Source organism: Clostridium thermarum (assembly GCF_006351925.1).
GTDB classification, from domain to species: Bacteria; Bacillota; Clostridia; order Clostridiales; family Clostridiaceae; genus Clostridium_AU; species Clostridium_AU thermarum.
In genome coordinates this window covers 2,910,343-3,025,685 of the sequence record NZ_CP040924.1, presented here as the reverse complement: position 1 = coordinate 3,025,685, position 115,343 = coordinate 2,910,343, and the positions used below count along the sequence as shown (strand labels likewise).

At 36.6% G+C, this 115,343-nt stretch carries 107 protein-coding genes, 21 tRNA genes, 1 pseudogene and 1 riboswitch (2 of these 130 only partly in view); of the genes and pseudogenes, 109 read left to right on the top strand and 20 right to left on the bottom strand.

Going from position 1 to position 115,343, the window contains the following annotated elements:
- Positions 1-728: the end of a MutS-related protein gene (locus tag FHY60_RS13710; RefSeq protein ID WP_139905555.1), read on the top strand. The gene continues 1,006 nt to the left of window position 1, outside the view; only the last 728 of its 1,734 coding nucleotides appear in the window; the start codon falls outside the window, past its left edge; its stop codon occupies positions 726-728.
- Between the two features lie 112 nt (positions 729-840).
- Here FHY60_RS13710 and FHY60_RS13705 read toward each other — a convergent pair whose 3' ends face one another.
- The 3 genes from FHY60_RS13705 to FHY60_RS13695 form a co-directional block, all read right to left on the bottom strand.
- Positions 841-1,884 carry an IS1595 family transposase gene (locus FHY60_RS13705; RefSeq protein ID WP_139905554.1) on the bottom strand — a complete coding sequence of 348 codons (1,044 nt, stop codon included), beginning with the start codon at positions 1,882-1,884 and terminating at the stop codon, positions 841-843.
- A 272-nt stretch (positions 1,885-2,156) separates the two neighbouring features.
- Positions 2,157-3,194 carry a M42 family metallopeptidase gene (locus FHY60_RS13700; protein WP_139905553.1) on the bottom strand — a complete coding sequence of 346 codons (1,038 nt, stop codon included), beginning with the start codon at positions 3,192-3,194 and terminating at the stop codon, positions 2,157-2,159.
- A gap of 99 nt (positions 3,195-3,293) precedes the next feature.
- Positions 3,294-3,974 (bottom strand): zinc-ribbon domain-containing protein, encoded by a 681-nt coding sequence (locus FHY60_RS13695; RefSeq protein ID WP_139906466.1) that lies wholly within the window; start codon positions 3,972-3,974, stop codon positions 3,294-3,296.
- A gap of 208 nt (positions 3,975-4,182) precedes the next feature.
- On the opposite strand from FHY60_RS13695, the gene FHY60_RS13690 reads away from it, so the two are divergent.
- The 11 genes from FHY60_RS13690 to FHY60_RS13640 all read left to right on the top strand — a co-directional run bounded on the left by FHY60_RS13690 (position 4,183) and on the right by FHY60_RS13640 (position 13,568).
- On the top strand, positions 4,183-5,442 hold the full coding sequence (locus FHY60_RS13690) for an ATP phosphoribosyltransferase regulatory subunit (RefSeq protein ID WP_139905552.1): 1,260 nt from the start codon (positions 4,183-4,185) through the stop codon (positions 5,440-5,442).
- A complete protein-coding gene (hisG, locus tag FHY60_RS13685; protein ID WP_139905551.1) occupies positions 5,439-6,080 on the top strand; it encodes an ATP phosphoribosyltransferase in 642 nt (213 codons plus the stop codon). Before FHY60_RS13690 ends, hisG begins: the two co-directional genes overlap by 4 nt.
- 35 nt (positions 6,081-6,115) lie before the next feature.
- Positions 6,116-7,402 carry a histidinol dehydrogenase gene (gene hisD, locus FHY60_RS13680; protein WP_139905550.1) on the top strand — a complete coding sequence of 429 codons (1,287 nt, stop codon included), beginning with the start codon at positions 6,116-6,118 and terminating at the stop codon, positions 7,400-7,402.
- Complete coding sequence (gene hisC / locus FHY60_RS13675; protein ID WP_139905549.1) at positions 7,402-8,457, top strand: histidinol-phosphate transaminase; 1,056 nt, start codon at positions 7,402-7,404, stop codon at positions 8,455-8,457. Before hisD ends, hisC begins: the two co-directional genes overlap by 1 nt.
- Complete coding sequence (hisB, locus tag FHY60_RS13670) at positions 8,454-9,041, top strand: imidazoleglycerol-phosphate dehydratase HisB (RefSeq protein ID WP_139905548.1); 588 nt, start codon at positions 8,454-8,456, stop codon at positions 9,039-9,041. The genes hisC and hisB overlap by 4 nt, the downstream gene beginning before the upstream one ends.
- Positions 9,042-9,054: 13 nt before the next feature.
- On the top strand, positions 9,055-9,660 hold the full coding sequence (gene hisH, locus FHY60_RS13665; protein ID WP_139905547.1) for an imidazole glycerol phosphate synthase subunit HisH: 606 nt from the start codon (positions 9,055-9,057) through the stop codon (positions 9,658-9,660).
- Positions 9,657-10,364 carry a 1-(5-phosphoribosyl)-5-[(5-phosphoribosylamino)methylideneamino]imidazole-4-carboxamide isomerase gene (gene hisA / locus FHY60_RS13660; protein ID WP_139905546.1) on the top strand — a complete coding sequence of 236 codons (708 nt, stop codon included), beginning with the start codon at positions 9,657-9,659 and terminating at the stop codon, positions 10,362-10,364. Before hisH ends, hisA begins: the two co-directional genes overlap by 4 nt.
- A 19-nt stretch (positions 10,365-10,383) precedes the next feature.
- Positions 10,384-11,145, top strand: a complete 762-nt coding sequence (gene hisF / locus FHY60_RS13655; RefSeq protein ID WP_139905545.1) for an imidazole glycerol phosphate synthase subunit HisF — start codon at positions 10,384-10,386, stop codon at positions 11,143-11,145.
- Between the two features lie 3 nt (positions 11,146-11,148).
- Complete coding sequence (hisI, locus tag FHY60_RS13650) at positions 11,149-11,472, top strand: phosphoribosyl-AMP cyclohydrolase (protein ID WP_139905544.1); 324 nt, start codon at positions 11,149-11,151, stop codon at positions 11,470-11,472.
- A 194-nt stretch (positions 11,473-11,666) separates the two neighbouring features.
- A complete protein-coding gene (hisE, locus tag FHY60_RS13645) occupies positions 11,667-11,999 on the top strand; it encodes a phosphoribosyl-ATP diphosphatase (protein ID WP_139905543.1) in 333 nt (110 codons plus the stop codon).
- 171 nt (positions 12,000-12,170) lie between these two features.
- Complete coding sequence (locus FHY60_RS13640; RefSeq protein ID WP_139905542.1) at positions 12,171-13,568, top strand: S1C family serine protease; 1,398 nt, start codon at positions 12,171-12,173, stop codon at positions 13,566-13,568.
- A 60-nt stretch (positions 13,569-13,628) separates the two neighbouring features.
- On the opposite strand, the gene FHY60_RS13635 is transcribed toward FHY60_RS13640, so the two are convergent.
- Entirely contained in the window at positions 13,629-15,545 is a 1,917-nt protein-coding gene (locus FHY60_RS13635; RefSeq protein WP_139905541.1) for an ABC-F family ATP-binding cassette domain-containing protein, read from the bottom strand.
- A 316-nt stretch (positions 15,546-15,861) separates the two neighbouring features.
- Between FHY60_RS13635 and FHY60_RS13630 the strand changes: the two genes are divergently transcribed.
- Positions 15,862-16,500 carry a redox-sensing transcriptional repressor Rex gene (locus FHY60_RS13630; RefSeq protein ID WP_139905540.1) on the top strand — a complete coding sequence of 213 codons (639 nt, stop codon included), beginning with the start codon at positions 15,862-15,864 and terminating at the stop codon, positions 16,498-16,500.
- Positions 16,501-16,815: 315 nt separating this feature from the next.
- Here FHY60_RS13630 and FHY60_RS13625 read toward each other — a convergent pair whose 3' ends face one another.
- Positions 16,816-18,111: an IS30 family transposase gene (locus FHY60_RS13625; RefSeq protein WP_139904066.1), complete on the bottom strand. Its 1,296-nt coding sequence runs from the start codon at positions 18,109-18,111 to the stop codon at positions 16,816-16,818.
- A 324-nt stretch (positions 18,112-18,435) separates the two neighbouring features.
- Here FHY60_RS13625 and FHY60_RS13620 point away from each other — a divergent pair, with 324 nt between their 5' ends.
- From FHY60_RS13620 to FHY60_RS13580, 9 genes are all read left to right on the top strand, one after another.
- Complete coding sequence (locus FHY60_RS13620; protein ID WP_139905539.1) at positions 18,436-19,218, top strand: short-chain-enoyl-CoA hydratase; 783 nt, start codon at positions 18,436-18,438, stop codon at positions 19,216-19,218.
- Between the two features lie 35 nt (positions 19,219-19,253).
- Positions 19,254-20,393 (top strand): acyl-CoA dehydrogenase, encoded by a 1,140-nt coding sequence (locus FHY60_RS13615; RefSeq protein ID WP_139905538.1) that lies wholly within the window; start codon positions 19,254-19,256, stop codon positions 20,391-20,393.
- Between the two features lie 22 nt (positions 20,394-20,415).
- Positions 20,416-21,195 carry an electron transfer flavoprotein subunit beta/FixA family protein gene (locus tag FHY60_RS13610; protein WP_139905537.1) on the top strand — a complete coding sequence of 260 codons (780 nt, stop codon included), beginning with the start codon at positions 20,416-20,418 and terminating at the stop codon, positions 21,193-21,195.
- 23 nt (positions 21,196-21,218) lie between these two features.
- Positions 21,219-22,220: an electron transfer flavoprotein subunit alpha/FixB family protein gene (locus FHY60_RS13605; RefSeq protein WP_139905536.1), complete on the top strand. Its 1,002-nt coding sequence runs from the start codon at positions 21,219-21,221 to the stop codon at positions 22,218-22,220.
- Between the two features lie 82 nt (positions 22,221-22,302).
- A complete protein-coding gene (locus FHY60_RS13600; RefSeq protein WP_139905535.1) occupies positions 22,303-23,151 on the top strand; it encodes a 3-hydroxybutyryl-CoA dehydrogenase in 849 nt (282 codons plus the stop codon).
- Between the two features lie 166 nt (positions 23,152-23,317).
- Positions 23,318-24,223, top strand: coding sequence for a sulfide/dihydroorotate dehydrogenase-like FAD/NAD-binding protein (locus FHY60_RS13595; RefSeq protein ID WP_139905534.1), 906 nt, complete (start codon positions 23,318-23,320; stop codon positions 24,221-24,223).
- Positions 24,223-25,617: an NADPH-dependent glutamate synthase gene (gltA, locus tag FHY60_RS13590; protein ID WP_139905533.1), complete on the top strand. Its 1,395-nt coding sequence runs from the start codon at positions 24,223-24,225 to the stop codon at positions 25,615-25,617. The genes FHY60_RS13595 and gltA overlap by 1 nt, the downstream gene beginning before the upstream one ends.
- 196 nt (positions 25,618-25,813) lie before the next feature.
- Complete coding sequence (locus FHY60_RS13585; RefSeq protein WP_139905532.1) at positions 25,814-26,722, top strand: DNA-3-methyladenine glycosylase family protein; 909 nt, start codon at positions 25,814-25,816, stop codon at positions 26,720-26,722.
- Between the two features lie 136 nt (positions 26,723-26,858).
- Complete coding sequence (locus tag FHY60_RS13580; protein ID WP_139905531.1) at positions 26,859-27,611, top strand: TVP38/TMEM64 family protein; 753 nt, start codon at positions 26,859-26,861, stop codon at positions 27,609-27,611.
- On the opposite strand, the gene FHY60_RS13575 is transcribed toward FHY60_RS13580, so the two are convergent.
- Positions 27,608-28,291 (bottom strand): TIGR01906 family membrane protein, encoded by a 684-nt coding sequence (locus FHY60_RS13575; protein WP_243122154.1) that lies wholly within the window; start codon positions 28,289-28,291, stop codon positions 27,608-27,610. The genes FHY60_RS13580 and FHY60_RS13575 overlap by 4 nt on opposite strands.
- 341 nt (positions 28,292-28,632) lie before the next feature.
- Between FHY60_RS13575 and groES the strand changes: the two genes are divergently transcribed.
- From groES to FHY60_RS13430, 29 genes are all read left to right on the top strand, one after another.
- Positions 28,633-28,917 (top strand): co-chaperone GroES, encoded by a 285-nt coding sequence (groES, locus tag FHY60_RS13570; RefSeq protein WP_139905530.1) that lies wholly within the window; start codon positions 28,633-28,635, stop codon positions 28,915-28,917.
- 28 nt (positions 28,918-28,945) lie between these two features.
- Positions 28,946-30,571 carry a chaperonin GroEL gene (gene groL / locus FHY60_RS13565; protein WP_139905529.1) on the top strand — a complete coding sequence of 542 codons (1,626 nt, stop codon included), beginning with the start codon at positions 28,946-28,948 and terminating at the stop codon, positions 30,569-30,571.
- A 388-nt stretch (positions 30,572-30,959) separates the two neighbouring features.
- On the top strand, positions 30,960-32,384 hold the full coding sequence (locus FHY60_RS13560) for an O-antigen ligase family protein (protein WP_139905528.1): 1,425 nt from the start codon (positions 30,960-30,962) through the stop codon (positions 32,382-32,384).
- Positions 32,385-32,404: 20 nt separating this feature from the next.
- Positions 32,405-34,105: a GspE/PulE family protein gene (locus FHY60_RS13555; RefSeq protein WP_243122153.1), complete on the top strand. Its 1,701-nt coding sequence runs from the start codon at positions 32,405-32,407 to the stop codon at positions 34,103-34,105.
- Positions 34,106-34,119: 14 nt separating this feature from the next.
- Positions 34,120-35,340, top strand: a complete 1,221-nt coding sequence (locus tag FHY60_RS13550) for a type II secretion system F family protein (protein ID WP_139905527.1) — start codon at positions 34,120-34,122, stop codon at positions 35,338-35,340.
- A gap of 53 nt (positions 35,341-35,393) precedes the next feature.
- Entirely contained in the window at positions 35,394-35,798 is a 405-nt protein-coding gene (locus FHY60_RS18350; protein WP_243122152.1) for a type II secretion system protein, read from the top strand.
- 113 nt (positions 35,799-35,911) lie between these two features.
- Positions 35,912-36,343, top strand: coding sequence for a type II secretion system protein (locus FHY60_RS13540; protein ID WP_139905526.1), 432 nt, complete (start codon positions 35,912-35,914; stop codon positions 36,341-36,343).
- 156 nt (positions 36,344-36,499) lie between these two features.
- Positions 36,500-38,044: a pilus assembly protein PilM gene (gene pilM / locus FHY60_RS13535; RefSeq protein WP_139905525.1), complete on the top strand. Its 1,545-nt coding sequence runs from the start codon at positions 36,500-36,502 to the stop codon at positions 38,042-38,044.
- 1 nt (position 38,045) lies between these two features.
- Complete coding sequence (locus FHY60_RS13530; protein ID WP_139905524.1) at positions 38,046-38,693, top strand: hypothetical protein; 648 nt, start codon at positions 38,046-38,048, stop codon at positions 38,691-38,693.
- Positions 38,694-38,734: 41 nt separating this feature from the next.
- The gene (locus FHY60_RS13525; protein WP_139905523.1) at positions 38,735-39,220 is read left to right on the top strand and encodes a hypothetical protein; all 486 of its coding nucleotides are present in this window, start codon (positions 38,735-38,737) and stop codon (positions 39,218-39,220) included.
- Between the two features lie 5 nt (positions 39,221-39,225).
- Positions 39,226-40,017, top strand: a complete 792-nt coding sequence (locus tag FHY60_RS13520) for a prepilin-type N-terminal cleavage/methylation domain-containing protein (protein WP_163216123.1) — start codon at positions 39,226-39,228, stop codon at positions 40,015-40,017.
- Positions 40,018-40,026: 9 nt separating this feature from the next.
- Positions 40,027-41,454: a type II secretion system protein gene (locus FHY60_RS13515; RefSeq protein WP_139905521.1), complete on the top strand. Its 1,428-nt coding sequence runs from the start codon at positions 40,027-40,029 to the stop codon at positions 41,452-41,454.
- 58 nt (positions 41,455-41,512) lie between these two features.
- On the top strand, positions 41,513-42,319 hold the full coding sequence (locus FHY60_RS13510) for a leucine-rich repeat domain-containing protein (RefSeq protein WP_139905520.1): 807 nt from the start codon (positions 41,513-41,515) through the stop codon (positions 42,317-42,319).
- 82 nt (positions 42,320-42,401) lie between these two features.
- Positions 42,402-44,096 (top strand): carboxypeptidase-like regulatory domain-containing protein, encoded by a 1,695-nt coding sequence (locus tag FHY60_RS13505; protein ID WP_163216126.1) that lies wholly within the window; start codon positions 42,402-42,404, stop codon positions 44,094-44,096.
- A gap of 137 nt (positions 44,097-44,233) precedes the next feature.
- A complete protein-coding gene (locus FHY60_RS13500; protein WP_139903760.1) occupies positions 44,234-45,541 on the top strand; it encodes an IS91 family transposase in 1,308 nt (435 codons plus the stop codon).
- The gene (locus FHY60_RS18530; protein ID WP_279230385.1) at positions 45,531-45,665 is read left to right on the top strand and encodes a hypothetical protein; all 135 of its coding nucleotides are present in this window, start codon (positions 45,531-45,533) and stop codon (positions 45,663-45,665) included. The genes FHY60_RS13500 and FHY60_RS18530 overlap by 11 nt, the downstream gene beginning before the upstream one ends.
- Positions 45,666-45,863: 198 nt before the next feature.
- Positions 45,864-46,313 (top strand): type II secretion system protein, encoded by a 450-nt coding sequence (locus tag FHY60_RS13490; protein ID WP_139905518.1) that lies wholly within the window; start codon positions 45,864-45,866, stop codon positions 46,311-46,313.
- A 67-nt stretch (positions 46,314-46,380) separates the two neighbouring features.
- On the top strand, positions 46,381-48,060 hold the full coding sequence (locus FHY60_RS13485; protein ID WP_139905517.1) for a GspE/PulE family protein: 1,680 nt from the start codon (positions 46,381-46,383) through the stop codon (positions 48,058-48,060).
- An 11-nt stretch (positions 48,061-48,071) separates the two neighbouring features.
- A complete protein-coding gene (locus FHY60_RS13480; protein WP_139905516.1) occupies positions 48,072-49,268 on the top strand; it encodes a type II secretion system F family protein in 1,197 nt (398 codons plus the stop codon).
- Positions 49,269-49,280: 12 nt separating this feature from the next.
- On the top strand, positions 49,281-50,729 hold the full coding sequence (gene pilM / locus FHY60_RS13475) for a type IV pilus biogenesis protein PilM (protein WP_139905515.1): 1,449 nt from the start codon (positions 49,281-49,283) through the stop codon (positions 50,727-50,729).
- A gap of 5 nt (positions 50,730-50,734) precedes the next feature.
- Positions 50,735-51,349: a hypothetical protein gene (locus FHY60_RS13470; protein ID WP_139905514.1), complete on the top strand. Its 615-nt coding sequence runs from the start codon at positions 50,735-50,737 to the stop codon at positions 51,347-51,349.
- A 143-nt stretch (positions 51,350-51,492) separates the two neighbouring features.
- Complete coding sequence (locus FHY60_RS13465) at positions 51,493-51,927, top strand: type II secretion system protein (protein WP_139905513.1); 435 nt, start codon at positions 51,493-51,495, stop codon at positions 51,925-51,927.
- Between the two features lie 54 nt (positions 51,928-51,981).
- Complete coding sequence (locus tag FHY60_RS13460; RefSeq protein WP_139905512.1) at positions 51,982-53,661, top strand: GspE/PulE family protein; 1,680 nt, start codon at positions 51,982-51,984, stop codon at positions 53,659-53,661.
- Between the two features lie 138 nt (positions 53,662-53,799).
- Complete coding sequence (locus FHY60_RS13455; protein WP_139905511.1) at positions 53,800-54,555, top strand: prepilin peptidase; 756 nt, start codon at positions 53,800-53,802, stop codon at positions 54,553-54,555.
- Positions 54,556-54,747: 192 nt separating this feature from the next.
- Positions 54,748-54,845, top strand: a riboswitch (purine riboswitch).
- 130 nt (positions 54,846-54,975) lie between these two features.
- Positions 54,976-56,430: an IMP dehydrogenase gene (gene guaB, locus FHY60_RS13450; RefSeq protein WP_139905510.1), complete on the top strand. Its 1,455-nt coding sequence runs from the start codon at positions 54,976-54,978 to the stop codon at positions 56,428-56,430.
- 17 nt (positions 56,431-56,447) lie between these two features.
- On the top strand, positions 56,448-57,980 hold the full coding sequence (gene guaA, locus FHY60_RS13445) for a glutamine-hydrolyzing GMP synthase (protein ID WP_139905509.1): 1,533 nt from the start codon (positions 56,448-56,450) through the stop codon (positions 57,978-57,980).
- A 140-nt stretch (positions 57,981-58,120) separates the two neighbouring features.
- Positions 58,121-59,833 carry an ABC transporter substrate-binding protein gene (locus FHY60_RS13440; protein WP_139905508.1) on the top strand — a complete coding sequence of 571 codons (1,713 nt, stop codon included), beginning with the start codon at positions 58,121-58,123 and terminating at the stop codon, positions 59,831-59,833.
- 127 nt (positions 59,834-59,960) lie between these two features.
- Positions 59,961-61,310 carry a glucose-6-phosphate isomerase gene (locus FHY60_RS13435; RefSeq protein WP_139905507.1) on the top strand — a complete coding sequence of 450 codons (1,350 nt, stop codon included), beginning with the start codon at positions 59,961-59,963 and terminating at the stop codon, positions 61,308-61,310.
- Position 61,311: 1 nt separating this feature from the next.
- Positions 61,312-61,758 (top strand): YaiI/YqxD family protein, encoded by a 447-nt coding sequence (locus FHY60_RS13430; protein WP_139905506.1) that lies wholly within the window; start codon positions 61,312-61,314, stop codon positions 61,756-61,758.
- A 136-nt stretch (positions 61,759-61,894) separates the two neighbouring features.
- Here FHY60_RS13430 and pulA read toward each other — a convergent pair whose 3' ends face one another.
- Positions 61,895-64,030, bottom strand: coding sequence for a type I pullulanase (gene pulA / locus FHY60_RS13425; protein WP_139905505.1), 2,136 nt, complete (start codon positions 64,028-64,030; stop codon positions 61,895-61,897).
- Between the two features lie 161 nt (positions 64,031-64,191).
- On the opposite strand from pulA, the gene FHY60_RS13420 reads away from it, so the two are divergent.
- The 6 genes from FHY60_RS13420 to FHY60_RS13395 all read left to right on the top strand — a co-directional run bounded on the left by FHY60_RS13420 (position 64,192) and on the right by FHY60_RS13395 (position 73,763).
- A complete protein-coding gene (locus FHY60_RS13420) occupies positions 64,192-66,195 on the top strand; it encodes a triple tyrosine motif-containing protein (RefSeq protein WP_139905504.1) in 2,004 nt (667 codons plus the stop codon).
- Positions 66,196-66,253: 58 nt separating this feature from the next.
- A complete protein-coding gene (locus FHY60_RS13415) occupies positions 66,254-66,988 on the top strand; it encodes a pseudouridine synthase (protein ID WP_139905503.1) in 735 nt (244 codons plus the stop codon).
- Between the two features lie 309 nt (positions 66,989-67,297).
- Entirely contained in the window at positions 67,298-67,603 is a 306-nt protein-coding gene (locus FHY60_RS13410; protein WP_139905502.1) for a YerC/YecD family TrpR-related protein, read from the top strand.
- A gap of 462 nt (positions 67,604-68,065) precedes the next feature.
- A complete protein-coding gene (locus tag FHY60_RS13405) occupies positions 68,066-71,455 on the top strand; it encodes a UvrD-helicase domain-containing protein (protein ID WP_139905501.1) in 3,390 nt (1,129 codons plus the stop codon).
- Between the two features lie 15 nt (positions 71,456-71,470).
- The gene (ligA, locus tag FHY60_RS13400; protein WP_139905500.1) at positions 71,471-73,468 is read left to right on the top strand and encodes an NAD-dependent DNA ligase LigA; all 1,998 of its coding nucleotides are present in this window, start codon (positions 71,471-71,473) and stop codon (positions 73,466-73,468) included.
- Positions 73,469-73,490: 22 nt separating this feature from the next.
- Positions 73,491-73,763: a hypothetical protein gene (locus tag FHY60_RS13395; protein ID WP_139905499.1), complete on the top strand. Its 273-nt coding sequence runs from the start codon at positions 73,491-73,493 to the stop codon at positions 73,761-73,763.
- Positions 73,764-73,834: 71 nt separating this feature from the next.
- Here the strand turns inward: FHY60_RS13395 and FHY60_RS13390 are convergent, their stop codons facing one another.
- Positions 73,835-74,098, bottom strand: a complete 264-nt coding sequence (locus tag FHY60_RS13390) for a hypothetical protein (RefSeq protein WP_139905498.1) — start codon at positions 74,096-74,098, stop codon at positions 73,835-73,837.
- A gap of 149 nt (positions 74,099-74,247) precedes the next feature.
- Between FHY60_RS13390 and FHY60_RS13385 the strand changes: the two genes are divergently transcribed.
- Both FHY60_RS13385 and FHY60_RS13380 read left to right on the top strand, forming a co-directional pair.
- Positions 74,248-74,727, top strand: coding sequence for a hypothetical protein (locus FHY60_RS13385; protein WP_139905497.1), 480 nt, complete (start codon positions 74,248-74,250; stop codon positions 74,725-74,727).
- Between the two features lie 82 nt (positions 74,728-74,809).
- Positions 74,810-76,213, top strand: a complete 1,404-nt coding sequence (locus tag FHY60_RS13380) for an ABC transporter substrate-binding protein (RefSeq protein WP_139905496.1) — start codon at positions 74,810-74,812, stop codon at positions 76,211-76,213.
- Positions 76,214-76,225: 12 nt separating this feature from the next.
- Here the strand turns inward: FHY60_RS13380 and FHY60_RS13375 are convergent, their stop codons facing one another.
- The gene (locus tag FHY60_RS13375; RefSeq protein WP_139905495.1) at positions 76,226-77,608 is read right to left on the bottom strand and encodes a hypothetical protein; all 1,383 of its coding nucleotides are present in this window, start codon (positions 77,606-77,608) and stop codon (positions 76,226-76,228) included.
- Positions 77,609-77,769: 161 nt separating this feature from the next.
- Here FHY60_RS13375 and FHY60_RS13370 point away from each other — a divergent pair, with 161 nt between their 5' ends.
- The 26 genes from FHY60_RS13370 (at position 77,770) to FHY60_RS13245 (ending at position 83,097) form a co-directional block, all read left to right on the top strand.
- The gene (locus tag FHY60_RS13370; RefSeq protein WP_139905494.1) at positions 77,770-78,744 is read left to right on the top strand and encodes an AIR synthase family protein; all 975 of its coding nucleotides are present in this window, start codon (positions 77,770-77,772) and stop codon (positions 78,742-78,744) included.
- Between the two features lie 25 nt (positions 78,745-78,769).
- Positions 78,770-79,513 (top strand): ribonuclease PH, encoded by a 744-nt coding sequence (gene rph / locus FHY60_RS13365; protein ID WP_139905493.1) that lies wholly within the window; start codon positions 78,770-78,772, stop codon positions 79,511-79,513.
- Positions 79,514-79,516: 3 nt separating this feature from the next.
- The gene (locus FHY60_RS13360) at positions 79,517-80,122 is read left to right on the top strand and encodes an XTP/dITP diphosphatase (RefSeq protein ID WP_139905492.1); all 606 of its coding nucleotides are present in this window, start codon (positions 79,517-79,519) and stop codon (positions 80,120-80,122) included.
- A gap of 27 nt (positions 80,123-80,149) precedes the next feature.
- On the top strand, positions 80,150-80,620 hold the full coding sequence (locus tag FHY60_RS13355) for a metallophosphoesterase family protein (RefSeq protein ID WP_139905491.1): 471 nt from the start codon (positions 80,150-80,152) through the stop codon (positions 80,618-80,620).
- 128 nt (positions 80,621-80,748) lie between these two features.
- A tRNA-Pro gene (locus tag FHY60_RS13350) sits at positions 80,749-80,824 on the top strand.
- Between the two features lie 3 nt (positions 80,825-80,827).
- Positions 80,828-80,901: transfer RNA gene (locus FHY60_RS13345), tRNA-Gly, on the top strand.
- A gap of 6 nt (positions 80,902-80,907) precedes the next feature.
- A tRNA-Arg gene (locus tag FHY60_RS13340) sits at positions 80,908-80,984 on the top strand.
- Between the two features lie 5 nt (positions 80,985-80,989).
- Positions 80,990-81,065 (top strand) — tRNA-Lys (locus FHY60_RS13335).
- Positions 81,066-81,071: 6 nt separating this feature from the next.
- Positions 81,072-81,147: transfer RNA gene (locus FHY60_RS13330), tRNA-His, on the top strand.
- Between the two features lie 4 nt (positions 81,148-81,151).
- Positions 81,152-81,226 (top strand) — tRNA-Gln (locus tag FHY60_RS13325).
- A 3-nt stretch (positions 81,227-81,229) separates the two neighbouring features.
- Positions 81,230-81,305 (top strand) — tRNA-Lys (locus FHY60_RS13320).
- Between the two features lie 5 nt (positions 81,306-81,310).
- Positions 81,311-81,394: transfer RNA gene (locus tag FHY60_RS13315), tRNA-Leu, on the top strand.
- A gap of 23 nt (positions 81,395-81,417) precedes the next feature.
- Positions 81,418-81,492: transfer RNA gene (locus FHY60_RS13310), tRNA-Gly, on the top strand.
- 5 nt (positions 81,493-81,497) lie between these two features.
- Positions 81,498-81,571 (top strand) — tRNA-Gly (locus tag FHY60_RS13305).
- Positions 81,572-81,577: 6 nt separating this feature from the next.
- A tRNA-Arg gene (locus FHY60_RS13300) sits at positions 81,578-81,654 on the top strand.
- 5 nt (positions 81,655-81,659) lie between these two features.
- Positions 81,660-81,735 (top strand) — tRNA-Lys (locus FHY60_RS13295).
- Positions 81,736-81,759: 24 nt separating this feature from the next.
- Positions 81,760-81,835, top strand: a tRNA-Pro gene (locus FHY60_RS13290).
- 3 nt (positions 81,836-81,838) lie between these two features.
- Positions 81,839-81,912, top strand: a tRNA-Gly gene (locus FHY60_RS13285).
- 6 nt (positions 81,913-81,918) lie between these two features.
- Positions 81,919-81,995, top strand: a tRNA-Arg gene (locus tag FHY60_RS13280).
- Positions 81,996-82,000: 5 nt separating this feature from the next.
- Positions 82,001-82,076, top strand: a tRNA-Lys gene (locus FHY60_RS13275).
- Between the two features lie 8 nt (positions 82,077-82,084).
- Positions 82,085-82,157: transfer RNA gene (locus FHY60_RS13270), tRNA-His, on the top strand.
- 68 nt (positions 82,158-82,225) lie between these two features.
- Positions 82,226-82,301: transfer RNA gene (locus tag FHY60_RS13265), tRNA-Lys, on the top strand.
- A gap of 5 nt (positions 82,302-82,306) precedes the next feature.
- Positions 82,307-82,390, top strand: a tRNA-Leu gene (locus FHY60_RS13260).
- Positions 82,391-82,413: 23 nt separating this feature from the next.
- Positions 82,414-82,488: transfer RNA gene (locus FHY60_RS13255), tRNA-Gly, on the top strand.
- Between the two features lie 182 nt (positions 82,489-82,670).
- Complete coding sequence (locus FHY60_RS13250) at positions 82,671-82,892, top strand: (2Fe-2S)-binding protein (protein WP_139905490.1); 222 nt, start codon at positions 82,671-82,673, stop codon at positions 82,890-82,892.
- A 131-nt stretch (positions 82,893-83,023) separates the two neighbouring features.
- Positions 83,024-83,097: transfer RNA gene (locus FHY60_RS13245), tRNA-Arg, on the top strand.
- Positions 83,098-83,606: 509 nt separating this feature from the next.
- Here the strand turns inward: FHY60_RS13245 and FHY60_RS18345 are convergent.
- The gene (locus FHY60_RS18345) at positions 83,607-84,386 is read right to left on the bottom strand and encodes a cytochrome b5 domain-containing protein (RefSeq protein ID WP_243122151.1); all 780 of its coding nucleotides are present in this window, start codon (positions 84,384-84,386) and stop codon (positions 83,607-83,609) included.
- A 284-nt stretch (positions 84,387-84,670) separates the two neighbouring features.
- Here FHY60_RS18345 and FHY60_RS13235 point away from each other — a divergent pair, with 284 nt between their 5' ends.
- The 6 genes from FHY60_RS13235 (at position 84,671) to FHY60_RS13215 (ending at position 89,740) form a co-directional block, all read left to right on the top strand.
- Positions 84,671-85,489 carry a hydrogenase small subunit gene (locus FHY60_RS13235; RefSeq protein ID WP_139906463.1) on the top strand — a complete coding sequence of 273 codons (819 nt, stop codon included), beginning with the start codon at positions 84,671-84,673 and terminating at the stop codon, positions 85,487-85,489.
- A gap of 61 nt (positions 85,490-85,550) precedes the next feature.
- Entirely contained in the window at positions 85,551-86,963 is a 1,413-nt protein-coding gene (locus FHY60_RS13230; RefSeq protein WP_139905489.1) for a nickel-dependent hydrogenase large subunit, read from the top strand.
- Positions 86,954-87,421, top strand: a complete 468-nt coding sequence (locus FHY60_RS13225) for a hydrogenase maturation protease (protein ID WP_139905488.1) — start codon at positions 86,954-86,956, stop codon at positions 87,419-87,421. Before FHY60_RS13230 ends, FHY60_RS13225 begins: the two co-directional genes overlap by 10 nt.
- On the top strand, positions 87,397-87,555 hold the full coding sequence (locus FHY60_RS13220; protein ID WP_180375408.1) for a DUF3368 domain-containing protein: 159 nt from the start codon (positions 87,397-87,399) through the stop codon (positions 87,553-87,555). Before FHY60_RS13225 ends, FHY60_RS13220 begins: the two co-directional genes overlap by 25 nt.
- A 562-nt stretch (positions 87,556-88,117) precedes the next feature.
- A complete protein-coding gene (locus FHY60_RS17990; protein WP_163216085.1) occupies positions 88,118-88,288 on the top strand; it encodes a hypothetical protein in 171 nt (56 codons plus the stop codon).
- Between the two features lie 225 nt (positions 88,289-88,513).
- Positions 88,514-89,740 carry an IS256 family transposase gene (locus tag FHY60_RS13215; RefSeq protein ID WP_139905486.1) on the top strand — a complete coding sequence of 409 codons (1,227 nt, stop codon included), beginning with the start codon at positions 88,514-88,516 and terminating at the stop codon, positions 89,738-89,740.
- A gap of 185 nt (positions 89,741-89,925) precedes the next feature.
- On the opposite strand, the gene FHY60_RS13210 is transcribed toward FHY60_RS13215, so the two are convergent.
- Positions 89,926-90,180 (bottom strand): hypothetical protein, encoded by a 255-nt coding sequence (locus FHY60_RS13210; RefSeq protein ID WP_139905485.1) that lies wholly within the window; start codon positions 90,178-90,180, stop codon positions 89,926-89,928.
- Between the two features lie 243 nt (positions 90,181-90,423).
- On the opposite strand from FHY60_RS13210, the gene FHY60_RS13205 reads away from it, so the two are divergent.
- Complete coding sequence (locus FHY60_RS13205) at positions 90,424-90,603, top strand: peptidoglycan-binding domain-containing protein (protein ID WP_180375407.1); 180 nt, start codon at positions 90,424-90,426, stop codon at positions 90,601-90,603.
- A gap of 53 nt (positions 90,604-90,656) precedes the next feature.
- On the opposite strand, the gene FHY60_RS13200 is transcribed toward FHY60_RS13205, so the two are convergent.
- The 3 genes from FHY60_RS13200 to FHY60_RS13190 form a co-directional block, all read right to left on the bottom strand.
- Positions 90,657-90,821, bottom strand: a complete 165-nt coding sequence (locus FHY60_RS13200; RefSeq protein WP_139905483.1) for a YvrJ family protein — start codon at positions 90,819-90,821, stop codon at positions 90,657-90,659.
- Between the two features lie 112 nt (positions 90,822-90,933).
- Entirely contained in the window at positions 90,934-91,269 is a 336-nt protein-coding gene (locus FHY60_RS13195) for a DUF3267 domain-containing protein (protein ID WP_139906462.1), read from the bottom strand.
- Between the two features lie 20 nt (positions 91,270-91,289).
- Positions 91,290-91,745, bottom strand: coding sequence for a hypothetical protein (locus tag FHY60_RS13190; RefSeq protein WP_139905482.1), 456 nt, complete (start codon positions 91,743-91,745; stop codon positions 91,290-91,292).
- A gap of 135 nt (positions 91,746-91,880) precedes the next feature.
- Here FHY60_RS13190 and FHY60_RS13185 point away from each other — a divergent pair, with 135 nt between their 5' ends.
- The 3 genes from FHY60_RS13185 to FHY60_RS13175 all read left to right on the top strand — a co-directional run bounded on the left by FHY60_RS13185 (position 91,881) and on the right by FHY60_RS13175 (position 93,965).
- Positions 91,881-92,066 (top strand): hypothetical protein, encoded by a 186-nt coding sequence (locus FHY60_RS13185; protein ID WP_139905481.1) that lies wholly within the window; start codon positions 91,881-91,883, stop codon positions 92,064-92,066.
- A 400-nt stretch (positions 92,067-92,466) separates the two neighbouring features.
- Positions 92,467-93,072: a type IV toxin-antitoxin system AbiEi family antitoxin domain-containing protein gene (locus tag FHY60_RS13180; RefSeq protein ID WP_139905480.1), complete on the top strand. Its 606-nt coding sequence runs from the start codon at positions 92,467-92,469 to the stop codon at positions 93,070-93,072.
- Positions 93,072-93,965 carry a nucleotidyl transferase AbiEii/AbiGii toxin family protein gene (locus FHY60_RS13175; RefSeq protein WP_139903937.1) on the top strand — a complete coding sequence of 298 codons (894 nt, stop codon included), beginning with the start codon at positions 93,072-93,074 and terminating at the stop codon, positions 93,963-93,965. Before FHY60_RS13180 ends, FHY60_RS13175 begins: the two co-directional genes overlap by 1 nt.
- 91 nt (positions 93,966-94,056) lie before the next feature.
- Here the strand turns inward: FHY60_RS13175 and FHY60_RS13170 are convergent, their stop codons facing one another.
- Positions 94,057-94,917 carry a DUF6076 domain-containing protein gene (locus FHY60_RS13170; protein ID WP_139905479.1) on the bottom strand — a complete coding sequence of 287 codons (861 nt, stop codon included), beginning with the start codon at positions 94,915-94,917 and terminating at the stop codon, positions 94,057-94,059.
- A 172-nt stretch (positions 94,918-95,089) separates the two neighbouring features.
- Here FHY60_RS13170 and FHY60_RS17985 point away from each other — a divergent pair, with 172 nt between their 5' ends.
- From FHY60_RS17985 to FHY60_RS13155, 4 genes are all read left to right on the top strand, one after another.
- A complete protein-coding gene (locus FHY60_RS17985) occupies positions 95,090-95,266 on the top strand; it encodes a hypothetical protein (protein WP_180375406.1) in 177 nt (58 codons plus the stop codon).
- Between the two features lie 127 nt (positions 95,267-95,393).
- Positions 95,394-95,609 (top strand): hypothetical protein, encoded by a 216-nt coding sequence (locus FHY60_RS13165; protein ID WP_139905478.1) that lies wholly within the window; start codon positions 95,394-95,396, stop codon positions 95,607-95,609.
- A gap of 44 nt (positions 95,610-95,653) precedes the next feature.
- Entirely contained in the window at positions 95,654-95,899 is a 246-nt protein-coding gene (locus FHY60_RS13160) for a hypothetical protein (protein ID WP_139905477.1), read from the top strand.
- A 31-nt stretch (positions 95,900-95,930) separates the two neighbouring features.
- Positions 95,931-98,621: a DUF927 domain-containing protein gene (locus FHY60_RS13155; RefSeq protein ID WP_139905476.1), complete on the top strand. Its 2,691-nt coding sequence runs from the start codon at positions 95,931-95,933 to the stop codon at positions 98,619-98,621.
- A 613-nt stretch (positions 98,622-99,234) separates the two neighbouring features.
- Here FHY60_RS13155 and FHY60_RS13150 read toward each other — a convergent pair.
- The 4 genes from FHY60_RS13150 to FHY60_RS13135 form a co-directional block, all read right to left on the bottom strand.
- Positions 99,235-100,032: an ExeA family protein gene (locus tag FHY60_RS13150; protein ID WP_139905475.1), complete on the bottom strand. Its 798-nt coding sequence runs from the start codon at positions 100,030-100,032 to the stop codon at positions 99,235-99,237.
- 1 nt (position 100,033) lies between these two features.
- On the bottom strand, positions 100,034-101,410 hold the full coding sequence (locus FHY60_RS13145; protein WP_139905474.1) for a DDE-type integrase/transposase/recombinase: 1,377 nt from the start codon (positions 101,408-101,410) through the stop codon (positions 100,034-100,036).
- 92 nt (positions 101,411-101,502) lie between these two features.
- Positions 101,503-102,102, bottom strand: a complete 600-nt coding sequence (locus FHY60_RS13140; protein WP_139905473.1) for a hypothetical protein — start codon at positions 102,100-102,102, stop codon at positions 101,503-101,505.
- 238 nt (positions 102,103-102,340) lie between these two features.
- Entirely contained in the window at positions 102,341-103,636 is a 1,296-nt protein-coding gene (locus tag FHY60_RS13135; RefSeq protein ID WP_139904066.1) for an IS30 family transposase, read from the bottom strand.
- 452 nt (positions 103,637-104,088) lie between these two features.
- On the opposite strand from FHY60_RS13135, the pseudogene FHY60_RS13130 reads away from it, so the two are divergent.
- The 10 genes and pseudogenes from FHY60_RS13130 (at position 104,089) to FHY60_RS13085 (ending at position 114,740) form a co-directional block, all read left to right on the top strand.
- A pseudogene (locus tag FHY60_RS13130) lies at positions 104,089-108,243 on the top strand (RHS repeat domain-containing protein).
- Between the two features lie 9 nt (positions 108,244-108,252).
- On the top strand, positions 108,253-108,987 hold the full coding sequence (locus tag FHY60_RS13125; protein WP_139905472.1) for a DUF4304 domain-containing protein: 735 nt from the start codon (positions 108,253-108,255) through the stop codon (positions 108,985-108,987).
- Positions 108,988-109,093: 106 nt separating this feature from the next.
- The gene (locus FHY60_RS13120; RefSeq protein WP_163216152.1) at positions 109,094-109,708 is read left to right on the top strand and encodes an RHS repeat-associated core domain-containing protein; all 615 of its coding nucleotides are present in this window, start codon (positions 109,094-109,096) and stop codon (positions 109,706-109,708) included.
- Positions 109,709-109,811: 103 nt separating this feature from the next.
- On the top strand, positions 109,812-110,291 hold the full coding sequence (locus FHY60_RS13115) for a tetratricopeptide repeat protein (protein ID WP_139905470.1): 480 nt from the start codon (positions 109,812-109,814) through the stop codon (positions 110,289-110,291).
- Between the two features lie 28 nt (positions 110,292-110,319).
- Positions 110,320-110,700, top strand: coding sequence for an RHS repeat protein (locus tag FHY60_RS13110; protein WP_139905469.1), 381 nt, complete (start codon positions 110,320-110,322; stop codon positions 110,698-110,700).
- 226 nt (positions 110,701-110,926) lie between these two features.
- Positions 110,927-111,223, top strand: coding sequence for a hypothetical protein (locus FHY60_RS13105; protein ID WP_139905468.1), 297 nt, complete (start codon positions 110,927-110,929; stop codon positions 111,221-111,223).
- 12 nt (positions 111,224-111,235) lie between these two features.
- Positions 111,236-111,637, top strand: a complete 402-nt coding sequence (locus FHY60_RS13100) for a YxiG family protein (RefSeq protein WP_139905467.1) — start codon at positions 111,236-111,238, stop codon at positions 111,635-111,637.
- Positions 111,638-112,080: 443 nt separating this feature from the next.
- Positions 112,081-112,518 carry a very short patch repair endonuclease gene (locus tag FHY60_RS13095; RefSeq protein WP_139905466.1) on the top strand — a complete coding sequence of 146 codons (438 nt, stop codon included), beginning with the start codon at positions 112,081-112,083 and terminating at the stop codon, positions 112,516-112,518.
- A gap of 243 nt (positions 112,519-112,761) precedes the next feature.
- Positions 112,762-113,265 (top strand): ATP-binding protein, encoded by a 504-nt coding sequence (locus FHY60_RS13090; protein ID WP_139905465.1) that lies wholly within the window; start codon positions 112,762-112,764, stop codon positions 113,263-113,265.
- Between the two features lie 89 nt (positions 113,266-113,354).
- Positions 113,355-114,740 carry a transposase gene (locus FHY60_RS13085; protein WP_139905464.1) on the top strand — a complete coding sequence of 462 codons (1,386 nt, stop codon included), beginning with the start codon at positions 113,355-113,357 and terminating at the stop codon, positions 114,738-114,740.
- Positions 114,741-115,168: 428 nt separating this feature from the next.
- Here the strand turns inward: FHY60_RS13085 and FHY60_RS13080 are convergent, their stop codons facing one another.
- Positions 115,169-115,343, bottom strand: the final stretch of a protein-coding gene (locus tag FHY60_RS13080; protein ID WP_139905463.1) for a transposase. Its footprint extends 1,136 nt past the window's final position; only the last 175 of its 1,311 coding nucleotides appear in the window; its start codon lies off the right edge, out of view — the gene reads right to left on this strand; it ends in the stop codon at positions 115,169-115,171.

Genomic DNA, 115,343 nt, shown 5'->3' with positions numbered 1-115,343 from the left:
TAATAGGTGAGTTAGATAGCCTAATCTCCATAGCTTCCTATAGAGTAGAAATTGATACTTTTGCAGAACCTAAGTTTGTTCAAGGAAGAAGATTACTAAAGGCAGAGGGCTTAGTACATCCACTTCTTGAGAATCCTGTAACAAATAATATAAATATTGAAGAAGGCGGTGTAATAATTACCGGCTCAAATATGTCAGGAAAATCAACCTATCTTAGGGCCTTGGGCTTAAGTGCTTTAATGGCCCAAACCATCTATATGGTCACTGCTGATAAATATGAAGCCTGCTTTTACAATATAATGACCTCTATAAGCCCAAACGATAGTATCTTGCAAGGTAAAAGTTACTATCTTGGTGAAGCAGAGGCTGTGCTGAGAATCATAAACAGCTGCTCTGATGAAACACCGGTATTATGCATAGTAGATGAGATCTTCAGAGGTACAAACCCCGTGGAAAGAATAAGTGCTTCCGCAGAAATACTGAAATATATAATTAAACATAATGCTACTGCCATAGTAGCTACCCATGATTTGGAACTTACAGAACTTTTAGCAGAGAACTTTGAAAATTACTATTTCACAGAGAATGTAGACAGCGAAGAAGGTTTGCAGTTTGATTATAAAATAAGAAAAGGGGTATCAAACACCAGAAATGCCATAAGGCTTTTGGAGTACTTAGGTTATCCGGATGTTATTGTACAGGCTGCAGAAAAGCAGATCACAGGATGATACGCTACTGTGAAGGATATAAAATAAATAGTATGACGCTTTGTTTTAAGGAAAAGTTGATGGACAACCAATCCACTTTCCTTAAAAACTTTTTTTGTGCAAACTGTACAACCTATTGTGGTAGTGGACAAAGATTAACAAACTCATATACCCTAAGCTTATGATTGCTAAAAAGGCATATAGATATAATTTCGAGAAGTTTTACATATATCTTTTTATTCTTTGTCCCCTCCAGCCATTGAAGCCATGACAAATAGAAGTTTAGATATTTTGTTGCAACACCTCTAAACTTAAAGTGAATATTGGTCTTTATATAACGGCCTAGACTACTGGCGTTATGTATATGGTATTGTCCTTCCTTAACTTCTCTCCAATCTCTCATCTTATAAAGCTTGCAGTCAAGCTTTTTAGCAAGAGGTATGTAGCACATATTATTATTGGTACAAAGAGTTGACTTGGCAGTAACTTTATCACTAAGTAGTGAAAGCATGTTTGGAAATCTTGTCTTACAAGTATCAGCTACCTTTGTAAACATACTTTCTTGCCTGTCCCTACAGCAAAGCACTGAAACCTTATTGATATCCATGCGCTGACTTAAGCTGAGTTTTCGCTTTATGGCAGGTCGATTCATTTCAAACTTCCAATTCTTTGAATGATTCCCTTTAAAGCTTTCGATGAAGAAAATTTCATCAATTTCAACGATGCCTTTAAGTTTGCTTGGAAGCATGGGCATTAATGAATTAAGGATTTTATGTCTCCACTGAAAGGCGGTGGCTATATTTATCTTTAGTTCGGAGGAACAATGCCTTATTGTATTGGTACTGCACATCAACTTGAAATATTGATACCAGTACTCCAAGGGCTTTTTGCTGTAACTCATTGGGGTGTTGGTTCTATTGCAAAAGTGCTTTCCACAATCCTTACACTTATATCGCTGATTTTTTAAAGCATTAAGACCATATTTAACTATGTACTGGCTGCCGCAATGAGGACAAGACACCTTTCCTTCACCGGTACTGTGGTTACTAATTGATGATATGAATTCTTCTTCTGACAATTGGGTATTCAATTCAAATATACTATCTTTTAGCTCAATCAGCTGTTTGAGATCCATAATTTTAATTAATTCAAATAAGATTCTAATAAATATAGACAATTTAATCACCTCTAGATAAGAATATGGGAACAAGTGGGCTTCCAAACGCAAATTCGATATCTAGATTCTTGACTAAAAATGAGGAGTTTAATCATAAAAATATTAATTTAAGTGATATTTATGATATATTTCATGAATAGCTTGTCTACTTATAGACCATCAACTGTTCTTTAAAACAAAGCCTTATGCTGAAAATTCACCACCAAGGCATACCAACAAAGGAACAACCTGTACAAAGAAAAAAATCCAGTATTATACTGGATTTTTAAAAACTATTTACAGCAATAATTCAATACAAGCCTTGTGGTGGCTTCCAGTGACTCCATATGAGTTCTCTCATAGCCATGGGAAGCAAAAACGCCGGGGCCTATGAGGGCGGTCTTTACATCCCAGCCCGCTCTAAGAGCTGCAGAGGCATCGGAACCGTAGAAGGGATAAATATCAACTTTGTAGGGGATTTCCTCCTTAATGCAGATATCTATAAGTTTTGAACGTAAATCATAGTCATAGGGGCCGGAGGAGTCCTTAGCGCAAATACATACAGAATACTCTGAGGAATTTTGGTCTAAACCGGGAGCACCCATGTCTACGGCGATAAACTCCCTGGTGTTCTCCGGAATGCCGGCGGTAGCACCGTGGCCAACCTCCTCATAGTTACTTATGAAAAAGTTAACGGTGTGGGGAAGAGTTAAATTGTTAGTTTTTATATGCTCAATGCAGTGCAGCAGAGCAGCAGCACTAGCCTTGTCGTCTAAATATCTGCTCTTAATAAAGCCGTTTTCTGTGACAGTAAACCTAGTATCAATACATACGAAGTCACCAACATTAATTCCTAAGTTTTCCACATCTGCCTTAGAGAATATCTTTTCGTCTAAGATAATTTCCATATTCTCAGGAACTCTTTTTAAATCAGTAGCGTCGCTGCCACTGATATGGACAGAGGGCTTTGTACTTTGGATTGTGCCGCTGAAAGTCTTACCGCTTTGGGTTTCTATGACGCAATTTTCCCCCTCTACAGAAGCCATTAAAAATCCTCCGATTGGCACAAAAGAAAGGGCACCGTTGGATTTTATTGATTTTATCATTGCTCCTAAGGTATCCACATGTGCGGAAAAGGTTCTCTGATAATCCTTGTTTTCTCCTTCAAAGGACACCACTATGGCCCCTTTATTTGTAACTGTGTAGGGAACTTCTAAGCTTGAGAGTTCACTTTCTACGTATTTCATTACCTTGTGGGTATAGCCGGATGGACTACCAATGGCAATGAGATTCCTGAGGTAATGCAAAAATCTATCTCTATTAAAATTCATGTTATCACTCCTCTTATAATTTATGTGCTTATGATACTACAACAGAAAAAAATGTATAATAAAAAGCAACCGGTAAGGTTAATTACCGATTGTTTCTTATCAATATAGCATATTTAAGCTGACAGGGTCTATATAATACTTGCCGTTTTCTTTGATAACCTTTATACTCAGAGTTTCATCTTCATCGTCAACATTAGCAGTAACCTCAACAGTCACAACAGTTTGGCCATTTACATTTTTTGTCTTGCCAGCCTCGATATCTAATTTATTGATCCAGTTTTTACCCAGTTCATCCTTGAGCATTTCATCAAGATTCTCTAATTCCTCTTCAGTATCTTCTATATCATCTTGGAAATCTTGACGTTCCTCCTCATTTTCAAAATATATTGTTTTCAACATCAACTTACCATCCTGAGTGGAGACGGCCTTAAAGAAATTTCTTACAACTTTTTCGGGAGAAGAGTTAATTCCACCTAAAAGCCTGCTAAATATAAAGATAATAATCACTAAGCCAACAACACCGGCAGCACCCATAGCAATAAATAACGGAGTCTTACTTTTAGGGGCGTTCATTCCAATGCGGCTATGAGCCATAACAGGCTGTCCACCAAAAGTTTGACTTTGATAAGGTTGCCCAGTATAGTTCTGAGTGTTTGGCTGGCCAAAATCAGAACCTGTATTTGTGCTTAATTGATCTTGTTTGTTTTGAATTTTTGCACCACAATTTGTACAAAAAATTGAACTATCAGCCACTTGACTGCCACAATTTGTACAGAACATATAATTCCTCCTTGATTCTAGTATATATATGTATTATATCATCATATATTTATTATCACATCATATCATAAAAAATTCAATAATTTATAGTATTATTTTGGAATTATGATTAATTTAATAGGAGGTTACATTGACAAGTGAGTATAGAATTGATAATATTTTAGTATATTAACATAGTAAAGTGTTGAAGTATAAGTGGGGGGGGAATATGGGGAAGTGGAAAAAGAACATTCCAGATGGTACAAGAGATTTACTTTTTAAGGATTGCGCAAACAAGAGATATGTTGAAGAAGTATTAAAGAAAATATATATAGATAGAGGATTTTTAGAGATTATAACTCCAACCCTGGAGTTTTATGATGTGTTTGATGGTGAGAATGTTTGGATTGATCAGGAAAAGATGTATAAACTCTTTGACAATAAGGGGCGGATACTGGTATTAAGGCCTGATATAACCACTCCGGCAGCTAGGCTGGCAGGTACAAAATTGAAGGACAGCTTTTATCCCTTAAAGCTTTGTTACTGTCAAAATGTTTTCCGTACCAATGAAGATTTAAACGGAAAGAGAAATGAATTTACTCAATCCGGTACAGAAATAATAGGCTGCAGTGAACTGAGAGCAGACTTAGAGGTGATAGTAACTGCCATAAAGGCCTTGCTGGCTGTCAGGGTGAAAAACTTTAAGGTAGAGCTTGGACATATTGGATTTTTCAAGGGAATCATGGATGAATTAAAGCTGGAGCAAGAGGAGAAAGAAAAGATAAGAAAGTTCATCGAAGGCAAAAATTATGCAACATTGAAAGACTTTTTACAAAGTAAGGAGACTGTGCTGGGAAAAGAAAATATAGAGGTAATAAACAGTCTGCCGGCACTATTTGGAGACATCAGTGTGCTTGAAAGGGCAAAAGAGCTCACAGGAAGCTCAGTGGCCCAGAAGGCTTTAAAAAATATAGAAGCCATATATTATATGCTGGAAAGTATGGGAATCAGTGAGTATGTTTCTCTGGATTTAGGTATGGTCCACAACATTGATTATTATACCGGTCTTATATTCAGAGCTTATATTGAAGGCGCAGGAGATGACGTCCTCTATGGGGGCAGATATGACGGCCTGGTAAGCAATTTCGGCCTGGATGTTCCAGCTACTGGCTTTGCCATAAATGTAGACAGAATATTAGATGTGCTAAGAAAGCAAAACAGCAAAATAGGCAAGTCAATAACACCGGACTATATAATTCACAGCGATACAAAAGGCCTAGCTAGGGCCAATTTACTTCTGGAATATATAACGTCCAAGGGATATAGGACAGAGCTTTCCCTTTTCTCAGCAGAAGAAGAAACCATTGATTATGCAGCAAAGAGAAAGATAAAAGAGGTACTTTTTATAGAAGGCACTGAAGAAGTGTATATTTATAACCTTGAAAGAAAGGTAAGGGATAAATTCACATTGGTGGAGGGGCAGCCATGAAAAATTTAAAGATTGCTTTAACTAAAGGAAGATTGGAAACCGGTGCTGTTGAGATATTTGAGGGGGCAGGTATTGACTGCAGCGAGCTTAAGCACAAGGGCAGAAGACTTGTATTTCATCAAGGACAAAATAACCTGGATTTTTTCTTGGCAAAGGCCAATGATGTGATTACCTATGTTGAACATGGGGTGGCTGATATAGGAATTGTAGGTAAGGACACATTGATGGAGGCCGGGAAAAACTATTACGAAGTAGTAGATTTAAAAATAGGTAAATGTAAATTCATAGTTGCGTCTAAGAAGGGCATAAACCTATACAGTGGTTATAATCAAAAGAAAATTGCTACAAAGTATCCGGAAGTGGCCCGCAAATATTTTGCTGAGAAGGGACTGGATGTAGAGATAATTAAGATTGAGGGTTCAGTAGAACTTGCGCCTATCCTTGGTTTGGCAGATGCCATAGTAGATATTATGGAAACCGGTACTACCCTAAAGGAGAATGGATTGGTAGTGTTGGAGGAAATATGTGATATAAGCGCAAGGATTATAGTCAATGTAGCAAGTCTAAAGATGAAAAAGGAGGAGATAGAAGCACTGATAAATAGGATACAGGATTACGTAGAAAGACAAAAGCAATAGAATTTGGGGATATAAATTGTAAGGGGGCATAAGCAATGATTGAAATTATAAAGTCTGATGGAAATATAGAAAAGCAATGTATAGAGAATTTGAAAAACAGAAGTGAAGAAATTCAGCAGGAAGTATACAGAGTTGTGGAATCAATTCTAAGAGATGTAAAAAAAATTGGGGATAAAGCACTGACGGATTACACACTTAAATTTGATGGGGTAAGTATTAAGGATTTTTTAGTGAGCCAAAAAGAGATCAATGAAGCTTTGGAAACAGTGGACAAGGAGTTCCTGGCAGCTTTGAACACTGCTAAAGAAAATATATGGTTCTATCATGAAAAGCAAAAACAGGGCTCTTGGATTACGGCTAAGGAAGACGGAGTGCTTTTAGGACAAAACGTCAGGGCACTTAAAACTGTAGGACTCTATGTACCGGGAGGCACAGCGGCTTATCCATCCTCTGTATTGATGAATGTAATACCTGCTAAGGTTGCAGGAGTACAAAATATTGTCATGGTAACCCCCCCTTCAAGAGACGGAAAGGTCAATGCCAACATTCTGGCTGCAGCAAAAATTGCCGGCGCGGATAAGATCTATAAAATTGGTGGGGCTCAGGCTATAGGGGCTCTGGCTTATGGTACGGAAACTATACCAAGAGTGGACAAAATTGTTGGGCCGGGTAATATTTATGTGGCCACTGCAAAGAAAAGTGTCTATGGATATGTAGATATTGATATGATTGCCGGCCCAAGTGAAATTCTCATAGTAGCAGACAAGGATGCCAATCCTAAATTTGTGGCTGCAGACTTGATGTCCCAAGCTGAACACGATGTACTGTCTTCAGCAATACTGGTTACTGATTCCCTAGACTTGGCCTACAAGGTTAGGGATGAATTAAATAGACAGATAAAAACTATGAGCAGGAGAGAAATCATTGAAAGTTCCATTGAAGACTATGGTGCTATCATAGTTACTGACAGCTTAAAGGCATCCATTGAAATAGCTAACGAATTGGCACCGGAACACCTGGAACTTATGGTACAAGAGCCAATGAAGTATCTAGGTCAAATTGAAAATGCAGGATCAATATTTTTAGGACAGTATGCGCCGGAACCTCTGGGAGACTATATAGCAGGTCCTAATCATGTGCTGCCAACCAGTGGTACCGCAAGATTTTTCTCACCTCTTTCAGTAGATAGTTTTATAAAAAAATCCAGCTTCCTATATTACACCCAGGAAGCATTGAAGAAAGTGTGCAATGAAGCAATTAAGCTGGCAGAAGTAGAGGGCCTGACTGCCCATGCCAATTCTATCAAAGTGAGGCTAAAGTGATGGGGAAGCTTAATATAAGTGAAAAGTTGATCAAGATCAAACCCTATGTGGTAGATAAAACCAACTATAGTGTAAGGTTAGATGCAAATGAAAGCTTTTTAGCTTTTCCGGAAGAGCTTAAGACAGACCTGTGGAAAGCACTTAATAATGTAATGTTTAACAGGTACCCCGATACGGATTCTACAGAATTATGTATGCTCTATGGTCGGTATTGCGGCATAGATCCTAAATATATTTTGGCGGGCAATGGCTCTGATGAGATCATACAAATACTGATCAATGGATTTTTGGATTGTGGAGATGCAGTACTTACCTTAAAGCCTGATTTCTCAATGTACAAGTTTTTTGCCTCCTTAATGGGGGCTTATGTACTAGAGTATGACTTGGGAGAGGAACTGGAATTTAAGATAGAGGACTTTGTTAGGCTGGCTAAGGACGAAGATGTAAAGCTGATAATATTCTCTGCTCCCAACAACCCTACGGGTAGAACTATTTCGCGGGAAGAAATTCTTTATATAGTAGATAAGGTTGATGCTTTAGTAGTAGTGGATGAAGCATATTTTGAATTCTGCGGAGAGACTGTAATAGACTGCATAACTGAGTTCGAAAATCTAGCAGTGATGAGAACTTGTTCAAAAGCTATGTCCTTGGCGGCGGCAAGAGTAGGGTTTATTATTGCTGGTGAAAAAATCATTGAAAACTTCAAAAAGGTCAAGACACCTTTTAATGTGAATGCCTTGTCCCAGGCAGCTGCTGCAGTTATACTGAGGCATCCGGAGCTTATTAAAAGTAATGTGGAGAAGATTATATCTGAAAGAGATTATCTGTATGAAAGGTTAGTAGAATTACAGAAGAGAGTAGGCCGTGAGAAGTTTCAGATATATCCCACAAAATCAAACTTTGTATATATAAAATCCTCAGAGGCAAAGAAAATATATGAGAGCCTTAAGGAGAAGGCTATAGGAATACGCTTTTTTGGCAAAAACTTAAGGATAAATGCCGGTTCAAGAGAAGAAAATGATGCTCTGCTAGCTGCACTGGAGGAAATATTATGAGTAGAATTGAAACCCAATCCAGACAGACAAAGGAAACAGATATAAAGGTGACCATAAATTTAGACGGTGACGGAACCTGTAATATAGACAGCGGCATTGGCTTTTTTGATCATATGCTCCATCTGATGGCTGTCCATGGAAGAATGAATCTAGACTTAAAAGCTGTGGGTGACTTACAGGTGGACTGCCATCACACCGTTGAAGACACAGGTATAATCTTAGGCAGCTGTATAAAAGCAGCCCTGGGAGATAAGGCCGGAATCAAAAGATATGGAACGGCTTACACACCTATGGATGAGGCTTTGGCCTTCGTGGCCTTGGACATAAGCGGTCGTCCTTATCTGGTCTTTGATGCAGAGTTCACTGTTGATAGAGTGGGGGAGTTAGATACTGATATGGTAGAGGAATTTTTCAGGGCCTTAGCATACAATGCAGGAATAACCCTCCATATTAAGATAATGTATGGCAAAAATAGTCATCATAAAATAGAAGCTATTTTCAAGGCCTTTGGAAGAGCTTTGAGGAAGGCAGTAACTATTGATGAAAATATTAAGGGTGTAATGTCTACAAAAGGGATGCTGTAGAGGAGGAATGGTTTTGATAGGTATTGTAGATTATGGCATGGGAAATCTAAGGAGCGTGCAAAAGGCTTTTGAAGCTTTAGACTATGAGGCTTTCATAAGCAGTGACAGGGAAGAACTTTCACGAGCAAAAGGCCTGATACTGCCGGGGGTTGGGGCCTTCCCTGATGCCATGAAAAATATAATTAGCAACGGACTAGACCTACTGATCAAGGAATTTGCAAGAGAAAACAGGCCAATTCTTGGAATATGCCTGGGGATGCAGCTGCTTTTCGATATAAGTTATGAGGTTAGTGAATGTAGAGGCCTAAGCCTGATTAAGGGAAAGGTTCTAAAACTGGATGAAAGCTTAAAAGTTCCCCATATGGGGTGGAATGATTTATATCTGGCCAAGCAGTGTCCTCTTCTGAAGGAAGTTGAAGAGGGCAATTTTGTATATTTCGTTCATTCCTATTATGTAGAGCTGGAGAATCTTCAGAACTTAAATGCCTTTTCTATTTATGGAATTAAAGTGCCGGCAATAGTAAGCCGGGGAAATGTATTTGGAGCTCAATTTCATCCGGAAAAGAGCGGAAGTATAGGAATGAAGATCTTAAGAAACTTCGGGGAGTTGGTTAAATGATTATAATTCCGGCTATAGATATTAGACAAGGAAGATGTGTGAGGCTCTACCAAGGGGATTTTTCCAAAACTACCGTAGTGGGAGAAGACCCCTTGAAGGTGGCAGAAAGTTTTCAGGAAACCGGTGCAGAATACATTCACATGGTGGATTTGGACGGTGCCCTGATGGGCTATCCCTTCAATGAAGAAGTTATTGTGAAGCTTGTATCGGTAATAAATGTACCTGTAGAACTTGGCGGAGGCATTAGGGATTTAAAGACAATAGACAAGCTTATAAACCGGGGCATAAGCAGGGTAATCTTAGGCAGTGCGGCGCTGAAAAATCCCAAAATGGTGGTGGAAGCGGTTAAAGAATTTGGAAAGCACATAGCTGTGGGAATAGATGCAAAAGATGGAAGAGTCACCATAGAGGGCTGGCTGAACACCAGTGATGTCCACTATATAGATTTTGCTCTTAAAATGGAGGACATCGGTGTAGACAATATAATTTTCACTGATATAAGCAGGGACGGAACCTTGGAGGGACCTAATCTTCAGCAGCTGGCGGCATTAAAAGAAAAGGTAAGCTGTAAAATTACTGCCTCCGGTGGAATTAAGGACATAGAAGACATCAAAGCTTTGAAGGCTATGGAGATCTATGGAGCTATAACCGGAAAAGCCATATATGACGGCACTCTTTCCTTGGCTGAGGCACTGAAAATTTAATGGAAAGTAGGGAGTTTAGATGCTTACTAAGAGAATTATTCCATGTTTAGATGTAAATATGGGCCGAGTGGTTAAAGGAATTAACTTTGTAAATTTGAGGGATGTAGGAGATCCGGTGGAAATCGCTGAGTACTACAATGAACAGGGGGCAGATGAACTGGTTTTTCTTGATATTACAGCCACCCATGAGGGGAGAGGCACCATACTGGAGGTCGTCAGGAGGACTGCGGAAAAGGTCTTTATACCTCTTACCGTTGGCGGCGGCATCCGGGATGTGGAAGACTTCAAAGAAATCCTTCGGGCTGGGGCGGATAAAATTTCCATAAACTCTGCAGCTGTAAGAGACAAATATCTAATCAGCAGAGCAGCAGATAAGTTCGGAAGCCAATGCGTGGTAGTGGCGGTGGATGGTAGAATGCGCCAAGACTGCAGGGGCTGGAACGTTGTAATCAATGGCGGCAGAATTGACACCGGCTTGGATCTACTGGAATGGGTAAGAGAAGTGCAAAGGCTGGGGGCCGGTGAAATACTTCTGACCAGCATGGATGCAGATGGAACAAAGTATGGCTTTGATATTGCCATGACTAAGGCTGTTACAGAAACCGTGAATATTCCGGTGATAGCCTCCGGAGGGTGCGGCAGCCTTGATCACTTTTCCCAAGTATTTCAAGAAACTAAGGCGGATGCTGCACTGGCGGCCTCCTTGTTTCATTTTAGAGAATTGACAGTGAAAGAGGTAAAAGAGTACTTGCATAAAAAAAACATACCGGTAAGGAGATAGCATATGACTGAGATAAAAAATCTAAAGTATAACGCCGAGGGACTTATACCGGCCATTGTACAGCATTACCAATCAAAAGAAGTGTTAATGCTTGCCTATATGAATGAAGAATCAATAAGGCTCACATTGAGAACGGGGAAGACATGGTTCTGGAGCCGGTCAAGACAAAAGCTTTGGAATAAAGGTGAAAGCTCAGGGCACTTTCAATATGTAAAAGATATTTTTATAGATTGTGACCAGGATACATTATTGATATTGGTAGACCAAATAGGCCCGGCTTGTCATACCGGCAGTTTCAGTTGCTTTTATAGAAGATTCAATCAGTGAGCTAATAAAATTATGACTGATGTTAGGACGACAATGGCAGCCTACGTGGGTTAGACAAAATGACAATATAATGCTTTGTTTTAAAGAACAGTTGATGGCAAAATTACAGGAAGCTTGTCAATCAACTGTTTCTTAAAACAAAGCCGCATGATGCAAAATTGAAGTCTTATCACAAATATATTTGAAAGGAGAATATCATGACTGAGAATGTAATACAAGCTCTATATCAGGTGATTCAAGAAAGAAAAGCCTGCCCCATGGAAGGCTCTTATACAAACTACCTCTTCAAGAGTGGTTTAGATAAAATATTAAAGAAAATAGGGGAGGAATCCACAGAGGTAATTGTGGCAGCAAAAAATAAGGATAAAGTGGAAACAGTCACAGAAATATGTGATCTCTGTTATCATATCCTGGTTCTCATGGCCCAAAAAGAAATAGAATTAAATGAAATAGAAGCAGAACTAGAAAAAAGGCGGCAAAAGATAGGTAATAAAAAAGCAGAAAAAGCTGAAGTGACAGTGCTGTAAAGGCCGATATTTTAAAAAGTGGAGTAATCCACTTTTTTTTGTATACTATGGGTTAAAATTTTAATTTTGACATGAAAATGTCATGATTTTGACACCAAACTGTCACAAAGACAGTTTATTATAAGTACATAAAATAAATGGTGGAACAAGCAATATAGAGGAGGTAATAGTATGGAATTCAACAGAAACAACAATGAAAATAATAATTCGTATAATAATGAAAACTATAACCAGAATTATAACCAAAACAATAATGAAAGCTATAATCAAAATGAAGGTAATTTAAATGCAAGCAATGGATACAACCGCTACGGACAATATAACCAAGGGGGAAATGGCTATACCTTTAACGCTGCAAATAGCAACACCCAGAACATGAACTATACAACACCGGTAGATGTAAGCTATAGTGCTTATGTACAACAGAGACCAAAGAAGAAAAGAGGCGGCTTTAGAAGGGCCATGTCTTATATTTTGACAGGTGTAATATGTGCAACCATTGGAGCCGGTGCTTCACTTGGAGCGGCCTTCTATATTTTACCCAATACTACATTATTCGAGCAGACTCCACTGTATAAGAGTGTTGCTGAAAACAGTGCTGTAAATTCAGTACCTTATGACCTTCATCCAACTACAACAGCACCGGAAGAAGGGGCCTTAACTATAACTGAAATAGTTAAAAAGGTTGGACCGGCGGTTGTTGGTGTATCAGTTAAGAGTGTGGCCGGAATAGATTGGTTCGGAAATGAAAGGATTTCAGAGGGTATCGGGTCTGGAATGATTATAAATGAAGAGGGCTATGTACTAACAAACTACCATGTAATATCCGGTGCTCAAGACGTTAAGGTTATACTAAACAACGGTAAGGAAGTAAACGCAAAGGTAGTAAATTACAATGCTTCTCAGGATATTGCCGTAGTTAAGATTGCAGAAGATATCAAAGTGCCCGGTGTAGTTGAACTTGGTAATTCCTCCAGCCTACAAGTTGGTGAGACTGTTGTTGCTATAGGAAATCCTCTTGGAAAGGAATTCTTGGGATCAGTAACCAGCGGTATAATAAGTGCCGTTAACAGAAACCTTGGAGACTCAAATGTACCTTATATCCAGACTGACGCAGCTATAAACAATGGTAACAGTGGTGGACCGCTTTTAAATTCAAGAGGACAGGTAATTGGAATAAATACAGCTAAGATTGATACAACAGGTACAAATAGTGTAGACGGAATGGGCTTTGCAATTCCAATTGATCTAGTTAAGGAGCAAATTCCGGACTTATCAAAGCCGATTTTGATGATAGGTATATCCGGAAGAGATATAGATGCTGCTACAGCTAAAGCAAATAACTTAGTTGAAGGGGCCTATATTCAGAGTGTTCAGGAATTTAGTCCAGCAGAAATGGCTGGTCTTCGTCCCGGTGATGTCATTACAAAGTTTAACGGACAAAAGGTAAAGACTATAGCAGAAATAAATGCCTTAAAGTCTAAGCTTAATGCCGGAGATGTGGTTAAGATAGAGGTATATAGAAACGGAAAGTATAAGGAATTAGAGCTTACTTTAAGAGAAAGCTAAAGATAAAAAATGCGGGGCTGTTAGCAGCCACCGCATTATATATATGGAGAGAGAGAACAACTAAACAAGCTCTTCCCATTCCTCATACAGTTTTTCAATTTCACTTTCCAGTTCACTGATCTGTTTATGAACTTGCTGACTCTTCTCAGGATTTGAGTAAACTTCTTCAAGGCACAGCTTATCATTGAGCTCTCTTAGGTTCTCTTCCTTTTTAGCTATGAAGGCTTCAAGATTTTTAACCCTTTGGGCCTGTTCTTTTTGAGCCTTCTCCAAGTCCTTCTTTTTCCTTCTTTCTTCCTGAAGCTTGGTCTTTGTCATACCGCCTTCCAACTGCTCAAGTTCTTCAAAATGGCGGGTGTTTTTTTTCTTTTCTACATAGTAGTTATAGTTGCCCAGGTATTCCTTGATTCCGTCTATATTAAGCTCATATATTTTGTTTATAACTTTATTCAGAAAATATCTGTCATGGGATATTACTATCAAGGTACCATCATAATCTATGAGGGCGTCCTCCAGGGCTTCACGGGACATGATGTCTAAGTGATTAGTGGGCTCATCCAACAGCAGCAGATTGTTCTTGGAAAGCATAAGCTTTAACAGATTTATTCTGCATTTTTCACCGCCGCTTAGGGTAGAAATAATCTTGAACACATCATCTCCGGTAAATAAGAAGGCTGCCAGAGCATTTCTGAGCTCTGTGGTGGTCATATTGGGGAACTCATCCCAAACTTCATCTATTACAGTCTTATCTTCATGAAGGTCAGATTGCTCCTGATCATAGTAGCCAGGTTGAACATTTTTGCCGGTATAGACAAAACCGGTATCGGGTTTAACCTTATCTAAAATTATTTTAAATAAAGTAGTTTTTCCCCTTCCGTTTTCACCGATTAAAGCAGTTTTGTCTCCACGCTTTATATCAAAAGCCACATTGGTAAACAAGGTTTTATCCCCATAGCTTTTAGACAGCCTTTCCGCATGTAAAACATCATTGCCGCTCTTTATCATGGCTTCAAAGGAAATCTTTGCACCTCTTTCATCGGTAACAGTAGCATCAATTCGCTCCATTCTTGCCAATTGTTTTTCACGGCTTTCTGCAGCCTTTATACTCTTTTCACGGTTATAAGACCGATAACGCTCGATAATTTCTTCTTGTCTTTTTATTTCAGCCTGCTGGAGCTTATAAGCCTTTAACTGGACCTCGTAATCCTTCTTACGCAGCTCAATAAACTTTGTATAGCTGGCATTATAGCATTTCATCTTGCCGCGGAGCAGTTCAAAAGTTGCATTGGTTACAGAGTCCAAAAAGAATCTGTCATGGGATATGACCACTATGGTTCCTTTGTAGGCTTTAAGATAATCTTCCAACCACTCTATGGCGTTTAAATCCAAATGGTTCGTAGGTTCATCCAGCAAAATTATATCTGGTTTTGTAAGCAGTAGCTTGCAAAGAGCAGCCCTTGTCTTTTGGCCTCCGCTTAGAATATTTATGTTCTTTGAAAAGTCTTCCTCGGTAAAGCCTAAACCTGTAAGTACACGGTGAACCTCGCCCTTATAAGTATAGCCGCCTCTTTTTTCTAAAAGTTCGCAAGTGGTGGTGTATTCCCTTATTATTCTATTGTGATAATCTTCTTTGGAAGCATCATAAGGTTCATTTAACTTTTCTTCTAAGTCAGCCATCTTTTTCTCTAAATTAATCAAATCTTGAAAAACCTTTAGAGCTTCTTCATAAATTGTACTGGTACTGTCCAAAGAGAGATGCTGAGACAAGTAGCCAATGGTCTTTCCCTTGTCTATATAGACCTCTCCGCTGTCCTGTGACAGCTGCCCTGTCAATATTTTGAATAAGGTGGACTTACCGGCTCCGTTAGCTCCTATAAGACCAACCTTATCACCTTCGTTTATGTTAAAGGTTATGTCCTCCAGTATTACGTCTACACCGTAACTCTTGTGTATATTTTTACAACTCATTACTATCATTTATCTATCATTCCTTTAGGATATTTTTTCACATACGATTACAGGGTATAAAACCCTTTATAATTATAATATTAATAAGTGAGTTTAACAACTTTATAATTATTTACTAATGAATAATGTAATTATTCGATACAAAAGGTCATAATGAATAGTATGTAAACTTTGCGTCTAGCCTTGACTTTATAGGTGTTTTTGTATGATAATAATTTGGTAGGAAAAATTATTGCATTGTTCTATAAGTATATTTCCAATAATGAAAATTATAACAAAGTTAAATATACTATTCTATTCTATCCTATATGTAAAGAGGTGTGTTATGGAAAGAAAAAAGAATATTTCAATGGCGGTGATAAAGAGACTGCCAAAGTATCACAGATATCTTCGTGAAATGTTAAATAATGACGTTGATAGAATTTCATCCAAGGACTTAAGTGAAAAGATAGGTTTTACTGCATCGCAAATCAGACAGGACTTGAACTGTTTTGGAGATTTTGGTCAGCAAGGCTATGGTTATAACGTTAAGGAACTATATAATCAAATAAGCGGGATCCTAGGACTAACTAAAGAGTATAAGACTGTAATCATAGGTGCAGGAAACATAGGTCAGGCCATTGCAAACTATACCAGGTTTTCAACCTTAGGTTTTAAACTCCAGGCAATCTTTGATGCTAATCCGAAGCTTATCGGCTTGAGAATTAGAGATGTAGAAATACATGATATCGATAGTATGCAGGACTTTCTGAAAAGTAATCCCATAGACATAGGAATAATTTGTGTTCCAAGAATAAATGCACAAAAAGTATGTGATATGCTTGTAGCCAATGGAGTAAAGGGAATATGGAACTTTGCACCGGTTGATCTTAATACTCCAGAAAATGTAATAGTGGAGAATGTTCATTTAAGTGAAAGCTTGTTGACCTTAACCTACTTATTGAACGAGAAAGAATCAGAATAAAAATTGTCGGCATGTTAAACTATTAACGCAAATTTTAAAAAAATTAATAAAGGGTGAATTGAAAAGTTAACTTCCACTTTGTAGAATTAACTTCCACCGTAAAATCGATACTAGATAAGATTTTTGGTTATAAGAGTAATTTTTTGCTTATTTTAGACAAAAATGAGGTATAATTTAAGTAGCTCAAGCAGATTTCAGCTGATTTTGGGTATAGCAAACAAAGGGTGAATATTTTCCGTTTTTTTTGCAAAGGTAAATTCCACCCATTGAAAAAGTTTTAACTTAAGCGCCAGCGGTAATCCCTGCTTGAGTAGGTTAATATTTTAATAAACTCGGATTCATGATAATCTCATTTGGTTTGATGAGTTCTGAATCCAACTTTGCGAGCGTTTTAGCGCCGTAAAGGAAGCTGAATACCGAGTATGGAGACTGGTCATTCAGCTTTTTTCTTGAATAAGAATTAATGTGACTCATCATCAATGAGATATCCTTCTGTTGAAATGAGTTGAAGCTCTGGCCTTTAGGAACAATTCTCCGGATCAATTCATGGTTGTTTTCTGCAGCACCTTTCTGATATGGCGCTGAAGGGTCGCAGTAGAAGATGCGTGTTATGCGGTTTCCCTGCCTATCAAACTCGATAGCCTTTGGATTTGTAAACTCACTGCCGTTGTCAGTTAGAATGACAGGAAATAGTTTTAGAAAAGTGTCAGGCCCCAGTTCCAAATAAAGATTTTCGAAAATATCTATGACGGAACGTGAAGTGTTTGCATCCCTAATAAAAGCAAGCATAAACTGAGAATCAACGAAATGGATAGTGAGCAACACCTTACCACCTTTAGTACCTTCAACAGAATCCATTTCAACTACTGGAGTATCAGGATTTTCCTTCATGAATTCAAGAAAATCCTGATATGTGCGTCCAATTCTGTAGGACTTATCCACTTTAAAATGATTTTTAAGCTTTTTTCTTGGACGATAAACAACTTTTCTTGGAAGGTCAATATTTTTTGTGGAGAAAAGATTGTAATCAATATAGTTGTAGATTGATTTTTCACTATGCATGATAAGGTCTCTGTTATTAACGCAGATATGGTGTATAGATTGACCTCTTTGAATGAGTGGGGTTATGATTTTATCAAGACGTTTAATCTCGTCCTCAGAAATAGTTATGCCGCTTCGTGACTCAGAACGACGAAGTACATATTCATCATGGGCATAGGAAGCATTATAGATTGCTTTCTCCAGAGTACATTTTGTAAGGCTAGCACATCCATTGCACACATAAGGTGGCTTAGAGAGTAAGTGACAAGTATATGCTTTGTAATCAGAACAGAATTTTGAACAATCTGAACAAAAGCGACAGCGTCGAATTCTACAATGTGATTTCTCACATAGATATGTATGGTTGCAAGTTAAACGATGAATACAGTTGTTAAAAGGTCTACCGTAAGAACCTGTTCGCTTGTACATGATATGATTTTTAACCTCTTTGGAAATGGTTGTACAATCTCGATCAAGCTCTCGGGCTATTGCTTTGAAAGAAAGGGAGGCTTTAAGCATTATTTCAATAGAGACTCTTTCCTCTAACGTAAAGTGTTTGAATTTAGCCATAATGAAAAACTCCTTCCTTACCAAGCAAGGATTACTGTAATGACGCATATATCAATATAATAATATTTTGTATTACTAAATTCCACTCTCTATACTCTTTCATATTTGTAGAATTAAAATCCACTCTTACCACCTAGAGAGGTGGAATTTACTTTTGCAATTAAAGAAAATTAATAAAGACGTGTATAATTCTACATAAACTATTGTAAATTATCTAATATATGTATATAATCATAATTGAAGCGGATTTTGCTTCAATTATTTTTATTTTAGATTGTTATAATATTAACAATTCCAACAATAAAACTAAGGGGGATTATTCTTATGGAACTGAATAATGTTATTATTGAAAAAGAAGGAAAAGTTGCCGTTGTGACAATAAACAGACCTAAGGCCTTAAACGCATTAAATTCAGAAACGCTAAAAGAGTTAGATTATGTAGTGACAGAACTGGAAAATGATGAGGAGATATACGCTGTAATATTGACCGGAGCTGGTGAAAAGGCCTTTGTTGCCGGAGCAGATATAACTGAAATGAAGGACCTAAATACTATAGAAGGAAGAAAGTTCTCCATTTTAGGTAATAAGGTGTTCAGAAGATTAGAAAACCTTGAAAAGCCTGTTATAGCTGCAATCGGTGGTTTTGCACTAGGTGGCGGCTGTGAACTGGCAATGGCATGTGACATAAGATTAGCTTCAGACAAGGCAAAGTTTGGACAACCAGAAGTTGGCCTTGGAATAACTCCCGGATTTGGTGGTACACAAAGATTAGCTAGACTTGTTGGAACAGGAATGGCTAAGGAATTAATATATACCGGTAAGATAATTAAGGCAGATGAAGCTTTAAGAATAGGACTTGTAAACAGAGTTGTTGAAGGTGAAAAGCTAATGGAAGAAGCAAGGGCTATGGCTCAGACCATTGCTGCCAATGCTCCTATAGCAGTAAAACTTTCAAAGGCTGCAATAAACAGAGGAATGCAATGTGATATGGATACTGCTCTTATGTACGAAGCTGAAGCCTTTGGTGAGTGTTTCTCTACAGCTGACCAAAAGGAAGGAATGACTGCCTTCGTTGAGAAAAGAGAAAAAAGCTTTCAAAACAAATAGAAAAAGTAATTGATAATTAAGGAGGTCAATGTTAAATGAATTTTACATTATCAAAAGAACAAGAGTTAGTTAGACAAATGGTAAGAGAATTTGCCGTAAATGAAGTTAAGCCAATAGCCGCTGAAATTGATGAAACAGAAGAATTCCCCATGGAAAATGTAAAGAAAATGGCCAAGCTCGGCTTCTTTGGAATACCTTTTAAAACAGAATTTGAAGGAGCAGGTGGAGACAGCCTTTCCTATATACTAGCTGTTGAAGAATTATCCAAGGTATGTGCAACTACAGGAGTTATACTTTCAGCTCACGTTTCTCTTTGTGCATCAGTTATAGATGCTTTTGGAACTCCGGCTCAAAAAGCTAAATATTTACCTGACCTTGCCAGCGGAAGAAAATTGGGTGCCTTCGGCTTAACTGAACCTAATGCAGGAACAGATGCAGCCGGACAACAGACTGTTGCAGTATTAGATGGAGATCACTATATATTAAATGGCAGCAAGGTGTTTATAACAAACGGGGGTGTTGCTGATACTTTCATAATATTCGCCATGACTGACAGAAGTAAGGGAACAAAAGGCATATCAGCCTTCATAGTTGAGAAGAGCTTCCCAGGCTTCTCCATCGGAAAGAAAGAAAACAAGCTTGGTATCAGAGCTTCCTCTACAACAGAATTGATCATGGAAAACTGCATAGTGCCAAAGGAAAACTTGATTGGACAAGAAGGTAAGGGCTTTGCCATAGCAATGAAAACTCTTGACGGAGGAAGAATTGGTATAGCAGCTCAGGCTTTAGGTATAGCAGAAGGTGCTTTTGAAGAAGCAGTAAACTACATGAAGGAAAGAAAGCAATTCGGTAAGCCATTAGCAGCCTTCCAGGGCTTACAGTGGATGATGGCAGAGTTGGAAGTTAAGATAGAAGCGGCTAGGATGCTTGTTTACAAGGCTGCATGGTTAAAGGACAACGGACTTCCATACTCCGTGGACGCTGCAAGAGCTAAGCTATTTGCATCAGAAGTAGCAATGGAAGTTACAACTAAAGCGGTTCAGGCCTTTGGTGGATATGGTTACACTAAGGAATATCCGGTAGAAAGAATGATGAGAGATGCTAAGATCACTGAAATCTATGAAGGAACATCACAGGTTCAGAAGATGGTTATAGCAGGTAACATTTTTAAATAAGATTCATAGGAGGAAGAGTTAGATGAATATAGTTGTATGTTTAAAGCAAGTACCAGATACTACAGCAGTTAAGATAGATCCTAAGACTGGAACCCTTATCAGAGAAGGAGTACCTTCAATTATAAATCCCGAAGACAAGCATGCCTTGGAAGAAGCCCTAGTATTAAAAGACAACTACGGTGCTAAAGTAACTGTAATAAGCATGGGACCACCACAGGCACAAAATGCTCTAAGAGAAGCACTGTCTATGGGTGCAGATGAAGCAATATTAATAACTGACAGAGCCTTTGGAGGATCAGATACTTTAGCTACCTCAGAAGCCTTGGCAGGAGCACTGAGAAAGTTAGACTACGATATAATCTTCGCAGGAAGACAAGCAATAGACGGAGATACTGCACAGGTTGGTCCGGAAATTGCTGAGCATTTAAATATTCCTCAGGTTACCTATGTACAGGAAGTTAAAATCAATGGTGATGTATTAACTGTAAACAGAGCCTTAGAAGATGGTTATGAAATAATTGAAGTTAAAACACCGGTACTTTTAACAGCTATTAAAGAATTAAACAATCCAAGATATATGAATGCAAGAGATATATTTGCATCCGCTAATAAAGAAATAAAAATTTGGAGTGTTAATGATATAGATGTAGATAAGACCAGGATTGGTCTTGCAGGCTCACCAACTAAGGTTAAGAAGTCCTGGGCTAAAGAAGTTAAGGGCAGCGGAGAGCTTATCAAGAAGCCTGTAGACGAAGCAGTACAATATGTTATCGGAAAACTTAAAGAAAAACACTACATCTAGTGTATTAATAGGAGGATTGTGAAATGAATTTAGCAGATTACAAAGGCGTTTGGGTATTTGCAGAGCAAAGAGAAGGCAAGCTTCAGAAGGTTTCTCTTGAGCTTTTGGGAGAAGGAAAAAAAATTGCAGATAAGTTAGGAGTAAAGCTTACAGCCTTACTTCTTGGAAATAATATAGAAGGTTTGGCTAAGGAATTAGCAGCTTTTGGAGCAGACGAAGTTTTAGTTGCAGATCATGAATTGTTAGCTAATTACACTACAGATGCTTACACAAAGGTTATATGTGACCTTGCAAGGGAAAGAAAGCCTGAAATAATTTTCATCGGTGCTACCTACATCGGAAGAGACTTAGGTCCAAGAGTAGCAGCAAGACTAACTACAGGTTTAACTGCTGACTGTACTTCTGTAGATATAGATGAAGAGACTAAGAACCTGATGGCTACAAGACCTGCCTTTGGGGGAAACTTAATGGCAACCATAGTTTGTCCAGACCACAGACCACAGATGGCTACAGTAAGACCGGGAGTATTCTCAAAGCTTGAAAAGGATGAAGCCAGAACTGCAGCTATAGAAAAGGTAGCAGTAGAATTAAGAGAAGAAGATATCAGAACAAAGGTTGTAGAAGTTGTTAAGACTGCTAAGAACCTTGTAGATATAGGAGAAGCAGAATTTATAGTATCCGGCGGTAGAGGTGTAGGTAACGCTGAAGGCTTTAAGCTGCTGCAGGAATTGGCAGATGTGCTTGGTGGAACTGTGGGTGGTTCCAGAGCAGCTGTTGATAAAGAATGGATAGGAAAGCATGCACAGGTTGGTCAAACTGGACAAACTGTTAAGCCAAAGGTTTATATCGCCTGCGGTATTTCCGGAGCAATCCAACACTTAGCAGGTATGCAGGATTCCGACTATATAATTGCTATAAATAAGGATGAAAATGCTCCAATCATGAAGATAGCTGACCTTGCTATTGCGGGAGACCTGTACAAGGTTGTTCCAGAAATGATTGCACAGCTCAAGGGTGAAAAATAATTAATAATGAATAATTAAGGTGGAAATTCAGCTTTATAGCTGAATTTCTGCTAATTATATTTTTAGAAGGAGGAAGTTTAGGATGGAAAAGATTTTTGTGCTTGGTGCCGGAACAATGGGAGCAGGTATTGCTCAAGCATTTGCTGCTAAGGGTTATGAGGTTGTAATCAGAGACATAAAGGACGAGTTCGTTGATAAAGGACTAAAGGGTATAAATAAGAGTCTTTCAAAATTGGTAGAAAAGGGTAAGATTACAGAGGAAGCTAAAGAGGATATACTTTCAAGAATAAGTGGAACTACTGATATGAATTTGGCTGCAGACTGTGACTTAGTAGTTGAAGCTGCTGTTGAAAACATGGAAATAAAGAAATCTATATTTGCAGAGTTAGATAAGATCTGTAAGCCTGAAACTATACTGGCTTCAAATACCTCTTCATTATCAATAACTGAAGTTGCTACAGCAACTAACAGACCTGACAAGGTTATAGGAATGCATTTCTTTAACCCAGCTCCTGTTATGAAGCTTGTTGAAATTATAAGAGGTATAGCAACTTCACAGGAAACCTTTGATAAGGTAAAGGAATTATCTGTAGCTATAGGCAAGGACCCTGTAGAAGTAGCAGAAGCTCCAGGCTTTGTTGTTAACAGAATACTTATACCAATGATTAACGAAGGTATCACAGTACTTGCTGAAGGAACTGCCAGTGCAGAAGATATTGATAAGGCTATGATGCTTGGTGCAAACCACCCAATGGGACCACTTGCACTTTCAGACTTCATAGGTAACGATATTGTACTTGCCATAATGGAAGTTCTATATAAGGAAACTGGAGATCCAAAGTACAGACCTAACCCACTGCTAAAGAAATATGTTAGAGCTGGATACCTTGGAAGAAAGAGCGGAAGAGGCTTCTTCAACTATACTAGATAATATTTTTTGTATGTAAAAAAGCAGTCTAATTGACTGCTTTTTTAATTATTAATTGTAAATTTTGAAAACATAAATTATAATGGTAAATGTATATTTATTATGGGGCAGTATGTATAAATGAGTAAATATACAAGATAACAAGATAAAATCAAATGGGGGAGTAAGTATGTACAAAATTATGAAGAAAAAATTGCTGGCGCCACAGATCTATCTGATGGATGTTTTGGCTCCCAGGGTAGCAAGGTCTGCCAATCCCGGACAGTTTCTCATTGTGAAAATGGATGAGAAGGGAGAAAGAATACCTCTTACCATCTGTGACTACGATATGGAAAGGGGAACTGTCACTATTGTGTTTCAGGTTTTGGGAGTTTCAACTCAGCAGATGGCAAAGCTTGAAGAGGGGGATGCCTTTGCAGACTTTGTAGGACCGCTGGGTCAACCGTCTGAAATGGTGCATGAAGATATAGAGGAATTAAAAGTGAAGAGAATATTATTTGTAGCAGGAGGAGTAGGCACTGCGCCGGTATATCCTCAAGTGAAGTGGCTTCATGAAAAGGGGATTGCTGCAGATGTTATTATAGGAACAAAGACAAAGGAAACATTAATTATGGAAGAAGAGATGAAGGCTGTGGCCGGTAATCTCTATATAGCAACTGACGACGGTTCTTATGGATATAAGGGTCTAGTTACAAATCTCCTAAAGGATATAGTAGAAAAAGAAGCCAAGAGGTATGACTTGGTAGTGGCAATAGGACCAATGATAATGATGAAATTTGTGGCTGCCTTAACAAAAGAGTTAGGTATACATACTATTGTCAGCCTTAATCCCATAATGGTGGATGGAACGGGCATGTGCGGCGCCTGCAGAGTTACTGTGGGAAATGAAGTTAAATTTGCCTGCGTAGATGGTCCGGAGTTTGACGGACACCTTGTCAATTTTGATGAAGCTATGAGAAGACAGACAATGTATAAAACCGAAGAGGGTAGAAAAATTCTTAAGGCAGAAGAGGGAGACACCCACCATAGAAAAGGCTGCGACTGTCATGAGAATAACGAAGGGGGGACAAGGTAATGGATAGATTCAAAAGAACTCCCATAACAGAACAGGATCCTAAGGTAAGAGTGACAAATTTCGATGAGGTATGCCTGGGGTATTCAGAAGAGGAGGCTAAACAAGAGGCTGCCAGATGTCTTAACTGTAAAAAGCCCCTCTGTGTCACACAATGTCCTGTAACCATTAACATACCTTCCTTTATACAATATGTTAAGGAGGGTGAATTTGAAAAGGCAGCTAGGATAATTGCCCAGTCCAGTGCCCTTCCGGCGGTGTGTGGAAGAGTATGCCCTCAGGAAATCCAGTGCGAGGGCAAATGTGTTCTTGGAGTTAAGGGAGAGGCAGTGGCCATTGGTAAGCTGGAAAGGTTTGTAGCAGACTGGACAAGGGAACATAACATAGATTTAAGTGAAACTATGGAGAAAAACGGAAAGAAGGTAGCCGTAATAGGAAGTGGTCCTGCAGGCTTGACCTGTGCCGGGGACTTAGCTAAGCTGGGCTACGAAGTTACAATCTTTGAAGCCCTTCACGAACCCGGTGGAGTTTTGGTATATGGTATACCGGAATTCAGACTTCCAAAGGAAACCGTTGTTAAGCATGAAATAGAAAATGTTAAAAAGCTTGGAGTTAAGATAGAGACTAATGTAATAGTTGGAAGGACCATTACTGTAGATCAGCTTTTTGAAGAGGAAGGTTTTGATGCTGTATTTATAGGTTCAGGGGCAGGACTGCCAAAATTTATGGGAATCCCCGGAGAAAACTCAAACGGGGTCCAGTCCGCTAATGAGTTCCTTACAAGAAATAATCTAATGAAGGCCTTTAAAGAAGGTTATTCCACTCCGATAAGAGTAGGTAAAAAGGTGGCGGTTGTAGGTGGCGGAAACGTTGCTATGGACGCTGCCAGAACTGCTGCAAGACTTGGAGCAGAAGTTCATGTGGTATACAGAAGATCCGAAGCAGAACTTCCTGCAAGAATGGAAGAAGTTCATCACGCAAAGGAAGAGGGCATAATCTTTGACGTGCTTACAAATCCCATAGAAATCTTGGCAGATGAAAATGGTTGGGTTAAAGGCATGAAGTGTATCAGAATGATGCTGGGAGAACCGGATGCCTCCGGAAGAAGAAAGCCCATAGAAATACCAGATTCTGAATTTATAATGGATGTGGACACTGTCATCATGTCCTTGGGAACTTCTCCAAACCCACTGATTTCTTCTACTACAAAGGGCTTGCAGACCAATAAACACAGGTGTATCGTTGCCCAAGAAGAAACCGGAGCAACCTCAAGAGAGGGTGTCTATGCCGGCGGCGATGCAGTTACAGGAGCAGCTACGGTTATATTGGCTATGGGAGCGGGCAAAAAGGCTGCAAAGGCTATTGATGAGTACCTTTCTAATAAAATTAATAATTAATATTGAGTAATGAGTAATTTAGGTGGAAATTCAGCTTTAGGGCTGAATTTCTTTTTACATAATTATATGGTACAATATAACGTATAAATACAGTAGGTTACAAGCAGAATATAGGAATGATAATGGTAGACATTAGACAATTCATGATTAATCTGCTGAAATTAAAAATCTATAGAATTAAGAAAGAAGGGTAACTTTGGACTACAAATCAATTGAAGTAAAGGACAATTACATTGTGCTAAAAGATGCAGCAAATTTTCAACTCCAACATATCTTTGAGTGCGGGCAGTGCTTTAGATGGAATAGAGTATCGGAAAATGACTTTATAGGAGTTGCTTACGGAAGAGTAATCGAGCTTGTAAAGGAAGAAAATGATGTAATAATATATAACAGCGATGAAAAAGACTTTTATAATATATGGCAGGAATACTTCGATTTAAACAGAGACTACTCAAAAATAAAAAATAATTTAAGCCACGATCCCCTTTTAAAAGAGGCTGTGGATTTTGGCTATGGTATAAGAATCCTGAAACAGGAGCCCTTTGAAATAGTTAACTCTTTTATAATATCAGCAAACAACAGGATTCCTTTGATAAAGAGGGCTATTGAAAATATCAGTAAGCGTTGGGGGACTCCATTGGAGTACAAGGCCCAGACATATTATGCCTTCCCAACACCAGACCAGCTTGTGGCAGCAGAGGAGCAGGAGTTGGAGGCCTGTGGCCTTGGCTTTAGAGCTAAATATGTAAAAGACACTGTAAATAAGATCTACAACAGCCTACAGGGCGTGGAAGGCTTTGAACAGTATAATATATACGATATGGCAAGGCTGGGTGCAGATGGCTGCCATAATGCCTTGCAGCTCTTCAGCGGCATAGGTCCCAAGGTTGCAGATTGCATAATGCTGTTTTCCATGGACAAAATCTCTGCCTTCCCGGTAGACGTATGGGTAAAAAGAGCCATGATGCACTTCTATTTAGCACCGGATGTTTCGCTGAAAAAGATCAGAGATTTCGGACGTGATAAATTTGGTGAAGAAGCGGGCTTTGCCCAGCAGTATCTCTTCTATTATGCCAGAGAAAATAATATACAGATTGGAGATTAGGACTTGAGACTCTTATCTTTATGATTAAGGGTCTTTTTTTACTATTTTCCGTGTCAGAAATTTTTTATACCAACTAACATATTATACCCCCCAATAAGGAATACTACAGTTATATTACCAAAAGCGAGGGATAATTATGGATAATAATACAAATGGAAAAGTAACAAAATTGTTCTTTCCCCTTTGCTATATTTACTGCTGCAGATATGAAATATTGGCAGGAACCTTCCTGGGGATTGTGCTTTCCTTTGTTTATATCTTTGTACAAAGCTATAGCTACACCTTGACCAGTCCTGAGGAATTAAAGAAGCTTATGTTGGAATTTGGCAGGGGTGGCATTGTGGTTTTTACATTATTACAGCTTCTGCAGGTGGTTATATTTTTTATTCCCGGAGAGTTTCTTCAAGCTGCCGGAGGGTACATATATGGGGTACTCGGAGGTTCAATCACCTCTATAGTGGGAATACTATTAGGGAGTGCCCTGGTGTTTGTAATAGCTAGGAAGCTAGGGAAGCCCTTTTTGGAAAAAATAATATCGGAGAAGAACCTAAGGTTATTTAAAGGCCTATTACATACCGGCTATGGTGGAGATAGAAGGAAAAGAGGAAGGGTCATGCTGTTGGTTTTCTTCATTTACTTTATTCCGGGCTTTCCTAAGGATGCCATAGCCTATATAACCGGTATCACAGATATGAAACTTAAAGACTTTCTATTGGCTTCCATGGTGGCACGAATACCGGGAATAATTATATCTGCAAGCTTTGGAGCGGGAATATATAACGGCAACAAACACCTTATAGTATTTATTGCCGTTTCTGCATTGATTTTATGTGCTATTGGTGCCTTTAAAGGCAAAAATCTGTTAAATGATATGAAGGGTAAAGACTAAAAGTCATAATAAGACTTTTCCCTGTTAAGTAGCCTATAAATTAAGAAGGATAAGAGACTAAATAAGGCAACAAGTAACAGTATGCCTATGGCCATATGCATGAAAAATGGTTCCGGTAATATGTTTATTACCGGGTCTGAATTTGGGTCAAAGAGCCAGTAATCATTATTAAAGGCAATGTTGTGGAATGCCGTGAAGGTAGCATTAAAGTCCACTGCAAATGGTATGGCCAGTGCAACAGGAAGAAGTATCATTAGTATAGATGTAAGTTTTAAAAATTTGTAGTTTCTTTTCACCAATAAAATAATGATGCCTATGATACTGATAATTACTGTACTGTAAAAGAGGTAGTCAACATAATTAAACAGGACCTTTACTTCCTCGAAGTGTATTTTACCCTGAGGGGACATTGTAAAGTCCGGTAACTTTAATTCCTGGATATCCTTGTCCTGTACATAGGATATTAGTACATCATAATTATTTTTAAGCGCGGCCTTATCCATATTATTTGTCTCTGCAATTTTTAGATAGTCTATGTCCCAATTATATATAAACTTAGCATTTAGAATTAATTTAACAGAGGAACTGATAAAAAAAAGTGCCAGTGCCAATGTTGTTACTATTGTGACAACAACGTCTATTTTAGACTTTCTTTTGTAACCTTGTGTCATTGTGTACATAATTTTACCTCCGATGATTTCAAAGTCATTCACTCTTATTTTATATAATGTAGGGATATTTAACAAGTTTTATTTTAGAAAGCCTTATTGGTCAGACACAGATAATTAATAAAAATGAGTATAATAAAGAAAATAATAGAAATAATGTATAAATGGAAGATTAATTTGTGAAAACAATGAATATCAAAAATAATGTGCTTATTATTACCAATATTGCATTTGAAATTATACTTAGGATTAATTATTATAATAATTGTATTAGCACTCAGTGATGATGAGTGCTAACAAAATGGATATAAAATTTCAAAATAATAAATATAATACATTAAGGAGGGGTTTAAATGAACATTAGACCACTTGGTGACAGAGTAGTATTAAAGAAGTTAGAAGCTGAAGAAACTACCAAAAGCGGTATAGTTCTTCCTGGTACAGCAAAAGAAAAACCACAGGAGGCAGAAGTAGTAGCTGTTGGTCCTGGCGGATATGTAGACGGAAAAGAAGTTAAAATGGAAGTTAAGGTTGGAGACAAAGTTATAATCTCCAAGTATTCCGGAACAGAAGTTAAATTATCCGGAGCTGAGTACACAATAGTTAGACAAGACGACATATTGGCAGTAGTAGAATAATCTATAAGCAGTATAGGAGGGTTTTAGAATGGCTAAAAGCATTATTTTAGGTGAAGAAGCAAGAAGAAAAATGCAAAAAGGCGTTGACATGCTTGCTGACACAGTAAAGGTTACATTAGGACCAAAGGGAAGAAACGTAGTTCTTGATAAGAAATTTGGCGCTCCATTAATCACAAACGATGGTGTTACAATAGCTAGAGAAATAGAGCTGGAAGACCCATATGAAAACATGGGAGCTCAGTTGGTAAAGGAAGTTGCTACAAAGACTAACGACGTAGCAGGAGACGGTACTACTACCGCTACATTACTAGCACAAGCAATAATCAGAGAAGGCTTAAAGAATGTTACAGCCGGAGCTAATCCAATACTTATCAGAAACGGTATAAAGATGGCTGTAGATAAGGCAGTAGAGGAAATAAAGAAGATTTCCAGACCTGTAGAAGGTAAGGAAGACATAGCAAGAGTTGCTGCTATCTCTGCTGGAGACGAAGAAATAGGTAAGTTAATATCTGATGCTATGGAAAAGGTAGGCAACGAAGGTGTTATAACTGTTGAAGAATCCAAGTCTATGGCAACAGAGTTAGACATAGTTGAAGGTATGCAGTTTGACAGAGGATATGTAAGTGCATACATGGTTACAGATACAGAAAAGATGGAAGCAGTTCTTGAAAATCCATATATACTTATCACAGATAAGAAGATATCAAATATCCAGGAAATACTTCCAGTGCTTGAGCAAGTAGTTCAACAGGGAAGAAAGCTCTTAATCATTGCTGAAGACATAGAAGGCGAAGCAATGGCTACATTGGTATTAAATAAGCTAAGAGGAACCTTTACTTGTGTAGGGGTTAAGGCTCCTGGCTTCGGCGACAGAAGAAAGGAAATGCTTCAGGATATAGCTATACTTACTGGCGGAGAAGTTATATCAGAAGAATTAGGAAGGGACTTAAAGGAAGCTACTCTAGATATGCTTGGTGTAGCTGAAAGTGTTAAGATTTCAAAAGAAAATACTGTTATTGTTAACGGTAAAGGCGACAAGAATGAAATTCATAACAGAGTAGCTCAGATAAAGAGACAGATAGAAGAAACTACTTCTGATTTCGACAGAGAAAAGCTTCAGGAAAGACTTGCTAAGTTAGCAGGAGGAGTTGCTGTAGTTAAGGTTGGAGCAGCTACTGAAACTGAGCTTAAGGAAAAGAAGTTAAGAATAGAAGACGCTCTTGCGGCCACTAAGGCAGCTGTGGAAGAAGGTATAGTTCCAGGAGGCGGAACTGCTTACATTAATGTAATTAATGAAGTGGCTAAGCTAACAGCGAATGATCCTGATGCTCAAGTTGGTATCAATATCATCAAGAGAGCTCTTGAAGAACCAGTAAGACAGATTGCTACAAATGCTGGTTTAGAAGGTTCTGTAATCATAGAAAAGGTAAAGGCTAGCGAACCAGGCGTAGGTTTTGATGCTTTACGTGAACAATACGTAAACATGATCAAAGCCGGTATCGTAGACCCAACAAAGGTTACAAGAAGTGCATTACAAAATGCTGCTTCCGTAGCTTCAACATTCTTAACAACAGAAGCTGTTGTTGCTGATATTCCGGAAAAGAACCCAGCTCCAATGCCAGGAGGCGGAATGGGTATGGACGGAATGTACTAAAATAAAGAATAAATATAATATTTTTCAGGATAAAGACAAGATCATCACAGATGTGGTGGTCTTGTTTTTTTTTTGACTTGTTGGAAAGGTAAGATAAAAATTAATATAATGTTTATTTCAACTAATTTTTGGGTTTAAAAACCCACTTTGTGTCGAAACATAGCGGAAAATAATGGATAAAAATGAATACTTTTCAGAAGGATTTTTAAAAAAATTATAGAATAACTAAATAGAGACCTAGAAGATATATACAATATAATAAAAATTTTGGTTATTAAACATTTTTTTAAAATAAAATAATATTAATACATTTTAGGGCAATATTGAATTTTGGTAAATAACTGTAATGCAATAACTTGTATTTAGTTAGTAGAATCAGGAGAAAAAAATGACTATACTGATTAAAAAAAGAATCAATGTAATTTTAATAATTTTAATGGTGCTTTTAAATTTTGCCTTAGTTTACAATGAAGCTTGGAATTACTGGATTCCGGTTTATGCTCTGCTGTTAGTACTTGTTGTAATATACTTTATTGCAATTAATACTTGGGAAGACCTTGTGAATATAGTATTTGTTATGTGTACAAGCTTTCTTCCCATGGTTGTAATACAAAGGCACAAGGACAGCTACTATTATGGCAAAGCACAGTACTTTTATCTCTTTTCTTTAATATTGCTATTGGGTTGGTGGTTTAAAGTAATAAGAAAAGGCATTAAACCACAATTCAATTTAATAGACAAGCTTCTTGGGACTTATGGAATTCTTATAATTCTGTCTACTATATTTTCCGTTGATATAATTAGAGCCCTGGATGGAAAGCCTGGAAGAAGAGAAGGTGCCCTAGTACTTTTGTGTTATATATTTATGATGTTTATCTTCTCAAAGTATTATGAGTTTAAAAAGATACATCTGGAAGTACTATTTGTTTGCACAATAATAATGGTGCTCTATGGCTTTGTTCAATACTATACAAAGTATGATTATCTTCTGGGAATAGATATTGCCCAAGTAGACCTTACAAGGGAAAGGAGCTTTGCACCCAGTACCTTCGGCCATAGAAATTTCTATGGCAGCTTTATTACCCTGGTGCTGCCCATAAGCATGTTTTGCTACTTATTAAAAGGGGGCATAAGGTATTTCATATACACATTATTGATATTTGGGGGCCTTATATCCTGTCAAACCAGAAGTGTCTGGGCAACCTTTATAATCTACTTTACATTTATAGTTATTTACTTTCTAAAGAGGAAAAAAGCTGGTAAGAGGATATTGTTGATGGTCCTAGGTTTTGCTATGGTATTTTGCCTTATCAACTTTACTACTGATAACTCAGTGGTGAGTGGACGTGCCCAAGCCTTTAAAAATGAGGTGAAGGCTATTCAAGAAAAACGGTATACAGCCCTTGGAAACAACAGACTGCTGATATGGAGCAAAATTCCCAAATTAATTATGAACAAGCCTCTTCTAGGAAGCGGTCCTGATACCTTTGACCTTGTGTTTATGAAGGAAAACCACATTTTTGGTGACACTATAGTGGACAAGGCTCATAATGAAATACTGCAGAAGGCTGTAACAGAGGGGATACCGGCTACTATTCTTTATTTGATTATAGTAGCCTATACACTTGTAGCTGGCTTCAAGCAAAGAAAGAATACAGTGGTACTTATCCTATTGTATACCGTAACAGCTTACTTTGTACAAGCGTTTTTTAACATTAGCCATGTTGGAATTGCATCAACCTACTGGATTATGATGGGGATGATTATAAAACTTACATCCAAGGAAGAAACTCTTGAGATTACCTCAATATGAGAGAAGAAGGAGAATTGGATATGATATCAGGTCAAAAGAAGAAATTAGGTAATTTGTTGGTCGAGAGTGGTAAAATTACTGAAATACAGCTTATGCAAGCATTAGATAAACAAAGGAATACAAAAAGTAAGCTAGGGGAAATATTAGTTGAAGAGGGCTGGATTACAGAAGAGGAAATCTTTGAAGTATTACGGGATCAGTTGGGATTCAATAGAGTAAATCTAGACACCAAAATCATAGATGAAGAAGTAATAAAAAAGGTACCTATGAGTATCGCTAAAAAGTATACCCTAATACCTTTTGACATGAAAGGTTTTGTATTAAGTGTTGCAATGGAGGACCCTCTTAATTTTTTCGCTGCGGATGACGTCCGTATAACCTCAGGATGTGAGGTACAAATATTCCTGGCATCTAAAACAGAAATTAATAAAGCTATTGATAGGTATTATTCAGGACAAAATATTGCTAAGGCTGCAGAAGAATTAACCAAACAAACTGAACTATCTGCAGAAGAGAAACAAAAACAATTAGAAGAAGCAAAATCTGAGGAAGAAATTAATAATGCACCAATAGTTAAACTTGTAGATTCCATGCTTAAAGAAGCTATAAAAATGAGGACAAGCGATATTCATATCGAACCTTTTGAAAAATACATAAAAATCAGATATAGAGTAGATGGTAAACTTCAGGAGAAACAGAGAATACCCGTAGAATCTTTAGCATCACTTGTTACAAGAATAAAGATTCTAGCTAACTTAAACATAGCTGAAAAAAGAATACCTCAGGATGGAAGAATGAAAATAAAATCTGATGGAAAAGAAATAGACATGAGAGTTTCAATACTTCCTACTATATTTGGAGAAAAGATAGTTATTAGAATACTAAATACTAACAGCTTTAATATATCTAAAGAGCAGTTGGGTATGGATCCGGATGACTTGGAAAAGCTTGAGAGAATTATGCATGCTCCATATGGCATTATTCTTGCCACAGGGCCTACTGGCAGTGGTAAGTCTACAACGCTTTATTCCATTTTAAAAGAATTAAATAGAGATGATGTAAATATAGTAACTGTTGAAGATCCTGTAGAGTATATGCTCGAGGGAGTAAATCAAGTTAATGTTAATGTTAAAGCAGGGCTAACTTTTGCTTCAGGACTAAGATCAATACTTAGACAGGACCCTGATATTGTTATGATAGGAGAAATAAGAGATAGTGAAACCGCAGAAATAGCTATACGAGCTGCTATCACCGGTCATGTTGTTTTAAGTACTATCCACACCAATGATGCACCATCTACTATTATAAGATTAGAGGATATGGGAATTCAACCTTACTTAGTAGGAAGTTCAGTTGTTGGAATCATTGCACAGCGACTAGTCAGAAAAATATGTCCTCATTGCGCTGTAGAGTATGCAGCTTCTGAATATGAGAAGAAACTTCTTGATATAGATCCTAGCCATAATATTACACTTTACAAAGGTATGGGATGTCAGAGGTGTGAAAATACTGGTTATTCAGGAAGACTAGGAGTATATGAGATCATGGAAATTACAAAGGATATGAGAGATCTTATTTCAAAAGGGGCTGATGTTGAGGATATAAAGCAAGTGGCGCTTTCTAAAGGAATGAAGACCATAAGAAAAGGTTGTGAAAACTTGGTATTAAGAGGTCAAACAACTATAGATGAATTGATTAAGACTGCTTTTGCTAAGGAATAAGGAGGTGAAATCTATTGCCTATATTTTTATATGAAGCCAAGCTTGTTACCGGTGAGATCAGAAAAGGGAAAATGGATGCTGTGGATGAAAATGCAGTAAGGTCTGCCCTTAGATCTATGGAATGCTATCCGGTAATGATTAAGCAAGAGGGAAAATCAGATATAGATTTAACTAAGTTTGCCAGAGTTAAGATAAAGGATATTGCAGTATTTTGCAGGCAGTTTTCGTATATACTTGTTTCAGGTATGAACATTGTAAAAGCCCTTGAAATACTGAAGGAGGAAACGGAGAATAAAAAGCTTAAACAATCAATTACCATGGTTTATGAAGATGTTCAAAAAGGAAGGACTCTATCGGCATCCATGAGAAATCACGAAGTTTTTCCTAATATGTTGGTTAACATGATAGCGGTAGGAGAAGCCAGCGGTAATCTTGATGAAATGATGATAAAGATGGCCGATTACTATGATAAGGAATATGACCAGGTACAAAAGGTTAAGAAGGCCATGACCTACCCCATAATGATAGCAATAGTAGCAGTTTTGGTAGTTAATTACTTAATAATATTTGTTTTACCTAAATTATTAGGGTCTTTGATGGAGGATAAAGAAAGTCTGCCTGCACCTACAAAAATACTTTTAGCTATCAGTGACTTTATGAAGGAGTATTGGTATATAGTAATAGCTATTGTGGCAATAATTGTTATTGTGTTTAGGGGTATCAAAAGAAATGGCAACAGTACGGAAATGGATAGACTCAAGCTAAAGGTTCCCATCTTTGGTAAGCTTACGTTGAAACTAGCCCAAGCAAAGTTTGCAAGAACTTTTGGAATGCTTTTAAACAGTGGCTTACCTGTTGTAGAAGGTTTGGAGATATCATCCAGAGTATTGGGAAATAAGCACCTTGAAATGCTGCTATATCAATCCATTGAGGACATAAAAAAGGGCATATCTATAAGTGATTCCATAAGAGCAAAAGAAATTTTTACTACAATGTTTATTCAAATGTTAAAAATAGGCGAAGAATCCGGTACACTGGATGATGTGCTTGGAAAAACCGCAAGTTTTTATGACAAAGAAGCAGAAACTGCTACAGCTCAAATGACCACCATGATAGAACCACTGATAATTGTTATATTGGCAGTGGTGGTAGGCTTTATCATATTGTCGATTATATTACCAATGTTTGACATGTATGATACAGTAGGTGCACTGTACTTACTTGGATTTAAGTAAGCTCTAACTAAGTTAACCAAAATTTTATTATATATTTTAAGGAGGAATACAAAATGAAAAACTCAAAAAAGAAAGGTTTCACACTCATTGAACTTATTGCAGTTATAGCTATCCTGGCTATACTAGGTGCAGTACTTGTGCCAAGAATTGGAGGTTATCAAACTAAAGCTAGAAGATCTAATTTCCAGTCAAGTGCTAAAACTATAGTTCATGCTATTCAGGCTTATAATGCTGACAAAGCAACAGATAAAAAAATAAAGAATGGTGAGAAAGTAGAAACAGCAGTTGATACAGTTAATAGCGAAGATTTATCTAATCCGGTTATAAAGAAAAGCGGTGAAGCTTATACGGCATTATCAAATCTTACTGTTGGAGAACTTGTTGGAGTTGCAAATGGTGATTTTACTCTTTCTGGAAGCACAATTACTGTTACAACAACCGGTACTATAGAAGACTAATAAACTTAATGTATGGAATGAGTTCCTATTTTAGATGCTAAGTGTTACATAAAGTGTTGCTTTAGAACAGCAATACTTTATGTAATTACTATTTCTTAGTTAAGGAGAAATGTATGAATACAAAAGGTTTCACACTAATTGAGCTCATATCAGTAATTGCAATATTGGCTATACTAGGTGCAGTACTTGCACCAAGAATACCGGGATATCAGGCTAGGGCAAAACGGAGCCGTTTTCAACATAGTGCAAGAAATATTCTTCATGCTGTTCAGGCTTATAACTCTGACAAGCCTGAAAGAGTTTCTTTAAATGTTGTAAGTACGGAGAAAGTAATAGATAGTGATAAAGTATCAGATATCATGTCTTTAGCTGTAAATGCTGAGTCAAGTGTAGCTATAATTAAAGAACAAGGGGAGACCTATGATAAGTTAAAAGATTTGACATTAGGCCAGCTAATTGGTGTTGCCAATTCAAATTTTTCTTTAGATTCTGACGAAAGTATTGATGAAAGTACCATTGTGGAAGGAAGTATTAATGACTATTAGAAATAAGGTTTGAAAAAAATTATGTTTTGGAGCATATTCTCATGTTACATATGTGGTTTGCTGAAAATTAAAGTGCTTCAATTAACAGTTTATATATACTAAAAGGAAACCAATGAGTAAAAACTTATAAAAATATAAAGGTATTGGAGGACAACAATGAGTAATGAAATTATCTCAATAGACATTGGAAATAAGTATACAAAGGTTGTTGTAGGTAACAGTAAAAGGGTTTTGTTTTATGATAAGGCTTTAACACCTGATGGTGTGTTCCGTGATGATTATTTACAAGATATTAATGCAGCCAGTAAACTTATAAAATCAATGTTATTGAAAAGACGTGTTGGTACCAAAAACGTTTGTTTTGTTATTCATGGAAGAGATATTGTTGTAAGACATATTGAGATACCTTTAATGAGCATGGACAAGGTTGGAAAAGCAGTTGTTTGGGAAATAACCCAGTACTTGCCTGAATTGGAATCTGACTACTATATAGATTATCAGATTTTAAATCGTTTGGTTGCAAAAAAAGATAATGTATATAAGGTTATGGTGGTAGCAATACCAAAACCTAGAGCAGATAGATATATTCAACTTGCTAATCTTATGGGATTAAAAGTTAAATGTGTTGATATCGCTGCAAATTCTATATCAAGAGTTTTTTCTGGGATATATAATTATAATAAAAACTTGGAGAGCATAGGAATATTAGATATAGGCGCAAAGAAAACCAGTATGAGTATTTTGGATAAGGGAAACCTTTTTATAGAGAGAGAGATTAGCATGGGTATAAACCAGATGGCTGAAGACTTTGGTGCTAACTTTACTTATGAAAAGGAGAAGTTTCATGAGTACTTTACGACTAAGTTTAATTTTGCAAATGTGGAGTCTGATGAAAGTGCTCAAGGCAGAATAAAAGTTATGTTTGATAACATAATGGAAATATTCAACAAAATAATCACATTTTATCGATCTGGAAATTATGAAAAGAAATTGGATGTTATTTATTTAATAGGAGCAGGTTGTGAGGTTTATGGCATTGAAAAATACATAAAAGAGTATACGGGCTCTGAGGTAAAGGCGTTAAGCAGTATCCAAGATTTACACTTAAAAATTCAGGTGCCTTACGGCTTTGATGCAAGATTTTATAGTAGCTGTCTTGGCATGTTGCTGAGAGATGCAACCTATGGGTTAAATCTTTTACCTGATAATATGAAGAAAGCCAAAGCATACTTACAGACAACTAAAAAGATAACTATGGCTGCGGTTCTTACAGGAATATTAGTTGCAGGTGTCACTATAGCATTAATTACTTACAGTGGTATGCTTAAAAGAGAAAATGATAATTTGGCTACAGTAATAGCTTCTAAATCACAGGTTCAAAAGAAAAATCATGAATTAAAAACTGAAAAAAGTAAATATGAAAGTTATTTGAGTAAGGTAGAAGCTCTTACAAGCAATAAAATTATAGCCTCTGAGAAAGTTATTGGGCTAAAAAATGCTATACCCAATGATGTTACATTTAAAGCTGTTACATATATAGCTAATAACTACACTATAGCAGCAGAAACCCAGAACTATAATTCAATTTCTGCACTGGCTGCAAAGTTACAGATGTCTGAAGAATATGCTAATGCCAGAATAAGAGATGTTAATGCAGAGGGCGGAACTTATACCTTTACAATAGTAATCAGAGGTGAATAACATGAAAAATCTATCCAGGAGTGATAAGTTAATTTTAATTGGACTAGCCTTTTTGGGAGTATTATTTATTTACTATCAATTTGTGCTTAACCCACTGTTAAATACTATTTCTGATACAAAGTTTTCAATAGAACAAAACAAAGCTCAGGCTGAGGAAATCAGTAATATGGAGAGAAATAATAGGGTTATGGCAGCAGCTATAGAAAAACTAAAAGTTGACTATGAGAAATTCAAACAGACCTTGCCAGTTGAACTTAGAGATCCTGAGATACAGACAAGCCTTAATTTACAGGCTTTAAGCAGTAAGGTACAAGTGAAAAGTATAAATTTTGGTGATAGTTCACTTATCTCACTTGATGGTAAGTCAGATGGAAACAATAACAAAATTGAAAAAGGAAGCTTAATGATGGTCCCGGTGACTATCAACCTACAAGGTGACTATTTAGCTGCAATGGACTATATTAAAGGATTAGAGGAAAGTGAAAGAATATCAGAAGTAAAGACTATAAATATCACCAAGTCAGACCAAGGGGTGAATTTAGGAGTAGTAATCAACTATTACTATGTTGCTGGAGATGCCAAGGATAAACAAGAGCTTGACTACGAGATAAATGTCCCAGTAGGTAATAAAGATAATCTCTTTAACTAAATTTGGAGGTGAGGGCTATAAAAAAGAAAAAAGGTAATACCTTGGTGGAATTAATAGCAGCGGTGGCTCTAATAATAATTGTTCTTCAGGTTATATCAGTGGCTGTGAAAGCTTCCACAAGTATGTGGACAAGGAGCAATTTGAAATTAGAAACCAGCACCTTCAATAATTCAATTACACATAATATCAAAAATAGGGGTAAAGGATACGTAAGAAGCATATGTGAAAATCAAGGTGCATCCCCTAATGAAAAAGTGAATTTCTATATTTATTTTGATAATTCTACAGATATAGCGCCTTTTTTTGAAGATGACAGTATGGATGGCTTTCTTTTTAAAACAGATTTCAATTATACAACCTGTGAAACAAGCAATACCGGGAATAAAAAGTATGGTGCTGCAATTCAGATAGAAGATATAAAGGGGGCGTCAGATTATTATTCATTGTATGAAATTAAAGTAATCACTTGGAATTTAGAGTATGGTGAACAGTATTCATCCTCATCTTCCTTTTATATAGGAGGTTGATAGCTTTGAAGAAGAAGAAAGGATTAACCTTAATAGAGCTGATAATAGTATTAGCATTAACACCTATGATTTTAGCCTTGATATACAATGTAGTTTTAAGTGGTTTTAAGATGATTAATGTGGAAATGAAAAGAGCAAATGTATATGAACAGGCTAAGACTTATGTAACTACATTGTCTTATAATTTGAAAAATTGCAGAATTTACTTAGACTGCGACGAAATTAGTTCTACAGATTTATCAATGGTGGTGCCTTCCGATGCTAAACCCATAGTATATATTGAAGGATACGACGATAAAAGATATATGTATGTTTTAGAGCTTGGAAGCGATGGTAGGTATGATTTAAAGTTGTATAACTTTAAAAATGGTGTTGTTCAAAATAAGTATAAGCCAATTATAGAAGATGGCAATTATGACGAGGAATTTTTGGATGACGATGTATATGCAAAATTAGCTGCAGATTTAAAAAACCAAATACCATCTAATGCCGATAGCCTGGTGGAAAGTTTGAAAACTGGATATAGAGAGCAATTTATATATTACGATGGCTTTGAAAATAACAGCTACCTCATTGCAGAAAAGGAAGGGGATAATTATTGTAAAATTGCACTTGAAAAAATAGTAAGTTACGATACTGAAGTATCCAGTAAGACTACAATCATGGAGTATATAGAAGATGCTGCTGTCAAAAGAAATCCGGTAAATGAAAAACTTTGCAGTGTCATGGTAAAGGCTATAGATGAAGGTAAAGTTAAAGAAATATCTACTGATGTATATGTCTTTGTGCAGTCATAGGGGGATAAAATGAGAAAAAAAAAGAAAGGCTATTCTTTACTAATGGCAATTCAAGCCGTGCTGATTATTACGGTATTAGCTGCAGCCATGGTAACATTGGCTGCAACAAGCTACAAGAGTTCAGTTAATAGGGAAAAAGTAAATAAGTTAAAGCTTAGAGCTGAAAGTGGTATAGAAAAACAGTATTATCTTTTGAAAGAATACATAATTAATAATCCCATCGTGTTAGTAGATAGTAAGCAATATAATCTTACTGAGGATCCTACAACGGATTATGTCCGTAGAGTAAATGAGACGATTGACGGTATTAAAAATTGGACTGAGATAATCGAAGAAAATGGTGTGGTGGATACCCCTATTGGTAGAAAAGTAGATTGCCTAAAGATTGAATCTTATGCACAATATGAACAGCCAGACCGGACTTTAACAGGAAGGAAGGTTAAAGTAACAGTTTATATTGATAAAAACTCAATTTATAATGACTATTTTGATGCAATATTTAAAAATGTTTTTACAACTTCACCCAAAAGACCATCTTCTCCTACAGGGGCTATAGAGAGTTCTTTCTATAGTAATGGGAGTATATTAAATATATCTGGAAATATGTTTTTACAAGGCAAAGTTGATTTTTTACCTATAGAGTTAAATATGTCCGAGGGAAACATAAAGGTAAAGGCTATAGATAATGAGTTTAGATTTAATACACCCTCCGGGGCAAATACAGGAATAAACAGATATAAGGATGCTGCAGGAAGTTTGAGCTCACCACAATGGAAAGATAAAAAGATGGATTATCTATATTTTTGCAGTATATTAGATCCGGCAACTTCTTCAGGGGCTAATGCCATGGCAGAATATACATCCCCAGCAGATGTGATTTATAGTTCCGACCTACATTATCTTACTGTAGATAATACTGATTTAACTAATGTTCAAAATACAGTAACTTATAAAATAAAAAGTACCTCAGCTCCAATAAATTTTCAATGGCTAATTAACGGGACAGATGGATCCGGAAATAACAATGGTATTTACTATGAGATTGTAAAAAAATTAAATTATGACTACGGTCCAGGACAGTTGTCTCGCTTTGGTGAGTATTACAAAATAATCCTGGTTGATGGAGATTTAGAGATATCTGATGATACAAGGTTTTGGTACAATAATTATATTATTTATTGCAGTGGCAAAGTAACCTTTAAAGGACAGGCGTTTTTCTACAATAGTAGTATTTTTGCTAAAGAAATAAAAATTCAAAAAGAAATAGTTTTTAATGGTATTAACACAAGAGAGTCCAGGAAGAAATTAATAGGTGGCAATAATCTAAAGGATTTTAAAGAGTCTAATAAAGGAGCCATTAGTGCATACTTATTAAAAAATCTAGAGGGGTATGGAGATTTCCTGCGATTTAGAGTTGTGAAGTGGATGGAAGAGTAATTTAGAATAAGCTATAGAATTTCTCTTTTCAAACTGCTTTGGAAGGGGTGTTATGACGATGAGAAATAGAAATATAAGGCTTATGATAGTTATAGTGATTGTATTGGTTGGGCTCGGCGGATTTTTTGTACTTAAACTAAAGGATAAAGAAAAAGCGGCAGTTAGTAGTCTTGTTACCGATAAATCTGCTATAAGTTTATATCATAACTGGACAATAAACTTTGAAAAGGAATTGACTAATGATGATATTCAAGGTATGGAAATAGAACTTTATGATGCTAATGGTAAATCATATAATTGCATTTGGACAACAACAGCAGATAGCAAAGCTATAGAGATAAGGCCTCCAGTAAATGGATATAATGATGGTGAAAATTATACTTTGAAGATAAAGTCAGATGTAGAATTCACATTAAATGGTGAAACAGCTACATCTAAGGAAATATCATTTACACCTAAAAGGGACTATGAAGATGTCAAGGCACAATTTGAAGACCCCAATTTAGAATCAGTTATAAGGGATTTAGTTAAAAAACCAGATGGAGAGATTTTTGTAAGTGATCTGGAAGGTATTACAATACTTATAGCCAACAACAGTCAAATAAAGAGTATAGCTGGTATAGAGTATCTAGTTAATCTTAGGGAACTTTATTTAGATGTTAATGAAATAAGTGATATAACTCCCATAAAGGGGCTTACCTATTTAAACAGACTAGGTTTATCATACAATAACATAAAAGATATTAGTGTGCTTAAAGGAATTCCTTTAAGGTACCTATCTTTATATGGCAATGAGATTACTGATTATAGTGCAGTAAAGGACATATATTCAGATTTAGAGTGGAAGGATTTTGCCATAGATTAGTTTTTAAATGATAACACTCAACTTAATTAATTGGTATCAATATTTTAATGATACAATAAATAGGAAAGGGGGGAGAAGGTTAATGAAGAGCTTAAAAAGGTTTTCGGTCTTTGTTATTGCTTGTGTGGTGCTGACTTATTGTAGCTTAATACAAAAGGGTATAGTAACAAGTGCAGCCTATTCTGATGTGAATAACGGCGACTGGACATCAACTAAAGTAATAAAATATAATACAAGTGAAGCAGAGGTAATGGTTAGGGCTGGAGACATTGATAACTTTGGTTATCCTTGGAATAGCATAGATCCATTTACTGGAAAGGAAACTCAAACACATGGATATCCTTTCAAACCTCAGGCTAATGATCCTGTTGGAACTGATAGAATAATGGTTGTATCAGGATATAACGGTGGGTCAAAAACTGATGGTTATACAAGTGCAACCTATGGCAAGAACGGCTACAATACTACTGTAGCACCAGTAACTCTTACTTATGATTTGAAAGGGAGAAAAGTGTACAACGCTTATATCCAAATGTTTGTCGATGATATACAGCCAAGTAAATGGGTAAAAATTGATGGCAAATGGGTAAATATGGGTAGAGGTGGCTATTCTAAGGATAGTTATACCCAATATCAAGTAACACTTACTGCGAATAATAAAACAGTAAGAGTGTCTGAATTTGAAACTGTAATAAATAATTTAGACCAGCATGGACCTATAGGAAAAATGATAACTCTGAAGGTGCCTGATGAATACATAGAAATGATTCAGAACGGCGGCAGTGGACTCAGCATAAAAATTGATGATCCAAGGAAAACCGTGGTTGATATTAATAACAAAAGTATCAACAACACCGGGGATGGGTATGCGATAGATTTCGTAAAGCTTCTAGTAAATAAGAATGATGGTTTTACTCAGTATGATGCTGCAGTTCATGGAAAAGTGTACGAGGCTAAATATGTTAATAATGAGTTGGTGCTAGATAAGTCTAAGCCTATTGGCGGAGTAAAAATATCCATCAGTGGTGTAAAGGATGTACTGGTAACAGACTCATCAGGAGCATATAGCAGTACAAAAGTTCCAGCTGGTCAGGTTGTTATACAAGCAGAAAAGGATGGATATGCTAAGGCTGTATATACTATACCAACTTTGCAGGCAAAAGATGTATATACACAAGATATAGGGTTGATAAACCTGACACCGCCGGATATGCCTATAATCTCATTAAACCCAGAGAACTTAACAAATACTGACGTTATAGCAACAATTACTTATCCTGGAGACCTAAAGGAAAAGAAATACAGGATAGATGGCGGCGAGTGGAAGGATTATAATGGACCTATAACTATTGAAAGCAATTGTCTATTGGAAGCTCAATCACAGGAGAACGTTAAAATCAGTCCAACAGAAATAAAATTGGTTGAAAGTTCTCGTGCGAGCAGGGTAATTTCCAATATTGATAAGTTTGTTACTGGTACTGTTAATGTTTCTTATTCCGGTATTGAAGGTTATTTAGATTTAGTGCTATATGAACCAAATGTAACTATTTTACCACCACCAAGTGTAATTGAATATGAAGGAAATACATATAATGTTGTTACTGAAGCTGATGGTGATAAGATTTATCTTGATAACATTTTAGTTGCCAAGATAAGCACTGATGGTACGAGGGTTACCTGCTATAGAAATTTTGAATATACTTTTAAGTTCAGAGACAAAGCAGGAAATGTTGGTTCAGCTAGCGGGGACTCAAAAATACCAATGCAGGATAGGTAAGGTAGAAAAAAGTTAAAGGGAGAAGCTGCATTTAAAGCAGTTTCTCCATTTTTTAACTCTATAGGAAATTATGTATTTAAGAAATTGTGGATAACTTCGATTATTTAAGTGTATCTGTATTTATCTAGGTGATTGCTATGAATAAGATAACCATAAAAATGATTCTGGAACATAAATGGTATGAATTCAAAGATAAGTTATCATATAGATTGCCTAAAGATATGCGAGAGCATATCTTTAATGTCGTTGAAAAATCTCTTCATTGTGGAGAAATTAATAAAGGTTACGCTGAGTACATGTGTTTCAATTGTGGAGAGAGTATTAAAGTAGGGTTCACTTGTAAAAGTAAGTTCTGTGTGAAATGTGGAAGGCTATACACGCTGAAATGGGTAGAAAAGCAGCAAGAGAATATGCTAAATGTAGTACATAGACATAGCGTATTTACTATACCTGAGGAACTTAGAAATTATTTTTATAAAAGAAGAGAGATGCTTAAAGACCTGATGGACGGAGTCTATCAAGTAATTGACTATTGGTACAAAAAACATAAGGGCAAGAGTTATGAGGTGGGTGTAATAGCGGTAATTCATACTTTTGGACGAGACTTAAAATGGAATCCTCATGTGCATGCACTTGTTACGGAAGGGGCTATTAACAATAAATATAGCTGGTGGAAGCCGGTAGAATATATACCATATGAATACCTAAGGAAGTCTTGGCAAAAAATTGTTTTAGATATCATAAAGAAATATTTTAAGGATTATAAAACTAGAAAATTAATTAGTACCTTGTACAGGGTATATAAAGATGGTTTTTATGTTAATGCAGACAGAGCCCTTACAGATATGAAAAAAGCCACTAAATACATAGGGAGATATCTTGCAAGAGCTGCGATAGCAGAGTATAGAATTGAAAGCTATGATGGTGAGAATGTAACCTTTTGGTACGAAGACCATGATACCGGTGAACATATAAAAGTTACATTGGATGTATTAACGTTCATTGGAAAGCTGGTACAACAAATTCATAAAAAAGGCTTTAAGTGCGTTAGAAGGTATGGTCTATATTCAAGGAAGAAAAATGCTTTGGCTAAAGAAATAATACACTTGTATAAGTTTGTTAAACAGTTAAAGATTTCAGATATTCTAAATAGAAAAAAGAAACAAGAAAAAAAGAGGTGGAAGCAGAGAATAATAGAGACTTTTGATAGAAATCCATTAGAATGCAGAAAGTGTAAAAAAGAAATGGAATTATGGAAAATCTGGCATGATGACTATGGTTTGATATATGATATAAGGGAATCAACCTATAAGGAGGATAAACCAGATGGATCCAATAGACGAATATTATTACGAACTCAATCCAATAGAGAAAGAAATTGTGTACAAATATCAATGCCGCAAGTGCGGTTTCGAAGAGTGGGCCCCAGCCTTTGTGGTAGATGAGATTGCATACATGGATGAGATTCTTGAGGAAGACTCTAAATGTGAAGATTTGGGAATGCCTATTTTGGTATGCCCTCGTTGTAATGCAGACTTTTATTTTACCGGTGACATTGAAAAGCAATAGAGTGGCGTTAGCCACTCTATTGAGAGTCCCCGTTAGGGGATTTTTTTATTAAAAAACATAAAAAAATGTTATTATTTTCAGTAATTATAAAATTATTGTCGATTTTACAAAAATATTGTTGTATATTAGTTAAAATTGATATATAATATAAGAAAAATGTAATAAATTGATAGTTTAATGATTTAAGGGGGAAAATACATGAAAAAGAAGGGATTTACACTAATTGAACTTATGATAGTGCTGGCAGTTATAGCTATTTTAGCTGTAGTACTAGTGCCAAAAGCCGGTGTTTTTAAGAGTAATGCAAAGAATGCAGGGGTTACTACTAATGTAAATACTGTAAGAGCCTACCTGGAAAGTAAGACTGGCAACAATTTCATCGGTAATATAGGGGAACTAAAAAAAGCGCTTGCAGGAGCATTTACTGGCGCTACTGATGATGATACATTAATTAATCCTATTGATAACACTCAAAAGGGATATAATGCTACAACTGATGTGGGAGCAATAACTGTTGATACAGATGAAACTAAAGATTTTTCTTCTAATAAAGGTGATGTGGTTGTTATTCTAAAATCATCATCTTATCTCGTGTTTGGTATAGATAATAGTGGAGCAAAAGTAGATTCAGTAACAATCCAAAAGTAACATAAAAATAACATAAAAACAAAAATATGGATGTCTCGGCATCCATATTTTTATAAGGAGAATTATCATGGCAAAGGTAAAGAAGAGACTAGGTGAGATACTTGTAAGCTCTGGCGTTATAACTGAGGAAATCCTCCAGAAGGTATTGGTGCTGCAAAAGAATAGTGGCAAGAAGCTTGGTGAAACTCTGGTGTCTGAAGGCTTTACCACAGAAGACCAAATAATGGAGGCTGTGAAGAATCAGCTGGGCATACAGTACATAAACTTAGATTCCATCAATATAGCACAGGATACAATAAATACTATTCCCGAAACTTTAGCAAGAAAGCATGAACTTATTCCGGTGGAAGTTGTAAATGGACAACTCCTTGTTGCAATGGCGGACCCGCTAAATTACTATGCCATAGAAGAAATAAGGCTTCACAGCGGGCTGTTGGTCAAAACTGCCATATGCAGAAGGGAAGTTGTATTAAACAATATAGAAAAATACTATGGACAGAGTAAGGCCAAGGAAGCGGCAGATGACTATGTCAGGGCTTACGGTATCAGGCCTAAGGAAGTTATTCAAACCAACGAGAAAGACGAGAATAGCGCGCCCATAATAAAGTTTTTAAACACCATCATAGAAAGTGCCATTCTCAATGGAGCTTCTGATATACACATAGAGCCGGAGGAGACGGAGTTCAGAGTAAGATTCAGAATAGACGGCGTTTTAAAGGAAATGATGAGGACCAATGCCGATATGTTGGATCCGGTGGTAAGCAGAATAAAGATTATGGCCAACCTTAATATTGCAGAAAAGAGAGTTCCACAGGACGGTAGAATTAATTATAGAGTTAAGGAGAAGAATATTGACCTTCGTGTGTCTACTGCACCTACAATGTGGGGCGAAAAAATTGTTATGAGAATTTTGGACAAGAGTAGCTTTAATTTAAGCCTGAATACTCTTGGCATAGAAAATATGGATATGGAAAAAATGAAATCCTTAATAACAAAGCCCTATGGAGTTATTCTTGTTTGTGGGCCTACAGGCAGCGGAAAAACTACCACCCTGTATTCCTTTTTAAATATATTAAATGAAGAAACAAAAAATATTATAACTATTGAGGATCCGGTAGAATATAACTTTAAAGGTATTAATCAAATGCAGGTAAATCCAAAGATAGGTTTTACCTTTGCTTCCGGTTTAAGAAGTATATTGAGACAGGACCCGGATATCATAATGGTAGGAGAAATAAGAGACGGGGAAACTGCAGAAATTGCGGTAAGAGCTGCTCTAACCGGCCACCTTGTGCTCACTACCATCCATACCAATAGTGCTGCAGGTACCATAACCCGTTTGGAGGATATGGGACTTGAGCCCTTCCTGTTGTCTTCCACCATTGTGGGGATAATTGCCCAGAGACTTGTTAGAAAGATATGTCCCAACTGTGGTGAGAACCATGTGACAGACCAAAGAGAAATGAGAATACTTGGCCTACAGTCTCCTGTGACCATAAGAAGGGGACAGGGCTGCAGTTTATGCAATAATACCGGATATAAGGGAAGAATAGGTATATATGAGGTTATGCCAATAAATGCTGAGCTCAGGCAGCTCATAGATGAAAAAACACGGGAAAGAGAGATAGAAGAAGCGGCCTTAAGAAACGGTATGACCTTATTAAGAGAGGCTTGTAAAAGAAAGGTTCTCAGTGGTGCTACCACTGTGGAAGAGTTATTAAGAGTAACTTATAGCACCAACGAATAGGAGAATAGATTATGGATAAATACAGCTACAAGGCTTGGAATAGCAAATTTGAAGTTGTAAAAGGCAAAATTGAAGAGGAAGATATAGAGACTGCCAAGGATAGGTTGAAGCTGCAGGGGCTTACTGTCATTGATATTAAAAAGGCCTTTGATTTCAATGAGATCAGTTTTTCAAGACTCAAATTAAAAGACGGTGAACTTGCAAACTTTTGCGGACAGATGGGCATGATATTAAACTCAGGCCTTAATGTATTGAGTGGGCTGGAAGTTTTGCAATCACAGATGAAGGAAAAAAAACTGCAAAAAATCGTTGGAATCGTACATGCAAATGTAAGAAGGGGAAGGTCATTGGCTTCAGCTATGCAGGATACCAATGCCTTTCCCAAACTTCTCTGTGATATGGTAGCTTCAGGAGAACTCAGCGGTAATGTGGACGAAGCATTTATCAATATGGAAGCCTTTTATGAGAGGGAGGCCAGAATTAAGAGTAAAATAGTTACTGCTTCCATATATCCGGCCATGCTGCTGGTGGTGGCAATAGGAATGATTGCCTTTTTCAATATCTTCGTATTTGAGGAATTGGGAAGCTTGTTTTCAGATATGGAAAATCTACCGGCAGCTACAAAAATGCTGCTGGGGTTTATGAATTTTTTAAATGGTAATTTTGCTTATATCTTGCTTACTGTTACGGCTTTAGCTTTTACTTTCATCTTTGCTACCAGGCATGAAAAGTCAGCCTATTATATTGATAAAATAAAACTCAAGATGCCTATGCTTGGTGAGTTTAGAATTCATATGATCACCGCCAGATTTTCCAGGAGTATGGCACTGTTCTTAAAATCCGGAGTACCAATGCTGAATTTGATGGACAGCCTGAAGCTTTTGGTAGATAACCAATATATGGCAGTAAAAATCGAAGATGTAAAAAATGAATTGATAAACGGAAGAGCTATATCCAGCTCTTTAGAAAAGCAAAACATATTTGAACCCATTGTGGTACAAACGATAAGAGTTGGGGAGGAGACCGGCAGGCTTGAGGAGTCCCTAAGTAATCTTGCCAATATATATGATAAGAAAATTGAAGCGGAGGTCTCTAAGCTCATGGCCATTATAGAACCAGCCTTCACCCTGGTAATAGGAATATTTGTAGCAGTGCTTATATTGACTATAGCAATGCCGGTTATGAACATGACCGGCAGCTTTAGGTAGGGAGGAGTAACAATGGGAAGAACAGGAAATATTGTCCTGAGATTTACAGAGGATAAGGTTAATTTATCCATAGTAAAAAAATCTGGAAGGAATATAACCATAACTGAAAGCAGAGAGTTTGCCCTTATAGAAACTACAGGGGAAAATGGAGAATTAGTTTATTCAGATATTCAATTTGATGCTTTTAAGAGCTTTATTGCTGGGGAAAAGCTGACAGCTGAAGAAGTACAGGTAATAATTGCCCAGGATGGGATTATTACAAGACTTATCCAGAGCCCTGTCATAAGTAAAAAAGATCTAGATAAGTTTATTACTAATAATATTGAAGAATATTTTACCTTAAACATTGAAGACTATGATTATGACTACACTATTGTCAACGAAGAAAAAGGTGAAGTAAAAAAATTTACCATATTGCTGGTTTTGTTCCCTAAAAACAAGTTAAAGGCAATAGTGGATTACGTCATAAAGCATAACTTGGAAATAGATACTTTAACCATATATCCAGTATGCATAGAGAAGTTTTTTCATGGTGAAAGGGATAAAAGTATAGCAGTTTTTGATATTGGTGAGAATAAAGCTAATATTACTATCTTGGAAAAGGGCAGTATATTTCTATATTCCAGGACCAATTCGGAAATTGACCTGCTTCAGGGAGAATTTGATGAAGTACTGGACTCAATGCTCTACTTCTTAAATTTTTACTCCACCAGACATTTTGGAAACAGAGTAGATAAGATATATATTACAGGAAAACTGTGGAATAATCAGGCCTTCTTAGATGAACTAAAAGAGCTGATACCGGTGAGTATGGTTTCCGGTATTAAGCTGACCAACGGAACCATAGAGACTAAAGAGGGCATTGATAAAAACCTCTTTGCGGACATTATAGGCGCAGTTACTCCTATTAAGAGAAAATACAATAGAGATATAAATTTCGCAAGATTTAATAAGGAAAAAATTAAGAGGAACGAAAATCTGCCTATTGCTGTTTTGGCAGCGGTACTGCTTGTTATTTCAATATTGTGGCCTGTAGGCTTTCTTATCTATAAGGATAGTAAGCTTAAGAAGTTGGATACTACAGCCTTAATAGAAGAAAAAGTTAAACTCCATGAAGTAGACCAGCGCTACAATGAACTGTTGGCAACAGAGACGGAACTTAATCAAAGGGAAGAGGCAGCTAAGCTGTTGGAAGAGATGGATATAGATTATACGCCCTATATAGAAGCTTTGAGGAAGGCTCTTCCATCAACCGCCTATATAAAAAGCTTTCATATAGACCCGGAAAATGTAAGCTTGAATTTTATTGTAAGTGGTACTATTGATAAGGTTATTTTAGCTGAGAGCATAAACAAAATTGAGATCTTTGAGAAAGTTAATATTGAAACTATAAAACTAGATGATACCGAAAGGGAGGCGCAATTTCAGCTGAAAATAATTAAGCCTTATAAAGGTGAGTGATATATATGGATAAGAAAAAAATTGAAATAATAACACTGTTAATCTTGGTTGCTATAGGGATAAACTATGCAATATATACATATTTTGTTCAACCTCAGAATGAGGAATTAATAGTTGGGGAGCAAAATTATAATAATCTTCAGGATGAGGTGAGGAATTTAAGATTAAAAAGCCGGGACCTTGAGAATATTAAGAAGAGGGTGGATGAGAAATTAAAAAGCTTAGGCGGTGATAATACACTTAAACCTGCAGATAATCAAAGCTTAATAAGAGACTTTTATGCTGCCTGCAAACAATACGGAATCTCAGGAGACACACTATCCTTCAGTGAGGAAGGTGCTGTGCTGCCTCTGGAAGGTACAGGTGGAGAAACTGAGAATGAAGAGCTCTACGGCAAATATAAAAAGCAGCTTATTACCTTTGACTTTAGTGGAGAAAAGGGAAAGGTTGAAAACTTTATAGAAAAAATAAGAACCATCACCGACAGAAAATTTATAATTACCAGCATAGATATAACCAGCATGGCAGAAGAGGGCGTTAGTATTTTAAATACAGCAGATACTGCGGCTCAGTCTGTATCGGTTCAGTTAAAACTTTTGGAAATTTCTGTTGGCAATTAATAGGGTTAACAAATTTGATAAAAATCCAGCTTCATTGGCTGGATTTTTGTGTTTATATGGTTATAAAAGAAGGTGTAATAATTATAGAAAAATGGTGCATTCTAAGATTGAAAATAAAAATATGACTTTCAGGGGGAAATAATATGAAGAAAAAAGCCTTTACCCTTATTGAACTTATGATTGTCTTAGCTGTAATAGCTATACTGGCTGTAGTACTTGTACCAAGATCTGGCATTTTTAAGAGCAATGCTAAAAATGCGGGAGTAGTTACTAATGTAAATACGGTAAGAGCATATTTGGAAACAAAGACCGGTGCGAATTTTTTGGAGACAGAAGGCGATTTAGAAAAGGCCTTAGAAAATGCTTTTCCGATCACCGCAACAGGCGATAACGCATTAACAAATCCCTTTGACAATTCAGTGGGATATAATAGTACAGACAATAGCGGAGCAATACATGTAGGCACAGGAAATCCAAGCAATGGTGATGTGGTAGTTATTCATGGTAGTAACGGTTATACCGTTTATGGGATTGACAATTCAGGTACCAAAGTCAACGAAGTTACAATTACAAGATAACATAAATATCAAAATGGATGTTTCGGCATCCATATTTTTATAAGGAGAATTGTTATGCCAAAGATAAATAAAAGACTGGGAGAAATACTTGTAAGTTCAGGTGTCATCACCGAAGAAGTCCTCCAAAATGCTTTGGAGCTGCAGAAGAACACTGGAAATAAACTAGGTGAAATTCTTGTGAAGGAAGGCTTCACTACAGAAGATCAAATTATTGAGGCAGTAAAGAGCCAGTTGGGCATACAGTATATAAATTTAGACACTATAAACATTTCGCCGGAGATAATAGATATAATTCCGGAAGGCCTGGCTAGAAAGCATGAATTACTTCCTGTAGAAGTTGTTAACGGACAACTTCTCGTGGCTATGGCAGATCCCTTAAACTATTATGCTTTGGAAGAAATAAGGCTGCACAGTGGTCTATTGGTGAAAACTACAATTTCCAGAAGAGAGTCTGTTTTAAATAACCTGGAAAAGTACTATGGGCAACGAAAAGCTAAAGAAGCAATAGAAGATTTTGCTAAAACCTATGGTATCAGACAAAAGAATATAGTTACAACTGCTGATGAGGAAGAAAATAATGCTCCAATAATTAAGTTTTTAAACACTATCATAGAGAGTGCAATATACTATGGGGCTTCTGACATACACATAGAACCGGAGGAATTTGAGTTTAGGGTTAGGTTTAGGATAGATGGAGTCTTAAGGGAAATGATGAACTCCAATATTGGGATGTTGGATCCGATAGTAAGCAGGATAAAGATAATGTCAAACTTGAATATTGCAGAGAAAAGAATTCCCCAGGATGGAAGGTTCAATTATAGGGTTAAGGATAGGAACTTTGACTTGAGGGTATCCACGGCCCCAACCATGTGGGGAGAAAAAATCGTCATGAGACTCCTGGATAAGAGTAACTTTATTATGAACCTCAACACCTTGGGAGTAGAAGAAGCGGATATGAAAAAGATGAAATCAATAATTGCAAAGCCATATGGCATAATCCTGGTTTCAGGGCCCACAGGCAGCGGAAAAACTACAACCCTGTATACCTTTCTTAATATATTGAACGATGAAACTAAAAATATAATTACCATAGAAGATCCGGTGGAATATAATTTCAGGGGAATTAATCAGATGCAGATAAATCCAAAGGTAGGCTTTACTTTTTCCAATGGGTTAAAGAGTATACTAAGGCAAGATCCCGATATCATCATGGTGGGTGAGATCAGAGACGGTGAGACTGCAGAAATTGCAGTAAGGGCAGCTCTGACAGGCCACTTGGTGCTCTCCACCATTCATACCAATAATGCTGTAGGTACCATAACCAGATTGGAGAATATGGGGATAGAATCCTTCTTGCTATCCTCAACTGTGGCAGGAGTTATAGCCCAAAGACTTGTCAGAAAAATATGTCCTAACTGTGGGTATGAGCACCAAACAGATATAAGAGAAATGAAATTATTGGGACTACAGCTTCCTGTTACTATAAGATCAGGAAAGGGCTGTAGCTTTTGCAATAATACAGGCTATAAGGGAAGGGCGGGCATATATGAAGTCATGTCTGTTAACAGTGACCTAAGGCAGTTAATTGATGAAAGGAGACCGGAGAGAGAAATAGAAGATGCAGCTATTAAGAACGGGATGACCCTGCTAAGGGAGGCTTGCAAAAGAAAGATCCTGAGCGGCATAACTACCGTAGAAGAACTATTGAGAGTAACCTACGGAGCTAATGAATGACAGAAGCTCTAAAGTGGTGGAAGGCTAGGAATATTTGCCATACTGCAAAAGATAACGGAATTTCTTAGACAACACTGTAGAATCTTGGTATAATTATCTTATTAAATGATCTTAAGGAAAATCATAGGAGGTTAAGTGGTGGGATTTGATTTTTTAATTATCTATACCTTTATAATCGGTTTATTATTGGGCAGCTTTTATAATGTCTGTATTTACAGAATACCAAGAGATGAATCTATAGTCTTTCCACCATCACATTGCACGCGCTGCAATACCAGATTAAAAGTCTTAGATTTAGTTCCGGTTTTTAGCTACGTATTTTTAGCCAGGAAATGCCGGTATTGCGGAGAAAAAATATCTGCCAGGTACGCCCTTGTGGAGCTGCTTACAGGCTTGGTCTTTGCAGGTTTATATATAAAATATGGTCTGTCTTTTGAATTCTTAAAGTTTGCAGTAATGGCCAGTTTTATGATAATTATAGGACTGATAGATTATGATACTACAGATGTATATACTTCAATTACCTGGGGCGGCATAGTCTGTGGTCTTTTGCTTGCAATAGCAGGTTACTTCATGGGTCATTCATTTATGGACAGATTGTACGGGGCCCTTCTGGGTGGCGGCGTCATTACGGCTATTATACTGCTAACAAAGGGCATGGGCTGGGGTGACGTGGAAATATGTACCCTGGGAGGCATATATCTAGGCTTTGCCAATAGTATAGTCATGCTGTTCTTCTCCTTTGTACTTGGCGGTATCATTGGTATAATTCTTATGATTACAGGAAAAAAGTCACGAAAGGACTATATACCTTTTGGTCCCTATATAGCCCTTGGCGCCATAATTGGGGCCATGGCAGGAGACGTTATTGTAAAATGGTACTGGCCTTATTAGGGAATAGCTACTCTCCTTGTCGGTAGGAATAAATATTTCTTACTGGGTCTTCTGTGTGTTCCGCGATGAATTTTATATCTGATGTCCCATAAAATATTTTAATTGATAACGTTTTAGGGCAAGATGACGCGATTGACAAAGTTCGCGGGATAATCTAAAATGAAATCAAGCATTAGTACGTGGAAAAATTGAATAGTAATTGTAAGAATTGCTCATATATACCCATGATATGGATGGGAGTATCTACCGGATGCCGTAAATTTCCGACTATGAGCGAGGGTTAGTTTTGCGTATACGCATATTAATTTTCGCTATAGGAAGATTAATATGCTTTTTTGTTTTGATAAATTTTAGCAATAACTTTTTTATTTAAATTAAATTTGTTACCCAGGAAATATTAAAAGAAGGGATGATTGATGGATGGCAAAAATATTAAAACAAGCTTACACCTTTGATGATGTGTTACTAGTACCGAACAAATCAGAAATTTTACCTAAGGAGGTTACCTTAAGTACCAACCTGACTAAGAGTATTAAATTAAATATTCCGATTATGAGTGCGGGAATGGATACGGTAACGGAATCAAAGATGGCTATAGCGGTAGCAAGAGAAGGCGGTATTGGAATTATCCATAAAAATATGCCCATAGAGGCGCAGGCCTTGGAAGTGGATAGAGTTAAGCGTCAAGAGAACGGTGTTATAAAGGATCCTTTCTATCTTTCATCAGAAAATACAATTGAGGAAGCTCTGCAATTAATGAGCAGGTATAGAATATCAGGAGTGCCTGTAACAGAGGGCAGAAAGCTTGTAGGCATTATCACCAACAGAGACATAGTATTTGAAACTGACTATACAAAAAAAGTTGGTGAGGTTATGACTAAGGAAAAGCTCATAACTGCACCAGAAGGAACAACTATAGAAGAGGCTAAGGAGATTTTAAAGAAGAATAAAATAGAAAAGCTGCCTCTAGTGGATAGTGAAAATAATTTAACCGGTTTGATTACCATAAAAGATATAGAAAAGGTTAAGAAATTCCCTAATGCAGCAAAGGATGCACAAGGAAGACTATTATGCGGTGCAGCCATCGGTATAACAGCAGATATGATGGAAAGAGTAGCAGCCTTGGTGAAGGCTTCTGTAGATGTGGTTGTGCTGGATACAGCTCACGGACATTCAAGAGGGGTTATTGAAGGTGTTAAGAAGATAAAGGCAGCCTATCCATCCCTTCAGGTTATAGCAGGAAACATTGCCACAGCTGAAGCTGCAAAGGACTTAATTGAAGCCGGAGCTGACTGCATAAAGGTTGGAATAGGACCTGGATCCATATGTACTACAAGAGTGGTTGCAGGAGTAGGTGTTCCACAGCTTACCGCTGTAATGGACTGTGTGGAAGTAGCCAGACAGTATGGTATACCGGTAATAGCCGACGGAGGAATAAAGTACTCCGGAGATATAGTAAAGGCATTGGCTGCCGGAGCCTCTGTTGTTATGATGGGATCAATGTTTGCCGGCTGTGAGGAATCACCGGGAGAAACAGAAATATATCAAGGCAGAAGCTATAAGGTATACAGAGGTATGGGGTCCCTGGGAGCCATGAACTGCGGCAGTAAGGATAGATACTTCCAGGAAGGTAACAAAAAACTTGTACCGGAGGGCGTTGAAGGAAGAGTGCCTTATAAGGGACCGGTATCAGAGACAATTTATCAACTGATAGGCGGACTGAGATCAGGAATGGGATACCTTGGAGCCAAAAACTTAGATATGCTATATGAAACTGCAAACTTTGTAGTACAGAGCGCAGCAGGTTTAAGAGAAAGTCATCCCCATGATATAGTTATTACAAAGGAAGCGCCAAACTACAGCGTGAATCAATAGTGAGTGGAGGAAAACAGATGGAAAAAGAGTTAGTTTTAGTTATTGACTTCGGTGGCCAGTACAATCAGCTAATAGCAAGAAGGGTAAGAGAGTGCGGCATATACTGTGAAATAGTGCCTTACCATTATTCATTAAAAAAGATAATTACAAAAAATCCAAAGGGAATAATTTTTACCGGCGGACCCAACAGCGTATTTGAAGAGGGAGCACCGAGAGTTGATCCAAAGCTATTTGAGCTTAATATACCCATATTGGGAATATGCTACGGCCACCAGCTAATTGGTTATATGCTGGGAGGAGAAGTTAAAAGTGCAGACAAGAGGGAATATGGTAAGACAGAAATAGATTTATCTGGAGCTTCAGCCCTGTTTAGAGAATTTGAAGGCAAAAATCAGTGCTGGATGAGCCACACTTACTTTGTTTCCAAGCTTCCAGAAGGTTTTGTAGCTACTGCGGCCACTCCAGAATGCCCAATTGCAGCCATGGAAAACCAAGAGAGAAAAATTTACGGAGTACAATTCCATCCTGAGGTTGAACATACTCCTTTTGGAAAGGATATGCTGTCAAACTTCCTATTTAAGGTTTGTAAGCTAAAAGGCGACTGGACAATGGCTTCCTTTGCAGAAGCTAAGATAAAAGAAATAAGGGAATTGGTTGGAGATAAGAAGGTATTATGTGCCCTATCCGGCGGTGTAGATTCCTCCGTAGCTGCGGTAATGGTACATAAGGCCGTTGGCAAGCAGCTTACCTGTATTTTCGTGGACCACGGTTTGCTTAGAAAGGACGAAGGAGATCAGGTTGAGGCGATATTTAAGAAGCAGTTCGATATGAACTTGATAAGGGTAAATGCACAAGAGAGATTTTTGAATAGATTAAAGGGCATTTCTGAACCGGAAAAGAAGAGAAAGATCATCGGTGAAGAATTTATAAGAGTATTTGAAGAGGAAGCCAATAAGCTGGGTGAAATTGACTACCTTGTACAGGGAACCATATATCCTGACGTAGTTGAAAGCGGTACCCACACTTCCGCCACCATAAAGAGCCACCACAACGTAGGGGGACTTCCTGAAGACATGAACCTAAAGCTTATAGAGCCACTGAGAGAGCTCTTTAAGGACGAAGTGAGAGCTGTTGGTGAAGAATTGGGCATACCCCATCACCTAGTATGGAGACAACCTTTCCCGGGACCAGGCCTTGCCATAAGAGTACTTGGAGAAGTTACTGAAGAAAAGCTCTTTATAACAAGAGAGGCAGATGCTATTTTCAGAGAAGAAATAGCCAATGCGGGCCTGGAAGGCAAGATATGGCAGTATTTCGCCTGCCTGCCCAATATTCAATCTGTAGGTGTTATGGGGGATGAAAGAACATATTGTCATACTGTAGCACTAAGAGCTGTTACCAGCTCTGATGGAATGACCTCCGATTGGGCCCATATACCTTATGAAGTACTGGACAAAATATCCCGAAGAATAGTTAACGAGGTTAAGGGAGTAAACAGAATTGTTTACGATATAACTTCTAAGCCTCCGGCAACTATTGAGTGGGAATAATCTGAGTTTACAAAGTAGGTTTTGATTTTAGAGTAAATTTCCCTACATCAACACCTACTATATATATTTGATAAATAATAGGAAATCACATAAATGACAATAATATAATAGGTACAAATATTGAGGGAAGGTGCAAGGGGATGAGAAAGAGGGATAAGCTTATAGCAATTTTTTGTATGACTACCTTTGTCTTGTCGGGATGCTTTTGGAAGAAGGAAGAATACGAAGTTAAAAGAGAGGTAAAGCAGTATGAAGAAATAATAACCATAGGTAACAAGAAGCGAATACCTGAGGCAGCCCAAAATAGAAAAGATACCATAATTGCAGGAGTTAATGATTTTAAAGGTGAGCTAAATCCCCTTTATACCACAGACAACTATGACCTATGGGCAACCAATCTTGTATTTGAGGGACTGCTTTCTCAGGATGAAAGCGGAAACATAGTCTCTAATATAGCGGAAAATTGGGAAGTAGAGGAGGAAGGGAAAAAGTACAGCTTTAAGCTGAAGGAAGGAGTAAAATTCAGCGATGGCTCAGAGCTCACCACTGAGGATGTTGCCTTTACCTTCACTGCAATTTGTGATCCCTCATATGATGGCCCCTATGCAGCCCATATGAGACTTTTGGAAGGCTATAATGAATATAAAATGGGAGAGGAAGAGGATGTCATAGGCATACAAATTGATAGCAAGTATGAGATCTCCTTCTACTTCAGAGAAAGTGACTCCTCGCTTATTTACGACTTTCAAATAGGAATTCTGCCAAAGGCCTATTATGGCTTTGAGAAGGGAGAAATTAGCAAGTTAAAGGCCTTGTTCACAAAACCTATTGGAGCCGGTGCCTATGCAGTGGAAGCATATAATGAAGGATCAGACATAAAGCTAAAGAAAAATGAATATTATTGGAAAGGAGTTCCTTCTATTAATAACATAATTCTTAAGAAAACACCGGGGAATGAAGGTTTAAAGCAATTGGCCAGGGGTGAAATTGACATGGTTAGGCTAAGTGCCAATTTAGAAAATGTGAATTACCTTCAGAGTTTGGAGTTTGCGGATTTACATTTATATGACAACAACGGCTATCAGTACATAGGACTAAACTTGAGAAATGAGAGATTTAAAGACAAAAAGGTTAGGCAGGCACTTTTATATGGCTTAAACAGGGCTAAATTTGTTCAGGACTTTTATGGGGAGTTTGGTTCTGTTTATAATACACCCTTTGCAAAATGTTCCTGGGCATATCCCCAGGGAATAAATGAATACAATTATGATAAAGCTAAGGCTGAGAGCCTTTTAGAGGAAGCAGGCTGGACCAAAAAAGAGGATGGCTACAGATATGATAAGGACGGAAATAAATTTACGATAAAGTGGTCAACCTACGAAGGCAATAAGTATGTAAATGCTCTGAAAACTGCAGTAATAAACGATTGGAAGCAGCTTGGAATAGACGTCACCGTGGAGGAAATGACCTTTCAGCAGTTGGTAGAAAAGGTCTACGACTCCAGAGACTTTGAAATGTACAATATGTCCTGGTTTCTAACAGCGGACCCGGACCCTTCTGCAATATTCTCCGCCAAGGAAGATGTGCCCGGAGGTTACAATGCTGTAGGTTGGAGAAATGATGAAAGCGAAGAATTGATTAAAGCGGCTTTGAAGGAAAGCGATATAGAAAAAAGAAAAGAAATATATAATTCTTGGGGCAAACTAGCTAACGAAGAACTTCCCTACCTATACCTCAATCAAAATAAGGAGTTACTTGCAGTGAATATGAGAATTACCGGACTTAGTGTGGCACCCTACAAGGAATGGACTGCAGAAGCCTATAAGCTCTCCATAATAAATGAAGAAGAATAGGTGTAGTAAAGTTGATTTTGATATCGAAATATGTAAAAATAGAAGTTTTTTTTGTGGCAGAGGCTTGATTTAATTTTTATATAATAATAAAATTTTATAAGGTAGAAAAAGAGGAGGGTTTATTTAAATGACTAATAAGATTACTTTAGATTTATCAAAGTTAAGTCCATATGTTGGAAAACATGAAATAGACTACATGTCTGAAATGGTGAAAAGTGCACATAATGTGTTACATAATAAAACCGGTGCCGGCAGTGATTTCTTAGGCTGGGTTGATCTTCCGGTAAATTATGATAAGGAAGAGTTTGTAAGAATAAAGAAGGCTGCAGAAAAAATAAGAAGAGACTCCGATGCACTTATAGTTATAGGTATCGGCGGATCATATCTTGGGGCAAGAGCAGCTATAGAAATGCTCAATCACTCTTTCTTCAATATACTTACAAAGGAAAACAGAAAGGCACCTTTGATACTATATGTTGGAAATAATATAAGCTCAACATACATGGCAGATTTATTAGAAGCTGTAGAAGGCATGGATCTGTCCGTTAATGTTATCTCCAAGTCCGGAACAACTACTGAGCCGGCACTGGCCTTTAGAATTTTCAAGGAATATATGGAAAAGAAATATGGCAAGGATGGAGCAAGGGAAAGAATATATGCTACTACAGACAAGGCAAGAGGAGCACTAAAGTCCTTAGCAGATGCAGAAGGCTATGAAACCTTTGTAATTCCTGATGATGTGGGAGGAAGATACTCTGTATTAACTGCAGTTGGTCTACTTCCTATAGCTGCCAGCGGTATTGATATAGACGAAATGATGAAGGGTGCAGCAGCTGCAAGAGAAGCTTATGCAACTGATGATCTTGCAAATAACGAATGCTATCAGTATGCCGCAGCAAGAAATGTGCTTTACAATAAGGGTAAGGCTACAGAAATACTTGTTAACTATGAGCCGGCTCTTCACTTCTTCGGGGAATGGTGGAAGCAGCTCTTTGGAGAAAGCGAAGGAAAGGACAATAAAGGTCTGTTCCCTGCAGCAGTTGACTTCTCCACAGACCTTCACTCCATGGGGCAATATATCCAAGAAGGAAGAAGAAATATATTTGAAACTGTTATTAATGTAGAAAGACCAAGAAAGGAAGTTGTAGTAGAAGCAAGCGAAGATAACATAGACGGCCTTAACTTCTTGGCAGGAAAGACTATGGACTTTGTAAACAAGAAGGCTTTCCAGGGAACACTGCTTGCTCATAACGACGGTGGAGTACCTAATATAGTAGTAAATGTTCCGGAGTTAAGCCCATACTACTTTGGCTATATGGTTTACTTCTTTGAAAAGGCTTGTGGTATCAGCGCATATTTACTTGGAATTAACCCATTCGATCAACCTGGAGTTGAGGCTTACAAGAAAAACATGTTTGCCCTTCTTGGAAAACCAGGCTATGAGGATTTAAAGGCTGAATTAGAAGGCAGACTGTAATATGAAGATTATTGTAGACGGAGATGGCTGTGCAGGCAGGACCATTATTGAGAAGGTGGCCAAAAGCTTTGAGCTTCTGCTGATTATCTTTTGTGATATTCATCATATAATCAACAGTGAGTATGCAGAAGTAAAGGTAGTGGACAGCGGCTTTCAAAGTGTGGATATGTATGTTGTAAATAACTGCGGAAGAGGGGATATAGTTGTAACACAGGATTACGGTGTTGCAGCCCTATGCCTGCCCAAGGGAGCAAAATGCATAAGCCCCTCCGGATATATATTTGATGATAAAAACATAGAAGGACTTTTGATGGAAAGACATATAAAGTCAGAAATAAGAAGGGCCGGAGGCAGAACCTCCAACCCTAAAAAGAGAACTGCAGAGGATGACAGAAGGCTGGAAGAGAATCTTTTCAGACTTATAAGAGCATCCATAAGCGAACAGTAATCAAGGCAGATATTATATTGAAATTTAAAGGCAACCCGTCATGGTTGCCTTTATTGTTAAAATTATAAGATTTTTTAGAAAAGCGGAGAAAAATCCACCATTATTTATTTACTCATATTAATTACTCATTGAAAAACTATCGATAAAGTACCATGATGGAGGTTGCCTCAACAGAAACATTTCCGCCTTCGATAGTCTCAATAACTTCCGTTCCGGCCTTATGCTTATTGACTACCACATGCCACTGGCCTGACGGGATGAGAATGGTGTTAACATGAGCGGCGCCATTGTAGATCACTATGATGTCTTTCCAAGTGTCGTTGTTAGCATGGTCTTTTATCATAAAGGCTACTGAACTCCTACCGCCGGGCAGGAATTCTATGTGGTCACTTATCTGGGCTCGGTCATACAGCCTAAAGGCCCTGTGCTCTTTTCTAAGCCTGATTAACCCTTTATAGTACTCAAACACATCTAAATATTTGGACTTCCTGTGCCAATCCATCCTGTTTATTGTGTCGGTGCTGTTGTAGCTGTTTTCTACTCCCTCCTTGGTTCTGCAAAACTCAGAACCGGCATGGAGGAAGGGCACCCCCATGGAGGTGAGAACAATGCCGTCTGCCAGTTTGTTCATAGCTTTCAGCTCCTCTTCTGAGACATAGGGAGAGCTTAGTTTAAGTTTATCCCATAGGGTATAATTATCATGGCAGCTGCAGTAGTTGATACTCTGTGAAGGGGAGTAGAAGGCCGCCGGCTTATTAAACCAGTCAAGGGAGCAACCCACTGCACAAAACTTGATGGTATCTGCTTTTCCCTCACCGTCACCTACGAAGCCCTTATCATGGATATTAAATACGCTGCCCTTAATGGTATCTCTGATTAAGTCGTTAAAGAAACCTGCTTCCTTGAGCTTGAAGCTGTTATATATGTTAGCCTTTTGGTCCTCTCTAAGATTTGTGTTTAGGTGCCAGCCTTCACCATAGAGCATTAGGTTTTTGCCGGTAGACTTAAGCTTTTCACAGATTTCTGTCATGGTATCCACATCGTGAATGCCCATCAAATCAAATCTAAAGCCGTCAAAATCATACTCTGTAGCCCAATACAAGAGAGAATCTATAATAAACCTTCTTACCATGGACCTTTCGGAGGCAATGTCATTACCACAGCCGCTGCCGTTGGATAGGGAACCGTCCTCGTAGGCTCTGAAGTAATAGCCCGGAAAGATCTTCTCCAAGTTAGAGTCCTCATATTTGTAAATATGATTATATACTACGTCCATTATCACAGCTAAACCGTTCTTATGAAGCTGGGTTATGGCCTTTTTTAGCTCATATATTCTACAGGTTGGATTATAGGGATCGGTGGAGTAGGTACCTTCAGGAATATTATAGTTTTGCGGATCGTAACCCCAGTTATATTTATAAGGATGTCTTTCATCTACACTGAGATAGGAATAGTCGAATACAGGCATCAACTGTACGTGAGTTACACCCAACTCCAATATGTGTGCAAGGCCCGTAGAAACTCCCTTGGAAGATTCCGTACCTTCCTCGGCAAGTCCCAAATACTTGCCCTTATGCTTGATACCGCTGTCAGGATGGATGGAAAGGTCCCTGACATTTGCTTCATATATAATTGCATCGGTGTAGTTGTTAATTTCAGGAGCCTTGTAGGTACGGAAGCCGGTTGGATTTGTTTCTTTCAAATCCACAATAGCTCCTCTTAGGCCGTTTACGCCGCAGGCCACAGCATAAGGATCCACCACTTCGTTTACTTCATTATACACTTTAACCTCATAGGTATAGAAATAGCCTTTAAGGTTTCCTTTTACCCTTGCTTCCCACAGTCCATTGGTATCTGACATGGGATACTTTCTAGGCTTTTCCGGGAGAGTAAAGTCTCCGCTTTCGTAGATAAGCACATTCACAGAAGTAGAAGCAGGAGCCCAAAGCCGGAAGGTAGAACCCTCCTTGTGGTAGTCTACTCCAAGTTTTTCCTCTGTATAATACTTGTCATGAAATTCTTTGGAAGAGCAAAAGGAATGATAGCTTACACTTTTTGAGAGGTCATCATAAGAAATAATGCAGTGAAACTTAATATCAACCATGCTCTTAAGCTTTAGAATTATTTCGTTGGCGTAGGTTGTATAATCATCGGTCAGTATTGTAACCTCACCGTTTTTCACAGTGAGCTTTCTATAATCAAATTGAGAAATATCATCAACAAATAGAGAAATTGTGGTAAAATTAATGAGGGAGCATCTTAGTAACTGCATTAAATCCAGTCCTCCTATATTGAAATTACTGTACTATTATATTATACGGCCTTAGAATTTTAAACCCCATAATGATATGAAAAAAAGTGCAATATCATCTAGCAAAAAATGACAAATATAGTATAATTGTTATATAATCTAAAGATTAGGTGGTGCAATCTATGAGCCAGATGGAAATCAGTTTTAGTATACCAAGTCCCGCTAGTAAAAACAATGAGATTAGAATTTCTGTGGGAAGGTTCAATGATGAGAAGCTTCTATATAAATTTATTGTAGGTTATGACGGGGTGTGGGATACACTAAAGGATTTTGGAGAAGAAAATGCTGTAGTGTGGACACCTAAGGAAGATGGGAAATATATTATAATGGTACAAGCTAAAAAAGTAGAAGGCACAAGGCCCTTTGACTATGTTGCAAGGATGGATTACATAATAGGAAAGGCAACCACTAAGCTTATAAACAACGTATCCCTGGAAAGAAGTCAACTTAAGATAGGAGACAAGCAGAGACTGACTGTTTCCGTCAACAAACTGCCGGTAGTATATAAATATTGGATAAAGACCTCGGATAAATGGGAATTGATTAGGGACTACAGTGCAGAGGACACCTTGACCTTAACAGTAAAAAATCCAGGGAAGCACGAAGTTCTGGTAGAATGCAGAGCTCTTGATTCAAGAAATAGCTATGACGATTTTAAAAAGGTAGAATTTAATGTATTGCCCATAGAAAATTTGGAAATAACAGATTTTAGATGCCTGTCTACGGATATGCTTGTAGACCAGGAGCTTGTATTTCAAGTTGAAGCCAAGCATGAAGACAGCAGGATGGTGCTCTTTAAGTTCATAAAGATCTATGCTAACGGCAAGGCGGATGTGCTTCAGGACTATTCCACAAAGAGAATGGTGAGCTATGTGGAAAAGGAGGCAGGCAATTACCGGCTCCTTTGCATGGCTAAGGATATGTACTCCCAGAATCAGTTTGATGATAGGGCAATTATAGATTACAAGGTAAAGCTTTATAACGAAATACAAATCCAGAGCTTCACCAGTGACATGCTATCACCTCAGATTGTGGACAGCAGCATAGAGCTTAAGGCAGTAGTAAAGGGAGGCAGAAGGCTGCTGTACCGGTTTATTGTAGAGGGCAACAGTGCCTCAGACTCAGGCTACATAAAACAAAGTAATTACATATGGAAACCTCAAAGAGCAGGAAAGTATAAGCTCAGCCTATGGGTAAAAGATGAAAGCTTTACCGGTAAATTTGAAAAAGAGGCTGTGATGGAGTTTGTTATAGATGAGGTTTCAAATAATCCTGTTAAAATAACAGAGATTGCTATGAGTAAGGACAAGGATTTTGTCATAGGTGAAAAGATAAATGTTAAGGTTATTGCCACCGGTGGTACGGATTTAAGATATTCCTTTATTATTTCAAAGGGTGGAAAAGAATTAGAAAGAGTTGATTACGGAAGCTGTAATTGGGTAAACTATACTCCTGAAGAAGTCGGTAACTTTGAAATGGAGATAAGGGTTAAGGATAAGTACTCAAAGAAAGAGTACGACAGCCATGAAATCATACATCTGGAGGTTAAGAAGTACCTGCCGGCAGAGATAGATTATGTATTGATGCCTTCTAAGGAGAATTATATTGTAGGCGACAACATTAAATTTGATGTCATTACAAGGCGTACACAGGATACCCTTATAAAGTACGTCTTGAAGATAAATGGGCATACGGTAGAGGAAACAGATTATATTAGTAGTAAAAGGTATTTTTTAAGTCCTAAATGCCGGGGAAGTTATGTGCTGGAGATTATGGCAAAGGACAAAAGCAGCTTGGCAGTGTTTGATTCTAAAAAAATAATCAAACTCAATGTTATAGATGCCCTTCCGGTTTCAAATACTAAGATACTATGGGATAAGATCAATATAAAGGTAAATGAGCCGGTTATATTTTCTGTGGAAGCACAGGGGGGGAAGGATTTATACTATGAATTCTATCTCATGGAGCATGGGGATTGGATTTTGGTTCAAAAGTACAGCAAGATGAACTACTATACTTTTATCCCCTATAAGCAGGGAAACTATAAAATTTTAGCCCTTGTAAAGAGTATGTATAATGAAGGCGCTTATGAGGACTATGATATCATGGAGTTCAATGTGAATTAGAAGTTAAAAGCTGGAAGTTAGATGTCAGACTTTAGTAGTTGAGGCTGGAGGTTTTACAATGGAAAGATTAGATAAGGTATTGAGCAACTTGGGGTATGGAAGCAGAAAAGAAATTAAGAACATGGTGAAAAAGGGAATTGTTAAGGTTGACGGCAAGGTTGTAAAGGACAGCGGCTTTTCTATAGACCCTGAGAAGTGTGAGATATACGTAGGGGAAGAAAAGGTGGCCTACAGAAAATTTATCTACCTGATGATGAATAAACCGGATGGTGTAGTGTCAGCCACCTTTGACAACTACGATGAGACAGTAGTTGGCTTATTGGAGGCAGAGCATGCAGTTTTTGAACCCTTTCCAGTGGGACGTTTAGACAAGGATACAGTAGGGCTTCTTCTGCTTACAAACGATGGAGATTTAAACCACCGCCTGATATCTCCTAAGTGGCACGTGGAAAAATTATATTTTGCTAGGATAAATAAGGCTGTAGATGAAAGTGACATTGCGGCCTTTGAAAGTGGCGTAGTATTGGATGATGGCTATAAGTGTCTACCGGCAAAGCTCCAGATACTGAATTCAAAGGAAGAGGGGTCAGAGGTGCTGGTAACTCTGCAGGAAGGCAAGTTCCACCAGGTAAAAAGGATGTTCCAGAGCGTAGGCAAGGAAGTTGTATATCTACGAAGAGTGGCCTTTGGTCCACTGAAGCTTGACGAAACTTTGGAGGAAGGGACCTATAGAGAATTAACTGAGGCAGAATTGAAGCTTCTCAAAAAAGAAGCTGGGCTTGAAGATCAGTGAAAACGTTGTATTTTGAATGATTTACACCATTTAGCAAGCTTTTATACAATTATTTTTGCAAAATACTCTTGAAAAAGTTTTTGATATTTTATATAATAAGTTTGCAAGGATAAATAAAAAGATTAAATAGCCCCCTTTTTATTTAGACGCGAACACAACCTAGCCCCAAGGGTTGTGTTTTTCCTTTTTTGTAAATTCTATTGTTCTGCTTTCACAATTGCTATATAATTGTTTTAGAGTAATTTAGAAGTTTAACGTATAAAAGTTAAGATATATGATATCAAACTATTGATATTGGGAGGTCAGAACATGGGTGATTTTAAATCGAGATTAGAAAGTGCGGAGATGGATTTTCTTTTCGACTCTATACTTTGCTTAAAAAATAGGGAAGAATGTTATCGTTTTTTTGAAGATCTATGCACTATTAACGAAATAAAAGCCCTGGAACAAAGAATGCAAGTGGCCAAGATGTTAAAGCAGGGCAAGACCTATAATGACATTGCCCATATAACAGGGGCAAGCACTGCCACCATAAGCAGAGTAAACAGGGCCTTGACTTATGGCAGCGATGGTTACAACCTGGTTTTTGAAAGAGTGAATTGGGAAGAGAAATAGGTGAATTAATCGCCGAGGACGCGCAGTGGCGGAAGACGGGGAGGAAATATTCTTTTTGCATTGAGCTCTGTTTTAGAAAAGTGTTGATTAGGGTAAGGGACAAACTTTTGGCAGTTTGTCCTTTTATTTTCTATATCCACCAAAGAAATTTGACCAATAATTTCACCAAGTTCCTTTGGAGCAATTCCCCAATTCTAGTAATCATCAGCATAGGCATTTATCCAGCTATGGACTATTTGTTTTGTCTCACTCAAATCTCTATGAGAATTCCAGCTTAAGAACTTAGATAATTCATTATTCCTAGCCCAATGCTTAAACTTACGGGCAGTTAATGGAAATATAACTTGCCATAAAAATATGCTATAATATATTTTGAATATTTGTTTATACATTTTTTAAATGGATATGCTTTAGTTAGAGATAGGTTACAAGTGAGAAAACATATTATTTAGGAGGAAAGACATGGATTTAAGGAATTTGCTTAACCCGGAGCAGTACGATGCTGCTACCACCATAAAGGGTCCGTTGCTTATTCTAGCCGGCGCCGGAAGTGGAAAGACAAGGGTGCTTACATATAGAATTGCCCATATGATAGAAGACCTGGGGATCTACCCCTCACAAATACTGGCCATTACCTTTACCAACAAGGCTGCCGGTGAAATGAAGGAAAGAGTGCGAAAGATGGTAGGTGATGAAGTTGATAATATGTGGATATCTACCTTCCACTCCTCCTGTGTACGAATTTTACGACGGGAAATTGATAAGCTTGGCTACAAGAAAGACTTTACTATATATGACAGTACAGATCAGAAGACACTGATAAAACAGTGCATGAAGGAAATCGGCATCAACGAAAAAGATATAACTGATAGTGAAATCATAGGCAGAATTGGGAAGGCAAAGGATAACTTGATTTCTGCAGACCAGTTTAAAAGAGAAAATCAATATAGCTTTAGGGATAACAAGATAGCGGATGTTTATTTACTATACCAAAAGAAGCTTAAAAGCAACAATGCTTTAGACTTTGATGACCTAATCTTTAAGACTGTAGAACTCTTCAAGAGCAATCCAGAAGTTCTGGAATTCTACCAGAGAAAGTTCAAATATATAATGGTAGATGAGTACCAGGATACAAATAAGTCCCAGTATGAGTTTATATCCCTGCTGGCTAAGCAGCACAAAAACATTTGTGTAGTAGGTGACGATGATCAGTGTCTGCCGGAAGGTACCCTTATAAATACAGACAAGGGACCGGTAAAGATAGAAAACATAACAGCCGGTCAGTCTGTGTGCTGTGCCGCAGGAAATGGGGAGATTACTAATGCTACTGTAGAAAAAGTAATGAAAAAGGAATACAAAGGGCTACTGGTTAAAGTTAAGACTAAAAGCGGCAAAGAGGTTAAGGTTACGCCTAATCACTTAACCTTTGCTGCGTTGAATATCATTCCTGAGGTGCATTACGTATATTTAATGTATAAGTCCGGTATGGGCTATAGAATAGGCCAGACCCAGGCTATAAGAAGCAGATATGAGAATCAGTTTGATAGTGGTCTTGCTGTAAGACTTAATCAAGAAAAGGCCGATAAGATGTGGATAGTGAAAATCTGTAGTTCCAAGGCAGAGGCGGTCTACTATGAGCAGTATTACTCTGTGAAGTATGGTATTCCTACTGCAGTTTTTCATGATAAGGGCAGAGCAATATCCATGAATCAGGAACTGCTGGATAAGTTGTTTAAGGAAATAGACAGCTTCAGTGCTGGAGAGAAGTTGATGGAAGAGTTATATCTGTTCCCGGAGTATCCTCATCATTTTAGCAGCGCTGTTACAAGAGGGGAAACTTCAAGGAAGATTATAAACATAAGTTATTTTTCCTGTAAAAAATCTGAAAGCAGAGGCTATTATTCACATAGAGTGAGCTTCATAACTTCCGGAGAAGGTGAAAGACAAAGATTCACTGAGGCAGGCTTTCCCGTTCGGGCAGAAAAGGGGAAAAGCTGGCGAGTGGAAACTGAGATAAGTAACTATGATGAGGCAGAAGCTTTAGGAAGAAAGCTGCAGTCAACTATGGATGGCCTCAGCATTATGAGAAAGGCAAAGCTTACTGAAGACAAATCCTTCTACTTTATGCCCTTTGGAAGCTTGAGAGAGGGTATGAGTATAGTCACAGAAAGCAATGGTAAGCTGGTAGAGGATACTATAGTGTCAGTGACCTATGAAGATTATGAAGGTTTTGTTTATGACTTAAGCATTCCTGAGCTAAGACAGTATATAGCCGGTGGCCTTGCAGTCCATAACTGTATTTACGAGTGGAGAGGGGCAGACATTAGGAACATCCTGGACTTTGAGAAGGACTATCCCGAAGCAAAAATTGTTAAGCTGGAGCAGAACTATAGATCCAAATCCAATATATTAAATGCTGCCAACAGTGTAATACAGTATAATACTGAAAGAAAGAAGAAGGTATTGAGAACGGAAAGTGACGAGGGAGAAAAGATTAAGATCTACAGAGCACCCTCTGATATTGATGAAGCTCAATTTGTAGCGGGAGAGATACAAAAACTCATAGACCAGGAAGGCAGAAGTTACCGTGACTTTGCTATTTTGTACAGAACCAATGCTCAATCTCGTATCTTTGAAGACACCTTTATTAAGAGGAATTTACCCTACAGAATCATAGGTGGTCATAAGTTCTATGACAGAAAAGAAATTAAGGACATAATGGCTTATTTAAAGGTGCTTAATAATACTTCTGACGATATAAGCCTTCAAAGAATTGTCAATGTTCCAAAGAGAAATATCGGTGATACCACTGTAGAGAAGCTTATTCAGTATGGGGCCCAGATAGAGGATAGCCTATATAATGTAATGCTGGATGTGGAGTTTGTACCTAACTTGACTGCCAGGGCAAGAACTTCCATAAGTAAATTTATGGGCTTAATGGATAACCTTCAAATAATGAAGGAGCAGCTTTCCGTATCGGAGCTTATTAGTGTAATCCTTGAAGATACAGGATATATGAAGGAACTGCAGGCTTCCAAGGAGATTGAAGACGAAAGCAGAATAGAAAACTTAAAGGAATTGGTTTCTGCAGCGGTAGAATTTGAAAATACCTCCGAGGATAAGTCCCTATCAGCCTTCTTAGAAAAGACAGCCTTGGTGGCAGATGTAGATAACTATGATGCAGAGGCGGATACATTGGTTATGATGACCATACACAGCGCAAAGGGCCTGGAGTTTCCGGTAGTATTCATGGTGGGTATGGAAAACGGAATTTTCCCGGGAAATTCATCCTTGAACAACCCGCATGAAATGGAAGAATCCCGAAGGCTCTGCTATGTAGGAATAACCCGTGCAATGCACAAGCTGTATATGACCTCCGCGGAAATACGAAGGGTCTTTGGAAGAGTTTCTGCCTTTGCACCTTCAGATTTCATAAGCGAAATTTCACCTTCACTGGTTGAAAACCTAAATAGGGGAGGAGCCTTTACAACCAGACAGGTGGTGGAAAGAAGCGGTTATAGTAATTCCTACAGCAATTCCTATGGTATTTCCTATAACAGTCAGTATAATAATCCGCATTCTTTAAGAAACAGTCTTAATGCAAATTCAGGTGGCGAAAGTATAAGTAAAAAGTTGGAGTATATGAAAAATGTTTCTACACAGTCAGGCGGTGGAACAGCATTGACAGCAGCGGAGGCTGTACCAGGAAGAAAGGTTAAACACGCTAAGTTTGGTGTTGGAACTATAATAAATGCTAAAAGTGAGAACAACGACGTAAAGCTAACCATAGCCTTTGACAGCATGGGGATAAAGGTTTTCTTGTTAAGCATGACACCCTTAGTATTAATATAAAAAGGTGGTATATATATGGAAGAGATATTGAAACGGATGGAAGAATTGGCTGAGGAACTCAACAGGCATTCCTACAATTACTATGTGTTGAATAACCCTACCATATCTGATAAGGAATACGATAAATTATATGATGAACTTGTAAAGCTTGAGAAAGAAACCGGTGTGGTATTACCCTACTCTCCAACCTTAAGGGTTGGAGATGTGGTGCTGCCGGAATTTCAGAAGTACACCCACAAGGCAAGGTTGTGGAGCCTGGATAAGGCCCAAAGTGTGGAGGAGCTTAGGGACTGGCATAACCGAAATTTAAGATTGATAAATGAGTATAATAGTACTCATGAGGATAAGCTTCCTAGATTAAAATATGTAATTACAAAAAAATTTGACGGTCTTACAGTAAATTGTACATATGATGAAAATGGCGTATTGGTTAAGGCTGCCACAAGGGGCACCGGAGAAATAGGGGAAGATATTACAGCCCAGGCAAAAACAATTAAAACACTACCCCTAAAAATTCCCTATAATTACGCAATAGAAGTACATGGAGAGGCTATAATGACCAAGGAGGCCTTTGAAGAGTACAACAGGAAGTCCGAGGTGCCGCTGAAGAACATGAGAAACGGTGCAGCAGGTGCCCTTAGAAATCTAAATGTAAAGGAAACTGCCAGAAGAAACCTATCAGCCTTTTTCTATGATGTGGGCTATAATGAAGGAAGGCCCTTTAAAAGCTATATGGAAATGTTAAATTTCATAAGGGACATGGGCTTCTATATGGATGATTACATAGTGGTTTGTGAATCCGTAGAGGAAATTGAAAAGGAAATTGACTATATAGACAGCATAAGAGGAGACCTTAACTACGATATTGACGGAATAGTAATAGCCATAGATGATATAAGGACCCGAGAGGTATTAGGCTATACCATTAAGTTCCCAAGATGGGCCATTGCCTATAAGTTTGAAGCCTTAGAAGCAACAACAAAGCTTTTGGAGGTTGAATGGAATGTGGGAAGAAGCGGAAGAGTTTCACCTACTGCCATATTAGAACCTGTGGAACTTGGTGGGGTTACAGTAAAAAGGGCAACTTTAAATAATATGGATGATATAAAGAGAAAGGGAGTAAGGATAGGCGCCAGGATCTTTGTCAGAAGGTCTAACGACGTTATTCCTGAAATCATGGGAGTGGTTGAAGACTCGCTGGAGGACACCAGGGAAATAAGTCCTCCGGAAAATTGTCCATATTGCGGCAGTAAGCTTATACTTGAAGGAGCACATTATTTCTGTGAAAATACCCTGTCCTGTAAGCCCCAGATGGTAAAGAGCATCGTGCATTTTGCCAGCAGAGAGGCCATGAATATAGAAGGTTTCAGTGAAAAAACCGCAGAACAGCTCTTTGAAAAGCTTGAAATAAAGTCCATCTCAGACCTTTACAGGCTTAAGAAAGAAGAACTGCTGACCTTAGAAAAGTTCGGAGAGAAGAAGGCTCAAAATCTGTTAGATGCCATTGAAAAGAGCAAAAACTGTGACTTAGCTTCCTTTATATATTCCTTAGGAATACCCAATGTAGGTAAAAAGACTTCCAAAGATTTAGTGAAGCGTTTTAAAAGCTTAGACAGGATAATTAAGGCAACCTTTGAAGACCTATTGCAGGTGCAGGATATTGGTGATATAGTAGCTAATAGTATCATAAAATTCTTTGCACAGGAAAAAATAATAAAAAGTATAGATGAACTCTTAAGCCTTGGAGTTAAGCCTAGCTTCCAGGAAACCCAGGTTGTTAAAAATGCTTTTGAAGGCAAGACAGTGGTGGTTACCGGAAGCCTCAAGAACTACAGCAGAACGGAAATAAAAGGAAAATTAGAGTCACTGGGAGCAAAGGTTTCCGGCAGCGTAAGCAAAAAGACAGACTATGTGATTGTTGGAGAGGATGCGGGCTCAAAATACGATAAAGCTGTGGAATTGGGTATTAATATTCTTACAGAAGAAGCCTTTGAAGAGATGCTAAGGGGGTAGATTCTGTTATGGAGGGATTTGAGTGAGAAAAACAGTTGATTTTTTAGGGTGGATACTTGTAGTAATCACAATTTTTGCACTTGTATGTACCTGGCTCACAACATATAATCTAAGTTATGTAAAATACTTCAATACATACAAAGTACTGCAGATTTCTCTATTCTGTACAATGCTGGTATGGGCTTTAAAAATGTATAATATTAGCTCAGGAAAAAGAAGATGGGCATACTCCAGCATATGTCTTATATTTGCTTTGGGAACAGTGTTTTTTATGGTTTATGGAGATGTATGGTAGAACAGAGGTGGGATATCAGTAATCAGATGTCAGAGAGTTAGAAAAATAGGACTCCTAAGTTTTTAGGAGTCCTATTTTTTATATTTGGATAGTTCAGTGTTTTTTTCTTTTTCTTGTGAAGAATTACTTATGCATGTTTCTGCGGAATCTTTAGCAGCAAGCATGTGTACATTTTGGGTTAGCTTTTCAAGCAAATAATTATTATATTTCATCTGTCCCAGCATTTGATTAAGGCTTATAAAGCCCCATATGGCAACAAACATTAAGGTTACCATAAATACAGCACCATAATTTCTAAAAATAATAGCATAGGGTTGTGCCTCCACATATTTCATATTTTTACAGAAATATTATAACATAAGTACATCATTGCTTCAAATTTTATATTTTTAAAATTTACTATTTATATTAAAAGATTACTCATATAATTTACTAATATTATATAGTATTATATTATTATAAAAACCTATGAGGGTGGGGAGTATTGATTTCTGTTGTAGATAATTTTTATTGTGCTGTAAGAAAAAAAGAGATAATAAGACTGAAAAAAATAATTAATAATTTGAAAGTTGATACTTTTTATTTGTCCCTTACTAAAGGCTGCTGGAAGTTTGGTATTCAACATGAGATTTTACTGAAAAATGCCGGTGTATTGGAGATAAAGCTTTACCGGGGAAGGAAAGCGCTGATAATAAAGTTCCATAAGACGGCGACGGTTTTTATGGGAGATTATGAGCGATTTTTAGATATGCTAAAGAGACATGGGATAAATAAAGGTGTATATATTACTAGCGGTGTTTTTGAGCAGAAGATAATTAATAGTTATAGAAGAAGATTAAGATCAGATAATAAGGTAAAGTTAGAGGATATGACAAGGTTTGGAAGAGGTCAGTTAGGATGGAGCAGAAGGTCTGAGGAAATCCTTAAAGAAAAAACCTTAAAATTGTACAAGTATTTATCCTAAATAATGAAGGTGCATATGTTTATTATGCACCTTATTTGTTAAGAATTTACTATAGGGATATATAGAGATAAAGGAGACCGCTATGAAAAAGCTTATATATATGTTAGTTGTTGCAATATTCATGCTTACGGGTTGTGTAATAGAGAAAAGGCATATCAGCCCTCAAAGTAAGGACTATATAATATGTAACTTCGGTGAATTACCGTTAGAACTAGACATGCCAGAGGTTGACACAAATAATTATGAAGGAATTTACACCTGCCTCTTTGAGGGTCTATTACATATGAACAGGGACAGAGAGATTACAGAAGGGCTGGCTGAGGAGTGGACTATAAGTGATGATGGCCTTGAATATAGTTTCAGTCTTCGTGAGGACGCAAAATGGAATGATGGAACACCTATTTCTGCAGATGACTTTATAGTATTCTTTAAGTACATACTGTCTGCTAAGGCAGAAGATCCCATGGCCAGCGAGTTATTTCCCATTGCCGGTGCAGAGGACTATTATAAAGGAAAGATAAATTTCAAGGATGTTGGAATAAAGGCTGTAGATAAAAATAAACTTGAAATAAAACTAGCCTACGAATATCCTCAGTTGCTGGAAGTTCTCTGCGAGCCCAGATATACTTTAAGGAAAAGTGTCAGCAAGCTGAGACTATGGAAGGACATGTATAAGGAAATACTGTATAGCGGCCCCTTTGTAATTGAAAATATAGATAATAAGGGAATAAGCTTGACCAAGAACGAAAACTATTGGAAAAAGGATTATGTCACCGATGAGAAATTTCTTATTATCACCGATAAAAGCAAGGAAGAAGCCTTGGCAGAGCTTGAAAGCGATAAATTGGATATACTGTGGAATCCGCCTATAAATGAGATAGAGCGGGTAGTTTCCAGTGATAATGCAATAATAATTAATAGTAAGGATTCATTAGTTTTAAGCTTTAATCCAAAGTTAGCAGCAACAGAAAGTGCTATAAGACTAAGAAAGAAAATCATCTGCGCCATAGATGTAGACCAGCTGAGGAAAGAAGGGCTGAAAGAATTTAATCCTAAAAAATATGGCCTATTTAAAGTAATAAAACTTTATGATTCTATAGAGGAAGATGGAGCTGACAACAAAAATTCAGATGGTGATGATAAAGAAAAAAAGACCTTAACCCTATTAGCTGAAAAGGATGATTTAAATAAGAGAATATGCAAGGAACTTAGTAAGCAATTAAAGGAGAAGGCAGGAATTACATTAAACATTAAGTTATTAGCGGATGAGCAGCTTAAGGAGGAAGTTTCAACCGGAAATTATGATATGCTGCTGCAAAGATTTAAAGGCAACTTTGGAGAAGAATATATTGAAAAAAACAGAAAAGAGTATCTAGTTTATCCCCTTTTCAAAGCTTCAGATGTGATATTAAAAAATAATTATATAGAGGGTATAGAAATAGACGCCTTTGATAATATTGTTTTAAATAAGGTATATCAAGAATAAAGGAGCCATATATTAGGCTCCTTTCCTATTTAAGGTGTATTGAATTAAATAAAGCAAAGGCATGTTTTTACTGCTGTCAAAGGTATTTTTACTTTGTTCAAAGGCATCCTTCTTTTTATTGTAGCTGATATTTTTAATGAAAATAGGGGCCAGTTGGCTGCTTTCCGGAGTGGGAATAGAAGGCATCCTGAAATAGTCATCCTCCAGCAAGTCTTCAGACTTATTGGTAAAGTTTCTGTACCTTTCGGGGCTATCCAAACTTGGAGTATCGGGCCAACTTAAGATTAAACCGGAGTTAATAAGCTGCCTCTTATAAACATCTGTTATAATAGAAGTTCCTGAATCAGCATGGTTCTTTAAATTTATAAGCTGGCAGAGGGTGTAGAGTACTACCTCTTGGGAGGAAAAGTCTACATCTTTTTTCTCAGTGTTTTTAATAAATATACCTTTTTCCGTGTCATAATAGGAGTTCAAAATCTGAAGAATTTTATCCCTCTCTTCCTCAAACTTCAACAGGCCTAAGCTGTCATGGGCACAATCCAGGTTTATATAGGCCATACATAGGTTGTCAATTTTTATGTTTGAGTTTTCTTCAAGACTTTCACTAGTTCTATCAATAAGTAAATCATAAAGATCCATAAGCATGTACTTAGCTTCTTCGTTTTTATTTTCCTCGTAAAATACATTAAAGGCTAAACATAGTCTGTTTATCTCTTCCAGGGATAAATCATAAAGCTGATCTTTATAGCTTATCAGCATGTTAAGTATGTCTAAGGAGAAACTCTTGTAGGCTTCAGCATCGGCGTTGTCCGGAAGATTTGAAACCTTATAATAGGCAGCCATGCAGAGGGCTTGATCAGAAAATTTAAATTTCTTTTCCTTATCTACAAAGTCTAAATGCTCTTCATCTTCAGAGCAGTCCTTCTTGTCTACAAAAACTCCGTCAGCACTTCTTAGATAGGAGGAGAAGAAGTCTAACTGTTTTATTGCCAACTGAGAGTATATTTTGCTAAGTGCATAGAGATTAGCATCTAAATTTTCGAACTGATGATAATAATTGCTGAGGTCCATTAACATTAAGTTCATAAAGATATTACTGCTGACATTCACCTCCTTCTTGAAGGTGTCTTCATCCCAGGTTAGGGAATCCTTGGCTACATTAAGTTTAGGATTAGCTTTCTTATATATGCACAAAAGTGGAGAAATTTTTCTAAATATGTTACTATCAAGATTGGGAAGATTTTTAAGTTTAAGTTGCTGAAGGTTACTGGTCACACCGCATCTTGAATTAAAGAGTATATGTTTAAAGGATTCTCTTGAAAAATATAATAATTGTTTTTCTATATTATTTATATCCATAGTATTAATTCTAAGAAAAGGACCTATATATTTCAAATTACTTCACCTCATAAAATAATCCTTATATAAATAATATGAAATATATAGTAAAATAGTGCTAAAAAATAAATTTTATTTTAAAGGATTTTTTCAGCTTACTGAAAAAAGGCATCCCAAATTTTCAATTGTCCATTGATAAAATAGAGAAGGTGATAATAATGAAACCCGGAAAACTGAATTGGGAGGATTTAAAGGAACTTATTGATGAAAATAGAGGTTTTCAGAGGGAAGAGGTAGTCCTGCACAGCGGCATTGGAGAAGATTGTGCTGTTATAAATTTCGGCGACTATGATTGTGTTATTTCAACGGACCCAATTACCGGCGCCGGAAAGAATATTGGGAAGCTTGCTGTGAATATCAATTGTAATGATATTGCTTCCAGCGGAGTAGAACCCATTGGAATTATGGTTACAATTTTGGCTCCGGAGGGAACCACTCTTGAGGAAATAAAGGCTCTTATGCAGGAAATTGGTGAGGAAGCTGCTAGACTTAATATAGAAGTCATGGGGGGACATACAGAGGTAACCTCGGCAGTTAACAAGATGATTGTTTCCTGCACTATAATAGGCAAGGGGAAGGCCGGAACCTCTGTGGCCACTTCAGGGGCAAAGGTTGGAGACGATATAGTAGTAACAAAGTTCATGGCCTTGGAGGGGACTTCCATAATCGTCAACGACCATGAGCAAAAGGTACAGGAGTTTCTCACCGAAGCTGAGATTATCGAGGCAAAAGGCTTTACAGACTATCTTAGCGTATTGGAAGAAGGAAAGCTTGCAGGAGAGCTTGGAGTTAACTCCATGCATGATATAACGGAGGGGGGGCTGTTGGGAGCACTTTGGGAAATGGCTAAGGCTTCTCAGGTAGGCTTTAGGGTCTTTGAAGAAAAGATCCCCATAAAGGAGGTTACAAAGAAAATCTGCAGCAGCTTTAATCTAGATCCCTTAAAGCTTATTTCCTCAGGCAGCATGCTTATAACAATGCAGCAGGGCGAAAGGCTTGTAAAGGCCCTTCAACAGAAGGGTATAAATGCAGCTGTAATAGGTAAAATTACAGAAGGCAGTGGTATACTTGTTAAAGAAGGTGTTGAACAGGAGGTTCCACCGCCGCAAAGAGATGAATTATTTAATTTATAATATCTGTTTATAAGGAGAGATAGGAATGAGAATAGATGGAAGAAAAAATGATGCTCTAAGAAGCATTAAGATAACAAGAGATTATACAAAATATGCAGAGGGTTCTGTTTTAATAGAGTTCGGTGATACAAAAGTATTGTGTACTGCCTCCATAGAAGATAAGGTGCCTCCATTTTTAAAGGGTACCGGAGAGGGCTGGATAACCTGTGAGTACAATATGCTGCCAAGGTCTACCCAGACAAGAAAGCCCAGAGATATTTCCAAGCTGAAGGTTGATGGTAGAACTATGGAAATACAAAGATTGATAGGACGTTCCCTAAGATCTGTAGTGGATTTAAAGGCCCTGGGTGAGAGGACTATCTGGATAGACTGTGATGTTATACAAGCTGACGGGGGCACCAGAACCACATCTATCAACGGTGCCTTCATAGCCTTGGTGGATGCGGTGAATAAGATTCATAAGGTAACCCCATTTTCCAAATATCCGCTGAGAAACTTTGTCAGTGCTATCAGTGTAGGAATTGTAGAGGACAGCAAGCTTTTGGACCTATGCTATGAAGAAGACTCCAGGGCTGTGGTAGATATGAATGTAGTTATGACCGATGAGGGGCAATTTATAGAAGTTCAAGGTACAGGAGAGGAACACCCCTTCACACGAGCTGATTTAGATGAACTGTTAGCTTTAGCTGAGAAAGGTAACAAGCAGATTATTCAGATGCAAAAGAATACACTGAAGATGGATTCACTTTGGATTGGAACGGGGGAATAGAAATTGAAAAAACTACTGGTTGCAAGTAATAATGAACATAAGATAGGAGAATTTAAAGAGATATTAAAGCATATTGGCATAGAGGTTGTTGGCCTTAAGGATGCCGGCATAGAGGTGGAGGTAGAAGAGAATGGAACCACCTTTATGGAAAATGCATATATTAAGGCTAAGGCGATTTATGATATGCTGACTAACAAGGAGGATTACATGGTTATATCCGATGATTCCGGATTAGCCGTGGATATCCTAAAGGGAGCGCCGGGAGTGTATTCTGCAAGATACGCCGGCCACCATGGAAACAGTAAAAAGAACAACGAAAAATTGCTGGCTGAGCTTCAAGGTGTACCCTTTGAGGAAAGAAAGGCAAGATTTATTTGCGCCTTAGTGCTGATTGTCAATGATGAAAAGGTACTTAAGGTCCAGGGGGAGGTAGAGGGCTTTATTACCGACAAAGAATATGGTAAGGATGGCTTTGGATATGATCCCCTATTCTATGTCAAAGAATACGGCAAGACCTTTGCGGAAGTTAGCCGGGAAGAGAAAAATGTCATCAGCCACAGAGGAAGAGCCTTGCAAAAGCTTAAGGCAGAACTTATTGGGTTGATCTGATTTGTTTTGTATCAAAGGAGGAGTAGAATGCTTATAGCTGTGGTTAGCGATACTCATAGGGATACCTATAGTATAAATAATGTACTAAAGAAGATTGAAAAGGCAGATATATTGATACATTTAGGAGACAATGTGAAAGATGCCAAAGATTTGGCAGCAAAGTTTAAAGGAAGAACTATATATGTAAAAGGAAACTGTGACTTTGTACCTTCCGTAGAGTCGGAAATCATCGAAGAGATAGAAGGTAAAAGGTTTCTTATTACCCATGGACATAATTATGGGGTTAAACAAACCCTAGGGCCATTAAAGCAGACAGCTAAGTCAGAGAAGGTTCACGTGGCCTTGTACGGCCATACCCATGTGTCCAGTGTCCTATATGAAGAGGGAATATGGTATGTCAATCCCGGCAGCGCATGGGAAGGCAGAGATGGGGCTGAAAGTATAGCAATGATTGAGATTAAAGAGGGCAAAATAAACCCTTGGTTAGTAATTTTGTGACAATATTGAATTTTACAACATTAAAATTCAATAAAAAAAATAAAAAATAGTATTGACGAATATAAATATATCGTGTAGAATAATCTATGTCGCCGGGGGAAAGCAACAAAGCAAAACCCCAGAGACAACGGGGTGTGGCGCAGATGGGAGCGCGCGTGGTTTGGGACCATGAGGTCGCAGGTTCAATCCCTGTCACCCCGACCACCTGCGGGTGTAACTCAATGGTAGAGTGCCAGCCTTCCAAGCTGGTTACGAGGGTTCGATTCCCTTCACCCGCTCCAAAATATGCGTCTTTAGCTCAGCTGGATAGAGCAACGCCCTTCTAAGGCGTGGGTCAGGAGTTCGAATCTCTTAAGACGCACCATATGCGCACCATTAGCTCAGTTGGTAGAGCACCTGACTCTTAATCAGGGTGTCCCGGGTTCGAGTCCCTGATGGTGCACCATTTATGGTGGACGTAGTTCAGTTGGTAGAGCACCAGATTGTGGCTCTGGCTGTCGTGGGTTCGAGTCCCATCGTTCACCCCATTATTGGGATATCGCCAAGCGGTAAGGCACAGGACTTTGACTCCTGTACGCGAAGGTTCGAATCCTTCTATCCCAGCCATTTGGTTCACTAGCTCAGTCGGTAGAGCACATGACTTTTAATCATGGTGTCCGGGGTTCGATTCCCCGGTGAGCCACCATGCGTGCAGATGTGGCGGAATTGGCAGACGCACTAGACTTAGGATCTAGCGCCTACGGCGTGGGGGTTCGACTCCCTTCATCTGCACCATTTATTTAAAAATATTAAAGTATGCGGGAGTGACTCAATGGTAGAGTGTCACCTTGCCAAGGTGAAAGTTGCGGGTTCGAATCCCGTCTTCCGCTCCAAATATGCGGGTGTAACTCAATGGTAGAGTGCCAGCCTTCCAAGCTGGTTACGAGGGTTCGATTCCCTTCACCCGCTCCAAAATATGCGTCTTTAGCTCAGCTGGATAGAGCAACGCCCTTCTAAGGCGTGGGTCAGGAGTTCGAATCTCTTAAGACGCACCATACATGCACCATTAGCTCAGTTGGTAGAGCACCTGACTCTTAATCAGGGTGTCCCGGGTTCGAGTCCCTGATGGTGCACCATATTTTTTAAAAAATAGCAAATATCGGGGTGTGGCGCAGATGGGAGCGCGCGTGGTTTGGGACCATGAGGTCGCAGGTTCAATCCCTGTCACCCCGACCACCTGCGGGTGTAACTCAATGGTAGAGTGCCAGCCTTCCAAGCTGGTTACGAGGGTTCGATTCCCTTCACCCGCTCCAAAATATGCGTCTTTAGCTCAGCTGGATAGAGCAACGCCCTTCTAAGGCGTGGGTCAGGAGTTCGAATCTCTTAAGACGCACCATACATGCACCATTAGCTCAGTTGGTAGAGCACCTGACTCTTAATCAGGGTGTCCCGGGTTCGAGTCCCTGATGGTGCACCACCATTATGGTGGACGTAGTTCAGTTGGTAGAGCACCAGATTGTGGCTCTGGTTGTCGTGGGTTCGAATCCCATCGTTCACCCTTATTTATGTAAGTATGGATTCGGAAACTTGCGAATCTAGCATTGACATAATAATAAAACCTTATATGGTTCACTAGCTCAGTCGGTAGAGCACATGACTTTTAATCATGGTGTCCGGGGTTCGATTCCCCGGTGAGCCACCATGTGTGCAGATGTGGCGGAATTGGCAGACGCACTAGACTTAGGATCTAGCGCCTACGGCGTGGGGGTTCGACTCCCTTCATCTGCACCATTTATTTAAAAATATTAAAGTATGCGGGAGTGACTCAATGGTAGAGTGTCACCTTGCCAAGGTGAAAGTTGCGGGTTCGAATCCCGTCTTCCGCTCCAGAAGGAAAAACCAGACATATTGTCTGGTTTTTTTATATTTCTAAGTGCTGTGAATAGAAAATGATTTAATGAGCAAATTTATAAAGGTGGATGGGTAAAATTTAAGTTGAAGGACATAATATATTTCTGTTATAGTATAAATAATAGTAATTATTGATAGATAATGATTGGAGAAGATAGATATGGAACAAAATATAAATAGCCAAATAATGGATAACTTAACTAAGGTATGTATATGTAAGGCAATACCAAGATCAAAGATTAAGGTAGCCATTAAGAATGGAGCTCTTACGGTGAAGGATGTTCAGAAAGTAACAGGCGCAGGTTCTGGTGGCTGTGGGGGAAGAAGGTGTACCCCCAAGATAGAGGCCTTAATTGAACAACACAAAAATGGAGAGTTTTAAGTCAGAAGAGCTGCCTGTATGGCAGTTCTTCTTTCCTAAATTGACTTGACGTTATAGAATTAATGAGATACAATATAATTCGGTAATAAAATATTATTATGAACTGATATAGTTTATAATAATTTTAATATGCGCTTGTAGCTCAGCTGGATAGAGTTACGGACTTCGAATCCGGAGGTCGCAGGTTCGACTCCTGTCAGGCGCACTGTAGCACGCTTCCCGAGTTTCGGGAGGCGTTTTTTATGTTAAATAACACAACCGTAACACAACCCAAATAAAATAACCTTTAATTGCAAAAGTAAATTCCACCTCTCTAGGTGATAAGAGTGGATTTTAATTGTACAAATATGAAAGAGTATAGAGAGTGGAATTTAGTAGTACAAAATAATTATTATATTGATATATGCGTTATTACAGTAATCCTTGCTTGGTAAGGAAGGAGTTTTTCATTATGGCTAAATTCAAACACTTTACATTAGAGGAAAGAGTCTCTATTGAAATAATGCTTAAAGCCTCCCTTTGTTTGCTATACCCAAAATCAGCTAGAAACTGCTCAAGTTACTTAAATTATACCTCATTTTACATTAAAAAAGTATAGAATTTGTTATTCTACCTGAAATTTTATTTTATATCAATTTTACAGTGGAAGTTAATTCTACAAAGTGGAAGTTAACTTTTCAATTCACCCTTAAATAATTGGGTAAGTATTAATTATTATGCTTTCAATATGCCAACCCTAGGCAGTTTAGCTAAAATGCTTTCTCTTCCATGACAGCCTTGAAACTGTGCACTTAAATCCCTTCCTGCCATAAGTCCAAAATGGCTTGCTCCTCCCCAGGTTGCCTCATTGCTGACATCATAAACGATTCCGTTAACCGCCACATAAGCAGGCCTTCCCATGGCACCATCGTACTGGGCAAGTTCAGCTAAAGTGAATTCTCTTGGCTGCCTGTAGAAATTCCCTTGTGATGACCAAGTGGTGCCTAAATTTGTTTTGTCAGTTGCATACTTATTTTCTAAGCTTAAATAGAGAATATAATCATATTTATGAGCATGCTTTAATTCGTCTGTTATTATCTCAAATACCATATCTCTATAGTATCTATCAGGAATGCCTGCCCTTATATCTCTGTACCTTTCTACTGCGCCTAGTTCACCAAATTTTGCTTTTCTAACTCCAGCAATATAGGATTGTGGCTTTTCAAAAGTGATGTTGTTTGGTGAAGGTGCACTTTTCCTTGTGTAAAAAGAGTATATTTCTTTGAAGTACTTATAGTGTTTTCTTTCCTCATCTCTGATACTTGCAATAATATCCTTCTCTTCTTTTGAGGGAGCTAAAGAAAGTAGATAATCATAAAAAAGCTCATCCTCTCTTTCGGCCTGAATAGCTTCTTTTATTAAAAACAGAGCTTCTTCTAAGGTTTTATATGATTTCTCCATTTGAGCAGCTCCAAAGTAATTATTAGGAGTATAAAAGGGTTGTGAATAATGCATTAATATCCTCCTGGTAAAATGGATTACACTATTATTTTATGATTGGTTTTATGATGTGCTACCTGTTTAAATAAAGAATATAAGAAATAAAAAGCATTATAGTAATAAGTTTGAACTTGTATTCATAGAAATATATGATACAGCATCGAGAAATATAGTGAAAAATCATGAAAACAGACAGTACTTTTTAAAGATGTTCCTTATTAATATTTTGGGGAGGTAATAAGTTGAGTAGTAAAGCAAAATGTCCTTTATCAGCTGATAAGGAATTATCAGCATTAAGTATGGTAAATGAAGCTATCCGAAGCATCGGGGGAGGAGAGAAGCAGAAGATAAACGCCATATGGCTTGAGGCTACAGGTTGCTCGGGCAATATCATTTCTCTCTTGGACGCAACAGACCCAGATGCGATTTTTTTTCTGAGGAAAATGGTGAATCTTACTTACAACAACAGCATTATGGCCCAAGAAGGAGAAAGGGCCTTTGAAGAGTTTTTGAGGACCTTGGAAACGGAATTTATATTATTGGTTGATGGGGCAGTATCCTTAAAAAAAGACGGCAATTATAATATTGTGGCTAAATACAAGGAAAAGGATATAACAGCCTTGGATGCAGTTAAAATGGCAGGTGAAAAAGCTAAATATGTCCTTGCCGTTGGCACCTGTGCTTCCAGCGGTGGCATTTCAGCTGCAAGGCCTAATCCGTCGGAAAGTGTAAGTATTAGTACTGTGCTCCAAAGAGAAGCTATCAATCTTCCCGGATGTCCCTGTAATCCAGCCTGGGTTATAGGAACTTTGGCCCATATTATCACAAGAGGAAGGCCGGAGCTGGATACGCAAAACAGGCCAATTCTCTTTTATGGAGTGACTATTCATGATCGATGCCCCAGGAGGTCCTTCTTTGACAAGGGGATTTTTGCAAGAAAACTTGGAGAAGAAACCTGTATGTTTAAATTGGGCTGCAGGGGGCCGGTTACAAGGACTGATTGCCCCACAAGAAAATGGAATGGTAGGGTTAACTGGCCTATCGGAGATAATACACCCTGCATCGGCTGTGCGAATTTTGCTTTTCCGGATGGCATGGAACCTTTTGTGAGTTACTAAACATAATTGAGATTAGACAATTAAGTGGAGCTTTAATCTATTATTAAAAGAAGGTGAATTAATGAGTAGAACAATAACAGTAAATCCGTTAACACGGATAAGCGGTTTTATGGAGATAGAAGTTAAAGTGGAAAAGAATAAGGTGATTGATGCCAAAAGCAGTGGTCTGCTCTTTAGAGGTTTTGAAAAGATGCTCATAGGGAGGGCGGCCCTGGATGCTATATATTTTACTGAGAGAATATGCGGAATCTGCTCAACTGCCCATTCCGTTACATCGACCCTTGCCCTTGAGGATGCCCTTCAGGTGTATCCAAAGGAAAATGACAAAATGCTGAGGGATATTATCCATGGCTGGGAATTTATACAGAATCATATACGTCATTTCTATCTTTATACTTTACCGGATTTTGTAGTTACTCCTGATATAGAGCCAGTGTCCTCAAAAGGAGGCTATGATTTAAGGCTGCCGGACGCTTTGAATAGGAAAATATCACAGCATTATCTTGAGGCTATTAAGTTCAGCAGATTGGCACATCAGGGACTAGCTGTCCTTGGAGGAAAGGCACCGCACAATCATGGAATCTTTGTTGGCGGAGTAACAGAAAAACTAGATGCTTCAAAATTTATTCATTTAAAATCTTTAGCATCAAATATCAAAAGCTTTATAATAAATTTAATGCTGGAGGATGTTTATACAATTTCCGAGTATTATAAGGACTACTTTAAAATGGGTCAGGGTTATGGTAATTTGATGAGCTATGGAGTGTTTGATAGCTACAAAGAGAAAGAACTTTATTACGTGAAACCAGCTGTTATGCTGAGAGGTCAGATTAAGCCCTTGGAACCTATGAGAATAACAGAAAATATCTATAGCTCCTGGTACACTGGAGAAACAGTTCAAGATAATCCTTTTTATGGGATGACAGAACCTGATATGGATAAAGCTCAGGGCTACAGCTGGGTTAAAGCGCCCCGTTATGAAGGTAATCCTATGGAAGTAGGGCCCCTTGCCAGAATGATTTTGAGCGGGAATTATGAAAACAGAGTATCTATGATGGATAGGACCATAGCAAGAGTTCTCGAAGCTAAAAAAGTAATAGAAATCATAGAAGGTTTGCTTGAAGGGGCTAGTTTTGAAGAGGTTGGTCAAAGAACTTATGAAATACCAGATAGTACTCGGGGAACCGGACTTATAGATACTACCAGAGGAGCTTTGGGACACTGGGTATCAATTGAAGGCAAGAAAATAGAACACTACAACATAATAACTCCAAGTGCATGGAACTGTTCACCAACAGACTCAAGGGGAATTAAAGGCGTAATTGAACAAGCTCTCATAGGAACCGAGATTCAAAATCCGGACCAGCCTGTTGAAATAGGAAGGATTGTAAGATCCTACGACCCATGTATATCCTGTGCCACCCATGTTATAAGCGATAGATTCCAGCCGGTAGAGATGATTATATGCCCATAAAAGTAATAGCTATAGGAAACAGGCTCCTGGGTGATGATGGTGTGGCTATTCACATTGCAGAAAAGCTAAGTAAGAAACTTCAGAACAAGGGTGTGGAAGTAATTATAGGAGAGACGGATTTCCAGTATTGCCTAAGCAAAATTGAAGAGGAAGACTTTATAATAATACTTGATGCAACCTGGTATGATACTGTTCCGGGAACAGTGACAACTAATGAACTAAGGGATGTTTATAAGTTAAGTAGTAATCAAAGTTTATTCTCTCAACATGGATATAGTTTGATAAGAGGTCTTGAAACCTACTATAAATCATTAAGTGGAATAATAATCGGTATAGAAGGTCGCAAATTTGATTTTGATTTGTATCTAAGTAGTGAGATTGAAGAATCCTTTGAGGATATATGTAAAAAAGTTGATGAAATAATATGGAACTTATGTATAAGCAACTTTGGGGTATAGAACTGCAGGGAATAGTTGAGGAAATAAGACCTATTCTAGACAAGATGATTCAGAAGGATATAAGAATTAGTTCAAGTTTATATGAGGATATATTAAATCATCAGCTTTTAATTGCTGAATATATGTTTCGGTAACTTCATAACCTAAAGCTTGAAGTTCCGAGGCTGCACACAATCAATTCACGCCAAGATGTTTGCTATAGCCTTTACAATATTCCTTCCAGCATATTTTTGAAGCCACTTCTCTGCAGCTTGTAATCTTCTGGCTCTATTCAATCTCTTATGTCTTGGACAGCATGAGCGCAATTATATCCCCCCGTAAATAGACATACAGTGTATGAAAATTTTATTGATAATTTCATAAATGTATTTTATCATAAATAAATGAAGAAGGTATCTTTCAAAAGGTAATCTTAATTATAATTTGTCTTAGAATTTTAAGAGTGGACATACTAAGATGATAATATTGTATCAGAGGTGAAATTAAAGTGAATAAGGTTAAATTAGATGATGTAATGGAAGCATTAGAACTTGCCGATGATGAAGGTAATTACTATTATAACAAGTCTAATAACAAAGTAATTTATATTGGTTAGGAACAATGGGGGATAGCAGAAGAGTGTGATGTAGATGAACTGGAAGATTATCCGGAATGGCAAAGAGATGCTATAGAGGCTGCCATAGATGTTGAAGAAAATTGGGATTTATAAACCTTAATTGGTCCTTGGAGCTGTATCAGCAGGCTAATAAGAGATTGCATAGGCAGAAGCAGCTTGAGAAAGTTATTGTACATCATTTGATAGTAGATGGTGGGATTGGTGAGAATGTTATAGTGTCATTGGAAGGGAAGGAGGACAACTCAGGATAAGATTATGGATGAGGTGAAGGCGAGAATAGAGGTATGGATATGTTTGAGTCATTTGAACATGAGCAGGAGCCTCACGATTTTAGAATTGTAAACGAAGTTTGTGCTTTAGGAGGGGAGCATACATAGATTTGTGTAAATCAAATCTATGTATGCTCTTTTTATGTATGTGTAGCTGGTAATTGTGGAAATAATAACTATAAAATATTTTTGAGAGGAGTATAAAAAATGAACCTATTAGAATTACCAGATATAGATTTGAATAAGGAATTGAGTAAATGTAAGAACATGGAGGACCTTGTTGGCAAGAATGGATTAATGCAGAGATTGTTTGGAGGGATAATACAGCAGTTTCTAGAGGCAGAGATGGAGGAACACCTTAGCCGAAAAAAGTATGAGAGACAAGAGGATGTTGATAAAAATTATAGGAATGGGTATAGTTCAAAGAATATAAAAACTAGCTTTGGAGAAGTTGCAGTAGATGTTCCAAGAGACAGAAAAGCAGAATTTGAGCCAAAGATAGTCAGAAAATATGAAACTGTGTGCAATGAGCTTGATAAGAAGGTTATAGGCCTTTATGCTAGAGGTATGTCTGTGGATGACATTAAATCAGAAATAGATGAACTGTACGGGGTAGATATTTCCCCAGCAATGATTTCTAAGATCACTGATAAAGTAATGGATACAGTTGTTGCCTGGCAGAACAGGGCCCTAGATCCGCTGTATCCCATAGTATACATGGATGCTGTTCATTTTAAAGTAAGGGAGGATCATAGAATAATTACTAAAGCAGCCTATGTTTGTATGGCCCTAGATTTGAAGGGCCGTAAGGACATTCTTGGAATATGGATTGGTGAACACGAGGGAGCAAAATTCTGGTTATCAGTTTGTAATGACTTGAAAAACAGAGGGGTTCAGGATATATTCATAGCCTGTATGGATGGTCTTAAAGGGCTTCCAGATGCAATTAAAGCTGTTTTCCCAGTAGTTAATATTCAGAACTGCATAGTACATCAGATAAGAAACTCTATAAAGTATATCCCCTCAAAGGATATGAACGCCTTTTTGAAGGATTTAAAGACTGTGTACCAAGCCGTAAATGAGTCAATGGCAGTTCAGTCATTGCAAGTGCTAGAGGAAAAGTGGGGAGATAAGTATCCAATAGTTATACAATCATGGAAAAACAATTGGGAGAACTTGTCTACTTACTTTGATTTTCCACCGGAAATACGAAAGATAATCTATACGACCAATGCATTGGAAGGTTTTAATAGACAACTTAGAAAGTTTACAAAGATTCGGACAGTATTTCCTACTGATGATTCTCTTATAAAGGCTCTATATCTTGCCACGGAGCAGATAATGCTTAAATGGACCGCACCTATCCAGAATTGGGCCAGCACACTGGCACAACTTAGTATACGGTTTGATGAAAGGCTTGAACAATATCTGTAATTGAGAAGCCTGTACTATTTAGAATATTTATGTATAATAATAAAAATATTGCACAAAATAATATCAACAAAAGGCTACACTATCTATTTTTAGTAATTCCCCAAAAAATTAAAATTATTACTGAGTTTTACCTCAGTAATAATTTCCAAATAAAGAATAGCATGTCTTTTCTATTTTACACAAACCTATGGACGTTCTCTTTCATTATCCTTTTTTATAAATCCTACAATACAAAAGCTTAATCCAATAACTGAAATTAGTTCATCAATACCATACTTTATCATACCTTTTAAAACAGAGTTTGAAAAAACTATTATTCCTATTCCTAATAACATAACTTTTACATTTGAAATTCTAAGCGGTACTAATAATAAAGATAGTATAAACGATACAATAAGCATAGTAAATAACATTTGAAGAATAGCAGAGACAGTAAACATTTCATTCCTCCAATAAACTAAGAATTAATATAGTTCTCAATACAATCAATTATACAGAATATTAACTAAAGTTTCAAATATTTAGGTTTTTTTTGCATAAAAATTTTATATCAAGGCCTTGTAAATTAGTTTAAATACCTATGTAATCTTTTGTGTATTAGGGATGATAAGGGTAAAATTCTTGCAGAAGATAATATACTCGGTCCAAGAACTAGGGGATGCATTAAAAAAATGCCACTCCTGATGGTTGGATCTAAGGGGGCAGCTGTTGGGTTTGTTCAAGAAGTACTGAAGTCAATACCGGTAGATGGTGATTTTGGGCATATTACCAGTTATGCAGTTATGGAATATCAAGAAAATAAGGGAATAGTAATTGACGGAATTGTTGGAAAGGAGACATGGACAGCAATAGTGACTACATAACAAGAAACCGCTGCTATAACAATTTAATTGCTATAACAGCGGTTTTCTCATACTTACTTATTTCCATCGTTTGCACCTAACTTTATTGAAAGTATTGTAGCTAGCTGGTTTATCGAAGAAGACAGGTTATCTAGTTTACCTTCTATTCTAATTAGAAGGTAAGTAGCAACTGCAATCGGAAACCCAAGATTTGCCACAGCCTTTAAAAAGTCCTCCATGGTAATTCCCCCCCTTTCTTTCTCTTATAATACTAAATATGCAGCAGTGAAAGGGGTTTTTAGGTATATTGAAATAAATAATAAAATTACGATAAGATTATCATTATTATACCTACTGAGGTAAATCTGAAGCCGGAACTGTAAATGATCTGATGACTTCAAAGCCTTTGGCTTTATCCAGTATATAGCTAGAGCTATCTGTTCTGATAAGATAAAATGACATCAGTAAGTCACCGGAACTGCCCAGCAAATTTAAAATAAAGACAATTCCACCTAACCACATAGGAATTAGCAGAGAAAAGATAGATATTACGGTTACCGGTGCCAGGAGAACTAATAGGAACTTTGTTCTATGAATTTTTATTCCGGATATCTCGTGGCAATAAGCATAGATACCTTTGAAACCAAATTTAACTTTGGATCCAGTGAATCCTTCGTGAGAAGATATATTCTTTTCTTGTTATCTTCTTACGAAGGAAAATCACCATTTTTATTGATTATATAGTCATAGTAATGCTGTATAGCCGCATCAAGAATTGTATTTAAATAGACATTAACATCAGGGTGTTTGGACTTTAATTCGTTTAGTTTCCGCAAGGTTGAAGGTCTGAGCTGATAGCCGCGCTTTAATGTAAAGTGCTCTCCATCAATTGCCGGAGTAGTTCCATGTGGATTGGATCTATTATATTGCTTTTTATTTCCTGTCTGATCACTTGAAGCGATTAATGCTGGCGATACTTCCTTTTGTACATCAGTTACATTGGTTTTATTGTTAGTAGTAAAGCTAAAGGTTGCCATAGATTTTCCCTGAATAATTCCTTCTCCTCCATTATCATCATCCTCAGAAAAATAAATATCTACGCTCTCCATATCTGCAGAGGAATTATCATTCCTTCTGCTTAATAATCCTTTTCTGTTTCTCATAATCTCAACTCCTATAAAAAATTTATACTAATAATTAAATATGCTTCCGCGGATGCATATTTAGTGTATTGAAGAGATTTTTTTATTTTTACGAGAAAAATAGAAAATCCAAAACAATAATATGGAGGGATTGAAATGTTTGTAGATAATAATGTTGTTAAAAATTTTGGTGAGGAACAGCGGTATGACAAATTTGCTATTGCATCTACTATGTTTGATGTGAGCTTTCAGGGAGCTAGCTGTAGTGTTATTGAGTCGCAGGTTTTGAAGAGTTGCGATGGATGTAATTTAAAATTTATGTGTGTAAGATTGATGAGGTGATTAGGGAGTATACGGAGAAGACTACAGTGGTGGCAGCGAGTTTTAGGTTTGGGGATTAGTTATGTTTACTCTAACACTACATGTGGAGACGGTTGTGAAGATAGAACGTAAATGAGCTGATATCAAAGGGTTTCAAGGTTTTTAGATTAATTTAATAGTGTGTTTTTATGTTCCCTCAGACTTAGGTTTGGGGGAATTTTTGTGTTAGGGGGTTGTACTAATTCGCTAAATTAGGAGTATTGGGATATTTGCGAAATAGCTTAAGTTTTCTATAGAAGGTATAAAGACTATTACAAAATTAAATTCTATAACTTCGTTGATATTTATATAGAATATGGATATACTATATGTATAAAAAAATAGATACAAAATATTAAATCTATGTTTTGGTGGTGAAAAGATGACCAGTGAAAGAATTAATAATATTAAAACTCTATTTGATAAATATGGGCCAATTATTAAGGCTGCAATATTAAGAGAAAATAAAGTGTGCAGTAGAGATATTAAAGAACTTATAGATAAAGGTTATGTGATAAAAATAAAAACAGGATACTATTGCTGGAACTCTGGATTTGATGATTTAAATGATTTTGAAATAGTGCAGTCAATAATACCAACTGGAGTTATTAGCATGTTTTCGGCGGCAGTGATACATGAAATGACTACAGTTAATCCTACGGATGTTAATGTTACCATTGCATCTAGAATGCTTAAACCTAAGCTTCCAGATTACCCGCCTGTAGACCTTTTTTTTACCTCAAATGATAATTTAGATTTAGGAATAGAGGAGCATGTTATGGAGCATATGAAGGTTAGGGTTTATAATGCAGAAAGGACGGTATGTGATTTCTTTAAATATTCTTCAAGAGTTGGAAATGATGTGGCATTAGAAGTTATAAAAAATTATATGCTTAGAAAAAATAAAAATTTGCAGCTCCTTTTTGAATATGCAACAAAGCTTCGAGTTAAAAAGTATATAAAATCATATGTGGAGGTGCTTTTGTAATGAACTCTGATAGTATAAAGGCTAAATTAAAGAATATAGCAGTAAAAGAGGGAAAGTCCTTTGATTATCTTCTTACTTTATATTTAATTGAAAGATTATTATACAGGATATCAATCTCGGAATATGCTGATAAATTTGTATTAAAAGGTGGAGTGCTGTTATATATAGTCTTGGAGGAAAAGGCTAGAGCTACTAAAGATATAGATATGCTTGCAAGACAATTAAATAATTCTTTAGAGAATGTGGAGGCAATTTTTAAATCAGTATGCGAAATTAAGGAAGATGATGCTATTGAATTTGATTTGAATACACTTACAGTAGAAAAGATAAAAGAAGATGCTGATTATGAGGGCGTTAGGGTAAAGGTAACAGCGTTTCTTGACCGTACTAAAAAAGTATTGCAAATGGATATTGGTTTTGGAGATGTAATAGTTCCGTGTGCTACTGAAATGGAGTATCCATCTCTTTTAGAAATGAAAAAACCGCTATTAAAAGCTTATTCAATGGAGTCTGTAATCGCTGAAAAATTTGAAGCAATGGTATATTTAGCAGAAGCCAATAGTAGGATGAAGGACTTCTATGATATTTGTATTTTATCACAAAAATATAATTTTGAAGGTAAAGTACTTAAAGAAGCAATTCAAACTACTTTTAAACATAGGAAAACACCGTTGCAATTAATTCCTACAATATTTACAAGTGACTTTAGAGAATCTAAGGAAAAGAAACAGCAATGGAAGGCATTTAAAAAGCGAATTTCGTCTAAGGAAGAATTAGAGTTTTTTGAGGTTATAGATAGACTGGTAAAATTTTTAAAGCCAATTTATGATTCAATTATTGAAAATAAAGAGTTTTCCTTAACATGGAACTTACAAGAAGGTAGATGGAAATAGTGAAAGAAAATTAAATATTAATGATTAATAAAAATAGAGAGAATTGTTAAAGAATCTCTCTATTTTTACAGTTAAAGTGAAGTTTACAAATTCATTTCTTCTTACTCCATTTAAGCCACTGGACAAACTCTTCAGTGGTTTTCTTCCCACTTTTAATATCTTTCTTCCATCTAGTAACATCCTTTTTCCACTTTTCAAAATAGTCCTTGTGGGATTCATCCTCAGGATTCCTTCTGACACGCATTTGTAGAGTTTGATAAATGCTCCTTCTTAGTTTTTCAGCATCATCCATTTTCAGCTTCTCTTCAAAAGTTCTTTGTGAGCCATCTTCTTTACAGGTCTTAGCAGGATTAAATGGACTAGTCCTATCACAGTAAACTGCATCGGATCGGTGCAGTGGTACAAAATATTTACCGCAGTTAGTACATATCTTTATAGTGGTTTTAAGTTTTATTAAATGATAAAGCGTAGCAATGCATATGTCTTCAATGCTGTCACAGGTATAAACACTGGTGATGGCATTTTTGGTTTTAGTGCACTTAACAAAGCCTTTAATGGCTCTTTCCATAGGGGACATTTCCATATAAGGATTAACTAAATCTTCAATTATCATATCTTGGTCAAAATAGTATTTAAGATGATGCTGAGGTATGGATAGACCTTGCATGTGCAAGAAAAACATAAGATTCTCTATGGTATAAAGTGAAGAGTCTTTTATACAAATATCAATAAATTCTTTTATGCGCACGTAAACAAAAGAGTCATCATTTATATACATATCAGGGTCATCTAACAAGTGAAAATAAATATGATTCCTCTTAGATAAATCCTTTCCTAATGAAAAAAAATCAACAAAAGACATACCAAGGGTATCGGTTTCATCTACACCTTTATATGGATCATATATTCTTTCGGTAAGTCTAGCATCATCAAATTCTATAGTAAATGCCATATCATAGTTCCTTCTTTCTGCGTAATGTTATCAAGGATTAAACGCAAATTTACTTTTTTAAACTGTTAACAATCGGTAATGTTATCTATTGAATGATAACATAGTTATCAATTATAATGAATATATAGTAATTATATAACATAAAAAATTAAACGGTCAAGGAGGAGTTGCTATGAGAAATAAAGATTTAAGAGAAGAATTTAGAATTGCTGATGTAAGACAATGGGAAGTTGCTGATGCAATAGGTATTTCTGAAATGACTTTTGTTAAATGGCTAAGAAAAGAGCTTCCAGAAGAAAAGAAAAAGCTTGTTAGAGAGGCTATTTTAAAAGTTAAAGCTAGTAGATAGGATATAAACACGTTATTAAAACTTAATAGCACAAGTTTAAGGTGAATCGGCATAGTACTTAAAACCTGATCAGAAGAAATCTGGTGAAACCGATGTAGTTCAAAAATAAATTTATGGAGATGATAGCATGTCTGGAAATACAAGCAGAAAGTATAAGCAGTATAGGCTTATGCAGGAGAGAAGACAATTATTTGGAGATGTAAAAGCTTTGGATGAATTTGGCAGAGTAGATCTTGTAGCTTTTTCTGCATCTCAAGGAAGAGTTATAACAAGCAGCCCTAAATTAAGTTTAGGGAAAATGCCAGTGAAAAAGAATAAAGGAAGTATGCAAGCACTTGTTTAATGCTGGTGCTTTTTTTATACAAAAAATTAAGGTGGAATTTATAAATGGCTAAGAATTTGAATGAACTTATAAATGAATACGGATCAGAAACTATAATTGCAAGAATTATGGAGCAATTAAAGATACTTGCTAAGTGTGAAGATACAGAGGTTATTGCTTCTGTAAAAGGTCTTATAGAAAGCACAGGCTGTGATACAGAATATATTTATAGCCTTTGTGAATATGGAAATCTAGTTACCTATGTATCAGAAAACACTAAGGTTACAGAATCACCATGGTTTGAAGAGTAATCTTATACTATGTGGGAAAGGATGTGAGAATGTGGAAGATAGAGCAAGTTTAGCAGTAAGCTATGCTAAAAGGGAGTTTAAGATAGTTATGCTTCATGGAATTAATGAAGCTGGCAATTGTACTTGCAGTAAAGGTGCTGATTGCAAAAGTAGTGGTAAGCATCCAATCTATAGCAATTGGATGAAAAAAGCGACTACATCTGAAGAAGAAATTATAGCAGAGTTTAAGAAGCATCCCAATGCTAATATAGGCTTTGCTACTGGAGATAATTATTTTGTACTTGATGTTGATATAGAACATGGCGGCTATGAAAGCTTAAAGGAGTATGGGGAACTTAGGAAAACTTTAAGTGTTAGGACTGGTAGTGGTGGAAGTCATCACTACTACCTAATTCCAAAAGGAGTAACCATTCCTAATAAGGTTGGAATACTTAAAGGTGTAGATATTAGAGCAAATGGTGGACTTGTTGTAGCTCCTGGGAGCATTCATAAAAGTGGTAATTATTATGAGTGGATAGATGATATTGAAATGGCTACACCAGATGAATGGCTTGTGGATTTAATTCTAAACAAAAGAACTAGCTTTAAGGAAATACCAGATATTATTGAAGAAGGCTCAAGAAATGCAGTGATGGCAAGCATGGCAGGAGCATTGAGGAGAAAAGGTTTAAGCTATGAGGGGATACGGGCGGCACTTTTAGCTGAAAATGAAGATAGGTGCAATCCACCACTTGAGGCTAAAGAGATTGAAACTATTGCTAAAAGCATTTGCAGGTATAAGCCTGAAGACCCTATAACTGGTGATGAATGGGAAGAATTTAAGAGTGAGGATTTGCTTGAGGCTATTTCTAGTTTAAAAGATTATTCGAAGATTTATGATAAAGAAATGCTTCATAAGCTTTCAAGGGTGAAAGAAAGTGATCCTGCTACCTTTGCATTAATTAAGTCCAAGCTAAAGGGAAAAGTTAACTTTAGGGATTTAGAAAAGAGTATAAAGCATATTAAACGCATTGAAAAAGAAACTTACAATAAAAGGCCATTAGAGCTTAAGGGTTTAGATACTAAAGGCTATAATGTTCCTTTTGGGTGGAATGTTGATTTTAAAGAAGGCATAGTTAAATGTGAGCAGAGTGCAGAAGGAAATATAAAGACAGTGCCAGTAAGTTTTACTCCAGTTGTTATAAATAGAAGATTTCATAATTTAGATATGGAAACTGAAAAGGTAGAGTTAGCTTTCTTTAGAGATGGTTATTGGAGAAATGTACTTGCGCCAAGGTCAGTTATATTTAATAGAAACAGCATACTTAGGCTTGCTGATAGTAGCTTTCCAGTATCCTCTAATAATGCATCAGATTTAATTTCTTATTTATCTGATTTTGAAAGAGAAAACGACAGAGCAATACCTCTTGTAAAATCAGTGGCTAGGCTTGGGTGGTTGAAGGATAATGAGTTTTTTCCCTATAGTACAAGGGGAAGTTTAGAGTTTGAGGATGATAGCAAAGAGGCATCAACGATAATGTCAGGACTTAAAACTAATGGAGATTATAGCAGATGGATAGAGGTTGCAAGATTAGCAAGGGAAAATCCTGCTGCAAGGTTTATTATGGCATCAAGTTTTGCATCTATATTACTTGAACCGCTTCATAAAAGAGTGTTCTTTATTCATCTGTGGCATAACAGTAGAAGTGGTAAAACAGCTACTATAAAGCTTTCTATGTCTGCCTTTGGAAATCCACATAAGCTTATTGGTTCATTTAACAGCACCATAGTAGGACTTGAGAGAATGGCAACAGCACTAAGAAATTTGCCCTTTGCTATAGATGAACTTCAAGTTTTAAATACCAAAAGAATGACTACTGATAGCATCATTTATATGTTATCCCAAGGACAAGGAAGAACCAGAGGTAATAAAGATGGAGGAATTCAAGAAACACGTACTTGGAGAAACATTATAATAACTACAGGAGAAGAAGCTATGCTTGGCAGCAATATGCAAGATGGGGCAAGCACTAGAACTTTTGAAATATATGCAAAGCCTGTGGAGGATATAGCACTTGCAAGCCTTATGCATGAGGTGTCTGAAGCACATTATGGCTTTGCTGGTAGTGAATTTGTGACCAAGTTATGTAAAGATATACACGATAACAAAGACTTCTTAAAAGCTCTATATGAGGAGTTAAGGACAAGACTAAAAGAGAAATATCAAGAGTGCATTTATATTGATGAGGTAGCTACAGTGTGCCTTGGGGATTATTTATCTTCTATGTATGTATTTAGAGAAGATGAAGCAGCTGCTAAAGAAAATGCTATAAGAACAGCTTCAGCTATGATAGAAAATAATAAGCAGCTAACACAAAATGATAATATCGAAAGGGCATGGGAGATGTTCACTGGATGGCTTATTGCTAATAGCCAAAGATTTCAATTTGATAATCCAAGCCCTAGATATGGAAGAGTAGATGCAGATGAAAATTATTTAGTTATTCCTTCCTTTGCACATAAGGCTTTAGAGGAGGCAGGCTTTTCACCAAAGAAGGTGTTTAGAGGATTTGCTGAAAGAGGGTATATTGAAAATCAAGTGGATTCAGATGGGATAAGGCGATTTCAGGTATCAAGAAGTATCTGTGGAAAAACTTGCAGAGTATATGTTGTTAAATTACCAAAGGGTGATAATAGAGAAGAAATAGGTGCTTATGATGTAGATATGGATTTTTTAAAGTGAAGCCATTACCAGTAAAGTAGTAAAATTTTAATATAACAGTGGTAATGGCATGAAAAATCATTGAGATTATTAATAGTAGTTTAAAGTGTTCAGTGAAAAAAGCATCAAAAATATAATTTTACTGGTAATGTTGGTAATGGTACTGGTAATGGCAAAAGTAAACTTTAAAATAGCTGTAAGTACTGATATCACTATGTTTTATTAAAATAATATATATAACCATTACCAGTAATACCACTAAACCATAAATATATACTACGTATAGAACACTTGATTATAAGAGTAAAAAACAATAATTATTTTATTACTATATATATTGAAGGTATGTGGGGTAAAACACTGGTAATACTGGTAATGGCAAAATGAAAAGGAAAAGGAGAGATTTATATGTGTAAAAATTACTATGACCAAACAGAATCTTATAAGGAACTTGTGAAAGAGCACAAGGAGGTTTTAATTAAATGGGTAAAAGGAAAGTTGTTGTTTCTCACACTACTGTGCCGGAATTTTTCCATGATATCATTCCGTTAGAATTTCCAATTGTTACAGAGAAGTTGGAAGCGCTAGCGGAATTTTATTAAAAAAAAATGCTGCCTAAACGGCAGCATAGATATTATTCAAACTCGTTCTTTATAACTCTCTTTACTAAAATATCATCAATAAGTTTTTTCTCATGAATATATCCTTCCAACAAGCATTTCTCACAAAGATTGTTTATTTTTCTAGGTATCCCTGCAGTATATTGAAATATCTCATTGATAGCTTCATCAGTAAACAATGGTGTTCCTAAACCTGCAACTTTAAGATGAGTTAGTATGTAGTCCTCTGTACCAGGCCTGTCTAGTCCATCAAGGTGATAATTTACCATAACTCTTTGAGCAATAGCTTCCAGGGTTCTTAACTTAAGCCTTTGTCTAAGTTCCGGCTGGCCTACTAGTATCAAACTTAGTGGAGACATTGAATCCATATCGAAATTTATAAGAAATCTTATTTCTTCAAGCATAGCATCACTTAGAAGATGTGCTTCATCCACTACAATGACTGGAATCTTATTTGCATTAAACATGGACAGGACTGCTTTATTCACCATAAGCTTTGCCTCCGGCTTAGCGTAGACAGTGTTTAAATTCAGTTGTTTCAGTATCTCATTGTAGAATATCTTTGGAGTAAGGGCTGATTGGGATATGTATATATAAGTGTAAATATTGTTATTTAGCTCTTCACGAATACACCTTAAAACTGTCGTTTTGCCGGCACCGACAGGGCCGGTTATTACCGCGAAGGTTCTTTTCTCCATGACATATTTAAGTCTGTGTTTGACTTCTACAAAGTCTTGATGCTGGTAGAGCTCTTTAGTATCTATGCTTCGCATAAAGGGAGTCTTTTTGAAACCATAGTATGATTCATACATCCTAAGCCCTCCCTTCCTTACCATAGAGTTTAGTAAAACTCATTCTATTTTTCTTGTCTACAAGGTCCTGCTCTTGTTTTTGTTTTAGCAAGTCCAAATAGCTCAGTTGACCTTCAACAATAACTGGTGGTGATGCAACTACACCGGATTTATACTCATCATAGGTTCTAAATGTTATTTGAAAAGGCTTTGCGTCAGCAAACTTATCACCTTGGTAGTATACTTCAATTTTTGTCAGGTCTGAAGGATGATATTTTACTTGAATTGTTTTTCGTGCAAGTCTTGGATCAATTTCATACTGGTTGCCACAAACACTAATAACAGCTGTCTTATTAGCTTTTCTTTCCTCTTTGTATAGAAAGATTCTATAAATCTCCTCCGGAGCAATGAATTTTCTATACCCATCTCCTTCTGCAAAAGCTTCGTTTGGAGTCTTTTCAATTTCGGAATGTATTTTCTCATGATAATTTTTATTTAACCACGCTGCAAATAGCACATTTAACTCATCTATAGTCTTAACCTTAGATACTCTCACTTCAGGTTCAAAGGATTTATCAACGTACCAGAAGAATTTTTCAATTTTTCCCTTTCCCTCGGGCGAATATGGAGCACAATGAATTACTTTACTCCCAAGCTGAGCACAAATGGCGTCCAGCCTCTTGCTTGTATATATCTTACCGTTATCCATATAGCAGCGTTCCGGCACTCCACATTTGAGAAGAGCCTTCTTAAAGCAGTCTTCAAGGCATTCGCTGCTTTCAGAAAAGTAGAATTGGGCATGTGTTATGTACCTGCTCTTGTCATCAATAAATGCAATTAGGTATGTCCGAATCATCCGATCCGGGTTATTAGGATCCGGAAGATAAACGCTGTATTTAACATCACTCTGCCAGGTTTGATTAACTCTTTCCATGGTATAGCGCCTGAATACTTTATTGTTAGTTACTATCTCTGACTCATAAACTTCAGAGTACTTTTTTATTAACCTGGAAAGGGTTGATTGCTTTATTTCACCCCCTTTTATCACACCCTCAAGCTCCATTATTTGAATGATTTGCCTTACGCTGCGCTCCGGTACTTCCTTCTTATATTGAATCGCCTTAATAAGGTTTTCTTCAGTAACAGCCTTAACTTTGTCCTTATCTGCTCTAAATCCTGGCATCAATCCTTCAAAGCCACCCTCACGATACATTTGACAATACTTTCTTAGTGTTCTTTCATCAATCCGGGTACGAGTTGAGTAGGGAATTTTATGCTCTGATGATATTATTTTCCTGCGATGAGCAGTTTTTTCTTCTTTACTCAAATTGTCGTTAACAAGATCAAAGATTAAGCCGTACCGGAACAGTGCAATTTCCATTTTCTTGTTATCATCCATAACTTTGTCCTCCTTTTTCTTGTAAAAACCTTTGATTTTAGTTTAGGCCATAGCCTTTTACAGGAAAAGTTACGAATTTATGTGGATTTTGTTCAAAGATACAACCCGGTACATTCTATGTTGCTTATTGTATTAATTATATTAAACCAGCTTTCGGGACAATCAGAAACAGCTTTACAGGTAATTAATTCTATGTACCACTTGCTTAGCCTGTAAATTGACTCAAAGTTATCATTTCTTTTTATCTCTCTAACGTAAGTGGATATGGTATCTTCATTTCCGAAGTGTTTCTGTACTATTGCAAGTATCTTAGATATTAAAATGCTGCACTTCCTAGCTGTAGTCTCTATCCAGTACTTGAGATTCATTAAGGACACTTCTTTCTTCTTAAATCCTGCTCGCAAAGCTCGTCTTAGTCCTACCTTCTCGTTCCTGTGCGCCAGCACAGCTGCTTCTCTGCAAGGTAATGCATATTGATGTTTCCCCGGTAAGAACCATGGTTTTATTGAGTGGGACTGTTCGCACTTTTTACACATTCCTCTGAGTATTAGAAGCTTTCTTTCACAGTCATCATCAACATAATTTACTTCATAAGAACCCCAATAACATAATATACATCCACACTTAGGACACTTTAGCCTCAGATACTCTAATCCATACTTATATTGGTGAATTGAAAAGTTAACTTCCACTTTGTAGAATTAACTTCCACCGTAAAATCGATACTAGATAAGATTTTTGGTTATAAGAGTAATTTTTTGCTTATTTTAGACAAAAATGAGGTATAATTTAAGTAGCTCAAGCAGATTTCAGCTGATTTTGGGTATAGCAAACAAAGGGTGAATATTTTCCGTTTTTTTTGCAAAGGTAAATTCCACCCATTGAAAAAGTTTTAACTTAAGCGCCAGCGGTAATCCCTGCTTGAGTAGGTTAATATTTTAATAAACTCGGATTCATGATAATCTCATTTGGTTTGATGAGTTCTGAATCCAACTTTGCGAGCGTTTTAGCGCCGTAAAGGAAGCTGAATACCGAGTATGGAGACTGGTCATTCAGCTTTTTTCTTGAATAAGAATTAATGTGACTCATCATCAATGAGATATCCTTCTGTTGAAATGAGTTGAAGCTCTGGCCTTTAGGAACAATTCTCCGGATCAATTCATGGTTGTTTTCTGCAGCACCTTTCTGATATGGCGCTGAAGGGTCGCAGTAGAAGATGCGTGTTATGCGGTTTCCCTGCCTATCAAACTCGATAGCCTTTGGATTTGTAAACTCACTGCCGTTGTCAGTTAGAATGACAGGAAATAGTTTTAGAAAAGTGTCAGGCCCCAGTTCCAAATAAAGATTTTCGAAAATATCTATGACGGAACGTGAAGTGTTTGCATCCCTAATAAAAGCAAGCATAAACTGAGAATCAACGAAATGGATAGTGAGCAACACCTTACCACCTTTAGTACCTTCAACAGAATCCATTTCAACTACTGGAGTATCAGGATTTTCCTTCATGAATTCAAGAAAATCCTGATATGTGCGTCCAATTCTGTAGGACTTATCCACTTTAAAATGATTTTTAAGCTTTTTTCTTGGACGATAAACAACTTTTCTTGGAAGGTCAATATTTTTTGTGGAGAAAAGATTGTAATCAATATAGTTGTAGATTGATTTTTCACTATGCATGATAAGGTCTCTGTTATTAACGCAGATATGGTGTATAGATTGACCTCTTTGAATGAGTGGGGTTATGATTTTATCAAGACGTTTAATCTCGTCCTCAGAAATAGTTATGCCGCTTCGTGACTCAGAACGACGAAGTACATATTCATCATGGGCATAGGAAGCATTATAGATTGCTTTCTCCAGAGTACATTTTGTAAGGCTAGCACATCCATTGCACACATAAGGTGGCTTAGAGAGTAAGTGACAAGTATATGCTTTGTAATCAGAACAGAATTTTGAACAATCTGAACAAAAGCGACAGCGTCGAATTCTACAATGTGATTTCTCACATAGATATGTATGGTTGCAAGTTAAACGATGAATACAGTTGTTAAAAGGTCTACCGTAAGAACCTGTTCGCTTGTACATGATATGATTTTTAACCTCTTTGGAAATGGTTGTACAATCTCGATCAAGCTCTCGGGCTATTGCTTTGAAAGAAAGGGAGGCTTTAAGCATTATTTCAATAGAGACTCTTTCCTCTAACGTAAAGTGTTTGAATTTAGCCATAATGAAAAACTCCTTCCTTACCAAGCAAGGATTACTGTAATGACGCATATATCAATATAATAATATTTTGTATTACTAAATTCCACTCTCTATACTCTTTCATATTTGTAGAATTAAAATCCACTCTTACCACCTAGAGAGGTGGAATTTACTTTTGCAATTAAAGCCATACTTATATTTATGGATATTTTCAGAATAGCTGTTGACATCCTTGAATAAATATAATATTATCATCTTGCTTAGGTGGAGCACTCTCATTCATATTTATGTCAGCTAGGACATATTGAGGGTGCTCTTACTTTTTTATCCTACACTATTTCCAGTTCCGGCGGAAGGGCATTGTGAGAAAAAAATAGTACCTTTCGGTACTTTATCATTGCTAAAAACACTATGGATGGACAAGTAATGTAGAAACAAAGATTGTTGATGCAGGCAAAGGCCCAATAACCTTTATGGATGGTGATGGAACCCGTCATATATTTGGAGAAGAGGTTGGCGGAGGATATAAGGCACATGGAGGAATATATTTAAATCTTGTAAAAAATGGTGATGGAACTTATACCATTACACAAGCAGATGGTACGAAAATAAATTTTAATACAAGCGGAAAATTAAGTTCCGTAATAGATACAAACAATAATAAGACGGAGTTATTCTATACAAATGGAAAGTTGACATTAATTAAAGATGCATCCTTAAGAGAGGTAATTATTAACTATGGAGCTAATGGATATGTTTCCAGTATTAATATTCCAAGTTCTCGTACAATAAGTTATGAATATGATGCCAACGGGAATCTTATAAAGATAATTGACCCTGAATTAAAAGAGATATCTATGGGGTATGATGCAAATCATAATTTAATTTCGATAATAGACCAAAGAAATATTGCAACAACAATAACTTATGAAGCTGGCAGTGTAAAGAACATCAGTCATCCTATAACAATAAATGGATTGCAAACCACGAGCACAACAAGTTATTCCTATGATTTTAATAATAGCGTAACAACTCTAATAGATGGTGAAGGCAAAAGAATAGACTATTTATACAATCCTAATAAAAATATTGTTCAGATAACAGAAAATCCATTAGATGCTCAAAATAAGGCAGTAACAACATTTTTCTATGATAATAACAATAATTTAACACAAATAATTGAACCAAATATTAATAAAGTAAATGGTACAAATGCATATGTTATAACCTATGATGCTAACGGCAATGTAACTGGTGTTCAGCTTCCAGAAGGACAAAATTCAACAACAGTTTATGATCAAAGAAACAATCCTGTAGTTCAAACAGATTTTAATGGATATCAAAGCATAAATGCCTACGATAATAATAACAATCAACTTGAAGCTACAGATGCAAATATTCAGACAAGAGCATCAAGATATTTTTCAAATGGTAATATTGATTATGATACAAGGATGATTTCATCTTCTGATAATCTAATATCAAACGGAAATTTTGAAAATGGAACTACTTGGCCGGATAAATGGACATCATCTATAGAAAATGGTAAAACAGCACTAATCACATGGCCAAGTACAGCGAAATATGGTAATAAAGGCTTAAGTATTTCAAATCCTACAGGCTGGGTGACAGTTTCTTCCGATAAATTACCCTATGAAACAGGACAAAAATATGTAATAAGCGGTTATATTAAAACTGTAAATACAACAAATTCTGCCTACATTAAGGTAGATTTTTATGATGCCAATAATGTTTGGAAAGGCCACACTTACGGATACTATCTAAAAGGAACTCATGACTGGACAAGGGTTTTTGCAGCTATAGATAGTGCACCGGCAGGAACTACTCAAATTGCAGCTTCTGTAGGGATGAATGCAGGAGCAGGCACTGCGTACTTTGATGGTATTCAGTTAGAAAAGGGAACAATAGTAAGTGCTTATAGTCTTGTAGAAAATGCAGGATTTGAGAAATATGATGGTCAAAATATGCCTTTTAATTGGCAGACAAGTGGTAATTTAACGGTAAATGATAAAGTTTATCTAAAATCTAACCAGACAGATGATGACGTATATGTAGGAAATGCTTCATTCAAGATGACAGGAGAAACAGGTAAAAATAAATATATCAAGCAGCGTATAAACCTTTCAGGTGATCAGAATACAAAGTTTACCCTATCAGGATGGTCAAAGCAGGAAGGTGCAAATCCAAGCGGTGGAGACTATGCACTTCAAGTGATTGCAAACTATACTGATGGTAGTCAAGGAGTTTTTGCAAATGACTTTAGCAAAACAACAGAAGGCTGGCAGCATGTAGCTGCAGAGATAAAACCTGCAAAAGCATTTAACTCAATTGATGTATATTATTATTACTACAATCAGGCAGGAACAGCTTATTTTGATGCAATGCGTCTTGAAACAGGTAATTCAATTACAGGATATCAATATGATACAAATCAAAACTATATAACAAAAGTTACAAACCCCATTGGAAATATAGTTCAATACCAATACGATGCTGTTGGAAATAAAACAGGCATTACAGATGGCAAAGGAAAAACGACATTCTTTACCTATGATAAGAGAAATCTTTTAACCAAGGTAAAAGATGCAAAATTAAATGAAACCATATATGGTTATGATAATGCCGGAAATCGTACAACTGTTACCGATGCAAGAAATAAGGTTACAACTTATAATTACAATGAATTTAACAAGGTTTCAAAAATTATAAATCCATTGAATCAAATTATAGAATTTGGATACGATAAAAATGGAAATACAACAAAAATAATATCCCCTAAGGGAGATACAGTATCCTATAGCTATAATGCTCTTAACCGATTAAGTGAAATATATTATAATGGAGTTAAGAAATGGGATTATGGATACGATGCTAATGGAAATATAAATTCTGTTACAGAAACAGCTACAGGTAAAAATATTTCCTATACTTTTGATAAAAATAACAGAGTTATAAAGCAGCAGGAAGGTGACTCAAATAGTATTGATTATGGATATGACAATAACAGCAACTTAACATCCCTGCAAATAGCATCAGGTGCAGCATCTGCATCCTATGGATATTCATACAATTCATTAAATCAAATTGTGAATTTAACAAGAAATGGAGGAAGTATTGAGAAATTTATTTATGATGAGCAGGGGAATGTAATATTAATAAAGCGTTCAAATGGAACATATACTTCCTTTGAATATGACGATGCAAACTGCCTAAAGGCACTGAAAAATTACAACTCATCTGGAGAGCTTCTTGACAAATATGAATACACCTATGATGCCAACGGCAATAGGACAAGTGTTGCAACAAAGAATGGGACAATAAATTATCAATATGATGAACTCAACCAACTGATACAGGAAACCCTTCTTGATGGAACAACAATTTCCTATGAATATGATGCAGTAGGAAATAGAACAAAGAAGACAGTAACAAATGGAAGCTCAACAATAACAAATTATGCCTATAACGATGGTAATGAACTTGTGTCAGTAAATGGTCAGGCATACACCTATGATGCTAATGGGAACCTCACAAGCAATGGCAATAAGACATTTATCTACGATGTATAAAACAGGCTAATAGAGGTAAAGAATTCCTCAAATCAAACCATCGCTTCATACACCTATGACCATGAGGGAAGAAGAAACAGCATGACCACAGCCAGTGGAACAATTTATTTCCACTACAGCGGGGACAAAGTGGTCTATGAAACAGATGAAAACAACAATATTATTGCCGAATACACATATGATGCACAAGGCAATCCAGCAACAATTATAAAGAATGGGGTAACTTATTATTACCATGTAAACGGTCATGGAGATGTGATTGCTTTAACTGATGGAAGTGGTAATGTTGTTGCAGAGTATAATTATGATGCTTATGGAAATATTGTATCTCAATCAGGCTCAATGGCATCAGCTAACCCATTAAGATATGCAGGATACAGATATGATGAAGCAACAGGACTTTACTACTTGATGGCAAGATACTATGATGCAAATGTTGGAAGGTTTATAACAAGGGATACTTTCCAAGGGTTTGAAGATGAGCCAAGAAGTTTAAATCAGTATGCTTACACAAATAACAATCCTGTAATGTTTGCAGATCCAAGTGGCCATGCTCCATCTTTAAGAATTTTTGTAGATTTGCATAACGCAGTTTTAGAAATGACAAGGTCATTGCTTAAACTTAAGGGAAAAATAACTGTTACTCAAATAGCCACATACAGTAGCAGGTCTTCTGTAATCCCTAATGGTTTTATGGATATTTATTCTCCAAGTACTCGTGAAGTTTGGGAAGTAAAAAGAGATAATAAAAGAGGTATTTCAGCAGGTATTAATCAGTTAAATAAATACACTTCAAGTTTTGTAAAAAAATATAATTTTGATAAACCAATACTGGGTACTCAAGCTTTTAGTGGATATATATATTTATCTGAGGGTATATATGATATTACAGCACATTGTAGTGGGGCATTAGTATTATATGATTATAGAGTTAATACAACAAGAGCTGCTTTAGCAGGTGTCGTTGTGGTTGGAGGAGTGCTAATTTTTGCAGCAACTGGATTACCAGTATCAGGTTGGGCTGCTGCATTTGCATAGGAGGAGAATATGTCAAAAGATTATTTAATTAAATGTTATAAAGAGCATTTTAAAGAAATGCTAATGCCATTAAATTTTATTATAAAAGGAAAATATTTTTATCGTGTTATTGGAAGTGAAATTATTCAAGTTGTAGGAATTGAAAAACATCGTTTAAGAAGAGCATTCACAATTAATATTAACTTTAAGCCATTTTGTATGGGGTTTGATGTTCGGGATTTGGTAATAAATGGAGAAAGATTAGGTATGTTTCTTTATAGTGATGACTTATGGTGGGATTTTGATGAAAATAATATCAGTTTAATTAATTACAAAATTGAACATGTTGCAAATGAATTTAAAAAAATTTTATATCTATTTGAGAAAATTGTTGATACAAAAAGTTATTATGAAATAGTATCTGAAATTGAAAAAAAAGTTTATGGTGATGTTTTATTTGGATATGATATGTTATATCTTTATTTAAAACTTAAGATGTATGATGAAGCATTATTAGTTATTGGGAAAATTGAAAATGATATGAATAATTGGTTTAATCAACAGATATACTCAAAAAAAACTATAAATAAGCATCAAGAAACAAAGTTAATTCAGAAAGCAGAAGAGCTTTTCAATTTTTTAGAATATAGAAATATCAGGGAAGCTATTTTGCAAGGTGATTTTAGTTTCATTGATGATATTATAAAAAGAAATGAGCATATTTCAAAACAAAGTTGCCAAAATTATTTAAAGATAACATTATAGCCATAAATATAATTTTCAGAAAGAGTGTAGTTAAAAGGATAACTATACTCTTTCTTGTACAAAAGAGATACTGCCTACTACGTAGTTGTTATTTCAAAGCAGTAGTGTGGCATCAGCTGACCCATTAAGATATGCAGGATACAGATATGATGAAGCAACAGAACTTTACTACTTGATGGCAAGATATTACGATGCAAATGTTGGAAGGTTTATAACAAGGGATACTTTCCATGGGTTTGAAGATGAGCCAAGAAGTTTAAATCAGTATGCTTACACAAATAACAATCCTGTAATGTTTGTAGATCCAAGTGGGCATTGGTTAGAGAGTGTAAAAAATGGTGCTAAATACATCATCAAAATGATTGGGATGGATTGGAGACAGCATACTATACTCAATACTATAATTACATTTGGTGCTGGATTTATAGGTGGAATTGAAGCTTATAAAATATCTTCGATTGCTGCTAAATCCAAGATATTTGTTCCGCAGATGTCTAAAACTATTAGTGTTATTGTTAATAGTGTAATGGGAACCTTTAAAGGATTACTAAAAGGATTTATAACAGGTTTGGGTGCAGGACGATTGGCAGATGCTTTTAGTATTGCTAGTAAGTATTATGATTTTGATGGTGCATTTGATAAAACTACAATAGGTATGATTATAGATAATAAGATTTTACAAATAGAAAACTATGTTCTGAACTTAATTGATAGTATGTAAAAATATAATTATTTGAAATTTTACTTGAGTATTAACCAAATCTAGAGAAATATATATCTCTCTAGATTTGGTTAATTATACTGAGTTAGGGAGTTGAATATATATGAATCAATATAAGTTTTTTTGGGTATTTTTTATTACTATTTCGATAGTAGTTATTAGTATGAATATATATAAAAAATATTTTAAGAAGTTAGAGAGTTATAAAGATTATTTATATCGAGCTGTAAAATATGAAATGTTGTTCCAAGGAGAAAAAGCAATTAGCATATTAAAAAAGGCTCTTTTTGAACTCAAAGATATTTCAAATTATGAAAGATATGCTATTTTAATAGAATTGGGTAACTTATATTATAAAAGAAAGTTTTATTCTGAAGCTAATATTTATTATAAAGAAGCACTAAAAATTATACTAGATGAAGAGTTTTATTATGATAAATCCCTAATAAATATTTTAAACTCATTTATATTTGCAGATGAAAAACAAAATGCTATGAGTTTATATGAAAATCTTATAAAAAGACAAAGCTATGATATTAAATTTAGTAAAATAAAGAAATTTTCAAAATTAATATATAGATAAATAGTTATATCTTTTTAATGGGGACAAAGTGGTCTATGAAACAGATGAAAACAACAATATTATTGCCGAATACACATATGATGCACAAGGCAATCCAGCAACAATTATAAAGAATGGGGTAACTTATTATTACCATGTAAACGGTCATGGAGATGTGATTGCTTTAACTGATGGAAGTGGTAATGTTGTTGCAGAGTATAATTATGATGCTTATGGAAATATTGTATCTCAATCAGGTTCAATGGCATCAACTAACCCATTAAGATATGCAGGATACAGATATGATGAAGCAACAGAACTTTACTACTTGATGGCAAGATATTACGATGCAAATGTTGGAAGGTTTATAACAAGGGATACTTTCCATGAGTTTGAAGTTGATATCTTGAGCTCAAATCAATACACATAAGCACAGAATAATCCTGTTATTTAAGCAGGTCCTAGTGGACATGTTGTGGTAAATGTTGTAGGTGCAGGATTAGGTGGCTTACTTGGCAAAGCTGTTGAAAGCTGTTGCAGACTATTATAAACTAACAGGATGGAAAAGAAATGCAACTATAGCTGGATTTGTGGTAGGAGGAGCTGCACTAGGGTAGTTTGCAGGTTAGATTATAAAGAACCTTGCAGGCATGTTGATGACTTATGTATTGGCCAATCCTTATTATCAGCTAGCACAAAAGATTGCAAACAATTATGGAGGAACGTTAGAGAATGCAGCTGGTGATGGATGGGTTATACGAATACAAAAAATAACTCTAAGAATAATGAATACAGGCGGTGGGAGAACCAATTATTGGAGACTTTCAATAGGAAATAAAGGTACTGTTGATAAGTTGGGAAATTTTACTAACGACAGAGCTTTGACCCACATCGATATAACTAAAAATAGTTTCAATGAAATATGTAGGATAATTGATAAATTTGCAAGGTAAAGAGGGTAAAGTATGAATATAAATAAGCTATTAGAATCATTGTGGGGTACAATAATAGAAGAGTTTGATATAAATATGAAAGAGCATTATATTAAACTTGTTATAAAAAGCTGTGAAAATAACATAGAAACATCTTTTATAGTTATTTTTAAAGATGTTACAGCTTATAGCTGGGTCAATAGTTCCTTTGAACAGGGAAAAGACAGGAGTGATATTGAACAATGGACTTTTATGGATTTAACGTCTATAACATATAATCCAAATGCTAAACTAAATGTTGAAGGAAGCCTTTTGAATAAAAAGATTTTTGCCAAACCTAATTTTTTACTTGAAATTTGGAATACAATGCTATTAATAGAAGCCAATAAATTGATTATTAATGATAATGTTTATGATTTGAATAAAGATAATTAGTGTAATACTTATTAATATTTATACTTCTAGCATGGAGTTAAATTTTATAATCTCTTATATATTAGGGGGTACATCTTTTCGCAAAATCAATATTAATGCGTATTAGTATCATCTTTCTATCACAGCACACGTTGAGATAGTGGTTAGGATAGAGAGGAAATAGGCTGCTATCAAAGGTTTCGAAGGTTTTTAAGTAAATATTGAAGTGTGTTTTATGTTCCCTCAAACTATTAGTCTGAGGGAATTTTTGCTTAGGGGGGCTGCCAAATACGCAGAGCTAAGGATATTTGCATTAAGGTATAGGTTTTGCTTAATTGTTTATGCCATTAATATGTTATTTGAAATTTTATTACTATTGGGAAGAGATTCCATAGTTAATGAATTTTAAATAATAATAAAGTTACTTATAATATAAACAAGAGTTTTATAGGTAGGTGATTTTTATGGATAGGCATACAAAAGAACAAAGACGAAAGAATATGCAAGCTATAAAACGAAAAGATACAAAAATTGAACTCATGTTAAGAAAGTCATTATGGAAAAATGGCTTGAGGTATCGTGTAGATTGTAAAGACATATTTGGTTCTCCAGATATTGCTATAAAGAAATATAAGATTGCTGTGTTCTGTGATAGTGAATTTTTTCATGGTTACAATTGGGCAAATCAAAAGGATAATATAAAATCCAATAAAGAATATTGGATTTCAAAGATTGAAAGAAATATGCAAAGGGATAAAAATGTTAACAAAATACTTAAAGATAACGGTTGGCTGGTAATAAGATTTTGGGGATTTGAAATAATAAAAGATGTTGAGGAATGCACCCAAAAGATAATAGAGTCAATACAAGCAAGGAAGAAAGTGAAAAAATCAAATGATTAGCTATGAATAGTTTTAGTATATTATAAAGCTTCTTGGAAATGAAGTATTTGTTTAGAAGGTTATTTGTTTAATTTCGTAGAAATTTGAAATATTTAGGATTATAATATAATTACATAATTTTCATATAATTCTTTTTATACTGAATATAATTTCTAAATTTGCATTAGTATATTTTGGAAAAAGTAATTAGGTGATTTAAATAAAATCTGATACAGATTAATATTTGCTAGTTTGAGGTGTATTATGAGAACTATTAACTTACCGCCATATGCTCCAACACTTATAGAATCTACGAGAGCAATAGGATACTCTCTTGATACTGCAATCGCAGACATAATAGATAATAGCATTACTGCACAAGCATCTGTAGTAAATATCGAATTCTTTCCAATAGGACAACCTTACATTTCAATTCTTGATAATGGATTAGGTATGACAGGAGATGAGTTGAATATTGCAATGCAGTATGGCAGTAAAAATCCTATAGAAGAAAGGGAACCTGATGACCTTGGACGATTTGGTTTAGGGCTTAAAACTGCATCTTTATCACAATGCAGGAGGCTGACAGTTGTCAGTCTTAAGAATGGAGAATTATCAGGAAGAATGTGGGATATTGATTATGTGTTACAGACTGGTGAATGGTCCCTTATTATCCTGGAAAATGATGAAATTGAACAGTTACCACAGTATAATGAATTAATTAAAAATGAAAAAGGAACATTAGTAGTTTGCAGCATTAAAGATTAAATATATTTCGAGTTAAAAGTATCCAAAAATGTAATAAAATATGGCATAATATAATAAGGTAAAGTGCCTAATTTACTACGTTTGCGGGGATGAAATATGGAAAAAATAACAAGAAAACAAAAGAGAGAAAAAGAGAAAAAATAAATTATTTCCGAGAGTTTATAAAAATAAAAAACCACTTTTTTAAAGATTTAAATAAGAAATTAGCAAGTGTAAAAGATAAAAGAAATCAGAGTTATGTTACTTATGCACCAGAAATAATACTGTTTACAGTAATAATGAAAAATGTTTCAGGAATAGTAAGTATGAACAAAATGACAAGAGATTTTAACAATAAAGCTGTAATAAATAATATTGCAGCTTCATTGGGATATGAATCTTTAGAAGAAATACCACATTATGATACAATTAATAATTTTCTAAAAGAGTTAGAAGCAAGTGAATTAGAAAAAATTAGAGACTATATGATAAGAGAACTTTTTAGAAAGAGATCCTTGGAAAAATATAGATTGATGGATAGATACTGGTGTATCGCTATTGATGGCTCTCAACTATTTTCTTTTAACGAAAAGCATTGTGATCACTGTTTAAAAAAAGAGTATAAAAATAAAGAAACTGGAGAAGTAGAGAAAACTGTATATTATCATACGGTTTTAGAAGCAAAGTTAGTTTTAGGAGATATGGTATTTAGTGTACTGACTGAATTTGTTGAAAATGAGACCGAGAGCGTTAGCAAGCAGGATTGTGAAATAAACGCAGCTAAAAGACTAATGAAAAAATTAAAATACAAGTTTAGAAAGCTTAATATCTGTCTTCTAGGGGATAGTCTTTATGCTTGTGAACCAATTTATCAACTATGTGATGAATATAATTGGAAATTTATTTTTAGATTTAAAGAAGGAAGAGCAAAAACACTTTGGAAGGAAATTGAGATTATAAAAGGCCTTGAAAACAATGAAGTTAATTCTAACTTTACTTTAGGAAAACAGCAATTTATTAGGAATTTAACGTATATTAATGAAGTCTCATATAAAAATAGATTTATTAATACAGTAGATTTTACTGAAACAGTTTATACTAAATCTAATGATTCAAGCAATAGTGATCCGATTACCAAAAACTTCGTTTTTGTTACGAACATAAAAACTACAAAGGAAAATGCTCTTAAAATTGTAGCGGCTGGTAGAAGCAGATGGAAAATTGAAAATGAAGGTTTTAATAATCAAAAGAATATACGATATGATATAGAACATGCTTGTTGTTTAAACTATCAAGCTATGAAAAACCACTATTTATTGATACAGATTTCAGATATATTAAGACAACTGTTAGAAAAAGGTAGCGCAGCAATAAAAGAATTAAAGGTTGGTATAAAAGAAATATCCTCAAGAATATTAGAAGCTTTTAGACGAGCCCCTCTAATATCTGAAGATATTTCACGATTAAATCAACATATAAAAATACGTGACTTATAGCACTATAAGTTTATCAAAGGTGGTGATAAAAATAAAGCCCTATGGAAGAAAAAAATAAATTTTTTTTAATTGGTTGCTAAGCAACCTGAGACGTCTTTTTTTCAATAAATCGGAATGAAAATATTTTCTTAATTTTCTGAAAAATAAAAACTGAATTTAAGAAGATTTTTCAAATATAAATTAATTTAATCTTTGGAGCTGAATATAAAAAATGTAGTTTACAAATTCAACCAAGTAGCGTATAATAACATTATAGATATGAGCATAATTAAATAAAAAATAGAACAACAAAAGTTAAATTATTACAATTTTTACTAAGCGTAGCCTAACTATCTAAAATGGAACTTAAATTGAAATGAGAGAAACAAAAAAAGGGTAGACTATCCCCTTGGTGAAATGGATGCTTAAAAATTTTGATATAACTTAGTTTAAGCTGTTCTTTTTAATCCCGATAGGGATTTGTATTTATCAACACAACCAGATTTTATAGCAGCAATTGCAATAGTTAAAAGGCAAATATGTCCCATTGTATTTAAATTAGTAACAGAGTTAATATTTCTAACATAAGCTTGCTCGGTATTTAGATTCTTCCACCTAGAATTG

What these genes read in the sequence shown, in the direction of transcription:
- FHY60_RS13700 (WP_139905553.1), bottom strand. Translation starts at nt 3,194, where the DNA reads ATGAATTTTAATAGAGATAGATTTTTGCATTACCTCAGGAATCTCATT.
- FHY60_RS13695 (WP_139906466.1), bottom strand. Translation starts at nt 3,974, where the DNA reads ATGTTCTGTACAAATTGTGGCAGTCAAGTGGCTGATAGTTCAATTTTT.
- FHY60_RS13690 (WP_139905552.1), top strand. Translation starts at nt 4,183, where the DNA reads ATGGGGAAGTGGAAAAAGAACATTCCAGATGGTACAAGAGATTTACTT.
- hisG (WP_139905551.1), top strand. Translation starts at nt 5,439, where the DNA reads ATGAAAAATTTAAAGATTGCTTTAACTAAAGGAAGATTGGAAACCGGT.
- hisD (WP_139905550.1), top strand. Translation starts at nt 6,116, where the DNA reads ATGATTGAAATTATAAAGTCTGATGGAAATATAGAAAAGCAATGTATA.
- hisC (WP_139905549.1), top strand. Translation starts at nt 7,402, where the DNA reads ATGGGGAAGCTTAATATAAGTGAAAAGTTGATCAAGATCAAACCCTAT.
- hisB (WP_139905548.1), top strand. Translation starts at nt 8,454, where the DNA reads ATGAGTAGAATTGAAACCCAATCCAGACAGACAAAGGAAACAGATATA.
- hisA (WP_139905546.1), top strand. Translation starts at nt 9,657, where the DNA reads ATGATTATAATTCCGGCTATAGATATTAGACAAGGAAGATGTGTGAGG.
- hisF (WP_139905545.1), top strand. Translation starts at nt 10,384, where the DNA reads ATGCTTACTAAGAGAATTATTCCATGTTTAGATGTAAATATGGGCCGA.
- hisI (WP_139905544.1), top strand. Translation starts at nt 11,149, where the DNA reads ATGACTGAGATAAAAAATCTAAAGTATAACGCCGAGGGACTTATACCG.
- FHY60_RS13640 (WP_139905542.1), top strand. Translation starts at nt 12,171, where the DNA reads ATGGAATTCAACAGAAACAACAATGAAAATAATAATTCGTATAATAAT.
- FHY60_RS13635 (WP_139905541.1), bottom strand. Translation starts at nt 15,545, where the DNA reads ATGATAGTAATGAGTTGTAAAAATATACACAAGAGTTACGGTGTAGAC.
- FHY60_RS13630 (WP_139905540.1), top strand. Translation starts at nt 15,862, where the DNA reads ATGGAAAGAAAAAAGAATATTTCAATGGCGGTGATAAAGAGACTGCCA.
- FHY60_RS13625 (WP_139904066.1), bottom strand. Translation starts at nt 18,111, where the DNA reads ATGGCTAAATTCAAACACTTTACGTTAGAGGAAAGAGTCTCTATTGAA.
- FHY60_RS13620 (WP_139905539.1), top strand. Translation starts at nt 18,436, where the DNA reads ATGGAACTGAATAATGTTATTATTGAAAAAGAAGGAAAAGTTGCCGTT.
- FHY60_RS13615 (WP_139905538.1), top strand. Translation starts at nt 19,254, where the DNA reads ATGAATTTTACATTATCAAAAGAACAAGAGTTAGTTAGACAAATGGTA.
- FHY60_RS13610 (WP_139905537.1), top strand. Translation starts at nt 20,416, where the DNA reads ATGAATATAGTTGTATGTTTAAAGCAAGTACCAGATACTACAGCAGTT.
- FHY60_RS13605 (WP_139905536.1), top strand. Translation starts at nt 21,219, where the DNA reads ATGAATTTAGCAGATTACAAAGGCGTTTGGGTATTTGCAGAGCAAAGA.
- FHY60_RS13600 (WP_139905535.1), top strand. Translation starts at nt 22,303, where the DNA reads ATGGAAAAGATTTTTGTGCTTGGTGCCGGAACAATGGGAGCAGGTATT.
- FHY60_RS13595 (WP_139905534.1), top strand. Translation starts at nt 23,318, where the DNA reads ATGTACAAAATTATGAAGAAAAAATTGCTGGCGCCACAGATCTATCTG.
- gltA (WP_139905533.1), top strand. Translation starts at nt 24,223, where the DNA reads ATGGATAGATTCAAAAGAACTCCCATAACAGAACAGGATCCTAAGGTA.
- FHY60_RS13580 (WP_139905531.1), top strand. Translation starts at nt 26,859, where the DNA reads ATGGATAATAATACAAATGGAAAAGTAACAAAATTGTTCTTTCCCCTT.
- FHY60_RS13575 (WP_243122154.1), bottom strand. Translation starts at nt 28,291, where the DNA reads ATGTACACAATGACACAAGGTTACAAAAGAAAGTCTAAAATAGACGTT.
- groES (WP_139905530.1), top strand. Translation starts at nt 28,633, where the DNA reads ATGAACATTAGACCACTTGGTGACAGAGTAGTATTAAAGAAGTTAGAA.
- groL (WP_139905529.1), top strand. Translation starts at nt 28,946, where the DNA reads ATGGCTAAAAGCATTATTTTAGGTGAAGAAGCAAGAAGAAAAATGCAA.
- FHY60_RS13560 (WP_139905528.1), top strand. Translation starts at nt 30,960, where the DNA reads ATGACTATACTGATTAAAAAAAGAATCAATGTAATTTTAATAATTTTA.
- FHY60_RS13555 (WP_243122153.1), top strand. Translation starts at nt 32,405, where the DNA reads ATGATATCAGGTCAAAAGAAGAAATTAGGTAATTTGTTGGTCGAGAGT.
- FHY60_RS18350 (WP_243122152.1), top strand. Translation starts at nt 35,394, where the DNA reads ATGAAAAACTCAAAAAAGAAAGGTTTCACACTCATTGAACTTATTGCA.
- FHY60_RS13540 (WP_139905526.1), top strand. Translation starts at nt 35,912, where the DNA reads ATGAATACAAAAGGTTTCACACTAATTGAGCTCATATCAGTAATTGCA.
- pilM (WP_139905525.1), top strand. Translation starts at nt 36,500, where the DNA reads ATGAGTAATGAAATTATCTCAATAGACATTGGAAATAAGTATACAAAG.
- FHY60_RS13530 (WP_139905524.1), top strand. Translation starts at nt 38,046, where the DNA reads ATGAAAAATCTATCCAGGAGTGATAAGTTAATTTTAATTGGACTAGCC.
- FHY60_RS13515 (WP_139905521.1), top strand. Translation starts at nt 40,027, where the DNA reads ATGAGAAAAAAAAAGAAAGGCTATTCTTTACTAATGGCAATTCAAGCC.
- FHY60_RS13510 (WP_139905520.1), top strand. Translation starts at nt 41,513, where the DNA reads ATGAGAAATAGAAATATAAGGCTTATGATAGTTATAGTGATTGTATTG.
- FHY60_RS13505 (WP_163216126.1), top strand. Translation starts at nt 42,402, where the DNA reads ATGAAGAGCTTAAAAAGGTTTTCGGTCTTTGTTATTGCTTGTGTGGTG.
- FHY60_RS13500 (WP_139903760.1), top strand. Translation starts at nt 44,234, where the DNA reads ATGAATAAGATAACCATAAAAATGATTCTGGAACATAAATGGTATGAA.
- FHY60_RS13490 (WP_139905518.1), top strand. Translation starts at nt 45,864, where the DNA reads ATGAAAAAGAAGGGATTTACACTAATTGAACTTATGATAGTGCTGGCA.
- FHY60_RS13485 (WP_139905517.1), top strand. Translation starts at nt 46,381, where the DNA reads ATGGCAAAGGTAAAGAAGAGACTAGGTGAGATACTTGTAAGCTCTGGC.
- FHY60_RS13480 (WP_139905516.1), top strand. Translation starts at nt 48,072, where the DNA reads ATGGATAAATACAGCTACAAGGCTTGGAATAGCAAATTTGAAGTTGTA.
- pilM (WP_139905515.1), top strand. Translation starts at nt 49,281, where the DNA reads ATGGGAAGAACAGGAAATATTGTCCTGAGATTTACAGAGGATAAGGTT.
- FHY60_RS13470 (WP_139905514.1), top strand. Translation starts at nt 50,735, where the DNA reads ATGGATAAGAAAAAAATTGAAATAATAACACTGTTAATCTTGGTTGCT.
- FHY60_RS13465 (WP_139905513.1), top strand. Translation starts at nt 51,493, where the DNA reads ATGAAGAAAAAAGCCTTTACCCTTATTGAACTTATGATTGTCTTAGCT.
- FHY60_RS13460 (WP_139905512.1), top strand. Translation starts at nt 51,982, where the DNA reads ATGCCAAAGATAAATAAAAGACTGGGAGAAATACTTGTAAGTTCAGGT.
- guaB (WP_139905510.1), top strand. Translation starts at nt 54,976, where the DNA reads ATGGCAAAAATATTAAAACAAGCTTACACCTTTGATGATGTGTTACTA.
- guaA (WP_139905509.1), top strand. Translation starts at nt 56,448, where the DNA reads ATGGAAAAAGAGTTAGTTTTAGTTATTGACTTCGGTGGCCAGTACAAT.
- FHY60_RS13440 (WP_139905508.1), top strand. Translation starts at nt 58,121, where the DNA reads ATGAGAAAGAGGGATAAGCTTATAGCAATTTTTTGTATGACTACCTTT.
- FHY60_RS13435 (WP_139905507.1), top strand. Translation starts at nt 59,961, where the DNA reads ATGACTAATAAGATTACTTTAGATTTATCAAAGTTAAGTCCATATGTT.
- FHY60_RS13430 (WP_139905506.1), top strand. Translation starts at nt 61,312, where the DNA reads ATGAAGATTATTGTAGACGGAGATGGCTGTGCAGGCAGGACCATTATT.
- pulA (WP_139905505.1), bottom strand. Translation starts at nt 64,030, where the DNA reads ATGCAGTTACTAAGATGCTCCCTCATTAATTTTACCACAATTTCTCTA.
- FHY60_RS13420 (WP_139905504.1), top strand. Translation starts at nt 64,192, where the DNA reads ATGAGCCAGATGGAAATCAGTTTTAGTATACCAAGTCCCGCTAGTAAA.
- FHY60_RS13415 (WP_139905503.1), top strand. Translation starts at nt 66,254, where the DNA reads ATGGAAAGATTAGATAAGGTATTGAGCAACTTGGGGTATGGAAGCAGA.
- FHY60_RS13410 (WP_139905502.1), top strand. Translation starts at nt 67,298, where the DNA reads ATGGGTGATTTTAAATCGAGATTAGAAAGTGCGGAGATGGATTTTCTT.
- FHY60_RS13405 (WP_139905501.1), top strand. Translation starts at nt 68,066, where the DNA reads ATGGATTTAAGGAATTTGCTTAACCCGGAGCAGTACGATGCTGCTACC.
- ligA (WP_139905500.1), top strand. Translation starts at nt 71,471, where the DNA reads ATGGAAGAGATATTGAAACGGATGGAAGAATTGGCTGAGGAACTCAAC.
- FHY60_RS13390 (WP_139905498.1), bottom strand. Translation starts at nt 74,098, where the DNA reads ATGAAATATGTGGAGGCACAACCCTATGCTATTATTTTTAGAAATTAT.
- FHY60_RS13380 (WP_139905496.1), top strand. Translation starts at nt 74,810, where the DNA reads ATGAAAAAGCTTATATATATGTTAGTTGTTGCAATATTCATGCTTACG.
- FHY60_RS13370 (WP_139905494.1), top strand. Translation starts at nt 77,770, where the DNA reads ATGAAACCCGGAAAACTGAATTGGGAGGATTTAAAGGAACTTATTGAT.
- rph (WP_139905493.1), top strand. Translation starts at nt 78,770, where the DNA reads ATGAGAATAGATGGAAGAAAAAATGATGCTCTAAGAAGCATTAAGATA.
- FHY60_RS13355 (WP_139905491.1), top strand. Translation starts at nt 80,150, where the DNA reads ATGCTTATAGCTGTGGTTAGCGATACTCATAGGGATACCTATAGTATA.
- FHY60_RS13250 (WP_139905490.1), top strand. Translation starts at nt 82,671, where the DNA reads ATGGAACAAAATATAAATAGCCAAATAATGGATAACTTAACTAAGGTA.
- FHY60_RS18345 (WP_243122151.1), bottom strand. Translation starts at nt 84,386, where the DNA reads ATGCATTATTCACAACCCTTTTATACTCCTAATAATTACTTTGGAGCT.
- FHY60_RS13235 (WP_139906463.1), top strand. Translation starts at nt 84,671, where the DNA reads ATGGTAAATGAAGCTATCCGAAGCATCGGGGGAGGAGAGAAGCAGAAG.
- FHY60_RS13230 (WP_139905489.1), top strand. Translation starts at nt 85,551, where the DNA reads ATGAGTAGAACAATAACAGTAAATCCGTTAACACGGATAAGCGGTTTT.
- FHY60_RS13225 (WP_139905488.1), top strand. Translation starts at nt 86,954, where the DNA reads ATGCCCATAAAAGTAATAGCTATAGGAAACAGGCTCCTGGGTGATGAT.
- FHY60_RS13220 (WP_180375408.1), top strand. Translation starts at nt 87,397, where the DNA reads ATGTATAAGCAACTTTGGGGTATAGAACTGCAGGGAATAGTTGAGGAA.
- FHY60_RS13215 (WP_139905486.1), top strand. Translation starts at nt 88,514, where the DNA reads ATGAACCTATTAGAATTACCAGATATAGATTTGAATAAGGAATTGAGT.
- FHY60_RS13210 (WP_139905485.1), bottom strand. Translation starts at nt 90,180, where the DNA reads ATGTTTACTGTCTCTGCTATTCTTCAAATGTTATTTACTATGCTTATT.
- FHY60_RS13205 (WP_180375407.1), top strand. Translation starts at nt 90,424, where the DNA reads ATGGTTGGATCTAAGGGGGCAGCTGTTGGGTTTGTTCAAGAAGTACTG.
- FHY60_RS13200 (WP_139905483.1), bottom strand. Translation starts at nt 90,821, where the DNA reads ATGGAGGACTTTTTAAAGGCTGTGGCAAATCTTGGGTTTCCGATTGCA.
- FHY60_RS13190 (WP_139905482.1), bottom strand. Translation starts at nt 91,745, where the DNA reads ATGAGAAACAGAAAAGGATTATTAAGCAGAAGGAATGATAATTCCTCT.
- FHY60_RS13185 (WP_139905481.1), top strand. Translation starts at nt 91,881, where the DNA reads ATGTTTGTAGATAATAATGTTGTTAAAAATTTTGGTGAGGAACAGCGG.
- FHY60_RS13180 (WP_139905480.1), top strand. Translation starts at nt 92,467, where the DNA reads ATGACCAGTGAAAGAATTAATAATATTAAAACTCTATTTGATAAATAT.
- FHY60_RS13175 (WP_139903937.1), top strand. Translation starts at nt 93,072, where the DNA reads ATGAACTCTGATAGTATAAAGGCTAAATTAAAGAATATAGCAGTAAAA.
- FHY60_RS13170 (WP_139905479.1), bottom strand. Translation starts at nt 94,917, where the DNA reads ATGGCATTTACTATAGAATTTGATGATGCTAGACTTACCGAAAGAATA.
- FHY60_RS17985 (WP_180375406.1), top strand. Translation starts at nt 95,090, where the DNA reads ATGAGAAATAAAGATTTAAGAGAAGAATTTAGAATTGCTGATGTAAGA.
- FHY60_RS13165 (WP_139905478.1), top strand. Translation starts at nt 95,394, where the DNA reads ATGTCTGGAAATACAAGCAGAAAGTATAAGCAGTATAGGCTTATGCAG.
- FHY60_RS13160 (WP_139905477.1), top strand. Translation starts at nt 95,654, where the DNA reads ATGGCTAAGAATTTGAATGAACTTATAAATGAATACGGATCAGAAACT.
- FHY60_RS13150 (WP_139905475.1), bottom strand. Translation starts at nt 100,032, where the DNA reads ATGTATGAATCATACTATGGTTTCAAAAAGACTCCCTTTATGCGAAGC.
- FHY60_RS13145 (WP_139905474.1), bottom strand. Translation starts at nt 101,410, where the DNA reads ATGGATGATAACAAGAAAATGGAAATTGCACTGTTCCGGTACGGCTTA.
- FHY60_RS13135 (WP_139904066.1), bottom strand. Translation starts at nt 103,636, where the DNA reads ATGGCTAAATTCAAACACTTTACGTTAGAGGAAAGAGTCTCTATTGAA.
- FHY60_RS13125 (WP_139905472.1), top strand. Translation starts at nt 108,253, where the DNA reads ATGTCAAAAGATTATTTAATTAAATGTTATAAAGAGCATTTTAAAGAA.
- FHY60_RS13115 (WP_139905470.1), top strand. Translation starts at nt 109,812, where the DNA reads ATGAATCAATATAAGTTTTTTTGGGTATTTTTTATTACTATTTCGATA.
- FHY60_RS13105 (WP_139905468.1), top strand. Translation starts at nt 110,927, where the DNA reads ATGACTTATGTATTGGCCAATCCTTATTATCAGCTAGCACAAAAGATT.
- FHY60_RS13100 (WP_139905467.1), top strand. Translation starts at nt 111,236, where the DNA reads ATGAATATAAATAAGCTATTAGAATCATTGTGGGGTACAATAATAGAA.
- FHY60_RS13095 (WP_139905466.1), top strand. Translation starts at nt 112,081, where the DNA reads ATGGATAGGCATACAAAAGAACAAAGACGAAAGAATATGCAAGCTATA.
- FHY60_RS13090 (WP_139905465.1), top strand. Translation starts at nt 112,762, where the DNA reads ATGAGAACTATTAACTTACCGCCATATGCTCCAACACTTATAGAATCT.
- FHY60_RS13085 (WP_139905464.1), top strand. Translation starts at nt 113,355, where the DNA reads ATGAAATATGGAAAAAATAACAAGAAAACAAAAGAGAGAAAAAGAGAA.